Source organism: Gracilimonas sp. BCB1 (assembly GCF_040117685.2).
GTDB lineage: Bacteria > Bacteroidota > Rhodothermia > Balneolales > Balneolaceae > Gracilimonas.
The window spans coordinates 1-115,343 of the sequence record NZ_JBEDYP020000002.1 but is presented as its reverse complement, the minus strand read 5'-3'; the positions used below and the strand labels follow the sequence as shown (position 1 = coordinate 115,343).

The following is a 115,343-nucleotide window of genomic DNA, read 5'->3' as shown; positions in this document are numbered from 1 at the left end:
GTAATCGGAAGTAGTGGGTGGCTGTTCCTTCGTACTGATAATCCAGACATCAGGACTGCTGATATTGTAGAATGAGAGCCGGTGAGTGAACTGGTAATTTCGGCTGTATCCAAGAGCAAGGGAGATGGCTCGTTCGTTTAAGAACTTAAATTTTATACGGGGTGAATAGTAGAGGTAATTCCCATTGGTGTAATAGTGCAATCGGGAACCGAAATGTATATCTATTTCATCCGGAGAAGTAACATCAAGCTGGGCATAAAGATCAGCTAACCCTGATTTAAAGGTGGTGAGAAATCCGGGCCGGTCAAATGATTCTTCGAAATATTCCCCCATAAAATACTGGTAGGAAGCTCCGAACGTCCATTGGCTGGCCGGCAGTATCAAATCAAAGGTCTGGTCCATCTTTAGCTCATTGAATACGCTTCGATTTTGAAGCGGATACGTGAATACCTGGATGTTGGCACCATTTTCCTGAACCCGGTTATATACAAAATCATCCTTACTGAATTCGGAATTATAAATACTAACCGCCGCTAATGAACTGCTGTAGATCTGTTCGGAAACCGGAGATTTATAAGCCAGACTGGTGCTGAAATTGCCCCATTTATTCAGCGTCTGTACTTCTTCCAGACTAAAGCGCTGGGACGGTGCATTTGGGTTGAACCTTCTCACCAGCCGCTCAGCATCCTGGGAGACATCATCGGCGCCATAATAGGCTCCGGCAATGAGCCGGCTTCCGTTATCGAATTCAACATACATCTTTCCGTGCAGATCAAAGAAATAAGCATCATAACTGCCCGGAAAAACCAGTCGCGAGTTTATGTCGGTTACATCTTCGCCGGAAAGGTTGTTGGGTCGATCAATATTTAATCCGAAGGCAATCAGGTTATCATTGCGGAACCAGTTCAGGGAATTCATATAGGAAGTACGACCGGAAAGCAGCCAGCTGCTTTTACCTGAGGAAAAAGGTCCCTGTAATGTTGCATTGAAAGCCGTGTTGCTAAGTCCGACAGAAGCACTGAAATCATTTAATGAACCGGTCTTTGTTAGCATGTTAATAGTACCACCTGGGGAGGATTGAAACCGGGCCGGTGTCACATCATAGAAAAAACCTGAAGTTTGCAGGGCATTGGGGTTGAAGCTGTCGAGAAGGCCAAATAGGTGACTTTGATTATAAATGGTAATGCCATCCAGCAGAATATGAGTGGCATCGGCAGAGCTGCCCCGTACGTTAATTCCGTTGTTTAAAGCTGTTCCATTGGTTACAGCCGGCAGGGCCTGTAATGCTTTAGTGGTATTGTTTTCTCCTAAAGGATTGAGTACCCCGGCATTAACAAAATTGCGATAGATGCTGTCGGAACCGGCCGGGTAGGTAAAGCCGGTCACGATAATATCACTTGATTGCAGGGCTATCGGTTGCAGCCGAAAAGTAAGATCTTCGAAAGCAGTTTGCTCACCCAGGCTAATCCGTATTCGACCATTTTCGTAACCAAGGAAAGAGCAATATAGAGTAATAGCCTTTCCGGGGTAGCTTTCCTTGATGTTGAAAACGCCGGATGCATTGGCAGCCACACCTTGCTTGCGGCCGTTTATATCGTAGAATATAGTAGCATAGGGAAGTCGTTCACCGGTTTTGGCATCCACAACCTGACCTGCAATGGAAAACTTCCGGGAAGAAGAAGCTGTCTTCTTATACAGGATAACCTGCTTCCGGGAAGTATCCGTCTCTACTGAAATATTAAAGTGATATAAGCGGGTTCTCAGAGAATCAATCACGGTGGTGGAGGTAGCCGAAAAGCTTAAGCTGATGTCTGCAAGTTGTGATTCCCGGTATAAAAACCGGTACGCTTCCTTCTCTTCAATTTCCCGTATGATTTCAAGAACCGAAGCCTGTTCAAAGCCGTACTGTGCGCAGGCCTGTCGGGTTGAGCCGAGACAAACGATCATGCCAAATAGTAAAACAAGCCATAATTCTCTCATCAGGAGTTCGGTTTGAAGACGTATGAATTTTGCCCGGTTTCTGAGAAAGTGCCACCGAGAACCAGCCCAAGATCACTGAGTACGGATTCAAGGTTGTCGAGAGGAATGGAGCCGCTCAGAGTTTCCTGAAGAATGGCGGGTTGTGCCTCGATACTAATATTGAAATGCTGCTCCAGCTCATTAAATACAGATTGAACCGGTTTGTTTTGAAATACGAGTTCATTGTTCAGCCAGTCCGTAAAGGGGGCTTCTTCTGTAGTGGTTACTTCCGGAGTGGCTGTGGTTTCATTGATGAGGGATGACTGTCCAGGTTCCAGCTGAACCGATTGTTGACTGTTAAGTGCTGTGTATTGAATTCGGCCTTCCTGCAGGTACACGTTGGAAGTGTTACCCCAGTCGCTAAGTATGAAGCTGGTTCCCAATACGCGGACTTCGGATTGATCGGTTCGAACGGAGAATGTTCGGGAGGGGTCGTGTAAGACCTCGAAATATGCTTCTCCTGATAATTTGTATTCGGCAGAACTCCCGGAAACATCCATTGCGAATAAAGCAGAATAGGGGCGAAGGGTGACGGCAGAACCATCCGGTAAGGTAATAGTCTCGGATGAGGCAAAACTCTCACCAACCAGAGTTGGTGCTGTTAGTTGTTGATAGATGAAACTTCCCACCAGGGCAATCATCACAACAGCTGCAGCCATCACATACCTTCGAATGGCAGGAGAGAGGTATATAATGCGGGCAGAATCCGAAGATGCATTAATCTTATACTGAATGGAATCCCAAACAGCTTCTGAGTTCAGGGGTTCAACCTGCGTGCTTACTGATCTTTTGTAGGCAAACAAATGGGAAAGCAAAGGATCTGAAGTATTTTCCAGAACTGCTAAATCAGGCAATGCCTCTCCAATAATACGGGCCCGATTAAGGTCCTGATCATCGGGTGTTATGTTTTGGTTGTTTGCCATTATGGTTTGTTGAATCTAAAGAATCCGTGCAGGCCCGGTCAAAAGCCTGCACGGTAATGTTTGAAGTATCAGTTAAGGTTAGTCATCATCGTCATTATCGTCTTCATCATCCTCAGCAAATTCGAATTCGATTTCTTCGGCTATGAATTCGGATCTGTTATCAGGGTTTCGGTATCCTTCTACTTCGGCCTTCACGTTTTCGCCGGCGTCAAGAGCTCGTGCCACAGCTTCGAGTGAATCCAGCCCGTCCTCGCCTTCAATTTCCGTGCGGTCAGAAACTATGACCAATAAATCATTTCGAAGCGTTACGGTTTGATTCAGAGTGTCAACAGCAGCAACGGCAGATTCAATATCAATCTCATCATCGCTGACAAATCCGGTGCGCAGGTTCACTTTAAATAACCGATTTACGTTTGCAAAGCGCAGAAGGGCGGTTCCGTCACCATCCATTTCGATGGTTCCTGTAACGGTTTTGGAAGAACCTTGTCCGTTACTGCTTCTGAAAATAGTCAGTTCATAATTGAGAGTTCCGGTTACACCCTGAGTTAATGACCCGTAAGCAGCTACCGTGTCTTTATTTACCTGTATATCCAAAAAGTTGATTTCGTTTACAAAAGAGCGTTCGAACGTATCGCCTTCTCTTGTCACACCGTCGATGGAGCCATTACCATAGTGCTTTCCATCTATGGTAAGAATGGAGCTGGCATCGCTCAGGCCGGTGAATGCGAAGGTATCAGCACGGCTGAATTCCGAATTGCGGAAACGACTTTCGGTGCTACCGTTTTTATCAGACGTGAAATCAATGTTCTCAATGCGCTCACGATTCTGTCTCGGGAAAGCGATATACTCTCCGTTCACATCAGTGAATACATACGTTAATACCGCAGACAGGCTTTTCTGAAAGTTTGGATTATTCACTTCCCGGTTAAAGCTGATGGTATGCATACCGGTTTCCCGGTCGTATTCATATTGGTAATTGCTTTCGTTACCCCGTCCGGAGTTTCTGTCGTCGTCGTGTCCTTTCATCTGGCTGTCGTTGCCAAAACCGGAAGATGAGACGGTGGTTAAGGCATCATTCAGACTGGAGAAAACGCCGTCATTATCATCAGATAAGGCCTCTCCCATAATCTGTGTAGCTGCTTCAATTTCTTCTGCCGTCAGCTCCTGGTTGTCGATGTCTTTGGAGATATCATCCAGGGTACAGGCAGAAAACATGGCCGCCACCATTAAAAGTGGGATTACAGTAGTAGGTATTTTTTTAAATAGTGATTTCATAATGATTCTATTATTTATGTGTTCACTACTATTACACATCACATTCAAAGTTCCCCCAATCACATAGTAAATAAATTTCCACTGAATTTATGATAAAAAAGCACCACCACATTCTTGGATGGGGGTAAGCCTATGAATAACAGAAGTATTGCAGATGTTTTATAAATAGTCTTCTGCTGCTTCTGACAGGGATGATCGGAGATCTTTCAGGGCCAGTCCCATATGATTTTCCACGGTTTTGACGGATACATCCAGGAATTCAGCGGCTTCTTTATAGGTGAATTCCTGCATGAAACAAAGCCGGAATACGTTTTGGCGCTTCTCAGGCATGGCTGATATGGCCTCTTCGATGGTTTTGTTTAATTCTCTCTGATGGATATCCTGGTCGGGTTGAGAACCCGAAACATGGTAATCCAGCTCCCGGATTTCTTTGTTTTGATCGAATTTTTCATTGTCCCGAAAAAGGTTGAGCATCCGAGTGTAAGCAATGCGAAAGAGATAAGCCCGCAACGATTTATGCTCTTCGATGGAAGCCCGGTTCTCCCAGATATATACAAAAGCTTTCTGGATCAGGTCTTCGGCTGCTTCTTTAGCTACGCCTTTAGAGGATAGATAACGGTATAATTCATCATGATGGGCATCAAAAAACTTTCGGAATGCTTGTTGGTTGCCGTTTTTTATTTTTAAATAAATCCGGCTTTCGTTAGACTCCCCATCAAGCGAAGCACTTAAAACCAGCAGTAAGTGAATGACAGACAGTTCCATGAAAAATAGTTCGTTGAAGCTGAAGTTCAGCAAAATACCTAAGAATAAGAAATCAGTATGAAGTCATTTTGGGTAATATTGTTTCTGTTAACCGGGTTTCTATCTCTGGACAACGGCACGGTAGAGGTTTTCCGGATTGAAAAGGAAGAGCATATTGAGCTTCACGCCCGAAACACGAATTTATATCCGGTTACCATAGAGCTTGATGCAGACATTGATAAACTGGAACCCCAAAAGAAGCTTCCGCTCGTTGATTTCCTTCCCGCAAGCAGTAACCGGCTGTTGGTAAGATTCACGTATAAGGATTTAAAAGAGGGTTGGAATTTGAGTACGAGATACCGGTATTACATGGGGAATATCTTTGCCCGACACAACGATTCCTTCGCCTACCGACTACCTTTTCCAATTGGGGAAACTTACAAAGTAGATCAGGGATTTGACGGATCCTTTTCACATTACGGAGATTCCCGGCATGCTCTGGATTTTAATATGCCAACCGGAACAGAAATCTATGCTGCACGGAGTGGGAAAGTGGTGATGATGGAGGAAAAGAATAACCGCGGAGGCGGCTCGGAAGACATGATGCCCTATGCCAATTTCATCACCATACTGCACGATGACGGAACCTTTGCCGATTACTCTCACCTGAAGCACCAAGGGGTTGAAGTGCGTTTGGGGCAGGAGGTCCGTACCGGTCAGCTGATCGGGTATTCCGGCGCTACCGGATACGCAACCGGACCGCATCTGCACTTTACAATTAAGAAAGCTAAAGAGGAGGTGGCTTCATTTCCATACCGGTGAAATTCACCACCAAAGATGGCATCATCGAGCTGAAAGAAGGACAGAGTTATATTGGGTACTAGATTTAAGATAAAAGACGTAAGACACAAGATTTAAGACGCCTAGTTTCATCTTAAACTTATGTCTCACGTCTATCATCTAACAGACTAATTTCCTTCCTTAAAATATTCATTAACCAGTATTGGTTCGCCAAATCCTAATTGTTCAAGTCGATCCATCTGTGTTTTAGCATCTCCGACTACCAGCCAGATCATTTTATCAGGATTGGCATAGGTTCGGGCCAGCTCCTGAATGCGCTCTTGCGTCATGTTTTTAACCACTTCTTCCCGCTGTTTGATGTAATCAGGTGACCATCCATAGGCACTGATATTCTCCAACATGTTCAGCTTGGCACCTAAAGTCTCAAAACGGCGGGCATTACTTTTCAGTAAAAAACTTTGGGTGTTTTCAAGGTCTTCTTCGGTGAAGGTGCCGGGATATTGTTCGAGGATTTCTTTTACCAACGCAGCTGACTCGTAGGTTACATTGGTTCGAACTCCGCTCGAAATCACAAAAGGACCTGCAATATCAGAACCGGAAAAGCCGGAACCGATACCATAGGTATATCCTTTGCCTTCCCGAAGTTCCTGGGTGAAGCGTGATGCAAATCCACCGCCACCCAGCTTGTAGTTCATCACTTCAGCAGGGTAGAAGTCGGGGTGAGTCTCAGGCATAGCGAGGTAACCGAACCTGAGAACCGATTGTTTGGCATCGGGTACATCATAGAAATACACTTTAGAAGCTGAAGGTTGCTCCGGGGTCTCAAATTCCGGAAGTGTTACTTCTTTGGCTGCCCAGCGGTCACTCAGGCTTTCAAGGGAAGCAACAACTTGCCCCTGGTCGATCGCTCCTACCACGTGCATATCAGCTACCGAAGGAGATATATAGTTCATGTAATAAGACTTCAGGTCATCCAGTGTTATAGCCTCGATACTTGTTGTGGTACCGATCGGGTTGAAGGATAAAATGTGATCTTCACCATAAAGCAGCTTGTTAAAGGTATTTGTAGCAATACTGTTTGGATTGGCACTTTGTTGGGCGATCTGACTCATTATACTTTGTTTGGCCAGCTCAAATTCACGATCGTCCCAGCGGGGTTCCAACAACATTTCTTCTACCAGGGCCATGGTTTCATCATAATAACGAGCCAGTGAATTCCCCCTGATGGTTATAGCCTGCCGGCCGGAAAATATGTTAATGCTGGCACCCAGCTCATCGATAGCCTGTTCCAGCTCTTCCGGTGTTTTATTGGCTGTGCCTTTTGTCAGAAGCTCGGCAACCAAATTGGCCACGCCTGTTTTATCCGGATTTTCCAGCATTAATCCTCCTTTGACAGAGATCTCAAATTCAACCAAAGGCAGTTCATAATTCTCGATGCCATATACATCCAGTCCATTTGCAAGTTCTGTTTCCCATACTTCCGGCACTTTCAAATCAGGATTTTCACCATAGGGTGGCTCCACAGATCGGTCGAAACCGGATGGTGTTTTTTCATAGGTGGTTTCTTCGGGCAGGGTAAAACGCTCACCCTCTCCATTCTGAACAATCTCTTCTTCCACAACTTCAGCCAATTCAGAACCTTCAAGAGCCAGATCAGAACCTCCCCGGGGCACGAAGCTGGTGGCTACAAAAGATTGGCCCTTGATATATTTCTGATATACCCGCATTACATCTTCTTTGGTGACGGCGAGTGTTTTCTGAATGTCTTTATTTATGTAACCGGGATCACCGGCAAAGATATTATACTGGGCCAGCTGAAAGGCTTTCCCTAACACGCTGGAAAGTCCGTTATAGAAATCCGTTTCAATACCTGCTTTAATACGGTCAAGATCAGCCTGAGAAAATCCTTCTTCCTCAAATCTCATAAAAGCTTCATTCACGGCTCCGGCAACATCGTCCAGGTCAGTGTTTGGATACGCACGGGTGATGAAGGCAATCTCCCCGGCAAGTTCTGAGTTCCCGCTGTTCATGTACACATTGGAAGTCAGTTCCTGCTCTTCAACTAACACTTTGTAAAGAGGCGCGTTCTTTCCGTCAGCAAGAAGTTCAGTCAGGATATCGAGTGCGTAAGCATCCTCGTGATATAGATCCACGCCGGGCCATACGAGTCGCAATTCCGGCAGACGGGCAAAATTATCCTCGTAATACTTCTTCCTGGTTTTATCCAGATTGGCCGGCATATCGGGTAAAGGTTCGATCTCTTCGCCACGGGGGATCTCATCAAAATACTTATGAATCCAGGCTTTGGCTTGTTCCGAATCAAAATCTCCGGCTAGGACAAGAGTGGCGTTGTTGGGAACATACCAGCGGTTATAGAAATCTTTCACATCCTGCAGCGTAGCGTTCTGGAGATCTTCCAACGAACCTATTACCTGCCAGTTGTAGGGATGTTCGGCCGGATACATATTCTTGCCTACCACGTAATTTGCATGACCGTAAGGGGCATTGTCCACGCCCTGCCGTTTTTCATTTTTTACCACCTGTTTTTCTTTGGCCAGTACGGCTTCAGTCACGGTGTTGATGAAGTAGCCAAGTTTATCGGCTTCTGCCCAAATCATTTTCTCCAGGGCATCTTTAGGTACCGTCTGGTAATAATTAGTGCGGTCGCGACTGGTAGAACCGTTTGCCCCAGACCCGCCAATACGGCTGCTCATTTTATCCAATCCGCCTTTGCCTAAGTTCTCAGATTCCAGGAATAGCAAATGTTCAAAGAGGTGGGCAAAACCGGTACGACCTTCAATTTCACGGGCAGACCCAACATGGAAAGTCAAAGCCACGGCGACAACCGGGTCTGAATGGTCTTTATGAAAAATGACTTCCAAGCCGTTATCCAGAGTGAATTTCTCGTAATCAACGGAAAATTCGGTTTGTTTCTGAACACAAGAGGCGGTTATAAAGGAAGAAATGAGAAGGGCAGAGAAAAGGTAAAATATGCGTGGTTTCATAGCAGGATTAAATTAGGTTAGGTCGGAATATACGCGGTGGAGAAATACGCTGCTTTATAAATTCTTGTTGCGGATGGATTTGTTAAAATTGGTGAATGCACTGAGGTTACAAGCTTCTGCAACGTGAAGGCTGAACTATTTATCACCTTTGATCTTAGTCCGCATCATTGTCATCCTGAGTGCGTTGTAAATTACGAAGGCGGGGATAGCTTACACGAAGGATCTCATATTATGAACTGACTACCACGTCTGAGGTTGAGATCCTTCGCGATAACCAACAAGGCCTTGATGAAATCTCTTCGCTCAGGATGACAATAGTGGGAGAACCTGTAAGCTGTAATCATTCCACAGGCACCAACCGCATGGTTTGGATGTCCGTCTCTTCAAAGAGAGTAGAATCCTGGTACAGCCAGCGATACTGTCCATCCAGCCACATATCGGTCTGGTCGCCGTAATGGTCGGATAATGGGTTGCCTGACTGCCCGGTAGGGAGGATGCTTTTGCTTTTGCTCATATCCGATAAATCAGAAATACGCCGAATGGATGGGCCGAGAATCATCTCAAAGGCATTATTCCATCGATATTGCCCGTTGTTCACGCTCATGCCATGACTCGGAACTTTGTAGGGCCCTTTACTGAGTACATTATCAACGATCAGTTTTAGAGCATTCGGGGCCTCAGGATCTTCAGCTGCCCGCGATAAAAGAGGCGGTTCCAGCATCAATGTGTGGAGCTGTTCCCATCGCCATTCAAATGGTTCACTTCCCAGTGAGTCGCTCAGAAACAGGATGGCATCCTGCATGCTTTTCACAACCATATCTTCCTTTGTCTCCACTGCTTCGGTTGAAACATCATCGAAAAAAGAACTTTCGGTGTCGATGAGAGAAGTCATGGTACGAACCGGAATATTTTCATGGTGTATGAAATTGGAATAGGCTACATCGCCGAAATCATCTTTAAGGGTATTTTCGGTGAAGTTGACAAAAAACACATCAAATATGGATGCAGCGGTAGACTTCAGGTCGTACTGATAATTCCAGTTCTCCAGGTAAGAAATGGGAAGATCGAAATTATAGGCATCCTGGTTTTTGATGACCTCCAGAATCTTGGGAGTCAGTTTTGCAGCAAATGCTGAATACGAATCATTCTGCAAATCCCGAAATTGATTATAGCCAAGGGTGGAATCGGCTGTCAACACCTGCTCAATTCGTTCAATTCGTGAAGGGGGTTCCCAGAAAGTGGCTATGTAATAGGGGTAACTGTCGGTGGTGATTTTGTTGTTGGCATTGGCAATCCAGCCGTCTTCAGGGTTGATGAGTCGAGGCATTTGCTCATGAGGAATGAATCCCTGCCAGTCCTGATCCGGGTCCCAGCCTTTCCGCAGCGTGATGGGATCACCGGTACGAATAGGGAGTTTAGCCACCGAATACATGGCAATATTTCCTTCCACATCACCATACATCAGATTTAAGCCGGGCACACCAAAAGTCGGTAAAGCATCTTTGAAGCCCTGAAAATCTTCAGCCCAGTTGATTTGGTACAGCGTTCGCATTTCGTTACTCATTTCGTAACCGGTCCACTGCATGGTTATTACTTTGTCTTCGGTGAGTTCCTGAACCGGGTAGATATCAGAGATAACAGGCCCGTGTTTGGTATATCGAATTTCAATAGACCGGTCATCTCCGTCTTTTACTTTGATGATCTCCCTGATTTTATCAAAAGAGCGATAGGAGGCAGTGGTGTCGTTCAGAGAATCGGCAACATACCGGCCGCGATCCCGGGGATCGATTTGTTCGAGAAAAAAGTCGGTATCGTCACTCATAATACTGGTAAAAGACCAGGCCATTTGATCATTCTGCCCGATGATAACGGCCGGAACTCCGGCCAGTGTAGCACCTGATACGTTCTTGCCGTTCAGGTTCAGGTGCACTTCATACCACTTGCCCGGCATATCCAGGCCAAGGTGAGGGTCACCGGCCAACAAGGGGTAGCCGGTCTCTGATTTGGAACCATCAATAACCCAGGCATTGCTTCCAACATGAGTGCCTTCCATCTCGAGGAGTTCCCTTTTTTTGATTTCCTGCTGAAGCATAGGCATCAGGGCTGTACTATAACCCATTGATTCGGCATCATCCAGAGAAGTAGGAGCCGAATCCGGAAAGCGCAGTTGAAGCTGTTCAAACTGTTGGGGCGGAAGTTTATCCCGGAGATATCCGTAGGTGACTTCACTCCACCAGCCCATATTTAATTCCCATCCCATAAGCCGGCTAACGGCCAAAGAGCGGGCGGGGGTCCAGTCGAGAGGCTGTATTCCGGTAAGAGCAAACTCAACCGGTAAGCGATTGGCATTGTTATCCACAAAAGCGTTCACGCCATGTGAGTAGGCATTCAGTACTTTTCGTTCTTCCTGTGCAAGCGTATCTACAAGCTGTTGTGCTATCTTCCAAAACCCAAGCGTTCGCTGATATTTATCCAGGTTAATCAGCTCCTCATCATCCCCAAAAAATTCTGCGAAACGACCTTCGGCAGCAATTTGAGTGAGCGTCATTTGCCACAAGCGATCCTGTGCATGAATGTATCCCAAAGCATAATACAGGTCGTCTTCGTTGCCGGCGTAAATATGCGGAACACCGTAAGCATCCCAATGAATCCGGACCTCCTCAGAAATTCCGGCAAGTGAAATGGTTTCCTCATAATCCGGAAGTGGTTTATAGAACGTCCAATAAAAAGCCAGTCCGGCAAATCCCACTATCAGGATGACAAAAAAGATCAACAGCTTTAAAAACGTGTTCATGGAATAAAAATAGGTTTAAATGAATGACGGAAATTAAACAATCTGCAGGGGATATAAATCTGTAATTTTTTTGGGTGATTCATAAGCGAAGGGCTGAACCCCTTCGCTTGTTTACTGGAAGAGAGGGTGGCCGATGGAAAGATGGTGGTTGGGGTGGGTTGTGTTCCGGTACGCAAGCGAGTCGTTCACGGCATCGCGGTTGATTGGTAAAGTAAGGAAGGGCTGAACCCCTTTGCTTGTGTACCGGAAGAGAGTGTTGCCAATGGTAAGATGTTCGTTGAGGGTTAGGTGTGTTCCGGTAAGCAAGCGAGTCGTTTACGGTATCGCTTCTATTTGAATGATTCTCCCATAACATGTATTTAGGGGGTGAATCCAAATCAAGAAACTCATATGGAAGTAAATTCACACCGGATCACCAGGGAACAGATTGTACAGCAGCTGGAAGGCGGACAAGCTTTTTTGAAGATTGAAGATTTGCTGGAGGAGGTTGCATTTGAAGACCTGGGGAAACGTCCGGCCGGATTGCCATATTCTTTTTATGAGCAATTTTTTCATATCCGGGTTGCTCAGTTTGATATCCTGGATTATTGCCGAAACAAATATTACGAATCCAAGAAATGGCCCGATGAATATTGGCCGCTGGATAAGGAACCTGAAACTGAAGAAGAGTGGGATCAGCTTAAGGATTCTTTTTTTCGGGAAAGAGATGAAATGATGAACCTGATTTTGGATGAATCCAACGGTTTAAATGCACCGGTTGCCGGCGGACCAGATCATTCGTTCCTGCGAGAGGCACTTTTGGTGCTGCAACACAACGCTTATCATACAGGACAGCTTGCCATCATCTTCCGATTGTTAAGTTAATGTGCGTATGTGTGAAAGTGTTTACGTTTTTGGCCCTGGGATTCAGGAATGTGCCAAAAACGAAAACACGTCAACACTTTAACACACAACATTACTCCGAGAACATCTCATTCAACTGCTCCTGAACCCGGATGAAGGTTGTGCGTTTTGTTAGCTCCTTTAGTTTTTTAGCGCCAACATAGGTACAGGTAGATCGTACACCGCCAAGGATATCCTGAACGGTGTCTTCCACCGGCCCGCGATAGGGCACTTTTACCGTTTTACCTTCGGAAGCCCGGTACTCAGCTACACCACCGGAGTATTTTTCCATGGCTGTTTCTGAACTCATCCCATAAAAGGTTTTGAATTTCTCACCATCTTCCTCAACCAGTTCACCACCGCTTTCCTTGTGGCCGGAAAACATCCCGCCGAGCATCACAAAGTCGGCACCGCCCCCAAAAGCTTTAGCTACATCGCCGGGGGATTTACAGCCGCCATCGGAAATAATTTGTCCGCCTAATCCATGCGCCGCATCCGCACATTCGATGATGGCTGAAAGCTGGGGAAACCCAACTCCGGTTTTGAGTCGTGTAGTACAAACCGATCCGGGACCAATACCCACTTTGATGATATCAGCACCAGCTAAAAGCAATTCCTCCACCATTTCCCCGGTAACCACATTTCCTGCAATAATTACCTTATCGGGATATTTCTCCCTTACCTTCTTTACAAACTTCACGAAGTGTTCGGAGTATCCGTTGGCCACATCAATGCAGATAAAACGAAGCTGGCGAAACCGGTTCATCAGCTCATCCAGTTTTTCCATATCCGCTGATCCGGTTCCGGTACTCACAGCTATATGCTCGGTGATAGACTCATCCGCTGCATCTAAAAAAGCCTTCCATTCGTCGATGGAATAATGTTTATGAATAGCGGTGAACATTTTATGCTCTGCCAGTGCAGTGGCCATTTCGAAGGTGCCGGTAGTATCCATGTTGGCAGCCATTACGGGGATGCCCGTCCAGCCTTTGTCGGCATGCAGGAATTTAAAAGTCCGTTCCAGCGATACATCCGCTCGCGATTTGAGTGTGGAGCGTTTGGGGCGGATCATCACGTTTTTAAAACCGAGCTTAATATCTAATTCAATGCGCATAGATGAAATGTTAATTCAGTAATTATAAATTTTGTCATCTCCAATGTGCAAAAAATAAGACCAAATTTGAATACGGTATTTGGTGTTTTTATATGATAGTTTCCACACAATTGAATGAGAAGATATAGTATATGCCCCGATATAAACTAACAATAGAATACGACGGCACCGATTTTTCCGGCTGGCAGATTCAACCTAATGCGCCCACTGTTGAACAGACGATTGAGGATGCACTTTCAACAATCCTTCAAACCGATATTGATTTAATAGGGCAGGGCAGAACGGATGCAGGCGTTCATGCCACCGGACAAACAGCGCATGTAGATCTGCCTGAAGACGTTGATGCTGATGATCTGATTTATAAAGCAAACAAGCTGATTGGGAAAGAAATTCAAATCATAGCTATTGATGAAGTAGCTGATGACTTCCATGCCCGGTTTGATGCCACCGGCCGGCAGTACGAATACACCATCACAAAAAGATGGATGCCGCTTAAAGAGCGATATTCATGGCAGCTCAATCAACCCATCGACTATACCAAACTCGAAGAATGTGCGGCTTTATTAAAAGGGGAATTTGATTTTGCCGGGTTTTCAAAATTCAACGAGGATAACATGACCACCCTTTGTGAAATTCAGCTTTCAGAATTCGATCAGGAGGGAGAAGTGATCAAATATCACATCCGGGCCAACCGGTTTTTACGGAATATGGTACGTCGATTAATCGGAACAATGGTACGTGTAGCACAGAATAAAATGACGCCGGCTCAATTTGAAGAAGCACTGAGAAATCCCAAATCAGAAATTCCTACCTATACCGCCCCCGCGGCGGGATTGGTGCTACATAAAGTTTTCTATAAAAAGTGAAGAAAAGTGTTGAAAGTAGGCGGATAATGTCTTTATATTTGTCGCCCCTTCAACGGGGCTTTTTTATTTATTGAAGTAAATAAAGTCAAAAAGCTACACATATTCCTCGGTAGCTCAGTGGCAGAGCAGTTGACTGTTAATCAATTGGTCGCTGGTTCGAATCCAGCCCGGGGAGCTTACCAAAGCCTGATTCGCTAAAAGCGGGTCAGGCTTTTTTTTATCATTATAATAGCGTCTTCAGTAATTATTTCAATTTGAAATGATTATCTGATCTTACTAGATCAGGGCGAGTACTGTAAGGATCAATACTTATATACTTTGGCAGGCTATCAACTTGAATGGTAAATTGGTGTTTCCCACTTGTGATTGTCTGTGGCTCAAGTGATAGTGTTTGTGTGCTCAAAGCCTCAGACGGATGCGTGGTAAAATATCCTATGGTAACGGGTTCATTCATGTGTATGGGGGAATCTATGCCATTCATAGACTCAAATTTGGATGCATCAACCGTAAATGTTACTTCATATCCACCTTCCGGAAGTTTAGTATAATCCGCATCAGCAATAGAAAGGTCATAAGTAATGATCTTTTTGAACCAGTCATTGATTAGTTCTTGGTGTTGTTCGGATATCACTGAATATAATTCGGCTAAGAATTCAGGGGTGGTTACAGTGGCATCAACTTCGTGTTTGTGTCGTTCAACCAGCGTTTTCAAGACTCTATTTATTTTTTCTTGACCTATAAGATCTTTTAGCGCCATCATCGCGAGATAGCTTTTACCATATAACATATAATGTTCACCTTGTTCCAGGTAAAGAGGTTGCTCTGGAGTGGAGGCATACGAGCGGCCGGTAAAATAGGTGTGATTCGCAGACTTGCCCAACTGGAATAGGGAAGGCATTCCATAATGTTTTTCCATTACTACTCCTTCTGTGTATTTGGCAAATCCTTCCACAAAGATCTGTCCACCACTTACACTTTGCGTGCTAAGCTGATGTCCCCACCATTGGTGTGCCACTTCGTGAATTGTTCGTTTGGCAACCAGGTTAAAAGCTTTCGCATCACGCTCATCCACTAAATAGAGATTGTCTTCTACCATGCTGATCGTTCCTGCAGCCGCGAAACCTCCGAAACCCCAGAAAGACGGGAGCTCTGCAATGCGAAGATGATCGAGTGGATAGGGTCCGAACTCGTTCTGCATATAATCCAGCGTTTGCTTCATACTGTTCATGATGGTTGTATTGTTGAAACCATGCCCGGTATGGTAGTAATGTTCAAGACTGATACCCTTAAAACTTTCCTGAACCATTTCATAATTGGCAGAGTGATAGGTGATGATAGGCGCAACAGGGTAAGGCGTTTTGAAATGGTAATAGTTTCTGTCCTTCTCGGTCCATGCTGCATGGAGATTTCCGACTGAGATTCCTATTTGGCTGTCAGGAACAGAAAGTATTGTTTCAAAATCGATGCGGCCAAAACCGGATTCCATCAATTCAAAATCGGCATCCGATGGTTTTTCGATAGTACGCTTCGGTAGTCCACGTTTTCTACGTTCGTTGTTGTCTTGAATTTCAAGACTTTCAGAGTACCCGAGATAAGGGCTGAAATCACGCAAATGGATATAACTTCCATTTTCGACGATATCATTACCTGAAAACAAGCCTTTGCCCTCATTAGTAGCTGAAAATGTCAGATCAACAGATTGTCCGGGTAATACAGGCGTATCGAATTTGAATTCGTAGATCCCAAGAGTAGAATCAATCCTAACTATAATTGAACGCTCGAGTTGTATGTTGGTGATCGGTTTCTTTTCAATAATCAGAGCGCGGTTTACAGTTGTTTTGCTCTTATTTTCCAAAGTAAATGTGGCTTCCACATCATACCTGTTTTCATTGGGATAAAGAGCTAAATCTGTTTTGATAGCTATCGGGTACAACCACTCTTCCTGATCAAAATGCTTGTACTGTTTTTCATAATCTGCCCAGCGGTCCAGCGTTTCCTCAGTAGAGACATATTCAGATTCGATGTTTGTCTTGTAATAGATCATACCTGAGGTAGTGAAGAAGGCCAAACCCAAAACGATCACTACCGTTAGATGATAGGTTGACCATCCTTTGAATACTCGCTTAACATAAGTAAAGAAACCATCAGAGATGCCTCTGCGCCGTAGATGTTGGCCAATCAATGAAAGGATCAATCCCAAAATAAGCCAATGTGTGGATAGCAGATAAAAACCAAAAGTATTGTTACTTACACCGGCCATGTCAGAAAAGGTTACCGGTGGCATAGCACCAATTCTCAAAAGAGGATGTTCTATCCCGAGATTTCCTGCCAGAGACGTTCCAAATACGGCAACTATCAATCCTGTGAGTCCCATCCCTACGTATTTGCCTGGTGACAGCCCCTGTATAAACAAAGCAACCAGCAGGTAAAAAATGAGCGGTGTACCCTGATAATAATATAGGGATAGGTATCTGCTAACATCTATCTCCGGGTGATCCATTATTAACTGAAAAGCAATTGCAATCAGGATCTCCAGGGTTATCAAAAGCAGCGGGATACACATCAATACCGAGACTTTTGACCAGAAGAAGGAGGCATTGGATGTGGGAGTAGCGTCGAGTATCAAATGCATGTTCTCAGTGCGTTCTTTCCAGCCCCATTCGCCACTGAAAAAGATGATCAATAAAACCCCAAAAATAAAAATAGCAGTCGTGTTGAGTTCTGCAAGAATAGACGTTACCGGATATAAGCTTTCAGAATAGCTGCCACCTTCTACGAGTGTTGAATAAAATTCGGAGCTCATGATTAGTATCATCAATACGTTAATAACCTGAAAAGGAAGACTCTTGAATAATTGCTTAATTCCGATTTTACTCTGAGATATAAAACTTTGCCAAAAAGCCTTCTCGCCGGTTTGTACCGTTACAATAAATGCCAGATAGGGCGTTTCTGTTTGATTTCCCTCATTCAAAGATTCATTGGTTAATGTAGATTTTTGATTTTTCCTTTGAAGATCCCTGAAAGAGAACACTTGATAAGCTCCACCTAAAATAGCTACCGTGATTGAGATCCAAAGCAATCGGTTGAGAAGAAAGTTTCCACTTAGAGATACCAATACTTCATTCTTCTGCAGTGGGGTCAGGTATTGACTTTGCTCCATGAAGGCCGATATGCCAAACGGATCTGCCAGCGCCGCAAGCATCATGTTGTCTGTGTGCGTAGGGGTTGAGTCAGCAAGTATCGGGGAATTGAAGTAAAACGAGGAGACAAAGTAAAAGACATATATCAGAACAGCAGAGGCATAGATCGACATTCTGCTCTTAGTGAGAAGTCCTACAGAAAAGATAAATCCGGTACAGATTAAAACATTAGGTAATACAAATACCAGCCAGTTCCAGAAATAGGGGAAGGGTGTAAAGGGAGCCAATCTTTCAGGGTCCATATCAACGATCAGAGTGCCGGTCATCATACCCGGCAGTAACATGCTTACTGATAAGAGACTGAAGAAAAACACGCCACCAAACCGACTCAGAAAAAAATGATGTTTTTGAATTCCGGTACTAAACATAATTTCTTGCATGCGATAGGTGGAATCGCGCAAGATCCCATTAATAGCAAAGAACATGATGGCAAAGACTGACCCAAGAGTAAAAACAGATGTGTAATAGCTGATCTGGTATGGTGCATTGAAGTTGATCATATCCGGTGCAAATCCTTGTCCACCAATCTGAAAGCCGGTGAGAAAGAACAGAATCATGGCAACAGGAAGAGCCCAAAACTTTCGCTGATATATGATCTCGAATTTGAGTAAGGATGCAATCATCATAGCCCCACCGTTTGTGGTTCGGAGTTCGAAACTATGGAGAAATAATAATCTTCAAGGGTAGGTGTGACGGGGTCAAAGTCAGTGCCGGGGGAACTGTCCGTTTTTACATGAATTTGGGTTTTTCCTGCGGTAAGTCGGGTTGAGATCACTTCATGATCTTTACGGTATTGCAATAGATCATCAGCTGAGATAGTTTTTCGCCAGATTTTTCCTTCCAATGTTTCCACCAGTGCTGCCGGACTTCCATGAACAACTAATTGTCCGCGATCCAAAACTGCCATATTAGAGCACAGATTGTAAATGTCAGCGACAATGTGGGTCGACAGGATTACAATAATATTCTCCCCAATCCTGCTAAGCAGGTTCAGGAAACGATGACGTTCTTCGGGATCTAATCCCGCAGTGGGTTCATCTACTATAATAATTTGAGGATCACCAAGCAGTGCCTGTGCAATTCCAAAACGCTGACGCATACCCCCTGAATAAGTATCTACATATTTCTTTCGGTGCTCCCATAAATTGGTTTGATGCAGCAGGTTTTCAATTTGACGGCTGCGCTTTTCTTTGTCCAGTAATCCCTTCATTACACCGATATGGTGGAGTAATTCAATGGCCGATGACTTAGGGTAAACACCAAATTCCTGAGGGAGGTAGCCCAACACCTTACGAACTATATCCGGGTTATCGTGGATGTCTTCTCCATTAAAAAATATTGTGCCTGATGATGGAGATTGGAGGGTGGCGATGGTTCGCATGAGCGATGATTTACCGGCTCCATTTGCTCCTAAAAGTCCAAACATGCCATTATTAATAGTCAGTGAAACATCGTTCAGAGCTGTTGTACCATTGGGATATGTTTTGGATAGATGTTTGATTTCGAGAAGGTTCATAAAAATCTGCTATGTGGTTATAGGATATATAAATCTTATTGATTCGAGGATTGACAAGTATTCTAATCGAACTTAATGGACCTGATATATAGGGCTACAGTACTTCGGGATAATTCAAATAATGTTTCTTTCATCTTCAGAAATATTCTTAGGTATCAGATCTGATTAGCGTCATTTGCAATAACGGGTAATAAATAGTGATCAAAAGATGTCAGTTCATGAGTCTAATAAGGCGATCAAATCGAGAATTGAGGTTATTTGCAATCTCAGTAGTATGAATTCCAAACATTGTTCCACAATTGTAGATTGATAGTGTACATGTTGAGGTATCGCCGAAGAGATTTATTATTCCATCTCATTTTTAAGTTCATTGGCAGTTTCTGAATCCGGGTCGATCTTTAAACTTTCTGACAAGTACCTTTTTGCTTTTTTTATATCACCATTCTTGTAATGGTTCCTTGCCAACTCCTCCAGGATTTGGGGATTGTTTGGTATCAATTTTGAAGCGATTTCAAGCAATTGAATCCCTTTGTTTTGGACTTCTTCCCCCATGTAGCCACGGCTGCCATAAATACTTAGTTCAGAGAGTAACCGTTGGTCTAAGAGTGAATCAGAATCATGCGACTTAACGAAATTATGAACATCGATTCTGTTACCCTGAACTACATGTTGCACAATACCAACGGTGAAACTGACTTGATCCCAAGGTCGTTTTGGAGGTGTTTTGCCCATTAATTCCACCATTTTTTCTGCAACTGAATAGGTGGAAAGAGGATTTTGACCTGTAACCAGACGTTCATCTACTACAGACTGATCAAAAAGAGGCGGCGCTTCCTGAAACTTTGCACCTGAATGGGTCAATTCATCTTGTAACATAAATGGATAAAATTCCGCAGCCTTCGAAAACAACTGCTCTTCCATATTCGTAAATGAGCTGATGTATTTACCTTCGATTAAGCGATCCCCGTTGGATAGCCTGACGTTTAAAAGCGCAGCTGGTCCATGACAAATGGCACCAACCACTCCGCCTTGTTCATAAATAGAAGCTGTGAGTGTCGCAAGCTCGCTACTGACAGGGAAATCCCATAGTGTTTTACCTCCTGCGAAGTAAATGGCATCGTAGCCACTGGCATTAACCTGGTCAGGAGAGAGGGTATTCTTTAGCTGGTCCATTATTTCAGGGTTATTAATGAATGCTTTATCGAGGTCACTGAACTTTTCTTCAGGTTCATACTGGGTTTTTCCACCATTCGGACTCATGAAGTCCACCGTCAATCCACTTTTGATGAATACATCGTAGGCTTGAGTTACTTCTGAAAGGGTGTATCCGCCGGCTATGGTAGAATCTTTTCCATCGATCGTTACCTGAACCTCTGTATTATTGGTTACTACGATTAAGACCTGGTCCTGAGCTACGAGTGGAGAACTGTATAGAAGTGAAGTGATAAATAAGATGAATGGGATTAAGTGCGTTCTCATGAAATTTTCTGGTTGATTTAAGATTTCAATCGAAATATGAGAACAGTAAATGCTTACATCGTCCGAATGTATAGATTCGAACTCATGCCCATTCATTCCACTTTAAATCTTTCCCGGTCAATTTCCGTTATTGGCTAGTTAATACCTGATTACCTATTATAATCCCCCTTGTAATCTCTAATGGTGTGTCTAAAGTTCTAATGACTGACAAATCGGTTGCAATATTACCCTTTATCAATTTAAGTCCGGATAAGGACAATGAATATTTCAGTGATGGAATTACGGAGGAAATTATCCTGGCTTTGTCCAAAACGAAGGGATTAAAGGTTATAGCAAGGACATCAAGTTTTATGTTTAAAGGCAAGCATTTAGATGTCCGGGCGATAGGTAAGCAACTTGGAGTAGCCACCATTCTGGAGGGAAGTGTCAGAAAATCTGGAAAGGATGTGAGGATATCGGTTCGGTTGGTGCGTTCGAGTGACGGATTTCAGATGTGGAGTATGAAATTCGATCGCCAGCTTGAGGATATCTTTAAGCTTCAGGATGAGATCAGTTTACTGGTGGCAGATAAAATCAGGGAGAATTTTGGACACATTGAATTGCAACCGTCACTGGTTTCTGCCGATTCCAGTAATTTTGATGCCTATGACTATTATCTGAAAGGTCGGTATGAACAACTAAAATGGACAAACGATGCTTTACTAAGAGCCATAGAGCACTATCGAAAGGCCATTCAGTTAGACCCGGAATTATTCAGGGCCTATTATGGGATTGTACTCTGTTATACCTATATGCTTTTTTGGAGCTCGGGAGAAGAAGCCAGATCTGAAGTCTATAAGTACCTTGAAAAAGCCGTGCAAGTGAACAGTGACTCTTTAGATTATCATTTAGCTAAGGCGTCAACAGATATGATGATTGAATGGGACCACAGGAGCGCAATTGATCATTTCAAAAACTCTCTTAAGCTGAACCCGAATAATGCCGAAGCCATAGAGGCAATTGCAGGCATGTATATCATGGTGGGGCAATTTGATGAAGCCATGATCCATATTGAGCGTGCTCTGGAGATCAATCCTCTTTCTGTTAATCATACTTTTATGAAGGGAAACATCTTATACTTTTCCGGAGATTTTGAGAAAGCCATTCAACAAATGAATAAGGTGTTGAGGCAAGATCCTAAATGGATATTTGCTGTACAGTTAAAAGCTGCCGCATTGATTTTGACAGATAACAAGCCCGAGCTTGAGGAGATACTGGAAGAGTATAGCGAGTTACCTTTTATGAATTACTATACCACTCTTTATCGGCTGTACCACCATCAACCCATTTCAGATTATGAGCAGCCATTCCTGGCTGATGAGAACATTCATCCCTGGCGGTTATATTTTCTAACGCTGGAAGAAAATTATGATGAGGCTTTTGAAATGTTGGAGGAGGGGCTGAATCAAAAGCATGGAAAATATATCTGCTTTAACTACGATCCCTTTTTAACAAAACTGAGGTCCCGGGAAGAGTATAAAAATCTTAAGGAGTTCCTTCCCCAAGAATTCCCATTATTAAGTGAGGTCTATGAAGACTCATCTGATACAAGACCCTTAATTACAGATGAGAAAGAACATGAGAAACTCATCCAAGCCCTGGATAAAAGCATGGAGGTGGACCAATTATATCTTGATCCAACTCTTTCTCTTACCAATCTGGCGGATCATCTGAATACCAGTTCCAATAAACTTTCCTGGTTAATCAATCAGGATAAAAGAGCGAATTTTAATCATTTCATCAACTCTTACCGGCTGGAACATTTTAAAAAGATCGCTGTGCTACCAGAGAACCAAAACCTGACTTTACTGGGCATTGCCTTTGAATGTGGTTTCAATTCAAAAACCACCTTTAATGATTACTTTAAAAAAAGCACCGGCCTGACTCCTCTTCGTTGGCTGAAAGAACAGCAGTAACTACTTATTCGGGGACTCTGAGTAAGGTTAGGCGGATTATTCTTCCCTTATTCACTAATTAAAGCAATGGTGTCTGAATTTAACACCTGATCCTGAAGTTCGGATGTATAAAAAAGTTCGAATAGGTATATCCGAACGATTCGTGGAAGTTATCGTCCCATCTTATCACCGTAGATAACAGAAATTAACTCTCTATGTATGTACGGTCCCGATAAAGACACTTTATTTCCTTTAGCACACCATAAGAAGCTGTGTTTTTTGAAGAATCTTATAGACCATCCTGGTATTGAAGTAGGCGAATATACCTATTACGATGACCTGGAAGATGTTCAGAACTTCATGCGGAACGTGAAATATCATTTCGATTTCACCGGCGATAAACTGAAGATCGGTAAATTTTGCATGATCGCCTCGGGAGTATCATTCATCATGAATGGGGCCAATCATCTGACAGATGCTATTTCAACGTACCCGTTTGCCATTTTCAGTAATGGGTGGGAGGATGCTATGGAGAACAAAGTCTATCCATATAAAGGGGATACCGTTATCGGTAATGATGTCTGGATTGGTCATAACGCTACTATTACTGCAGGTATTAACATTGGAGATGGAGCGATCATTGCTACTAATGCTACCGTAGTGAATGATGTGGAACCCTACAGCATAGTAGGTGGAAATCCGTCGCAATTAATCAAATATAGATTCCCCAAGGAAAAAATCGATGAATTGCTAAAGCTGAGATGGTGGGATTGGGAAATATCGAAGATCACACAAAATCTAACCTTACTAACGGGCAACGATCTTACGAAGATCTCTTCGATTTCTGAATAAACGGTCATTGCTTACGAATCCTAAAATAAGAGGAAAACTATGAAATCAATTATATATGACAGCTACGGAAGCCCGGATGTTCTGAAGTTGATCAAGACCAGCAGCCCTGAACCTTCTGGAAATGAACTATTAATAAAAGTCATAAGCAGTTCCGTTACGGCTGCAGACTGGCACCTGAGAAAAGCGGACCCTGTGATAGTTCGTTTTATGAATGGACTATTCACCCCAAAAAAGAAGGTTTTAGGGCAGGAATTTTATGGGGAGGTCATTGAAACAGGAGTGAGTGTAACACGATTTAAGCCGGGCGATAAAATTTTTGGAAGTACGGGAATGAAGACCGGAGCTCACTCCGAATATATCGTATTGAGTGAAGATGGTGTGATCTCCATGGCTGACAGGGATATCGAAAATGAATCATTGGCAGCCATTCCAACTGGGGCGATGACCGCATTGTTCTTTCTGAAACAAGGGGGACTCAAAAGCGGAGATCGGGTATTAGTAAACGGGGCATCAGGAAGCGTGGGTAGTTATGCTGTCCAGATAGCCAAAGCTTACGGTGCTACCGTTACCGGGGTATGCAGCACCCGGAATGTAAAATTAGTGCACCAGATAGGTGCAGATCAGGTTATTGATTATAAAAAAGAGAAACTCATCAACCATCCCGGCCAATATGATGTCATTTTTGATACCGTAGGAAACCTGAGCTATAGGGTTATTAAGCCATTATTAAGCTCAGAGGGTTACTTCATCTCAACTGCGTTCAATCTTGGATTGATGCAGGCAATGATGATGAGCGCATTCCGAAAAGGTCATAAGGTATATACGGGAGTCACAAAAGAATCCCAGGAACTATTGGATGAAATCAAAGACCTGCTTAAATCAAAAAAGCTGAAGGCGGTCATTGAAAAAACCTACAGCATGGAAGAAATCAAGGAGGCTCATAAACATGCAGAATCAGGTCATAAACAAGGAAATATCATATTGGATATTAAAGGAGGAACCTCTCATGTATAATGAAAAGAAAATCGGAAGAATTACCGGAGTGCTTTATTTGATCGTAATATTTTGTGCGGGTTTCGCTCAGGGTGTAGCAAGAGAATCCGTAATTATTGCCGGCGATGCGATCGCCACTGCCAATAATATTCTGGCTAATTCAGCATTATTCGAATGGGGATTGGTTACAGACCTGATCGCTTTTTCCACAGATATCGCGATTTCAGTATTGCTATACATCTTGTTGAAATCAGTGAATAAACCCCTCGCATTGACCATGGCATGTTTCCGGTTGATTGCGCATCCGGGAGTAGCAACTGCAAATCTGCTTAATCATGCAGCCGCATTAAAGGTGTTGGAAAGTGATGGTCTTGCCAGTCAATTTTCACAGGTTCAACTAAGTGAATTATCCCTGTTTTTTTTGGAAGCCCATCATCTGGGATATATTCTGGCGGGAGTAGCTTTTGGGATTCACTGTTACCTGTTGGGCTATTTGATAATAAAATCGGGGCATTTCCCAACACTTCTGGGCATCCTCATAATCGGCACCTCATTCGGTTACTTGATCGAAAGCTTTGGGTTTATTTTATATCCTGAACACAAGGTTCTTTTTGGATGGATCGTTGGTATATCCGCAGCGGTGGGTGAAGTAACCCTTTGTATGTGGTTGATGATCAAAGGGAGCAAAGCATGAACATTCCTGTGAAGATTTTTAATCGTACATCCTGGTTTGTATTTATGATATTAACGATCCTGACTTTTACAACCTACCCGGTTTTAAGTCAGACGAAGGACCGAACTTTAAAAATAAAGGTTCATTTTGAGGAAAGTGGCGATGCCCTAACGTATGCTGAGAAAACGGTGATACAACAAGTTATTAGAAGTCAGGTCAAAGAGGTTGCTACAATTCTTGAGAATATACCGGATAGTGTGATCATTAAAGTGCAAGTTACTGACCGTGATCTACAGACGGTAGATGGCGTAACCGGCTGGACCAGTGAACATGACCCTGTGGGGAAAATAGTGGTATTAATTTCAGACGTTTATCCCAGGGGAATATTGCAGGCCGTAAAAGATGGAATGAAAACTCTGATATTTCATGAATTTCATCATCTTACAAGGGGATGGAGTATTCACCAAAATGAGCATGAGGAAGGCATTGACAACGCAATCATAAATGAAGGATTGGCTGTGGTTTTTGCGGAGGAATATACAGGAGTTCGCCACGAAGTAAATGCTTACCCAAAGGAAGCCCGAGAATGGGTGGAAGAAATACTGGAACTGCCCAAAGATGCGGATTATAGTCATTGGGTTTCCGGGGAGCACCCTGACGGACGGAAATTTATAGGCTACCGCACTGGTAATTATATGGTTCGCAAAGCGATGGAGAAGTCGGGCAAAAGTATACTGGAATTAAGTGAGCTAGGTTCTATTGAGATTTTTGAATTAGCTGGGTATTGGTAATTCTCACGCTCTTACTTTATTGTCTCTCCAGTATTTTGACTATTCTGTTATTAATAATCTCTGACAAATTCCAATAGTACAGTTCAGGATCAGTCGTACTGTAAAAGGCTACAACAACTGCATCAAGGTATTTATGATAATGTGCAAAACTTTGGTATCCCGGCACCCAGCCTGCATGTTCATACTCATAAACGGAAGCATATAATTCTTCTTCTTCTTCTTCTTCCTCAAAAACAGAGCCATCATTCAATGCTCTCAGGAAAATTCCCACATCCTCTGCTGTAGCATGCATGCCATAATCGTTTGTTTTTAAATTATGGGGATATCCTACGTGATAACCACCCATTACATCCTCCATTTTTACATCAGTCACCGAGCGGTAGGTATTGTCAAGACTTAGCGGATCCAGAATTTCTTGCCGGATGAATTGAAAGTTAGGGTAACCCAGTTCATCATCCATGATCTTATTGATCAGAAGGTAGTTGGTATTGCAGTATTCGTAGTCTTCACCGGGTTCAAAATTGGCCGGCATATCAGCTATTAATGCGAGGCTTTCTTCATAGGTTTCGGTAGGTGCAGCCCAGAAATCAGGAGCATCCGTGTAATTGGGGATACCACTTCTGTGCTGTAACATTAATCGTAGGGTGATTTTGTCAGCGTTTTCGATTCTTCCCACCAATTCAGGCAGATAATCAGCGATGGTTTTATCCAAAGAAAGGCGCCTGTCATTTACCAGTTTGGTGACGGCCACAGCATCGTAGAGCTTGCTGATGCTGGCAATCTTAAATAAGGCTTGGGGTTTGGCAGGTATCTCAGCTTCACGGTCATGCCAGCCGGAAGCGAGATACTGAGGAGGGTTAGCTCCCTGATCGATATAGACGACTATTCCATCAAAACCATGGTCAATAGCTTCATCCAGCTGTTCCTGTACAGTATTTGGCAGTGGTAAGATCCAGGCCTTAACCAACAGCCAGGGCACAAAGAATAGGGAGACGATTGTTCCTGTAAAAAGGAGGAACCTGATGATGTATTTTGACTTCTTTGATTTAACTTTATTCATAGAGGAAATTTAAAATGCATAATATTTTCGATAAACTCCTCTATGAAACTAAAATCTTCTTGAGACTAAGCCGGTTCAGAATAACCTGAGTAGTCTTTTCGGGTTCTTTTTGTTGTATCCATTGCTCTCGTTCTCATGATCTCCCGTTCAATCATTTCATTCTGTTCCTGGTTTTGTACATGCTTTGAATGTTCCAAAAGCATACTTTTTCTAAGGGACGGAAATATCTTTTCTGCCCGTTGTATCATCTTATTTCCCGGAAACATGATGTCGTTCTGAGCTGCGAAAAGGGTAATGGGTGTTGTGATTTTCCCGGCTTTTTCATCATCTATGACGGGAACCGGGGAAAAGTCCATTTCAAATTCCAGAAAAACCTTAGACAGAAATTCGATAGCAAACTCATCCCGGTCAGTGAACAGCTGGGAAAGAAACTTCTCAACATACTTAACTTTTTCAGTTTTCATGTACCTCTTCATCGGGATGAACACTTTGAAAATGGCCATCAATGGGTTCCCATTTACGATATATGCCGGTGCCGATAAGTATACTTCTTTGATGTTGCTCTCATCGAATTCCAGGGTTTTAAGAATGATCAATCCCCCAAAAGAGAATCCTGCCATCGTCACGGACTCAATCTTAAGCTCAGTAATGATTTCATTCATCCATTTTCCATAGGAATCATCTTTCATACTCAGGCGGGTCTCGGCACTTTTATTGGGTTGAGCCAGAACATCCACCGCATATACTCTGAAGGTTTTATGCAGATTAGCATAGGTCTCAAGAGCAATAGGGGCACACCCGTTTGAACCATGGACAAGTATAATCGGAGTATTTTCGCTATCCCCGGTAACGATAACATTGGTCTGTCCAAAGCTGGTTTGTACCGTTAAGTACTCAAAATCGAGATTAAGGCTTTCCAGTTTTTTGTCGTAGAGCCGGAGTATTTCTTTCTTTCCTTTTTTTGATCTAAACATAGTATCAGTTATCAGTATTCCTTAGTGGATTTATGTTTTTTGGCGTATCCCATCGCTGTTACGAGGCAGCTAAACTTTAAAAATTCCACCCTAAGTAAATGTTTGGCTCAAAAAGAAAGACGTTTCCATATTTATCATCGAACTCCTTAAAACCTGCAGGAGAGTTGTTGTCAAACATCCATTGGTTGACATGAACCTGAGGTTCTATAAAAAATCGTTTTTTCTTACCGACCGTGAAATGGTAGCCTAAGTGATATGAGTTATACAATTTAAAACCATTTCTAATTTTATTACCATCCAGATCGGTATAGGTTTGAATCTGTGGCAGCACTTCAATAGACCCAAAAAGCCCTTTCCAAAGCATGTGTTGGTACGTAATACCAATTCCTGTTTCCCTTAAATATCCATCGTAATAGTCACTCCCAGACTCTATCTTATCGACAACCCCATCCCACCAGGTGATTCCCATGGGTTGAAATAATCGCCATGTAGCGAACTTCACTCCAATGATGTTCTTGTTATCCAGGTTGCGTTTTACATGAAACTCAACCATTTGAATACTTGTACGCTTGCCATAACCATAGATAATCTCATCGGGAACGATATAAGGTATACTTACCCTCCACTTATGGGTGACTTCAGTTTCTTTACCCTCCGGTGAGCTGGTTTGAGCAAAAGCGCTAAATGAGGCCAGTGTAAAAACAAAAATGAGTAGGTTTTTCATTGTTCTGAATGTTAAATAGTTAAATGAATGATTTGATGTTTGTCGATAGATTCGATCTTAAAAAATCCACTTTACCGAATCGACAGATCAATGATCGTAAGGAATAGCAGGTCAATCGTCCTGAAATGAAATGGCGGACGTATTGATGAAATTTTGGACGTTGCTGCCCTAAAGGTTACAAAAGGGACCTATCGTCTTAAGTTTTCTTTTCTATTCCTTTATTCCCATGATTTTACCTTGTTGCGAAGGTCCTTCTTCGCAATGCTGTTCCGGAAGCTCCGGCTTCTCGTGCCGGAAAGGACTTGGTTGCCTGTCATGGTTTTCCTTGTTCTTTTGTACCGACAAAAGAACCAAAAGCTCTCGGCTGCAAAAAAAGAGCTAAAGATGGCTGCATTTCGCTAAAAGAAATCAATGCTCCTTGGCCGGGCTTGCCTGTAGATCAAGTTCCATGCGCCCCGAAGGCTCGGGGTTTCTTCACGCTTCATTTCGTCATCTTCTTAACACTTTTTTTTCTAAGGCCGAATGGACTTCAATATCGATTGGAATAATTGATGGGATTAAACTGAGAGCGGAGGTGCTTGGTGATTTGATACCATAGGTTATAGTATTCGGCTTTGTCCTCAAACCAGAACTCTGTTCTCGGATGCTCAACGGTGGCTAAGCATCAAGTAGAGGCGGATTATAAAAGGTGGTAAGCTAATGAGAAATAAAAAGGGATGGCTTCCCTTGTTCGAGTTGCTGTGAAAGATATAAATGGCAACTATAGTCTAACTTTTTCATTTCTGTTCCTTTATTGCCGTGTTTTTATATCTTCTTCCTGTTATATGAATTACGGGTAGTACTCAAATCTCTGCTTTATTTTTGATCGATAATAAATCCATAGCTATTCTGCCATTTCTGAACCTCAGTTCAGATCCTGAAAATGAATATTTCAGTGATGGCATCACCGAAGATATCATCAATGCATTGACCCGGATTCAGGGCTTAAAGGTGACGGCGAGAACGTCTTCGTTTGCATTCAAAGGAAAGCAGATGGATGTACGGCATATTGGTAATCAGTTGGGTGTGTCTACGGTATTGGAGGGCAGTGTTCGTAAGTCAAAGAAGAAAGTCCGTATTTCAGCTCAGCTGATACAAACAACCGATGGATTTCAAATATGGTCGGGTCGCTTTGATCGGGATATTGAGGATATCTTTGAGCTTCAGGATGAGATTAGCTTAGCTATCGCGGAACAGATAAGGGAAAATTTTGGACACCTGGAAATCGGTGAACGCCTGGTGGACGTACCCACGCAGAATATTCAGGCCTATAATCTATATTTAAAGGCGCGATATAATCACTTGCGCTGGGACCGTGAAGGCATTGGAAATGCGATGAAGTTTTATCCGCAATGCATTGAGATGGACCCGGATTTTTCCTGGCCCTATTTTGGAGCGGGTTACTGCCATTCCATGTTTGGATCCTGGACCCCAAATATAGACTCTCTTGATCTTGCTGCTGATTATATAGATCGGGGATTCGAAATTGATGATGAGTCATTTCTGGGATACTACAGCAAAGCAACACTTGAATTTTGGGGTCACTGGAATTACCGGGAAGCAGAAAAGCTATATCTGAGGTCCATGGCCTTAAATCCATCTTATACGGAAGCCGAGGAAGGGTTAGCTGAATTATATACGGCCATTGGCTGGTTCGATGAAGCCCTGGATCATACCAAACATATCCTTCAGCTGGATCCACTTTCGCCCAACCACCATTTCACCAAAGCAAATATTCATTATTTACAGAAAGAGTATGAATCGGCTCTTGTAAGCACAGAAGCAGCACTTCATATAGATCCGGCTTTTACGCATGCCATTGCCTTGAAGCAACTCTGCCTGGTCAAATTAAAGCGAAAGGAGGAGTTGGAGGCTTATTTAGGAAATACAGCATTGGCAGTATCTCCGAAATCAGTTAGGATGCTGTACACACTAACTAATCATCCCGCCGGTCATGCCATCAGTATTGAGGAAATTGATGAGGTTGCTCGAGAAGAAGGCGTTTCAATTATGCCCTGGCCTTTATTATTATACGCAGAGTTCGGGGCCAAAGAAAAGGCACTGGACCTTCTTCAGCATGCTGTTGTTGGAAAAAGAGGTCAGTTTGCAAACTTCCTAAGCCGCCCATTTCTTGACAAAATTCGGGAGACCGATGGTTTTAAAGAGTTGGTCAAAAATACATTCGAAGCATCCCGGTTACCCAATAAACGATCAAGGCCAGAGCTGAGTAACGGAAGTGCGCAGCGCAATATTGAGGTTGATACCAGAATATTGATGCAGCCTGCAGAGATCGAAATGGCTCTAAAAAAACTCGATCAGTTAATGCAACAAGATGAACGCTACCTTGATACGGGGTTAACTTTGAGAACTCTGGCTGCGGAAGCTGAACTTCACCCAAATAAACTATCATGGATGCTGAACGATCAGGTTGGGGTAAGCTTCAACGATTATGTTAATAATTTCCGGCTGGAGTGTTTTAAGCAGAAGGCGCTGGACTCTGCTAATAAGAATTTTACATTACTGGGTTTAGCTTTTGAAAGTGGATTTAATTCTAAATCTACATTCAATGATTACTTCAAAAAGAAAACAGGTACTACACCTCGTAAATGGCTGAAGAAGCATCAGTAGGAGAACGCGTTTACCGGTTGAGAAAACGCATTAAAAAAACCTTAACTCGTTCAACAATATGATTCCCGCTTTCCCGGGAATGACCAATGGGGGAGCGTTTAGAGTTATTTCGGTTGTTAAAGCAAAGTCATTCCTGCGCAGGCAGGGATATGAATGGAGCGAATGTCTCAACTTTATATGCTGGGATCAGTGTTCACAAAAAAAGAACGTAAGGTTATTTCGAGCTCAAACCGCTTAAAAGCTTTCCTGTAGCCGGTAATCGTGTTAAGAGACTTGATTAAGCCTTCACTGAGTATTGATTTTCAACAGAATCTTCATTTCCTATTCCTCGCTCTTCTCATTCTGTTGCTACGAGCCTTTTCATTGTTCTAAAAAGTCCGGGATTTCATCAAAAGTGCCGAAAATATCATTCTGCACGATTGGTATATCAATCGTGCTGATATTGGCTCCGCATTCAAAAACAGGCACCATGACAAAAATCTTAATTGCCGGAGCCAGTGGCTATCTCGGCAAATATATACTTGAAGAACTCAATAACTGGAAGATACCAGCTATAGCTTTGGTTCGATCTCCGGAAAAGTTGAAGGACCTGAATCTTGCAAACATCAAGATCGTGCAGGTCGAAGTAACCCGTCCTGAAACCCTGAGGGGTGTTTTTAAAGATGTCGAAACTGTGATATCAACCGTTGGCTTCACCCGACAAAATGATGGGTTTACCTATATGGATATCGATTACCAGGCAAATGTGAACGTGTTGCAGGAAGCAGAACGAGCCGGGGTTAGGAAATTTATATATGTGTCGGTATTAGACGGAGACATACTACGCCATCTTAAGTTCACTGAAGCAAAAGAACGTTTTGTGGAAGCCCTTAAAGCTTCGGGATTAGAATATACCATCATACGACCCAATGGGTTCTTTCCTGATCTGCGGGATGTGTTATACATGGCTGAGAAAGGCAGGGTTTTGTTATTTGGGAATGGAGATTCAAAGCTAAATCCTATCCACGGTGCTGACCTCGCGGAAGTGTGTATACGGGCTATTGCTCAGAAAGAAAAAGAAATAGCGGTTGGCGGACCAGATATCCTTACTCAAAATGAGATAGCAGAAATGGCTTTATGCGCTTGGAATAAACCGGCTAATATTGTTGAGCTTCCGGGCTGGATCAGGTCATTGATACTAAAAACAGCAAAGATTTTTCTTCCAGAGCAACGATTTGGACCGCTTGAATTCTTTCTCACACTTATGACGCGCGACCGTATTGCAACCCGCTACGGCACTCGTCGCTTACAGGACTTTTTTAACCAAGAAGTACAACTAATAAAACAACAATCCAATCAAAAATAATCTTATCAATATGAAATCTTATACATTTATCATTCTAACGGCCGTGGCATTTCTGCTTACCGGCTGTGGAAACGCAGGTATGTTTGTGGCCTCTAATAGTACCGAGGTTCAGCTAAAAGAAGGAAACTATACTATTGTGGCTAAAAATGTGACGGGCACCTCTGAAACATCGTATTTATTTGGAGCCAGTTATTCATGGGGTGTTGCCACTAATTCCGCAGGTATAATTCCTCTTGATGGAAATAAAATGTTATATAAAGAAGCTCGTGAATCGCTTTGGGATAACTTCGAGAAACAAGGAGAAGCGATCGAAGGGAGGACACTTGCGCTTATTAACATCCAATATGACTGCAACACGACGAACTTTATGGTTTATACAAAAGCATCGGTTTCTATTACCGCTGATATCATAGAGTTTGAATAGATAAAGTAGATATAGCCTATGAATAAAAGATTCCATTCGATTACGAATGGAATCTTTTATTAACATAAAGTCTTGATCGAATCTATATAATGTCTGGCTTATCCGTGCTCTTCAATCACTTTAATACCTGCTAGTCTTGTTAGTAGAGTCAATAGAAATAATCAGTATAAGAAGGTTCGCATGATTCAAAAAGCGGGTCAGGCTTTTTTGTTTTTAAAAAGGGCATCAGAAAACGTATTATCAGTATCATTTCTTAGTCGAACTCAACAAAAAGCCAATAATCCGGAAGAGTTGAACACTTTTTTTGATACAACGTATTTGTTTTCGTCTTACTCTACAGAGCATTTTGTGGTGCTCCTGCTATTCCTGGGCTTTTGCATCTGGTTCATCCCGTTTATGAAAACACGAAGCACTGAAAAGCAGCGGAAGGTGTTGTTGGTTCTTGCGGTAATGATGTCCATTTCTCAACTGATGAAGATTCCGCTGAATATGTATACCGGCACTTTTGACGTAGCTCACGATATCCCTCTTCACATGTGTAATTTCCTTCCTTTTGTACTTGTATGGGTATATATGAAGAAGGACAGGGATACCTGGGCTGTCCTATTTTTTTGGGTGGTTTTGGGTGTATCACAAGCGAACCTCACGCCCTCCGTTCAGTTTTCCCTTTTTCACTATGATGCTATTCGCTACTGGATGGTTCATTTGTTATTGGTGTTGGTCGCTCTGTATCCGGCCATTGAGTGGGGGTGGGAGCTTAAGCTTGGCGATGTCGGTCGTTCGGTAGTTGCACTGAATGTAGTTGCACTCCTGGTTGGGGGAATTAACATGATGCTGGGCAGTAACTACCTGTATGTAATGGGCAAACCCCCGGGTACTACTTTCTTCAGTATTTTGCCTGAATGGCCGGTGTACCTGATCTATCTTGAGCTCATTTTCTTAGTGTGGGCACTGCTGGTTTATGGATTATTTCGTTGGGTGAAAAGGGGGTTTCGGGACATTGGTTCAACAAAGGAACTCAGCTAATAGTTAGTCTACATATCTTTCGCAAACGGGCATGGGCCGTGTTATTAAGAGAGATGGCAAATAAAAAAAGCCCGGACTCAATTAAGAACCCGGGCTTGTAACTACATAATACAGTGATCAGAGTTTGGTTGGGTTTGGTGCGTCTCCATACACTTCCTTAGGGTCAAAGACCTTCTCGTCTTCTTCAAAGGTTAGCTCACCATCTTTATGCTCAAATTCTTCGCCGGTAGGTACGCTTCGGTAAAAGCATGACCGATAACCAACGTGGCAGCTGGCACCATTTCCCTGTACTTCAACGCGCAGCCATACACAGTCCTGGTCGTCGTCAATGCGCATTTCCTTGATGATCTGAGTCAGCCCGGATGTGGCTCCTTTATGCCAGAGCGTTTCCCGGCTTCGGCTGTAATACACGGCCTCACCCAATTCAATAGTTTTTTTAAAGGCTTCCTCATTCATGTACCCGTGCATCAGTAATTCACCGGATTCATAATCGGTGGTTACGACCGGAATAAGTCCGTCTTCTTGGAATTTGGGAGCCAGCTCGGTTCCTTCTTCAACTTGCTCTACCGTTTTTCTCTTTTTGAATGTGATGTTTGCCATAATAGGTGGTTAGTCATCCCGAGGCTACTACCGAAGGTTCTACACGTGTCCGAATCTTGAAGATTCTTCGCTTTCGCTCTGAATGACTGAATTATCTAAAGTTCGATGTTGGTTGTTTCTTGTTCTGTTTTCGATGTTCTTTTAGGAACCGGATCATATCCATCGCCGCCCCAGGGATGGCATCGTCCGATTCGTTTAATGCCCATCCAAAATCCTTTTAAAGGTCCCCATTCTTCCACCGCTTCAATCATATATCGGGAACAGGTAGGGGAGTATCGGCAGCTTTTTCCTAACCATGGAGATATCGCCGCCTGATAAAATTTTACTAAACTGACAATCAGCAGGCTGAATATGTTACTCAACCATTTCATTTGTCTATTTCGAAGGAAGTACCATCTTTGCCATCCATAAGCTGCACGCCCAGCTCATTCAGGTCGTCCCGGATTTTATCCGAAAGCTCGAAGTTCTTATTGGTTCTGGCATCCTTACGAATCTCAATTAACAGGTCAATTAAATCGCTGGTTAACTGTTCGTCTCCTCCGGCTTCCTCACCCGGCCAGATACCAAGTACTTCTTCCACAACGCTGTGCAGGAATACTTTAACCGCATCAAGGTTCGAAGGTACGTCTCCGTCGTTAATACGTTTGCGAATTTCCTTTAGCTTCTCAAACAAAATGGCAATGGCCTGAGCCGAATTGAAATCATCATTCATCGATGACTCAAATGCTTCTTTAAAGCTCTTCAGGTCAAACTCATCTCCATCACCCGGTTCAGTTTGTTCGATAGTCTGAATCATAGAGTGAAGGTTCTTTAAACCGGTTTCTGCACCGGCTAAAGCCTCTTCAGAAAAATCGGTGGTACTTCTGTAATGACTTTGAAGCAGGAAAAACCTAATCACTTCCGGTGGCCAGGCACGGGTCAGGAGGGTATGATCACCCGTAAAAAACTCGTGTAGGTTAATCGCATTTCCCAGCGATTTTCCCATCTTTCGGCCTTCCAGCGTTACCATGTTGTTGTGCAACCAATACTTTACAAAATCTTTATCGTGTGCACATTCGGCCTGGGCAATTTCACATTCATGGTGCGGAAACTGATTTTCGAGTCCGCCCCCGTGTATATCAAAACTCTCCCCAAGATACTTGGTACTCATAGCCGAGCATTCGATATGCCAGCCGGGATAGCCAACACCCCAGGGAGAATCCCACTTCATAATGTGCTTTTCATCTGCTTTTTTCCAAAGGGCAAAATCTTCGGGACTTTTCTTGTCGGAAGCTGTTTCTACGCGTGTACCTGATTCCGCATCTTCGGTTTTACGGCCACTCAGTTTACCATATTCCTTATCCGAGGATACATCAAAATATACATTCCCGTTTACCTCATACGCATGGCCGTTCTCGATCAGCTTTTTCACCATGGCAATCTGCTCGGGGATATGTCCCGTTGCACGGGGTGCAATATCTGGCCGGAGTACATTAAGAGCATCCATATCCCGGAAATAGGTGTAGGTGTACTTCTCGGCGATTTCCATAGGCTGTACTTTCTCGATACGTGCCTGCTTGCTGAGCTTGTCTTCCCCTTCTTCAGCGTCATCCACCAAATGACCAACATCGGTGATATTCTGAACATATCGCACTTTATAACCCAGGTACCGGAGATAGCGAAGCACTACATCAAAAGAAACATAGCTCTTGGCATGCCCAAGATGCGCATCTCCATAAACCGTAGGCCCGCATACGTACATACCCACATGTGGCGGGCTCAGCGGTTCAAACAGTTCTTTCTTGCGGGATAGGGTGTTGTAAACGTGAAGTTGTTGGGTGCCTTTATCAGCCACAGCGATTATTGGATCTCGGTGTTATTAGTGATGTAATCAATGAATTTCTGCTGGGTAGCTTCGTCTTTAAAAGCACCACGATATTCAGCTGTAATGGTGCTGCTGCTTTGGTCTTTAATGCCACGAGTGGAAACACATAAGTGTTTACTGTCAATAAAAACAGCTACGTCTTCGGTTTCCAGGGCTTCCTGTAGTTCATCGGCAATTTGCAGGGTGAGCCGCTCTTGTACCTGAGGTCGACGGGAGTAGTAATCCACGATTCGGTTGATTTTTGAAAGACCGATTACTTTTTTGCCGGACGAAATATATCCAACGTGAGCTTTCCCGAGGAAAGGGAGAAAGTGGTGTTCACAAAAGGAAGTCACCTGAATATTCTTTTCAACAAGCATGCCTTTATAGTCGTAATTGTTATTAAACTGACGGGCTACCGGCTTATTTTTGGGATTCAATCCCTCAAAAATTTCTTTTACATACATCTTCGCCACACGGTATGGGGTGCCTTTCAGGCTGTCGTCGGTTAAGTCGAGGCCCAAAGCATGCATTATTTCTGCAAAATGCTCCTGAATAATTTCAATTTTCTCTTCGTCGGTTTTTTCAAAAGCATCATCGCGCAGGGGAGTACTTACTCCGTTACTGATGTGGTCTTCGCCGATCTCTTCGGCAGTGATTTTATCTAAATCCAATGTTTTCAATATTTCTGATTTATAAATCATGGAGAACAGGACAAGCCTGTGCCTTTTAAACAGAACCTCAAAGTTAAGGGTTCCTGCTATTAATTGACAGCTAAAGAACACTGAACATTGAACAAGAAACATTGAATTTTGAAGGGGCGTATTTTGGGAATTACGATAGTTATAATAGATATTCATGACCAGTGACCAGTGACCAGTGACCAGTGACCAGTGACCAGTGACCAACGAATAACGAATAACGAAAATCCGACATGATCAAACACGTAGTAATGTGGAAGCTTAAAGAAGTGGCTGAAGGTAAAACGAGGAATGAAAATGCGGAGGTGATGAAGAAACTGCTGGAAGATCTTCCGAGTAAAATCGAGGAGTTAATCAACGCAGAAGTGGGGATTAATATACTGGAAGGAACAGACGATGCAGTTTGTGATGTAGTTCTAACCACAGAATGCGCATCCGAAGAAGATCTTAAAACCTATGCGGTTCATCCCGATCACCAGAAAGTTGTGGACTTCATCAAGAAGGTTGTGACAGAAAGAAGGGTAGTGGACTATGTTTTATGAGTGACGAGTGACGAGTGACGAGTGACGAGTGACGAGTGACGAGTGACGAGTGACCAACGACCAAAGACCAACGACTAACGACTAACGAATAACGAATAACGAATAACGAATGAACGAACCCGATCCTATAGAAATACCGATTAACGGAGTCCTGGATCTGCATCTCTTCAACCCCAAAGAATTAGGAGAGTTGATACCAGATTACATAGAAGCTTGCCGTGAAAAGGATATTTATTCAATTCGGATTATCCATGGGAAGGGAAAAGGGGTGTTGAGACGAACGGTGCATAGTTTGTTGGAGCGAAATCCGCATGTAGTATCATACAGTCTGGCCAGCGACCGAAGCGGATGGGGAGCAACAATAGCCGAACTAACAAAAGACTAATCTTCGGCTTTGGTTACATCGCCGCCCTGCAGTTGGTACTTATCCCCGGATTCAGGACAGGTGGCTCGTCCATCATCTCCGAACTCCAATCGATGCCCGTACTCACTGACCCACCCGATTTGTTTGGCGGGATTGCCAACCATTAACGCATAGGGAGGAACCGGTTTGGTGATTACAGCTCCGGCTCCGATCAAACAATATTTACCCAGTTCATTTCCACAGATAACGGTAGCATTGGCGCCAATGGATGCTCCTTTATGAACCCGGGTTTCTACATACTCATCACGACGAACTACAGCGCTTCTGGGATTAACGATGTTAGTAAACACCATGGAAGGCCCGAGAAAAACATCATCTTCGCAGATAACACCCGTGTAAATAGACACATTGTTCTGAACCTTAACATTACGGCCGAGCTTCACCTTGGGAGATACCACTACATTCTGCCCCAGGTTACAATTTTCTCCGAGTTCAGCATCCGGCATTACATGAGTGAAGTGCCATATTTTGGTTCCTTTTCCAATGACAGCGCCATCGTCAATTACAGCCGTTTCGTGTGCGAAATAATCCATATCCTTTAATTTAATTCGGTTGGATATTACCAATTGTTTAGCTGTACTGAAAGTGAAGGAAGTTTTTGGATGATACTTTTTTTATCCTCACTCCACGTAAAGGCTGAACGGACAGTCTAACCAAGAAATTTATGATGAGCAGGAAAAAACAAACAGAAAGACTACAACGGTTCTGTGAGTATATAGCCCGAAAAACAGAACGTTTGGAAGAATATAGTCGGCGTTATTCGTTGGCGAGGGGAGTTGTTTTCTTTACGATTTTGGCTTTTGGTTACTTCACATCCGGAGCCATAAACGACTATTTATATGTTCTTGGGCTCTTAGTGGGAATCGTCGGATTTTTGTATCTGGCCGATCGACACCAAAAAGTGCACAAAGCTATTGAGAAGCTGGGGCACCTGAAAGAGATCAAGCAACAGCATATTGCCCGGTTAGAACTGGACTGGGAGAAAATTCCCAAAAGGCGATATGATAAGGATGTGAAAGATCATCCTTTTGCGAACGATTTGGATATTGTGGGAAATTACTCGCTGCATCATTTAGTGGATTCTTCGTTATATGAAGGTGGCTCAGAGAAATTGCTAAGCTGGTTGATGAATGAAATTCCTGTTAAAGAAGATATCTTACTGCGCCAAAAATTGATACGGGAGCTTATTCCTTTACAAGCCTTCAGGGATAAACTTTCTACGATTGGCAGATATACTCAAAGTCATACTTCTGAGAAGGACTGGACGGAAGACCGAATGCTTGCATGGCTTCGCCAACCGGAGCAAACCGGCTATAAGCTCCCTTTGTTGGTCCTGTCGCTATTATCTGTTTCAACATTGATAACGGCTGCTTTCGCCTGGACGGGAATTGTGCCCGTGATTGTTCCACTGATTTCTTTACTCCTATATCTGAGCTACTACAAACTCAAGAGTGATATGATAGCCGGGTTGTTTGAGGCCGCTTACCAGATGGAAAAGATGTTGGGGCGTTTTCGTGGGCTGTTGGCGCACGTGGAAGATTTCAAAGTTTCTAATAAAGAAAACCTGCAGAAATTATTAGAGGTGTATCAATCTGCAGAAACCAAGCCTTCGGTTTATTTGAAGAAAGTAAAAAAGCTGATCAGCGCCGCTTCGCTACAAGCCAATCAGGTGTTGTGGCCTCTGGTTAATTTAGTTCTTCCGTGGGACATGTATTACTCCATGAAGATGGAAAAACTGAAAAAGGAGCTCGAACCTCGTCTCGCAGAATGGCTGGATACTTTCTATGAACTGGAAGCACTTAATTCCCTGGCTAACTTTGGGGCTTTGCACCTCGAGTACACCTTTCCTGAACTGACAAACAACTCCAGCGTTTTGTTTGAGGCTAAAGAATTAGGGCACCCGTTAATTCCGGTTCATCAAAAAGTAGCGAATGACTTTAAAGTGGAGGAGGGGAAAGACCTGTTTTTGATTACCGGTTCCAATATGGCGGGCAAAAGTACTTTTCTGAGAACGGTTGGCATCAATTTGTGTCTTGCTTATGCGGGTGCTCCGGTCAATGCCACATCGCTGAACACCAACTTATTTCGGGTGTTTACCAGTATCAATGTAAAAGATTCACTGGAAGGGGGATTATCTCATTTTTATGCTGAGGTAAGACGTTTGCGAACGCTGCTTAATAAACTGGGCAATGAGGAAGAATTCCCGCTTTTCTACTTTGTGGACGAGATTTTTAAAGGTACCAATAACCGGGAGCGATTTCAGGGGAGTACCGCTTTTCTTAAGGAAATAGCCGGGAATAACGGAGTGGGGATGGTTTCTACCCACGATCTGGAATTAGCCACACTGGAAAAGGAAATCCCGGAACTCAGTAACCGGCATTTTGCCGAAACCATTGAACATGGAAGAATGAGTTTTGAGTATAAAATCAAAGAGGGACCTTGCCCTACTACCAATGCCCTTAAGATTATGAAGATGGAAGGCCTTCCTGTGGAGTGAAAAATAACTTCATATTCTTCATGTAATCTTCATAAATAGTAAAATTTGATCTACGTAACTAATTGCTATTCAATTACTTGGCTGGGTAAATAATTTATATTCTTCACAATCTCTTCATGAAAATGTGATTTCTTTTAGGTGAGTTAATTAACGAACTCAGATAAATAATACCTAAAGAGGTCGATATGTTAAAGACTACATTTTCAATACTAATCACACTTTTACTGAGTACAACTCTATTTGCACAAACCTATCAAATCGTGCCAGCCGAAAGCGAGATTATCGTTTGGGGAACTTCAAACGTTCACGACTGGGAAGCCCCGGCTGAGGAGTACTCTGGCTCAGCAAACATAAAAGTTTCCGGAGATTCACTCATTTCAATTTCAAACCTGCAATTCACCGTTGTTGCTGAAGAAATTAACAGCGGTAAAGGCGGTATGGATAAGCGAATAGATGATGCACTTAAAGTAAAGAAGCATCCGAATATTACTTTTTCATTAACCGAAATTCAAAGTATTGGCTCTTCCTCCATAACGGCTAACGGTGAACTTACCATAGCAGGAGTAACCAAGAACGTACAGATGGAAGTTGAATATCAGCTTCAGCCAGACGGCAGTATCCTGATTAGCGGAAAACAGAACATAGATATGACTGAATTTAATGTTGATCCACCCACCGCCATGTTCGGTAGCATCAAAGCCGGCGCGAAGGTAGATGTGGAATTCAATGCCAAATTCTCTCAATAATAATCTCAATAAACAACAAACTAACCAACAACAAAAAATCCTAAGGTCATGAAATCTCAAACCAAATATATCACAGCATTTCTATTAGCCTTTATCATGGGTGTGAGCTCTGCTTATGCCCAGCAGAAACCACTGCAATACTTCAGAGCTCCCGGACAGGCTGGTCTGAATGTATTTGAAACTCCTAAAACTACAGACGTTGAATTTGACGGATTGTATGTTCGAGTGGGAGGCGACTTCGCTCTCCAGTTCCAGGGAATTTCCCAGGATAACGCTGACAATTCTTTGTTAGTTAACGAATTGGCAAATAATTTTAACCTGCCAACAGCCAACCTCAACCTTGATGTTCAGCTTGAAGATGGTTTGAGAATGCACCTCAGAACCTATCTTTCTTCAAGACACCATGCTGAAGCTTATGTAAAAGGTGGATACATGCAGATAGATAAATTAGACTTTATCTCAGAAGGTTTTGCCGAAGATCTGATGGATGTTTTGACCATTCGCGTAGGTATGGATCAATATAACTATGGCGATACTCACTTCCGCAGATCTGATAACGCTGCAGCTATCTATAATCCTTTTGTAGGTAACTACCTGATGGACAGCTTCTCAACTGAGCCTTTCATTGAGTTCACTTACCAGAACAACGGAATCATTGGTGTAATAGGTGCAACCAATGGTAGATTGAACCAAAGTCCTGTTGATGGCGACAATGGATTTGTTACATTCGGTAAGCTTGGATATGACAAGCAAATGAGTGACGATCTCCGTTTCCGTCTCACCGGATCTTTCTACAACAGTACTGACAAAGGTACCCGCGACTATCTATACGGTGGCGACCGTGCCGGCTCTCGTTACTATGCAATCCTTTCTGGCGGTGACTTTGAAGGCAGATTCAACCCAAGATTTTCTTCTCAGTCAGCTTTCCAAATCAACCCATTTGTGAAGTTCCAGGGACTTGAGTTCTTCGGAGTGTATGAAATGGCAAGTAACAACGGTACCGGTGGTGGTTCTTTCTCACAAATTGGTGCAGAAGTGCTCTACCGATTTGGTTCAGCTGAAGACTTCTATATCGGTGGCCGTTACAATACTGTAACTGGTGAATCAGCTGACAATGCTCCTACACAAACTGTAGACAGAATTAACGTAGGTGCCGGATGGTTCCTGACCAGCAACGTACTTACCAAATTAGAGTATGTAAGCCAGTCTTACAGCGATGATGGCTGGAACACAACCGTATATGAGGATGCAGAATTTAGCGGAATCATGTTAGAAGCTGTGATAAGCTTCTGATATACCGACCTCATAGGAAAAGGGCGGGCTGTGAAAGGCTCGCCTTTTTTTGTTTTATGGAATAGGTAAGGAATAAATATCAGGACTCAAACCGAATTACCAACTCAAATACAATATCCAGTTCATCGCTTACCTGAACGAGTCCAAAAAGAGGAGAGGGAGGCGTAAGGCCAAAGTCGGTCATATACAAAATTTTGTTACCGCCCACCTGTACGGCTTCTTCGGTACTGGAGAAAGCATCAAGAGGTACTTCGTAGTTTCGTTCAACACCGGCAATGGTGATTGTGACATTGGCTGATTTTGGAACCGGGTTCTCTTCATTCTCCAGAATCAATTCATTCAGCGTAATTTGAATAAAGGGATGTTCTTTATACTTCAAAGTACTTCGAAAATCACGGTTAATCGCTTTCTTGCCACAATCAAACCGGCTGATTTCTAAAAACAGGGACACCCCGTCCACATTGATGGTATCCGCTTCAAAGTGATAACTGAAACCAAGAGAGTCCTGTTGTAACTCATGTTCTGATTCACACTTAAAATCATTCACATTTGATTTTCCATTAATGCTTAACTTACTCTCATTGCTCAAGCGTGCTTTTTCGTTTTGCGCAAAACACAGCAAAGGAAGCATGCATAAAGCCGGAATCAAAATAGTTTGAAGAACCTTTCTCATACTCATAATTTGACAGGAAGCAGACGATCAGTTGAAAAGTTGAAGAATTAACAGACTCAATGATACAAGATTTATTACAAGCAGCAACCGAAATTGCTAAAATCGGCGGACATCATACCTTAAAATATTTTAAAAAGAATGTGGAAGTCATTAGTAAAGATGATGATTCTCCCGTGACTATAGCTGATCGCGAAACCGAACAAATAATGAGGGAGGAAATCCTGAAACGATTTCCTGACCACGGCATCATTGGTGAAGAATACGGTAAAACCAATGAAGATAGCAACGTAAAATGGGTACTGGATCCGATAGACGGTACAAAATCTTTTATTCATGGCATTCCATTTTATACCACGCTGATTGGTGTGTTAGTGGATGATGAACCACAAGTGGGCATTATTTATGCTCCGGCTTTAGAAGAACTTTGTGCCGCAGCCAAAGGAGAGGGGGCTACGTTGAATGGAGCACCCTGCCGGGTACGCAAAACCGATAAACTGGAAGATGCTACCTTATTGGTAACTGAGATTTTCAAGTTTAAGGAAATGGGGCAGCAGGAAATTTTTGAGGAACTGATGGCCAAAACCAAACTACACAGAACATGGGGAGATGCTTATGGTCACATGATGGTAGCTACCGGTCGTGCTGACCTCATGTACGATCCCGAACTTAATATTTGGGATGCCGCCGCGTTATTGCCGGTGATGCAGGAAGCAGGTGGTGTTTTCAGTGATATTGAGGGCAATGAAACTATCTTTTCAGGTAATGGATTCTCCACCAACAAGAATCTGTTCCCTGAGGTAATGAAAATATTTGAAGCACATACCAACTAATGAAAAAAGGACTATTTACTACGCTTTTTACACTTCTTTTTGTGACAACACTTTTTGGTCAGTCGTCGATAAACTGGGACTATAAAGCTTATCCTGAACTTCCTTATGAGCTGAACAGCATTGATTTGGAAGTAACGGTAGAGCCGGAATCCGCACTGATTAAAGCAACAGGTACTTACCGTATCAGTTCCAGACAACCTGATCTTACACAAGTGGTTTTCAATACCTCAAATTTGGATGTGAAAGAAGTGTCAAGCAGCGGTCAGGCTCTTGAGTTTCGTGTGAGTTCAGATTCATTGATCATAGAGCTGCAGGATACGCTGAATACGGACCAAAGCTCCAGCTTTTTAATTAGCTGGGAGAGTTCTTCACCCTATGGAATTAATACCGATGTTTATGGAAACCTTTGGACTTCCTTAAATCCCCGTTCCCGTCACCACTGGACTCCCATTCCGGACCACCCCGAAGTAGAGTCAGTTATAAACGCCAGGTTCACTATCCCGGCCGATCTTCAAGTGATATTCAACGGAAATAAAGTAGGAGATGAAGTTGTTTCTACCGATGAGAAACAGGTTGAGTGGAGTTCAGAAACTGAGGTTCCGGTATCTGGAATTACCTTTTCAGTTGGAAGTTTTCTGACAGAAAGTGCCCGTTCAGGGGTAAAGGAAGTCTCTATTCATGCATCCGAAAATGCATTACTTGAAGGAGTTCGGTCAGGATTGTTATCTATCGCTGTTGAAAGCCTGAAGAAATATGAAAACACGTTCTCCTACGAGTTCCCATATTCTGCTCTTCACATCGTTGTGCTGCCTGATAATCACTGGGAAGAAATACAGTCCGGAGCCGGGATCATATATTTGTATCAGAACCTGGGAAGCCTGTCCACTCAATTGAAGAGAGGGATTGCGGAACAATGGTTGGGAAATTACCACCGCTACCTTGATACGCCCGATTCACGCTATGAGTTTTTGAAAGCCCTGGTAACTCAAAGCAGTGATACCGTACCCTTGTTGAACCCGGATAACCTGCAGTCGATCCAAGGCTGGAATAAATGGGTCCGGGGAATTGGGAATATGCAGAATCAATTTCTTATAGAAACCATCAGGGAATCTCTCCCGGAGCTAATTCAGCAAGTGCAGGGGGTAAGCGGGTGGAGTGAATACGCCGACTTCTGGTACGATGAAACCGGTTCTTACTGGAAGAGCTTGCCGGAACCTCTTTTAAATGAAGATAATCAACAGCAGGAAGGATATACCTATCAGGTGGATTATCGGTACAATGAATTAGAGCCTTCGCTCACTTTACACTTTCAGGCGAAATCGGAGCCGGTGGGCACCCTTGCCGGACTGGAACTGGTTCAATATGGTTTTATGGATACCACACGGTCAGAAATCACCTTTACAGGTGCAACCGATTCTGTTGCCGTGGATCTGATTTCAGGAGTTGAGTATGTAACTCTGCATCCCCAAACCGAATTTGAGCTGAATCTGGAGGAGAAAAAACCCTTTATGTTTTTAATCCGCCAGTTGCGGAGTTCCAATCCCGGTGAAAAGATAGAAGCCGCACGACAATTGAGACAGTACACCGACAATCCGGATTTACAGCTTGCCCTGCAGGACGTTTTGGAAACGGAAGGGGAGCCGGAAGTCCGGGCGGCCTTGCTTGCCACGTTAGGGGAAATAACCAAAGGAGCATCGGGAACGGAGCAGAACTTCCTGGATCAACTCAACAGCGATAATCTGGCCACACGCTTGTCTGCGATCAGAGCGCTTGCTGATTATCCCGAGAATGAACAGGTGAGGTACGCTGTAAGAAACACGCTTATCAGGGCTGAAATTGATACGGTGTTTGCCACGGCTTTGAACACCTATGGTAAACTGGCCGAAGCCGAAGACCTGATATCCTTAACAGAGCGATTGGAAAGAAGTGGTGATGCTGATAAAGCCATTAACGTTCTGCAGGTTGCCGTTCAAACAGATACAACTCGAGAATCCATATCCATTGCAGATCGGATGGCACTGGGGGATTACCCGTATTCCATCAAAAAACAGGCGCTCAATATTCTGCTAACCTATGAGCAAAACCAGGAGTACTGGAATCAAACTATAGAAATGCTCATGTCTGACCGGGACCCCAGAATTCGTTACCAGGCACTGGATGCCGTGAAATATCTGTCTGCCAAGAAAACGGTTGATATACTCAAAGATCGCTTGAAAGAGGAAATGGATCCCAGGGTGGCCAGTAAGATCAGACGGATTATGTAGCCCGGAATCTACTTTCAGTCTTCATTTATTTGAAGTAGATTCACCGTCATTCAAGACAAAATTTCGGGGACAATGGCGGGCATTAGATTCAAATATACCAATCGACAGCTTTTTATAGGATGTGCATCCGGTTTCTTTGCCATCATAGGTACCATTGCGTTCGTGTACATTCTTTTTAATCTGAATGATTTTCTGGAAACACATGCACTGGAAACGGTATTCCTGATTATTATGGGTGCCATAATGGTGTTCTCTTTTTTTGCAAAGATGAATGGGGGTAAAGAGTTGAAATCAAAAGCCGAGCTATCGGGTACATCACTTATAGTGAAAGGGGAACACCGGTATATGCTAACCGACCTTATGCTGGATGAATACCAATCGGAGAATTATCACTGTTTCCACCTGTACAACAGGGATAACAATTTCACGCTTTATACCAATGAGAAAGACGATTTAATCAAGCACTTGTTAGAATCTGATGTCCAAAAAAACCGGTTTGAAATTGAGGTGTATGATTTCGAGCGCAACTCATCAACGGTTATGATTCAAGCCAAATCAGGGAGAATGCTTGGTTTTAACCTGGACAGTGGCTCATATTCCATTTTTCAAAAGGATGATGCCGATGAAGACAAAGCCTTGTATGAGCCGGAGTACTTTATACAAACACCGGGGTATAAGAGAAAGCAGTAGGAACGAAGCCTGCAATTTATATTAAGATGATTGAACCAACGATTGAAAACCTCCATACACCATCCGTTCAGCATCAAAAATCAATCGTTCAGGGTCGGTTAAAGGGCCTACTAATTCTGCCATCCTTGGGTCGTTGGGAACTTGTTTGTTGGCCAAATCACGGGTTTCTTTCGAAGGAAATAAAACCCATCCAAACACAATTACTTCGTCTTCCTTTAAATCCACAAGTTCAGTAAAAGAACGGGTGCCTTCCACCTTCAAGTCTTCCTCAACAAATTCGAAGTAAGCAAGTGCTCCATATTCTTTCCAAATTTCAGCTACTTTTTCAGCTACACTCTTGTAATCGTTCAGGTGTTTTTGCGGAACCGGAAATACAAAACCGTCGATATAGTGTGTCATGTTACTTTCCATTTGTTGGCAAACATAGTGATAAGTTCTTTTCTACAGAGTGATAATACCAGAGGGAAAGGGGAAACCAAAAATCTTTATTCTGTTTTAGTCATCTTGTTTGCAACTTTAGGTTGTTGCACGATGACATCCAAAACTTTTTCTATCTCATCAATGAAATCATCACTCAGACCAACAACCTGTTCTTCGTAATATTCCGAAGCCATAAAAAATTCTTTTTTGGCCTCTGAATGAAATTTAATAGTCACTCTTGAATGCGTTTTCTCGCTTGTTTTAAAACATCACTGAGAGTAATGCTTTGTTATGCCTGAACAGCCTTAAGTGGAGCAATTTCTTTGCTTGGTCGATTCGAGGATAAATCATACATGGCCTGTAGATTTAACCAAAACTCAGGAGAAGTATTTAAAGCTTTCGATAGCAGCCAAGCGGTATCCGAAGAAATTCCTCGTTTTCCCCGAACAATTTCATTAACACGCTGAATTGGAATATCCAGATGATCTGCTAATTCTTTCTGAGTTAATTCCATCGGTTCAAGATACTCTTTGAGTAGAATTGTACCGGGATGTGTGGTTATTCTGTTTTGTGGAATCATGGGTTCACCTTTTTCTAATGATAATCAACAATTGCTACATCAAAAGCACTGGAATCTTCCCAACGAAAAATGATTCTCCATTGGGCATTAATTCGAATACTGTGATATCCTTTATAATCTCCACGCAGAGCCTCTAATCTGTTGCCTGGAGGTGAAATTAGATCATCCAAAGAAGTGGCCGCATTCAGAATATCTAATTTGTAGATTGCTGAATCAAGGATTTGAGTGGGTAATTTTCGAACCTTACTGCTCGAATTTCCATGAAACAGATCTGATGTTGCTTTGTCTCCGAATGATTTGATCATTCTTTAATTTAATGGATTAACGGTATCCATGCAACGAAATTGTATTGCTAAGGCATAACGACCCGGCGTTTAAACGGCGCGGGGATTAGGGGATTATGAGTTGGTTGAAGTAGCGAAATTAATTCCTGGCTATCAAGTTCCATCGCACCCCGTCCTGCCTGTCCCGAACATTCGGGGCGTCCGATATAAAACGCCTTGTTAGTGTGCAGGTGGATTATGCGCGCGATCTCCAAGATTCTGGATTCCGATGTTGATGAAGGATTGCAAATACCGAAATCACAGCTTTTTGTTCGATAAAGTAAATTGAAAACGGAAATCGGTTAACTAAGGCTCTTCGAATTGTACTTTTGTAAACAACTTGGTGTTGATGAGGAGTACGAAGAACAGAAGTAATCTTTACATCCACACAACGAGCAAATTCTTTTCCTAACCCCGGATCTTGGCTCTCGTACCAATCATAAGCATCATCGAAATCTTTTTCAGCCTGGGGGTAAGAATTAGTCTTTTAGACACAGCTTATAAATATTTTGCTTTGATTTCATCCCACGACTTACCATTTGAAGTATCTGCATCAAGAGTTTGCAATCGCTCTTCTAAAATATTTTCATGGTGTTCAGGTACATCAATTTGCTCGGGATCAGAAGCTATTGAATCCCACAAAGCTTCTACCAAAATGATTTTTTCGTTTTTATTAAGCCGCGATAATTCTTTGATGAGCGAGTCTTCCATAATGAATGAATTAAATTAGATGCAGCAATTTGAACAAAAAGAACCTCGAAAGCAATCGCGGGATAAATGCTTGATGAGGCACACTAACGACCCGGCGTTTAAACGGCGAGTCTGGGGGTTAAATTAACGACCCGAACCGCGTTCGAGTCCGCTGGAAACGCCTTGTTATGCCTACGGTTATTTTCTTGACTGCCAATAACCCGGTTTTCGTTTCATATGCTTTACAGCAGTAATTGTGATATCACTTTCAGAAAAGTCATAAATAATTTCATAAGGAAAGCGGTCAAGTAAAATTCTTCGATCTTGTTTGGTAAGTAAAGATCCTGATTGAGGATGTGCTAATGCTTGAGCGATGGCTTCTTCTATCTCATCAAGAAATTCAGCCCCAAGCCCAGCTGACTTGTCTTCATAGTATTGAATGGAATTCGTTAACTCTTTTACTGCTTCAGGATGATATTGAAAAGTCATTTTTTAAGAAGTTCTCGAGCAGCCTTATGCACTTCTTGACCTGAGATTGGAGTTACTTTTCCCGATTTGATCTCAGCTTTTCTACGTTTGACTTCATCAATCCAAGCTTGCTCAATATCATCATCAACTCGCGGGTCAAGGCTATAAATAAGTTGCTTCGCTAATTCAGCTCGATGATTCTCGTCTAACTCAAGGGCCAAATGCTGAATTTCTTTATAATCTGTAATCATAGCTTTGGGATTAATTTCTTTCTCCAATCTATTGAAAAACGGACAATTCTGACAATTATTTATTGAGTGGAAGAGTGGGTATAACGACCCGGCGTTTAAACGGCGCGGGGATTATGATTTCTTTGAAGTAGCGAAATTAATTTCTGGCAAACAAGTTCCATCGCACTTCGTCCGCGTCCGATTTAAAACGCATTGTTAGGCACCGAAGGACTTACATTTTATAATTTGAAAAATCTTGCCGGAAATGACGAACTGTTAAAACTTCGATGATATCGGGATTAACCTCATAGATTACCCCATAATTCTCATGGACAACTATTTCTCGAATTTTGTCATTATTTGTTGGCGGAAACACTCTTCCTGATTCTGGATTTTGACTTAATTTTTGAACTTTCTCTTCGATCAAATCAATAAGAGCTAAAGCAGCACCTGGATTATCTTCAGCAATGTACTCGAGAATTTCTTTGGTTTTGTTTCTTGCCGTTGGCGACCAAATAATTTTCATGATGAATATTGTGATCTCAGTTCGCTTATGAATTCATCATGGCTTATACCTTCTCCATTATCTAATTCCTTTCGGGCAGCAGATAATTCTTCCAATAACTCAATCTTATCTAACATCTTTTGATAATCTTCTACATCAATTAATACGGCAGAACTTTTGCCATGCTGAGTAAGAATAAGTGGTCGGCGTTTTGATTTGACACGCTCAATGTAAGATGCAGCATTAGCTCGAAAATCGGAGAGCGACCGAATATCCCGGTCAAGTTGAATGTGAGACATGGGTAAAATCCTTAATTATTGTTCTATTTAATGTACTAAATTTAGAACAAAATATTGTATTAAATGTCTTGCGAAAAGGTGCCTAACGACCCGGCGCATAACGGGCGCGGAGATTATGAGTTAATAAAAGACTAATATGTTAAAACAAGCAACTCTGGAAACCGAAGCTGCGTCCGCGTCCCAGTTGATGCGTTTGTTAGGGCTATAACCAGCCTTTAATCATGTTTATTAAGTCTGCACCAATAGTCAATGCCACCAGTGCTGTAATGACGTGAAGCAAAATAAGTGCATTAGGTACCCAAATCTCTCTTGATGTGAATGATCGGTAAATCTTTGGATTTTCACCTCTACCCAATGCTTCCCACTCAGCTGCATATATAGCTGCTTTTAGGTATTGTTCTATTGTATTAATGACTTCAAACTTTCCTCTATTTAGTTGTCCAAAAGAAGTAATGAGGCTTCTCCACGCGACACAAAGAATTGCCCCTGCGATTGCTAGAACGAATATTCCTAATGCACTAAATTTATCACCGCCAGAGCTTTTAACGATCAAACCATAGGCTGTTAAAATTGCTCCGTTCATAGTTAGGAAAAAAGTGTTAACAGATTGACGTCTTTCAACAAGACTTTCAGAGCTATTCACCATAATTTTATATAAGTCAAAGGCCTGATTTTTTTCTTCGATATTTTTGGGTGGTCCTGTTGGAAATAAGACCTCATTCAATGAAAATCCAGATCCGCCTTGTAAATTTAATTTTTCAGCGGCTTTCCTAACTGCTACTGCATATAAGTTATCTTGGTCTTGAACATTTTTTTCTAAGTCTTCATATGGTAAAATTGCATTATGATCTTGATCTTGCTTATTCATCCAAGCAGACCATGCATCATGAATATCACTTTGTGTTACATTTTTACCTTTTGCTCGAAGAAGAACAGCATATAAGACAAACAATTCATCGTAGTTATCTTCAGGAAGGCGTTCTTCAGGAATAAAACTCTTTATTGTATCCGCAATTTTCTCCAAGTACATATTCGACTATACCCAAGTATTTAACCATTTGACTATTTGATCAAAATTCCATCGAATTACGTTCTTACTTGGCAATCCTTTTGGAACAGTGTGAGTTTTGTCTCTATTAATTTGAATTCCAAATAGATATTTATCTTGTTTTATTGTCTCAGCAATTTCCCAAATTACAGCCTCTGATTTCCAAGTCGTTTGACCTATTAAAACAATTGTGCCCTTAGTTTTGGCAATTCTTTTTTTACACTCTGTCTTCCATTTTGAATCGAAAGGATCTTTAACAGAGTAGTCATAAAATTGGATATCGTTGTTTTTATCTTTTGCATGCTGGGCCAAGAAATCACGAGCCCATTTATCTTCCATTTCGAAACTTATAAATGCTCTAGGTGCTGCCATAATAAAGTAATATTTAAGTTTATGTTTATTGCTATAGCCCTAACATATAATTATTTGGAATGAGGGAATGTGCAAAAATTCTTTATAAAATGACAAATCTGTTATTTATAAGTCCCTGATATCAATTGAAGTATGTTATCAGGAATTATATCCTCAAAAAATTCCAGATAATATTTCCTGATAAAGTCTGTAAGGAATGGCTTTGAAATCGCTCTTACTTAAAAAGACAAGCAAGAGTATTTCATGAAAAAACCAAAACTTTTAGAGCAAGTCCGTACCGAAATAAGACGCAGGAACTACAGCTACAAAACAGAAACTGCATATACCAATTGGATCAAAAGGTTTATAAAGTTTCATGATTTCAGGCATCCGGGCACCTTGGCTAAATCCGAGATTGTGGACTATCTGAATTACCTGGCCAACGATATAAATGTGGCAGCCTCCACCCAAAACCAAGCCTTGTGTGCTCTTGTTTTTTTATACGAGCATATACTCGAACAACCTTTCGGAACACTGGATGATCTGAAAAGAGCAAAGAAACCAAAACGCCTTCCTGTGGTGCTTTCAAAGAACGAAGTAGCAAGAGTATTGCAACACTTAGCGGGTGTAAAAAAGTTAGTTGTGCAGTTACTCTACGGCTCCGGATTCAGGATTTCTGAGGCGCTCAGGCTTAGAGTTCACGATCTTGATTTTGAGTATCAACAAATCAATGTCAGAAATAGTAAGGGGCTTCGTGACCGGGTGACCCTATTACCGGAAAGATTGCAGCCTTTACTGAAGACCCATATTCAGAAAGTGAGAAACTTACATGCCAAAGATCTGAATAAAGGATATGGAAGCGTGGTACTGCCAAAAGCATTAAGACGAAAATACCCTAATGCAGAGACCGAATTGGGTTGGCAATATGTATTTCCTTCTAAAACCCGGGCAAAAGATCCGAGAAGCGGTAAATGGCAGCGATACCATATTTCCGGCTCAACAATTCAGAAAGCAGTTAAAGAAGCATTCCATAAAGCCCAAATTAACAAGAAAGCGAGTTGTCATACATTTCGCCACTCCTTCGCAACCCACCTCCTCCAAAACGGCTACGACATCCGCACCGTGCAGGAACTTCTCGGCCACAAAAACCTGAAGACGACCATGGTGTATACGCACGTGATCAACAAAGGCGGCAACTACATCAAAAGTCCGGTGGATGTTCTATAAATCGTCCATCGAGAATCGGTCGCTCGGTCATTCGCATATCAAGTCATCCCGTGGCGCATGTCCGGGATCTTGATGTAAGAAAGGGCAGGTCGGGCCAAAACGAGCAAGCGGATTCCTGCCTCTGCAGGAATGACGTGGAGGGTAAGAGATAGTTGAGTAGAGTTATTAAACCGACAACAGCTGAAGTAGTCATCCCGCGGCGAATGCCGGGATCTTGTTGTAAGAAAGGGCGGGTCGGGGCAGAACAGGCAACCGGATTCCTGCCTTCGCAGGAATGACGTGGAGGGTAAGAGATAGTTGAGTAGAGTTATTAAACCAACAACAGCTAAAGTAGTCATCCCGTGGCGCATGTCCGGGATCTTGATGTAAGAAAGGGCAGGTCGGGCCAAAACGAGCAAGCGGATTCCTGCCTCTGCAGGAATGACAATGGGGATGGTACTCAGACAATAACAGGGCAAGAAAACGAACCCCAAAAAACCTTAAACGTTCAACGTTCGATGTTCCTTGTTGGATGTTCCTTCACTCCACCATAATATCCCCGTAGGAGATCATCTGCTGATTGGCGTTAAAGATGTACACCCGGTTCAGGCCCCGTGCTCCTTCCGGATTTCCAAACTCGGAGAATTCGATGGGATTGATCTGAAAAGTGGTGAGCCCGGGTTGCAGTGTTTCAAAATACGTATAGAGCGTGCGGAAACTATTGTCTTGCAGCCTCACTAATACTTCTAAACCGTTTACGGATTGAACACCCGTCACTTCCACCTCAAACTGAATGGCCTGATCGGTGGTAACAGGATTGGGGTAGGGAGGCACAATCTCAATCAGTCCCTGGAAAAGAGGCGATGTTCGCCAGTCGTCTTCATCGAGGTCTTGAACGGCACCCTGATTGGTGGTTTCAGTGAAATTCCTGGGCTGGGAATACGCTTCCTTTTCGAAGTCGCGCTGGGCATCATTGCGGGTACAGCTCATCAGCAGGAGCAGCGATAACAGTAAAAACGGATAGGTAAAAAACTTCAGCATAAAATGGCACGAACACGGCGTGCATTACGTTCGAATTTCGGGAAACAAACCGTATCTTTCCCTCGCTGAAAATACAAAACATTCACCATAATACTACGATGCTTCATATTGCCGGAATAAAAAACTGTGACAAAATCAGAGACACCAAAAAATGGATGGACGAACACAATGTTGAGTACGAGTTCATCGATGTAAGAGAAGAGCCTTTGACCCGGGATGAGCTGAGGGAACTGGAGTTTAAAGTGGGGCTGGACGTACTGTTGAATAAACGCGGCCGTAAGTGGAGAGATTTAGGCCTGGCCGACCAAGATCTTTCCGAAGAGGAATTATTTGAGCAGCTGCTGGAACACCAGGTGATGATTAAGCGACCGGTGCTGATTAAGGACGAATCGGTGATGGTAGGTTACGACGAAGGATCTTTTGAGGCTTTTGTAGCCGAAGAGGAACCGGAGGAGAAATAATTGTCCGAATGCTGCCGTTTGGCAAACTGACTTTATGACCAAAATCATCCTTCCCATATTACTTTTTGTGCTGACCGTTCCCGTTTTCGGGCAGCACAACTTACCGGATTCCGCTTCTGCACCACCCACAATGGAGCACTTGTTCTCGGTAAAGGAAACGTTCAGGTATGAAGTGAAATACGGTTTTTTGAAGCTGGGGTGGGTGAATGTAGAACTGCTGAGTGATACCACGTACCGGGGGCGGGAGCTGAACCACATCCTTACAGAGATTGAGTCAAATCCTTCCATTCCCTTTGTAGGGGATGAACTGGATCGTTTTCACAGTTTATTTTATGTGAATGACAACGGACTGCCGGTGGAAGTGAAATACTGGAAAGACAATATTGACGAGGGAAAGTATGACGAAATCCAGTACTGGTTCGATCGGGATATCGGAAAGGTGTATTATATTGAAGAAGATGATTCCCGCGATACCCTTGAACTGGAAGACCCGGCTACATCCGGCCACCTTATCTTTTATTTTTCGCGGCTTTTTGCAGGAAGTGAGGAAGATTATCAGCTTCCGGTGTATGTGACCAAGAAAAAAGGATACATCTATGCCGATAATTCCCTCAAAAAAGAAAAGCGAAATTATGCTCCTTTCGATGGGCCGATACAGGCTTACCTGATGAATGGAACCACGGAAAATATAGAAGGTCCGTTTGGCTTCTCCGGCGATTTCAGGGCCTGGTTTTTGGATGATGATCTGCGGGTGCCACTCGAAGCAAGGGTGAAGGTATTATGGGGAAATGTAATTGTACGAATGATTGAATACACACGTGAAGAATTATGAAACAGGTATTAATAAAGAAACTGGATCACGCCAAAGACTTGCCACTCCCAAACTATGAATCGGTAGCCGCCGCCGGTATGGATGTGCGGGCAGCGGTGGAATCGCCCATCGTGATTAAGCCGGGAGACCGAAGTTTAATCCCAACCGGATTGCAGATGGCTCTGCCGGAAGGGTATGAGGCCCAAATTCGCCCGCGCAGCGGGTTGGCCATCCGAAATGGAATCACCATGCTGAATTCACCCGGAACTATAGATGCCGACTACCGGGGTGAGGTAAAGGTGATAGCCATTAATCATGGGGAAGAGGAGTTTGTAGTAAACCACGGGGACCGAATAGCACAGATGGTGATTGCTCCGGTTACACAGCTTCCCCTGCTGGAAGTGGACGAGCTGGATGAAACGGACCGGGGAGAAGGCGGGTTTGGCAGCACAGGCCTCAGTTGAACATCCAACATTGAATGTTGAAGTAATTGGTGCAGAACCTTCAAGCGTCCGTAGGACCTTGAAGCGGTCAAAGATTCACATCCTAATTTAAATAGTTTAAAAGTTGTTGCTGAAAGCTGTTTGCTGTCAGCTGAAAGCTATGGTTGAAAACCTCCGCCCGTACCTCGAACTCATAAAAGAAAACAAAGACTTTCGCCGGCTTTGGATCGCCCAGTCGGTGTCGAACTTCGGGGATTGGTTTGGGCTGCTTGCCCTGTATGCCATTATCGGCCTTTATTCCGATTCTGAATTTTTACTTGGGCTGATTATCGTCGTGAAGATGCTCAGTCTGGCTTCTTTCTCTCCGTTTGCAGGATATATTGCCGACCGCTTCAACAGAAGAAAGCTTATGATCTGGTGTGATCTTCTACGGGGCGTTGCGGTTGCTGGAATTATATTCGTAGATTCTGCAGCTACGCTTTGGCTGGCTTATGTATTAACCGCAGTACAGATGATGCTTTCGGCTGTATTTGAGCCGGCCAAGACTTCCTCTATTCCCAATGTGACCTCCGAAGAGAACCTCACCAACGCCAATATTATCTCGACCGCCAGCTGGAGCATTATTTTTACCACCGGAATGGCCATCGGTGGTTTTGCAACTGAATGGTTAGGTACCACCAACGTGCTGATTCTGGATGGCTTCAGCTATGTGATATCGGCCTGGTTTGTTTACAGAGCCACTATCCCTCAGAAACGGCTGTCGAAAGAGGAATTATACCGAACCCGGAATCCGCTTAAGGGTATTAAAGAAGGGCTCAGTTATCTGGTGAAAAACCGCCATATACTTCGCCCTTCACTGGCAAAAGGTACCTCAACGGTATTCCTGGGAGGACTGGTGTACCTGCTGATAATAGTTAGTGAGGAAGTACTGATGATGGGAAGTATAGGTTTGGGTTTACTCTACGCAGCCAGAGGGTTCGGAACCGGAATAGGACCCATTATTGGCCGCCGTATTTTCCGGGAAGAGAAAGACTGGGTGCTGCTGATGGGATTGGCCATCACCTTTTGTGGAGTAATGTACCTGGTGGTTGGGATGGTGAACAGCATCGGGTTGATGGTATTATTTGTACTTTTTGCCCATGCTGCCTCCGGGGCAAACTGGGTAACAAGTACCGTACTTCTTCAAAAACGAACGCAGGATACTTTTCGCGGACGAATATTCAGCACCGAATGGCTGCTTTTCACCATTGGGAATTCGTTTTCGGTAGTCATAGCCTCCCTGATACTTGAAAGCGGCATCATGACCGTTAAACCTCTCATCATGGTGTATGGAGGAGTGATGGCCCTGGCCGGAATCTTATGGAGCTTCACCATCACCCCCAACGAAAAAGCCTGGCGGTTGAACATCGATCAAGGAACTTCCAACACTGAACGTTGAAGGTAACCCTGGAGCGTCTGAAAGACCTCCAGGCGTTGCCTGTTTCTTAGTTCTTCAGACATCGAACGCTCCAAGGTTCTGTGAACGCTTGGAGGTTCTTAGGGTTGAACCCAGAATTTCTACCCTTATGCGTTCGATGTTCCTTGTTGGATGTTCTATCAGTCTTCCGGAAGGTTGAAATCGATTACATCCGGGCGATAATCTCCCAGCAGGTGCTCGGCAAAATAATGCCACATCATACGCTGGAAGTAGGGGTTGTAAGGGCCAAATCCGTGTCGGCGCCCGGGGAGTATCATCATATCAAAACGCTTACCTGCTTTGATGAGCGCATCTGCAAGCCGAATAGTATTGGCCGGGTGTACGTTGTTGTCCATATCACCGTGAACCAGTAACAGTTTACCTTTTAGGTTGCCAGCAAGGGCAGCATTCGTTTCAACAGGACCGTCAAACGTGATCTCCTCTTTTTCAACTTCTACACTGTCTTCGTTCATCTCCTTCACGGTTTTGCGGGTTTCTTTCACCCCATTGTGAACTTCACTCCACCAGATGTTATAAATGTTGTTGTCGTGATTCCCAGCTGAAGAAACAGCTACATCATAAAAGTCGGGATAGGTGAGGAGGGCCGCGGTACTCATAAATCCACCGCCGGAATGTCCGAATATTCCCACTCTGTCCTGATCGATAAAAGAATGGCGGGAAGCCAGTTGTTCAATGCCGTATTTGTTGTCAGCTAAAGGATAGTCACGCATATCTCCATATCCATAGTTGTGGTAATATTTGGAACGGATCGGGCTTCCGCCTCGCTGACCAAAAGCAACTACCACAAATCCAAGCTGTGACAGCGACTGATTTCTTCCGGTTGAACCTGTTACCGAAAAACTGGTCGGGAAAGGCTCGGTTTGTGGTCCTGGGTACACGTAACTGATAATCGGGTAGTCTTTTTCCGGGTCAAAGTCGAAGGGTTTCCACATAACTCCATACAGGTCGGTTGCGCCATCGGCAGCTTTTACGGTAAACTCTTCCGGTGCACTCCAGCCAATTTCCTCTGCAGCCGACATATCCACCTGTTGCAGTTCCAGGATAGCTTCCCCGTTTCCATTTCTGACAACCGTTTGGGTAGGCATATCAACCCGGGAATAATTGTCCACGAAGTAATTTCCTTCCTCAGAAGCGTTGATGTTATGATTGGCATCTTCCGGGGTCAGGTGCCGGAACCGGGAACCGTCAAAACGAACGGAGTATAAATTCTCGAAATAAGGGTTTTGTCCGTCTTCTCGTCCATAGGCAGAGAAGTAAATGGTGTTAGCTGAAGTATCTATTTTGGCGATGTCTCCAACCGTGTAATACCCTGAAGTAACTGCATTTTTGAGATTGCCTTCCGCATCATAACGATAAAGTTGTCCCCAGCCGGTGCGCTCACTCCACCAGATATATTCTTCCCCTTCATTAATAATTGCCAGCTGCGCATAGCGTGTATTGAAGTAAGGTTTGCTCTCTTCCGACCACAGCACTTCCACATTTCCGGTTGTGGTGTTGGCTTTCAGCACGTCGATTTTACTCCAGGTCCGGTCGCGACGAAGGATATACAGGTAATCTGATTTGTCGGTCTCCCAAATACCGCCATCATTAAAATAGGCACCACCCAGTGACTGATCTTCCCATTTGTCGGTTTCAAGGGTAATTGATGTTTCAGCAGCAGGATTGAATACCTGAATTTCATCCACGTAGATATCTTCTTCTCCGGGCATCGGGTACTTGTACGTCTCCAGTTCCGGTCGTTTCCCAAGTGAGTTTATAACCCAAAGTTCGTCCACTTTTCTCTTATCCTGACGCTTCACCCACAATTTCTTTGAGTCTTCAAACCAGTTGGCCCGAGAACGTAACCTTTCGTTTGAAGTAGTGTCGCTGTCACTGGCTTGATAGCTGAACCATAGCTCCCCGTCATCGGTTAGTTGGATCTCCGTACTATCTTCATCATCAGCCCGCATAACGTAGAGGTTGTGATTTTTGGCAAAGGCAATCCAGGTGCTGTCGGGTGAGTAGGTCGCCCAATCTTCTTCCTTTTCCTCGCTTAAAGAGTCGCCTTTAACCAAGCGGTTTCCATTCAGGTTATAAGTGAAATTGATGCTGTCAACATGAAAAGTGAAGCGTTCTTTATCCGTATCGTAGTCGAAATCGTTTAAGTCCAGATCTTTAGCATTGAAAGTTCTGTTGAATGTTTCGGAAAGCTGGGCTGCAAGCTCATTCCGGTCAAAAAGCTCTCTTTGCGAACCCCGGGCAGCATCCACGAAGTACCAGTTAGTGCCTTCTGAGTTTTCATAGGGATACCAGAAAGTATCGGTGTCTTCAATCCAGCGGGGCCAGACGAAGGTGTCGCCGATCAGTTTTTCCATTTTTTCTCCGGTGAAGCGCTCAGCGGCTTCAAAATTGGCCTGAGCAAAGGCAGAGGAGGTAGCAACAATCAAAAGTATAAATAGGGAAGAGAGACGTTTCATAGAATTAGTATAAAATTACTGTGGATATTAGCTGGCTTAAGTAAAGAGATATTTTTGTAAAAAATTCATAATAGTGGCGAGAATTTTCACAAAAAAGATCTGCACAAAAAAAGCCGGCCTCCACTGGAAACCGGCTTTCGAAATTATATTCAGTTGTAATAAACGAAGTCATGTGGCAAGGCTTGGAGATCTTTCAGATGCTCCAAGTTTTCCTTCAACGTTCAGCCTTGGATGTTCCTTGTTGGATGTTCAATCAATCTTCCGGAAGATTCATATCCACATTACTGCGGTAATCACCCAGCAGGTGCTGAGAGAAGTAGTACCACTTCTGCCGCTCAAAGTAGGGCTGATATGGTCCGAAGCCATGACGACGGCCGGGTAAAATCATCATATCAAAACGCTTACCGGCTTTGATCAGTGCATCCGCCAGACGCAGGGTATTGGCCGGGTGTACGTTGTTATCGATGTTACCATGAACTAACAACAGGTGCCCTTTCAGGTTACCGGCTAAATCCGCATTCGATTCAATGGGGCCGTCAAAAGTGATTTCTTCACGTTCCACTTCCACGCTGTCTTCGTTCATCTCCTTCACGGTTTTGCGGGTTTCTTTCACCCCGTTGTGTGTTTCACTCCACCAGTGATTGTACACGTTATTGTCGTGATTACCGGCAGACGAAACGGCTACATCATAAAAATCAGGATAAGTTAGAAGTGCAGCTGTACTCATGAAACCGCCTCCGGAATGTCCGAAAATACCAACCTTGTTTTGATCAATAAAAGAATGACGGGAAGCCAGCTGTTCGATTCCGTATTTATTGTCGGCCAGTGGGTAATCTCTCAAATCACCATATCCATAGGTATGATAATAACGGGAGCGAACCGGGCTTCCGCCGCGGTTTCCAAAAGCTACAACCACAAAGCCAAGCTGAGCCAGTGCCTGATTACGCCCGGTATAGCCCTGCAGCGAAAAGCTGGTCGGGAAAGGTTCGGTCTGTGGACCGGGATATACATATGAAATGATAGGGTAGGAGCGGGTGGAATCGAAGTCGAAGGGTTTCCACATCACACCATATAAGTCGGTGGCTCCGTCGGCAGCTTTAATTTTAAATTCTTCCGGAGCTTTCCAGCCAATGGCCTTAGCTTTGCTCATATCCACTTCCTGCAGGGTCAGAATCACTTTGCCGTTACGGTCGCGAAGAACCGATTTGGTAGGCATATCCACGCGTGAGTAGTTATCTACAAAGTAGTTGTCTTTATCAGATTCTGAGATGCTGTGATCAGCATTTTCGGGGGTGAGATGTTTGAAGTTGGAACCATCAAAACGAACGCTATACAGATGTTCGTAGTATGGGTGGTCACCATCACGGCCATAGCCTTCAAAGTAAATGGTTTTTGCAGCCGTGTCTATCTTCACGATATCACCTGCCACAAAATTACCGGATGTAATTCGGTTTTTCAGGTTACCTTCAGAGTCATACCGGTAAAGTTGTCCCCAACCCGTACGCTCGCTCCACCAAATGTATTCTTCACCATCATTGATAATGGCCAGGTCCTGGAAGCTCCAGTTGAAATACGGTTTACTGGTTTCACTGAGAAGTACTTCGGTTTCCCCGGTTTCAGTATCACCGATCAGGATATCTACTTTATCAGAGGTACGGTTTTCACGGTAGATATATAACTTGTCGGAAGGAGTGGACTTGTAATCTCCTGTTTGATGATTTCCATAGTTGGCCCGTAGTTCCTGGTCTTCCCATTTGTCGGTTTCCATAATAACCCGCTCGCGTGAAGCAATATCGAATACCTCAATTTGTGGGATGCCTATCTCTTCCTCTCCGGGCATGGAGTACTTGTATGTTTCCAGTTCAGGACGTTTACCCAAAGCATTGATCACCCAAAGTTCTTTTACTTTTCGGTCATCGGTACGGGTGATATAAAGCTTGCTTTCATCATCAAAAAAGTTGGCGTTGGTTCGCAGGCGTTTGTTGCTGGTAGTATCGCCCTCATCGGCCTGATAGCTGAACCAGCGTTCACCGTCATCGGTAAGCTGAATTTCGGTGCTATCCTCATCGTTAGAGCGCATTAGGTAAAGATTGTGGTTTTTGGCAAAAGCTATCCAGGTGCTGTCGGGGGAGTAGGTAGCCCACGGTTCCCGTTCTTCTTTTTCAAGAGAATCACCTTTAATTAAATCATTCCCATTCAGATTGTAGGTGAACTGAATGCTATCAATATGAAAGGTGAAGCGTTCTTTGTCGGTGTTGTACTCAAAGTCTTTCAGATCCAGATCTTTGGAATTGAATGGACGCTCAAAAATTTCGGCAAGTTGGGAAGCCATTTCTTCCTGGTCAAAGAGTAATCGCTGAGAAGGACGTTCGGCATTCACGAAATACCAGTTTTTGCCTTCATCGTTTTCGTAGGTATACCAAAAATTGTTGGTGTCTTCAATCCAGCGGGGCCAAACCGAAGTATTCCCGATGAGCTTTTCCATTTTGTCACCGGTGAAACGTTCAGCGGCTTCAAAGTTAGCTTGTTGGGCATGAGTGGCAGTAGAAAATAAAGCAGCCATAAAAACGGCTGATAAAGCTGATTTCAGTAATGTTGTATGCATGAAAATAACCTGAATGTTTAGATTAGGCGTCCAATAAACGACTTAATTTTGTAAAACACTGTCATAATTGAGGAGCGGGTGCAATTTTTCTGTTGATATCAAAAGGGATGTAATTGTGAAAAGAAGAGAGTGGATTTTGCCTACCGAAGTTTTTCTTTCTCAGCCTTGAAGTCCTCATCGCTCATAAGTCCCTGTTGCCAAAGTCCGGTGAGATATTCCAGCTGGTCCATTGAGCCGGGTTCATACTCCGGTTCTCTGGGTTTGGCTTCTTTCTCTGCTTCGAGCCGTTTAAGTTCGGCTTCAACGGCTTTTTCTATGGATTGACTGATGGCTTCCGGGTTTTTTAGTCCGATAAGCTCAATTTCCCGGCTGCTTGTTTTGAGGATAACGGAGCCCACCCCAAACCTTTTATCTCCGGCTACAGCCTGACGAATATCAACCAAATCAATATTCTGAGAAATATGTCCGTCAACGACGGTAATCTTACGGTCGGTAATGGTATATGAAATGCCTTTATGGGTTTTTCGTGTTTTCCAGATCAGATAAATACCCGCTAAGGCCGGGATCAAAATCACCCCAAAAAAATATGGCCAGAAAAAAGCTTTCCAGGAGGGAGTGAGGGTGATGGATTTTTGGTTGTTACTCATAACAGGTTTTACAGATTATTAACTCAAAAAATGACGGGTAAATTTGTATATTTTACCCTGACAACGTAGCCATAGTTAATAAAATTCGCATACTATTGAAACCCTGGAAATACGTAGTAGCCGGCTGGATGACGCTCGTTATCGCCGCCGGTTTTTTGATAGAAATTCCTGATATCCCCATTCTTGAACAGACGGCACGCAACATCTTTTTTCACGTTCCCATGTGGATGACGATGTTCGTTTTGTTTTTGATCAGCTTTTGGTACAGCATTAAGTATTTAAATGAGCCGGAAATGGAGTTTGACAGGAAAGCCTCATCGGCAGCATCAGTAGGCGTGGCTTTTGGCGTGTGTGGGTTGTTAACCGGCTCGCTTTGGGCACGTTTCACCTGGGGCTCGTGGTGGACTTTCGCCGAACCAAAGATGAACCTGGCTGCACTGGCATTGATGATTTATGTAGCTTATTTCGTGCTCAGGTCAGCTTTTGACGACGAACAGAAACGCGCAAAATTAGCCGCCGTTTACAATATTTTTGCTGTTACTACTATTCCATTTTTGTTGTATGTGGTTCCGCGACAATTAACAAGCCTGCACCCGGGAGCGGATGGAAATCCTGCTTTTAGTGAGATAACAGCCGATGAACTTCGGTATATTTTGTACCCGGCATTCATCGGATTCATCGCTCTGGGATACTGGATTTATGACGTGGTTCAAAGGTATAAAAAGGTTCAATTCGAGATCGAGAATTCGTAAGTTTACAGTTCAAAAAGATTTAAAAATTAATGCAAGAAGATTCACTCGCTGCCGTTGACACCCTCACCCAGGCTTACTCTGATAACTGGAGCGGAGCACCCGGGGCGGAAGAAGCCGGCGCATTTATTAAATTTATGTCTTCAAACGAATTAATATATGTAGTGTTGGGAGTGAGCCTGATTATATGGCTGGTACTCCTGTTTTTTCTTTTCCGGGTAGATAAGAAAGTGAGCAAACTGGAAGAACAAATTCAATCATCAAAAGACGCATGAAACCAAAACTGATTATAGGAATTGTAGCCATAGTTGGGTTTACCTCTCTGTTGATGTACAACTTTGGTGAAAGCATAAGTACCTACACAACATTTGAAGGTGCTTCTGACATGAGCAGCGCTCACATCCCCGGTACCTGGGATGAAGAGAAGGGTGCTGAATTTTCTCTGGAAACCAAAAAATTCGTTTTCTATATGAAGGATGAAGACGGCATTTCTAAAAAAGTGGTGTACTCCAAGCCCAAGCCCAATAACTTTGAACAGGCTGATCAACTGGTTGTAATCGGAGAGATGAGAGGGGATACCTTTTATGCGAATGAAATGCTGATGAAATGTCCGTCTAAGTACAACGACGCCGACCCAAGTCAATTTAGTGAAGCTTCTCAGGGATAACGATTATTTATGCTAGGAACCGTTGGTAAAATCCTGATTTCCGCCTCTTTCGTTGCTTCTCTGGCGGCCATGATCTTTTATTTCCTTTCGGCTAACAGGGATGAGAACCGAACCCTTCGCATTGGAAACTGGCTGTTTGCTGCAAAAGCAGCTTTTCTTGTAATTGCTTCCGGTATTTTGGTGTATCTGATCTTTCAGCACCAGTTTCAATACTACTATGTATTCAATTATACCAGTCTTGATTTAGCACCTCGCTACCTCTGGTCGGCTTTTTATGGCGGACAGGAAGGCAGTTTCATGCTCTGGATTCTTATTTCAGCCTTCTTTGGGTTTGGGTTGATGAAATGGGCGCGCCCCCCATATAAAGCTCCGGTGCTGTTCTTCCTAACGCTTACGCAGGTATTCTTACTGTCCATGCTTTTGGGCTGGGATATTTTTGGGTTGAAGCTGGGTGCTTCCCCATTCCGTACCATCGCTGAGGAGATGCCTAATGCACCCTTCCTTCAGACTAACCCCGATTTCATTCCTCAGGATGGAAGTGGATTAAATGATTTACTTAAAAGTCCGTGGATGATGATTCATCCACCCATATTATTCGTGGGCTTTGCTATGATGACTATTCCATACTGTTTCGCCATGGCCGCCCTATGGAAACAGAAATACAATGAGTGGATTGGCCCGGCTTTACCGTGGACCCTCAGTGCAAATGTGGCTCTACTTACCGCTATTTTTCTGGGAGGATATTGGGCGTATGTTACGCTTTCATTCGGAGGATACTGGGCCTGGGACCCGGTGGAGAATGCTTCTCTGGTTCCCTGGTTAATTGGCACGGCGGGTATTCACACGATGATTATTCAGCGCAAAAGTTCCGTTGCTCAGAAGTCATCCATTTTGTTTGCCATCCTGGCCTATGTGGCGGTTGTATATGAAACTTTCCTTACACGATCCGGAATTCTAGGTAGTTCATCCGTGCATAGTTTTGTGGATCTCGGGCTATACAATCAGTTATTGGCTTTTATGCTTGTTGTGACTGTATTAGGACTGGGGATGTTTTTCTGGCGATATAAAGAACTTCCTTCCCCCGAAAAAGAATCTAAATTTCTCAGCCGGGAGTTCATGACCGTGACCGGTGCCATGCTTCTGCTGATTCTTGGGCTGGTTATCATTCTGGGAACCAGCTCTCCAATCATTGGACGTTTATTTGTGGAGAGCCCGACTCCGCCCGAAATCAGCTTTTATAACGATTGGAGTATGCCTATCGCTATGGTTATGGCGATTTTTACGGTATTGGGGCAGTATCTGTTTTGGAAGAAATACGATGCAGAATCACTGGCTTCTGCTTTAATTAACCCGCTGTTGGTTACCAGTGCAATTACCATTATTTCAATCATCCTCGGAGACGTACGGAACATTTACTACATGGTGTACCTTTTCTGTGGATTTTTTGCTGTTGTAGGAAATGCCTGGGTTATGGTTCGCCTTGCTTTTCAAAATCCCAAACTTGTCGGAGGCTCCCTTACACATGTGGGATTCGGATTATTACTGGTGGGAATTTTGGCATCTTCAGCCTATAACTCCTATCTCGTGGATCAGAAAACAGCCAATTATAATGCAGCGGTTGAACGGGGAGAAGTAACGGACGAGCAAGGATTTAAAGTCAGCCAAAAAGAGGAGATGCTGTTGCTGAATCTGAATGAGCCGGTTCTCGTGGATTCCCGATATATGATGACTTACGAGGGATATGAATTGGACAATTCGATCCGGCGGGGTCAGCAAACCTACAAAATCAAGTTTGAACCGGTGGATGGCGGTAAACCGTTTTACATGAATCCGGAAGTGTACCCGATGCTTACTACTTCCACCGCCGAGAATATACAGTGGTCGGTTGATCCTGATGTGAGAACGGGTTTGTTGAGTGATATCTATTTATATGTGGGCGGCAGCTCCTATGTACAGGAGCAAAACGACCGTGCCAGCGAAAACCGGCGTATGATGCAAAACGTATCTGCCCAGGATACCACCGCTGATGAAACACCGGAAGTTCAGAAAATTAAATTCAACCCGGGGCAATCCGTTGATGTGGGTAGATTCAAAATCAGATTTGTGGATTATGCCCGGACCGATACCTCAGAACTGCCACCGAATACTTCCATCGGAGTTAGGGCACAGGTCGAGTTAATTCATCCGGCAAGCAGCAGGGTTATTACTCTTGAGCCGTTATTTGCCGTGTATAGTCAGGGTGGACAAAGCTACATATACTCTCCTCCGGCAAGAATTCCTGACTTTGACCTGGAGTTTCAGTTCACGGAAATCAATCCCCAGGAAAATAATATTGAGTTAACCATTACCGGCCTGGAAGAAGAGTATGAGCCGGAATGGGTACTTATTGTAGCCGATGAAAAACCCTTTATCTCGGTAGTTTGGGCAGGCACCTTTATACTTATGGCTGGATTTAGCATTTCTATTTTCCGACATTGGGGCAGAGAACGCAAAAAGAACGCTGAGTAAGAACATCGAACAAGAAACACCGAACGTTTAAAATCAGAGTATGAAAGCATGTACTGGTAAGTACTTTAGGCAAAAAAATACTTCACCGTTCGGTGTTGGGTGTTCGGTATTCCTGCTGATTTTTTCGGTATTATTTTCGACTGAAGCCCGGGCTCAGCAAAATAAAGAGGATCTTCCATCGCCAAGAGGGGCATTTTTCCGGTCTCTGGCTGTGCCGGGATGGGGACATTACTACGCTGAAAACGATAACTGGAACCGGGGTAAATATCATCTGGCCGGAGAGGTGGTATTGGTGCTCTCCTATTTCGGATTGAATGCACGAGCCAATTATCTGGAACAGGATTATTTTACCTTTGCTGAAGCACGGGCTAATACAAGTTTATCGGGCAAGTCGAGAGATTTTATCATTGCAGTGGGGAATTATGACAACCTTGCGGCCTATAACGATGCCCAGCTCCGCACCCGAAACTGGGATCAGGTTTTTCCGGAAACGGCTGAGTACCAGTGGAGCTGGGAAAGCACCCAACATCGCTTTCAGTATCAGGATGCACGGGAGCGGGTAGAGCGTAACCGCAGTCAGCTGCCAACGCTGGTTGCCCTGATGGTCGCTAACCGATTGGTAAGTGGAATCAGTGCTTTCATCCATGCCAGAGATCTTGTCGAGAATACGCCGGAAGCCAGCTTCAGCTATGTGAACACTTTTGGCCAGCCCGGGATAACAGCCAATCTTCGATTCAATTTTTAAGCTTTTCACCGGTTCGTGATTTTTTGACGCTTTTCTTTTAAACGAACTACTCAAGGGGTGGATTTTTTTGCAAAAAATGAACTCTGATGCCTTGAAAAACGCTTTCAAAAGTCCTAACCTGATAACAATTGAAAACTGAAATTATCCGGACAAAATGGACGTAAAGAAAGTAGCTGTGATAGGCGGCGGAACAATGGGAAATGGAATCGCACATGTATTTGCGATGAATGACATTTCCGTAAACCTGATCGAAACCAAACAGGAATTTGCAGATAAAGCCGTGGCGACCATCGAGAAGAACCTGGATCGCATGGTGAAAAAAGAAAAGATCGATGAGGCCAAGAAATCATCAACAATGGATGGAATCAGCATCTTTTTGGATGTCGAAGAAGGGGTAAAAGATGTTGACCTGGTTGTTGAAGCTGTTCCCGAGAATTTTGAGATCAAGAAAACAGTTTGGGAAAAAGTCGATAAAGCTGCTCCAGATCATGCTATTCTGGGATCTAATACGTCCTCTATTTCCATCACCAAGCTGGCGGCTTTAACATCACGCCCGGAGAAATTCATAGGGATGCACTTCTTTAACCCCGTTCCGGTGATGAAGCTGGTTGAGATTGTACGCGGACTCCAAACCGATGATGAAACCTACCAGGTTGTTAAAGAGGCTTCAGAGAAATTGAACAAAGTGCCGGTTCCCGTGAACGATGCCCCCGGTTTTGTCAGCAACCGCGTGCTGATGCCTATGATCAACGAGGCCATCTTTTGCGTGGGAGAGGGAGTGGCAACTGCCGAACATGTGGACGAAGTGATGAAGCTCGGAATGGCACATCCCATGGGACCGCTAAGACTGGCAGATTTTATCGGCCTGGATGTATGCCTCGATATCCTGAACGTACTGTATGAAGGCTTTAAAGATCCGAAATACCGTCCGGCCCCACTGCTGGTTAAAATGGTTGATGCCGGCAAGCTGGGCAACAAAACCGGCGAAGGTTTCTACACCTACGATTAAGTAAGCTAAGCCACCTATAGTCATTCTGAGCGAAAGCCCCCGCCTGCTGAGGCAGGATGAAACTTTGCCACGAAATATTTACCAAATAGCTTGTGGCTAAGATCCTTCGCGGTTAATATCCCAGCCTAAATCTGCTTTTTTGCACTCAGGATGACGCATTTCATCTATCTTTACAGGTAACGACGCTCAGCGTCGTTACCAACTTTAGTTATTCCAACACAGAGTATTAGTTCGGAGATGACAATAGTATGTTTAGATTAAATCAAGTCAATCTTTCAATCCCATGAATCAAGGTTCAAAAATTAGGGAACCTTGATTGGCTTGATTACAGGATTACCATGATCGTCATTCAGAGCTTAGCGCTTGTCTGCCGTAGATAGGATGAATCTATGCCATGTAATGTTTGCCAACTATTACTTGACTAAGTTTCCTCTCCTCAGCCAGCCATTCAGGATGATTGGGGAATTACGCTGCTACCGAATCATCGAGGATTTCATCGGCCAGGTAAATTACCCGATTGGCTTTAAGTAGTAAATCCTGAAGCTTTCTGCTCACCAGGTGCTGGACTTCTTTCAGGCTCTTAGGTGAAGTCAGCTCGTATTGGAAGTAAGAGATAAGGTTAATGGCGGAGAGGTAGCGGCCGTGCTCGTCTCCGTCAATTTCGATGTGCCAGCGGGTAATGATATCATCTTTTGCCAGCAGCTCATTTACTTTTTTACTGATGGATTCCATCCACCGGCTGGCTTTCTCGATTCGGTAATTACCGGCTTCTCCGGGTATTTCCGGCTGGCAGCGATCAATATCAAACAGCCAGCTCATTTCAACATCGATGGTAGGGGTAACGCTTGATTTAGTCAGGGTTTCAATCTTGAGAAACGGATGACTATTCATACCTTCCAGCTCTTTGGCCATAGTCGTTTCCCGAAAGCTGTCCCAGTCAAAATTAATGGAAAGTGAATGCATGAAGTTAGATGCTTGGTCCAGCCCGATGATTAACTCTAATCCGGTTGCATGAATCTTATTATCTTCCCAGGTTCTGAATTTCTTAGCTTTAATCCCTCTTTTTCCCAATTGTGTTTCTACGGTATTAACAATAGAATTGAATATTGGATAATGCATGAAACCTGTATTTTCCCCTCAAATTAAATGAACTATTACGAACTAATATATCTAAAGCGAGAGCTCAAAAACAAATTAACTGCCGGTAAAATCGAGCAGGCGGTCAGTCCATATAAAAATTATCTGGAGTTTTTTGTACACACAGACACCGCTAAACACCGATTATGCTTCAGTTCGGCTCCTGGAAATATTGCTCTTTACCTGGATAGTTTCCGTGGAGCAAAAAAGAGCAACACCATCGATTTCTTTGAGAAGATTTATGGTGTGGAAATCAGTGATGTAACCATTCCGGAAACAGACCGGTGGCTCTTTATTCATTTTAAAGACGGACATAAGCTGCATTTCAGGCTGTTCAGTAATCGTGCGAATGTGTTCCTCTCCAAAGAAGGGGAGATTGTCAAGGTATTTAAAGAGTACGATGAAACCGAAGAGGAACCGCCAAGTCCTCAGAAACTGAATGTGTATGAGATTGAAGAAGACATCAGCCGAAAAAGCACCAAGAACAAAATAGTGGCTATAAACGCGATGTTTCCGCGGCAAAATATTCAGGAGCTGACTGATATTTATGACCTCGATGAGGCCGGGGAGGAGGAGCTTCAGGAGTTCGTGCGTAAAGTTTGTGATGAAATGGAAAACAAGCCTTTCCCGCGTCTTCTGGAAAATGGGGACACCACCCTCTTATCAGAAGAAACATTACCCGTTAAAACCGAAAAAGAGTTTGATAGTGTAAACGACCTTATTCTCTATCGGTACAAAAACTACTCCAGGGATCAGCGGCTACGGCAACGTAAATCATCCCTGCTTAAAAGCCTGAAAAGAAAAATTAAGCGGACCAAATCAGGGCTTCAGAATCTTGAGCAGGCCGATAAAGGTTTGGAACGGGCTGAAAAATACGAGCAATGGGGGCATGTTTTAATGGCCAATGCTCATCTCGGGGATGTCAACAAAGAAGAGATCGAAGTGGCTGACCTGTATAATGAAGGCGAAAAGGTAACCATCCCACTCGAAATTGATTTGGATATAGCCGGGAATGCCCAGCGGTATTACAAGAAGTCGGCCGGTGCGGAAAAATCGTATGAGGAAGCCATGAAGCGCATCCCCGTCATGCAAAAAGAAAAAGAAAAGGCAGAGCGTTTGCTGGAAGAAGCGGAGGAGATCACCAACCTCTGGGAGTTTAAAGATTGGGAAAAAGATCGTGAGGAAGAGCTGAAAGAGTACAGAAATCAGGATAATTCGGGTGACGATGAACAGCTGCCCTTTCACACGCTGGAGGTGCAGGGCTATCCGGTTTGGATCGGGAAGAATGCCAAGAGCAACGATACGCTGGTTCAGAAAGCCCATAAAGAGGATGTTTGGATGCACGCGCGTGGTGTTCCGGGCTCACACCTGGTCATCAGAATGGGAAATGACAAAGGCATGCCGGAAAAGAAGGTACTGCTGGAGGCTGCTTCCTACGCGGCCTTTAATTCGAAGGCAAAAGGCTCGAAACTGGCTCCGGTAATCATCACCAAAAAGAAATACGTGCGCAAACCCAAAGGCTCGTCCCCCGGTGCAGTAGTTGTGGATCGGGAAGAGGTGGAAATGGTGACTCCTAAAAAACCAATGACATGAATTTCCTACCGACTGCAAAGATTTAAAGACAGTATGTATCTGTGTGGCTTCATGGCATCGGGGAAAAGTACACTTGGGAAAGCCCTGGCCGACAAGCTGGAACGGGAATACCGCGATCTGGATGAGGTTATTGTTGAAAAAGAGGGCAAAAGCATCCGTGCCCTCTTTGATGAACACGGAGAGGACTACTTCCGGCAAAAGGAGTGGGAATACCTGCTTGATCTGACCCGTAATTTCAAAGGAGTGGTGTCGCTGGGCGGAGGTGCTCTGCAAAATCAGCGCATTGTTGATCACCTGAAGGTGAACGGGTTGTTGCTTTTTGTGGATACGCCGCTGGAACAAATTACCGACAGAGTGCTCCAAAGCAATGAACGCCCGATTTTGTTTAATAAGGACGGAAAAATTAAATCCAGGGATACTCTCTTTACAGAGCTGAAAGCCTTATATTCAGGTCGAGAAAAATTCTACAAACAGGCTCAGGTTGCAATTAAAACACCGTTATTTTCAACTGTTGAGGAAATGACGGAAGCAGCCATCGAAAAAATTACCCGGCATGTCTGATTCTATTTCAGTCCAAACTTCCACGGAAGATATTACGAATTGCACTTTGGCTACGATTTAAGTGCAGAACTGGAGGAGTTTGTACAGCATTATGGCTCCTCAAAAGCCTTTCTGATGGTGGATGCCTTTGTGCTGCAGCATCACCGAACTCATTTTGAAAAGGCGCTGAAATCTCACTTTAAAGAACTGCATATTTTTGAAGTACCCCGGGGTGAGCAGGCCAAGAATATTGAAATCTATAAGCAGGCGGTCGATTTTGTTTTACGTGAAGGCGCTGAACGAGGAACGCCGCTGATCGCCATAGGGGGTGGAGTTACCGGCGATCTTTCCGGCTTCGTGGCGGCTACCGTGTTGCGCGGACTTCCGCTGATCCACATTCCAACCACTTTACTGGCTATGGTGGATAGCTCGATTGGAGGTAAAACCGGGATTAACCACAGTACCGGGAAAAATCTGGTGGGAAGTTTTTATCAACCTGTTGCTGTGTTTGCAGATGTGAAATACCTGGAAACCCTGCCGGAAAAAGAATGGGTAAATGGCCTGAGTGAAGTGTTCAAATATGGGATGATTCACAGCCCTGAAATCCTTGAGCAGGTAAACACGTTGATTAAAGAGAATACCTTTGTTGATGGTAAGTCGTGGTTACCGTTAATTCAACAAAGTGCGAAGATTAAAGTAGAAATTGTAGCTGAAGATGTACTTGAAGCCGGCAAACGGGCCTTTCTGAATTTCGGGCATACTTTTGCCCATGTGATAGAAAAGGAAGGTGGTTATAATACGTATTCCCATGGTGAGGCCGTTTATGCCGGAATGATAGCCGCTGTTCATGCTTCTAATTCTTTAGGTGCTAATATTGATTTATCCAATTTAATGCAGTTCAAACCGTTGTATAAGCTGAATTTGAATGAAGTACACGCCTCCCCGGAAGAATTGGTGTATTTGATGAAAACCGATAAGAAAGTGAAAGACGAGCAAATACAACTCATCTTGTTGAAGGAATTAAGTTCTCCCTACGTTTATAAAGTATCTGATAGTGCTTTTGTGCAACGGGCCTGGGAACACACGCTAAACATTTTTACATAGTGGCATACATACGCTGGTTACATAAATCCTGGAATGTTTTCTGGACCTTTATTGGGGTGCTGGTGTTGACTATCGCCCTTGTTTTTGGTGCTGCTTTCGGATTGATGCAGCTTCAGCCGGTAAAGGATCAGGTGGCAGTAGAACTTCAGAACCGGTTCAGCCAAAATTTTGAGGGAGTGCTTAGTATTGGCCAGCTTGAAGGCTTGTTACCCCTTCGCATGCAAATGAATAACGTTAAAATTTACCCGGATTCCTCGGAATTCAGGCCGGTATTCGAAACGACCTCCATTAATGCCAGCCTTGATATTTGGTCCCTGCTCCGGAACAGGGTGGTAATTAATGCACTTCAGGTAGAATCGCCTAAGGGAGTTTTGGATCCGGAGTCAGAGTTTTCTTTGGATGAGGCTTTTAAACTGAAATCAGGTCTTGTTGCAGAATCAGTAAGTTCCGGAAATGAGGCAGGCCCGGGTTTTCAGATCATTATACCGTCGGTGGTTGTTCGGGATGGTAATTTTGTGGTTAGAAATGCTTTTGAAAAACCAAACCGGCTATCTTCTTCCGATAGCATGAACATTCAGAATGTTCAGATGGATATGTTTTTTGAGTTTACCGACGATCAGCGCTTTGTGGATATCAACCGGATACAGTTTGATGTGCCTGAATTCAATATCCCAACCGTTGAGTTGTTTGGGCAAATCTATAATGACTCACGGTTTCTTGAGCTGAACGCTCTGAACATCAAATCCGGTAATTCAAGCGGCCGTTTCAGTGGTGAGGCTGAAGGAGTAAACATATTGGAGGGCGGCGTAGAACAGCAGCTGAAAAATGCTACATTAAGCATGAGCATAGATCGGCTGGCGCTGGAATCATCCTATATCACCCGGTTTTTCCCGGATGTTCCGGAACTTCAAAGTGATATTAGGGGAACCATAATCGGTGAAGGAACACTGGATTCCCTGTATTTCAGCAGTGCAGAGCTGAGTATCGGAGAAAGCTTTGCAGACCTTAATGGCACGTTAAAGAATCTGAGAAGTGCTAACCGGCTATCGTATAATGTAAATCTGGAAGCCATTGTTCTGGCACAAAAAGAGCTTGCACTTATAAGTTCGGTGCTCAAACCTTCACAAATCGAGGCATTAACGTCCACCCGCTTTGAAGGGGAGGTTTCGGGCACCACAGATAGTACGGTTACCAATATTATAGCTCAGAATATGCAAAGGGGGCGCTTTGAAATGGATGGAGTCTGGAATTGGGGCAGCCGGATTGGCGTTGATCTCAACTTCAACACCGATTCCCTTGATTTAGGAAATCTGATAGATCCCCGAATACAATCAACCGATTTAACAGTTAACGGTGAAATCAAAAGTACATCATTCAACTTCAGGGAAAGCGTAGGGGGGCTGGTTATTCGGGCGAACCAGGGAGCATTTGACAACCGCCGGTTTAACCAGGTTGTGATATTGGCAAACTGGAATGATGGTCTGATTGAACCGGATATCAGAGCTGAAGTAAACGGGGCACTTTTAACCACCAATGGTACGGTTGATCTGACTTCAGCGGTCCCGTCCTATTCTTTAAATGGGCAAGCAGGCAATATATTTCTGAATGAAATTGTGCAAGACAATCGTATGCGGGAAGTGTATGCCGACATGGAATACGACCTGAACTTAATGGGTAAAGAATGGAATGACCTGTATGGACAGGTGAGCCTGGATATTACGCGGGCTATAGCCGGTTCTGACACATTGGGACGTCACCAAATATACGTTGATTTCAATGAACCTGATGCTCAACAGCGAATTCTGCGCTTGACCTCAACCGCTTTTGATGCCACTGTGCAAGGTGACTTTGTTCCGGCTGATCTTCTTGTACTTGGTGAGCAATGGAATAGGTATTTCACTAATAGAGTAAGGGAAGAGCTTGCTTTCGATAGTTTGATAACATTTACTGACTCTGCACAAATCAGACGAAATCAAAGCCTGACTATCTCCGGAAGATTGAAAAACCTGGGGCTGATAACTTCTTACTTTCCTGATTTCCCCCTTATTTCAACATCTGCACGTATTAATTCTACCGTAAACGTGAATTCTCAGCGCCTGCTTTTTAACGCTACATTAGTAGATACAGAGACGAGGATCAATGATTTTGAAGCCGATTCTTTAATGATACAAACCACAGGAGGATTCAGGAGGGAAGCAAACCTGAAAGACTTTTCCGGCCTTCAGTTTCAAGCCAATGCAGCTCAGATTGATTATAACTCAATAGTGGGAAGGGAGTTTGATTTTGCAGCTAATTTCAATCAGGATTCCGTTGAGTTGAGAAGTAATATTCGGGAGTTAGCTGATGATGCCTCATTCTCGTTCCATGCCGGAGGTGATATTTCGGATGAAGCACTCTCCCTGTTTATCCACGATTTTAAGCTGGGTACCGGCACATTTAACTGGGCCAATGAAGGAACCCCAATGCTTCGTTATCAATCAGATGAAAAATTAACGCTTAAAGATTTTGTATTTGAAAGCGACTCCCAGTTTGTACAGGTAAATGGCACCTTCAGCAGTTCTACAGAAGATTCGGTGGATTATAATATTGAAGAAGTGAATCTGGGGCGTCTTTCAGACTTGATCGGAGGAAGAATTCGGTTTGGAGGAATTGTAAACGGGAAGTTCACCACCCGAACGCTAACTACGGTACCAACCATCCAGGGAGAAATTGATGTTGAAGCTTTTAACCTCGACAACACTCTTTTTGGCGATATCCTGCTAACCAGCCGGTATAATCAATCCTTAGACCGTTTTGATACCCATATATCTGTAAGTACGGATTCAGCTAAGTATCCGCAATATTACGAAAACAATGATCGCAAAGGGCAGAACTTTGATATAAATGGGTACGTCTTGGCTCCAAAAGAAGGCAATTTCCCTGCGGTAGATTCTCTGTATCAGTTTGATATTGATTTTGAAAACATAGACTTATGGATTTTACCATACATAGGCCCGAAAGTATTTGCAGAAGCTTCAGGGCTGGCCAACGGAACCGGGAAAATATGGGGAAATTTAAACAACTATGATTTTGAATCAGAATTTACAGTAGGTACCGAAGACGCGGCTTATATCCGCCCGGAATTTCTAAATACCTACTACTATGCACAGGGGAGTTTAACTTTTAACCGGTATGAAGGCTTCACCTTTAATGATATTTACTTCATAGATCCATCGGGTGGTAGCGCTATTCTGAGCGGTTTTTATGACTTAAATAATTTTGGCCCTACCGACAGCCTTCGGATAAGCCTGGACATGGATGAGTTTCAGTTCCTGAATAGCTCCTTTGACCCAACGGTCGCTTTTTTTGGACAGGCCTACGGTTCAAGTACGGTTACCATTTCCGGGACCAATATGAATCCGGTTCTTCGGACGGAACAGCCCATTGTTATTTCGGATTTTTCACAGATATCCATTCCATTACTGGAAGAAACGGAATTTAATGAAGACAATCGGTTTATACGCTTCGTGAATTCTTTTAATCTGGACGATATTCGATCGGGGGTGAACGCTTCTAATTCCCGGAATCGAATCAACGATGAACAGGGACAACCCGAAGAGGAGCTGACCTTTGCCGAACGCTTTACGTTAGACTTACAGTTTGTGGCAATCAACCCAATGACCGTCCAGCTTATATTTGATCCGGTTACCGGCGATATTGTTACCGCTGATGGCACCGGGCGCCTGCGTATCTTGCTGGAAGATGAACAGGTATCGATGTTCGGCCGTTTTGATATTTCAGGCGGAAGTTATCAGTTTGTGAGTGGTGACATTTTTACCCGCCGGTTTGAGCTGGAATCAGGGGGTACGATTACCTGGGAAGGAGATCCCGCGAATGCCCGCTTGAATCTGAACGCCATATACCGTGCCCGCCCGGATATCAATACGCTGAGCAGCACCGGAACCCGCGACCCTGAAAATGCTCAACGAGTACCGGTAGAACTGGTGCTGAATATTGGCGGAACCATTACCAGTATTGAAAATAACTTCTATTTCCGACTGCCTAATACCTTTGAATCCCAACAAAGCTCTACGCTTTCCACCCAGCTGGCCTCCATAAACAGAGATGAAAACCTGAAATTAATTCAGGCAACCAACTTCATGCTCATGGGAGATTTCATACCGGTTTCATCAGCCGGCGACCCCCAGGGTAACCCATTTGGAGAAAACTTATCAGGCAGTGCGGCGGTACTGAATCCGTTGCTTTCGAGTCAGGTTATTAACCCATTGTTATCAAATCAGGTAAATTCGTTATTGAACAGTGATTTGAGTAGTTTAGATGTAGATTTTAACTTAAATACATATAACCAAGTTGACCTTGGAGTTGCGCTACGGCTTTATAATGACAAAATAATACTTCGCCGGGAAGGACAAATCACAGGAAGACAATCGAATATTGGAGATCTTGGTGCTACCTTTAGAATAAACCGCACCTTTGCAGTAACGGCTTTCCACCGCCAGGATCTTACCTTCGGAACCATTAGCAGCACCGAACAATCACAACAATCTCAGGAAATTAATGGAGTAGGCCTTGAAGCCAAAGTAAGTTTCAATACCTGGGATGAATTTTTCAATCGGTTGCTTTCGCCTTTCAGAAAGCTATTTGGCGTTAAAGAAAAAGAACAGAATCAAGAAGAAATAACAGAAAACATAGAGGGACGAGATCCCGCATAAGAATATTTGAATGAGTAGTAAGAAAGACAGACTAAGTAAATTTGAAGATCTGGTTGTTGATTTATTGAAGAACAGCCCCAACGGTAAGCTAACAAGAGAGCAGATTATAAGCGTACTTCGCTTGGAAAGTAACAACGAAATAAAAAGACTGGATAAGTCATTAAGCCGGTTGGCTAATCGGAAAACGATCAGCAGGAAGGACAATTATGTTTTTCTTGGGAAGGATGCCAAAAAGAAGAAAAAGAAATCCGGCAATTCGTCTAACATTGTAGAAGGTAAAATTGATATCTCTGTCCGAGGAACCGGATATGTAATAACCGATGAATTGGATCAGGATGTCATGATTTCATCCCGCGATGTGGGAACTGCCCTTAATGATGACAGAGTACGGGTTAAGATAACCGGCCAAAAGAAAGGCTCGGGGCAACCCCGGGGAAAAATTCTTGAAATACTGGGCCGAGGGAAAGATTTCTACGTTGGAACACTTTCTAAAGTCAGTAAAGAGAATTTTGTAATTGAGTCGGATAAGAAATCAGTCCACACTAACTTTTTCGTACTCCCGGAATCTGTAAATGGTGCTCAGGATGGAGATAAAGTTATTTTTGAGCTGGTGAATTGGGTTCATCCCAAAGCGTTGCCAGAGGCCCGAATCAAATCGGTGCTGGGTAAATCGGGTTCAAACGATGCCAATGTATTGTCCATATTAGCTGAAAACGATATGGTTGCTGAATTCCCAAAACAAGTGGAAGAGTATGCGAACCAGATTCCTACCGAGATTCCCGAAGAGGAATGCCAAAGACGTCGTGATTTAAGAGATGAGAATGTATTTACGATCGACCCGGATGATGCCAAAGACTTTGATGATGCGTTAAGCATTAAAAAACTGGATAATGGAAATTATTACCTGGGGGTTCATATTGCAGATGTAACCCATTACCTCACCCCGAAAACCATTCTGGATGAAGAAGCACACAACCGGGGAACCAGCGTATATTTGGTGGATCGCGTGATTCCCATGCTTCCTGAGGTGCTGAGTAACGGGGTGTGCAGCCTACGACCTAATGAAGATAAGCTGACCTACAGCTGCTTCATGGAGATTGCTCCTAATGGCAAACTGGTGGATTATTCTGTCGAGGAAACCGTGATTCATTCCAAGCAGCGGTTTACGTATGGTGAAGCCCAGGAAGTGATTGAAGGCAAGAATCACAAATATGCCAAAGAGGTGAAGCTGGCGGAAGAGTTAGCCCGAATACTGCTCGACAAACGATTCCGTGAAGGCGCCATCGACTTCGATACGCCCGAACCCAAGTTTGTATTAGATGATGACGGAAAGCCGCTCAAAGTAATTCTGAAAGAACGTATTTTTGCTCATCGCCTGATTGAGGAGTGTATGCTTATGGCCAATAAAACCGTGGCTATGCACGTGGAAGAATTGCGCAAAAAGTCAGATAAGAAGCGCTCAAAAGACTTATACCCATTTTTCTACCGGGTACACGACAAACCGGACCAGGAGAAACTGGCTTCCATTGCGGAGCAGGTTAAACCTATAGGAATCAAGTTTGAGGTAGGGGATAACATCTCACCAAAGAAGATTAACGACCTTCTTAAAAAAGTGGAAAATACAAGCCTTGAATATATCGTTAACGGACTAATGTTGCGGGCAATGGCCAAGGCAGAATATTCTCCGAATAATGTTGGGCACTTTGGGTTAGGCTTTGGACACTATGCACACTTTACCAGTCCTATTCGCCGTTACCCAGATGTTATTGTGCATCGGCTGTTAAAAGGTTACAATTCAGGAGCCAGGGTTTATACCCACGATCAGCTCAAGAAAGATGGAGAACATTGCAGCGAGCGCGAGCGAGTTGCTGTTGATGCCGAACGTGACTCTATTAAATTGAAGCAGGTAGAGTTTTTAAGCGGTAAAACCGGGGAAAAATTTGACGGAATTATTAGTGGTGTGATGGAAAGGGGAATTTTTGTGAACCTAAAAGACATTTACTGTGAAGGAATGATAAGAATGAGCGATCTGAAAAGTGATTATTTCGTTTTCAATGAAAAGCGCCATGCCCTGGTAGGCCGCAAGAGTGGCAAACAGTTTCAGCTTGGCGACGAAATCCGGGTTTATGTTAAAAGCACCAACTTGGAAAAACGACAAATTGACTTCGGATTAGCCAAATAACTTTTAATACTCTCAATTATGAAAGTTAAAATTAGTTCAGTTGTACTACTCGCAGCCGTATTATTTATGACCGGTACACCGGCTCTTGCTCAGTATTATTCGTTTGGTAAGAACAGGGTTGTTTATGAGGACTTTGAATGGCGCTATATTCAGTCCAAACATTTCGATGTATACTACTACGGAGAAAAGAATTATGAGCTGGCTGAATTTGGGGCAAAGAGTATCGAATCGGCCTACAAACAACTGACCGAAGATTTTAACCATGAAATATCAAATCGTATTACGCTTATCGTTTACGATTCTCACAACGATTTCTCCCAGACCAATGTAGTGAATCTGCCAACCAGTGCAGAGGGAATCGGCGGGGTGACTGACAAAATGAAGAATAGGATGACGGTTCCTTTCGCCGGTGATTATGCCGATTTCCGTCGTACCCTTCATCACGAACTGGTTCATGCCGTGTTTAACGATATGTTTTATGGCGGTACCATCAATTCCATTATTCGAAATAATATCCAGCTTCAGTTTCCGCTTTGGTTTGAAGAAGGCCTCGCAGAGTACACAGCATTAGGCTGGGATACGAATACGGATATGTATGTCCGGGATGCGGTTATCAACAACTACTTACCTCCACTTCAGTACCTCGGTGGCTACTATGCTTACAGGGGCGGGCAGTCGTTCTGGAACTTTGTGGTTGAAGAATATGGCCGCCAGAAAATTGCTGAGATATTACAGCGAATTAAAACCACTCGTAGTGTAGAAGTTGGATTGCAACAGTCGTTGGGATTGAATTTTGAAGAACTCGATAAAGCCTGGCAAGATGCCCTTCAGGAAAGATACTATCCGGAGGTTGCTGAACGGGAACGGGCCGACATGATTGCCAATCAGCTGACTAAACGGGGACAGTATGGCTCTTATAATACAAGCCCGGCCATATCTCCACAGGGCGATAAAGTAGCCTTCATCACTAACAGAAGAGGGTATTTTGACGTTGTAGCTATCAGCGCCATTGATGGAAGAAAACTGAAGACCTTGATCAGGGGAGAGGATAATCCTGAGTTTGAGGAGCTGAATATTTTGAATCCAAATATTGCCTGGTCGCCGGATGGCAATAGGATTGCGATATCAACAAAATCCAAAGGAAGGGATGATATTGCACTCATTAATTACGACACCGGCAAGATTGATAAACTGAAATTTCCAAACCTGGATGCCATTGCATCTATTGCCTGGTCGCCGGATGGCAAAAAATTAGCCTTCGATGGAAACATTGGTCCCTATCAGGACATTTTTGTGTACAACCTCGAAACAGGGAAACTGATTAATGTTACCGGTGATTTCTTCTCGGATATGCAGCCGGCCTGGGGCACGGACTCAGAAACTGTGTATTTTACCTCAGACCGGGGCGAGAAAGTTGCACTTCACAATTTTACTCTGAGTTATGATTTGCTGAGTGATGAGAGCATCTATCAAACCGATATATATCGGGTTAACCTGAACGCCAGAACAACGGCCACACGGCTGACTAATACACCAACATGGAGTGAAAAAGGTCCGCAAACAACCAGAGACGGTCGCCTGGTTTATATCTCCGATGAAAACGGAATCCTGAACGTGTATGAATACAATTTGGATACGCGTACATCGACCCCTATAACGAATTTACAAACCGGAACTTCTCAGATTTCTATAAGTGGTGACGGTTCACGATTGGCTTTTAATTCCATTAATGAAGGGTACCTCGATATTTTCTTATTGAGATCTCCTTTCAACAGGGAAAAGGGAGATGTTCTCTCCAGGAATTACTGGGCGCAACGAAGAGCTTCAGAGAGTAAACTCACCCGGGTTCCGGCTATCCGGTATGCTCAGCAACTATTTGCCGATGGCTTGAGCCTGGAAGGTGAACGTGTTGCCATTGCTGACGAAGAAGTTGAACAAGATTCCGAAACCGGGACTGAAGGGACAGAAGGCACCGGTGAAGGAGCAGAGCAGGAGCAGGTTGAGGAGGAAGAATCTGACGAAATAGATTTCAGAAATTATGTGTTCAGCACCGAAGTAATGGAGGATACCACTCTTGAACTCGAAGACATAAAAAGCTTCACTCCGGAAAATAATATTACAGACGATGGTCGTTTTCAGCCCAAGAATTACCGCCTCAAATTCACTACGGATATAGCTTACAATCCTACCTTTGTAGCTTCCACGTATGGATCTGCTGCCCAAACGCAGTTTATTATCAGCGACCTGTTGGGAGATCATCAGATAGCATTGGGAACGAATTTTGTGACGGATCTGCGTAACAGTGACTATTCCATTCAGTATGGGTACCTGAAAAACCGTACGAACTGGTTTGGCTCATACTTCCACACTTCCAGAAGATACCAGACCATTTTTGGAGAACTGATTCGGTTCCGGACATTCGGTGGTTCTGTGAACGTTCAGTATCCATTTAACAAGTTTAAGCGAATCGATTTCGGATTCTCCGCTATGGGCATAACCCGGGATTACAGCTCGGTTAGTGACCGTTATGCAGGTATATCAACCAGTGCAAACCAACCGGATAATCAGCGAAGCCTGTTTCTTTATCCGGAAATTGTATTTACTAACGACCGTACCCTGCCGGGCTTTTTAACTCCACGAGGAGGGCGACGCTACTCGATCGGAATTTCCGGCAGTCCCGGTGTGGGAGAGAATGCGCCACAATTTGGATCTGTATTGGCTGATTTCAGACAATATATAGGCCTGGGCCGAAGCGGGCAGTATTCCATCGCCTTGCGAGCTTCCGGTGCTACTTCCATAGGTCCCGATAAACAGACCTATTTTATGGGTGGCCGGTTGGGTTGGATTAACCAACAGTTTAGCAATAACGGTCTTTCCTTTGATAAGCTGACGGATAGCTTCTTTACCGTTCCTGCTTTACCGGTTCGCGGCTATGCCTACAACAGTATTTACGGAAGCAATTTCTCATTAATAAATGCAGAATTTAGATTCCCATTGTTTGCTGCTGTTGTTCCTGGTGCACTGCCAATTCTCCCATTCTATAATATTACGGGAGCTGCGTTTCTTGATGTAGGCACCGCATGGGGTGAGCGAATAGACTACGGACTGCTGGATAACGGAGAACCTGTAATTAATGAGGCTAAACTGGACTTTAAAATTGCAGAAGAACGTTTTAGTGACCAAGCCCAGACTCCGCAGGGACCGGTGCAATTTGAAGCTCCATACTATGACGGGGACATCCTGATTGGAGCCGGTTTTGGATTACGTACCATCGTATTCGGATTACCTTTCAGATATGATGTGGGCTGGCCATATGGCAGAGAAGGATTTGGCGACGACCCTATTCACTACTTTTCACTTGGAATAGACTTCTAAAGCAACTTATTCAGTACTCCGGAATATCTGAACCTGAAGTAATCGCTGGTATCGGTATTCCGGATCCTGAAAGTACACAAAACTTGCATACTCCTGATTTTGACGTGTGATAGAATCGCTTAGAATGAGGTCATTAATTCCGTACCTACCGTCTTTTATGGCATATTTATAGGTATAATTTCCTTGCTTTATAAGGGAGGTAGTTTCCCAATATCCGGAGTCCTCATTGTAGCTCAACTTATTATTCTCTGAAAGCAGCCACTGGTTAAAATCTCCCACCAGATACACCCCATCGTCTTCCGTGAATCTTCCGCCATCATCAAAACGAAAGCGGACACTGGCATAACGGGAATCGGTTGAACTTTTCGGATTCCCAAAGCTGGACGTCCAGCTGCTTATTGGGTCAGAAGTGAAGTTGAGGATGTCTTCTCTTAGAACAACCAATGGAGGAGTTTGCCCAAATTGTATATCAATAATCTGACGGCCATCCACCGAAAGAGTATTGAGGTTCAAGCCCATAAAATCATAGTTAGCAGGAAAGGCTTTTTCTCTTGATAGATGAAACTGTGAACGGTCCTGTTCGGAGAAATCATAATTTTCGGACTGCTTTTGATCACCCCAAAAGCGGTTTTGAACAAAATAAAAGCTCAGGTCGAACTGGGGAAATTCAATAAAGTCAGGGTATATAAACTCACTGAACGGCTGATCGATAGCGTTATAACGCTGACCTGCATTGTACACCGTCTCAACCCAAGACCGTATTTCACCGGTTTCTTCTGTTACAAAAAAGGGAAGGGAAAAGAGCTTAACGCCGGAATTAAAGTCTGAAACATGAAGCATGTAGTTACCGCTTATTTTAAACTTCAGCCGGTTGTTCGGGAATTCGGTTTCATAATGAAAAAAGTCTGGGTCGCTTAACTCATTCTTTTCTCCACTGCCTACAATAATTTCATTTATACCGTTTAAATACCAGTCTTCCGGGATATTACTGTTATTCCACTCCTGATCATGATGGGTGAAAGTAATCCGAAACTGACCGGATACATCGGACAACTCGTCAAAGGCGAGAACCATTTTTTGGGGTGAATCGAGTTCGATAATGGGTGGGTTATTATCACTTCCTTTACGGTACAACTGCACACTTTGGATGGATTTTGGTGCCGGCAGCTGATTGGGAACAAGATAACGGCTTAGATATTGTCGGCCATTGTTCTGATTATTAACCGAGTTGGAAATGGATGCCGAACACCCGCCGAGCAATATTCCGGCAATTAAGATGAGTGAAAATTTATAAAGAGTAGATTCCTTCAAAAACAAAATGAGCAGGTCCCGTTAAAATTAATTGATGATAGGTGGATGTATCCGGATTAAAATCGAATGAAACTTTGAGCGTTCCTCCTTTCACTTTTACCGTGTAGGTAGCATGTGTAGCATTCTGCTGACTGTTGAAATGAGTAGCAACGGCTGAAGCTAATGCCCCGGTTCCACAAGCCAATGTGAGGCCTTCCACACCTCGCTCATAGGTCTGAAGGTGAATACATTCCCCCGATTCATCATAAACAAAATTCACATTGCTGCCGGGAGGGTTTACATCGGGATGATATCTTAATTCGCTGCCTGTATTAACCAGTTCCTTTTCATTTTCGAGTTTGTCCTCAGGAACAAATGTGATCAGGTGTTCGGTGGCAGTATCAGCCTGAATAAGTTCTAAACCATTTAAAATCCTTTTTTCAGGTTGAACATGTACCGGAAAATGGATGCTAACGCTATTATCGCCATGTACTTCAGCTTCATATACGTTATCGTGAACATTGAAGGTCTGAGTGGCATTAAAGCCGTTTTTGAAAGCAAAGAATACCAGGCAGCGCGCCCCGTTTCCACACATACCGGCATCACTTCCGTCGGCATTCCGGTAAATCATGGTATAGTCAACTTCCTGCTTTTCAGAGGGTTGAAGTACTAACATTCCATCCCCGCCAATCCCGAACTTCCGGTCACATAGTTTTGGGGTAAACTCTATGATCTCATCCAAACTGAAGCCGTACTTCCGGTTGTCGATAACCACAAAGTCGTTACCGGCTCCCTGCATTTTATGAAACGTAATTTCTTTCATGAGCTATTCTACAAATGCGGGGACGTGTTTCCAGTTTTCATCATCAGGAATGATGGGATCCAGTCCGCGCATCAGGGTTGAAAATCGTAATGCCAAAACAATAAATATCAGCTTAGGGTTTACATTTTGGCGTAGGGCAGGTCGGAATTCATCCAAATGGGTAATCATTTCCTCCAACCGGGCATCATCCAGAGCCTTCACAAACTTTTGTATGGAATCCAGCTGATCAATGTTGGTGATAAATTTCTTATTGCCGGTTTCTCTGTACACCATCAAATCCCGGATATACATCTCAATAAGGTTGGTCATAGCAATCAACCCTTCGATGTTTTGAGAACTTTGCCAATCCTGAACAAGCGTCGATAAGCCGTTTGCATCCTGGCTGAACGCCATCCGAAGATATTCTACTACAGATTCCCGGTTCTCCTTCAGCCTGGAGACATCAAAGAATCGTGTCATGGCATAATTGCCGTTCGAAACCCTGGCAAGGTAAGCCGCAGCGTCCGGGTCCACACCATCCACATCAATTAATCCCTGCTCTACTTCCCGATCTTTAAGTGCACCCAATGGAATATGTTGGCATCGTGAGGTGATAGTGGGAAGCAGGCTTTCATAACTTTCTGTAGTGAGTATAAACATCAAACGATCAGAAGGTTCTTCCAATAATTTCAGGAAGGCATTGGCCGTCTCTTTTCTCATCGTCTCCACATGAGTGAGAATGATAACCACGCGATTCCCTTCATTAGGTTTTAGCTTGGCTATAGGTCTGATATCATCCCGAAAATAATCAATAGGGTAGAAGGCCTGCAGGTTTTTAGATGAATCATCATCTAAGGAAGGCCGCTGGGAGAAATCAATAATTTCGTATGGATCCTTAGCAAGTAGTTCCAGCCGGTCGCGAAGTTCTTCTGTTTTAGCTGATGTCGGTTTTGGGATGAAGACATGAATATCCGGATGGGTAAACCAGGATGACTTTTTTGAGGCCTTATATTCTCCCAAATCACTGAGGTGATCGATACCATTGATGGCCTCGGCAAAAGCCAGGGCAAATGCTGTTTTACCAACCCCGGAAGGTCCTGAAAGGAGATAGGCATGACTAATCCGGTCGGAAGCCAGCATACGCTCAACCTGCTCCTTTGCCCGGCTTTGTCCGATTATTCTTCTGTTTCCAAACTTGATGTTCATTTATTCCTGTAGTTTATGACGATGGATTACGACGAACGACCACTGACAGACGACGAATGACCACTGTTTAATCGAATTCATAACTTTCATCAGGCTCATTCGATTGAAATCCTTTTTGGAGATATACCTTTTCATGGCTAATAACTTAGCAGATAATTTTTCCGAATTCTGATATAGTTTCTCGTAAAGATCTGTAGAAATATAATCTCTCTTCTTCATAAGAATAAGACAGGCTACTACCTCCATTAATGATCTATGAGCATATCCAATAAACCGGATTTGCTCTGGATCAGTTTGACCGGTCGAACCTTCAGCAATATTCAAAGATACAGATGTAACAGCTCTACGAATTTGTGAAGTTAGGTTAAACTTTTCAGAGTCAGGCAAACTATCAATTAAAGAATACACCTCATTAGCTAAATCAATAGACAGTTGCCAAACCTCTAATTTCTCAAACTTAAAAACCATAACAGTTAAAGGGTTAATCGTTAGTCATTCGTCAATGGTCATTCGTCGTTCGTCCACCGTCATTCCTCCCAAATGTAGTCAAAAAGCAAAATTCCGGCGGTGATGGTAACGCCTGCAAAACCAATCAGAGCGGTTATGTTGTTCATAGATCCGTCTCCGCCGCTAATGAAGGCTGTTTTACTGATATCGGCCAGTAAGAGCACCAGGGGCATAAAAAGGGGTATGCTGAGTACTGAGAAAATAGCCCCTTTTCGATCGGCCTGGGAGACAACGGCTGCGGTCATTGTAGCCACGCCTGATAATCCTGCTGTTCCCACTAAAAGCATAACAAGGAATGCCGCCCAGGACTGAATCTCTAACCCCATTAAAAAAATGTATCCTGCAAAAGTGGCGACATTAATGAGCAGGGTAAACAAAAAATTGTATAACAACTTACCGGTGTAAACGGTAGTTCCCTCCGCATAAATACGAAGCAGGTCAAACGTTTTTTTATCCGTTTCGGAAATGAAGCTTCTGCTTAATGCGGAGAGGGCTGCAAAAAGAATGATAACCCAAACCAGGCCGGATTTTGGTCCCGGTTCCAGTTGATCAGCGCGGAGAGTAAATAAGACCAAAAGCATGGCTGCCGCCACAAAAGCCAACACCATATTGAATGCAAAACGGGTGCGCAGTTCAATCTTCAGGTCTTTTTTTAAAATGGTAAGTGTGCTCCGGATCCAATACATGACCAAGTTTAAGGATTTTGACGGGTTATTGATAGGGGAAAGGAGTAGTGAGGATAAGATTTTGAGTGTTATTGCATACGCTCCGGGGTTGATCATTAGTGCAGGTTTGTCATCTGATTCTGGCCTGTATGCAGAGAGGCTTGATTCAGAATCTGAGGTTGGTAACCTGGTATTTAAACGGCACCTGATTCGTTGTTATCCGGCTAACTAAAAACACTGTAATTAATCTTTGATTGATTCACTCTTCACTGCCTATATTCGAGTGCTATTGAACCTTTACTTTTGCTAGGAAATTACATGAACTTATTTTCGCTGTTAGATCAAACCACGGTTCTTCCCAACTTTGCAGTTGGCTCCAAAAAAGAACTCATTAACGCCCTTGTAGATGCTTTAGAGAAAAAAGTGGAGTCCAAAGAGCAGTTGGAAGAAATAAGGAAAGCCGTGTTTGAACGCGAAAAAATCATGAGTACCGGCGTGGGAAAAGGGCTCGCTATTCCGCACGCAAAAACTTCATCGGTGGATAACAACCTCGCTGCTTTTGCTCTCCTTGAAGAGCCGCTCGACTTTGATTCTATTGACGGTGAACCGGTTCGGTTGGTTTTTCTATTAGTAGGACCGGAATCAAATAACAGCCAGCATATTAAACTGCTGAGTCGGATTTCAAGGCTGATGAACAGCGGGTCGTTCAGGGAAACCATTCTAAATTGTACCTCTACAGATGAAATCCTGAATGCATTTCAGGGTGAAGAAGAAAAATACTTTGTAAGCTAAATGAAGCTTTCTTTCCGCATTGTACTTCTGTTGCTCATCGCATTTTTTGCGGAAACCCTTTATGCTCAGAATCTAACGTCTATTATTGATCGGGCTCCAAATCAGGAAGCATTTTGGTCGGTAACGGTACGGGATGACCAGGGAAGGATTCTGGAAAGTTTCAACCCCAACAAAGTTATCGTTCCGGCTTCCAATCAAAAGCTGTTGACCACCGCAGCTTATCTTGATTTTTTTGGAGCTGCCCATCGCTTCCAAACCTCGATATTTGGGGACGGGGAACTGGCGGGCAATACATGGAAGGGTAATCTCATCATAAAAGGAAGTGGGGACCCCTCAATAAGTGGCGATTTATATAATGACGACCGTTACTATGTGTTCCGAAAGTTTACCGAACAGCTGAAAGCAACGGGAATTGAACAAATTGATGGCATGCTGATGGCCGATGTCAGCTTATTCGACGGGCAGTATTATCCCAAAGGATGGGACTGGTACGACTTTTCATTCTACTACGGAGTGCAAGTCAGTCCGTTGTCCTTCAACAACAACGCCGTGGACCTGGAAGTATTCGCAGAAGGTGAAATCGGGGAAACACCACGCATCACCTGGTTTCCGGATAGTACCGATTATGTGCAATTGGAGAACAGGCAGGTGATCACGCACCCCGCCACGGAATACGATGAATATTACCGCCGGGAGATGGGAGGCAATCGTATTGTGTTAGGTAGTACCCTGCCCAAGGATTATTATGAAGATGAATCACTTTCGATTGATAATCCGCCCATGTTCTTTCTGGATTCCTTTAAAGATTACCTCAATGACCACGGAATTCGTGTTGATGGCCCCATCTTAGTTTCCGATCAAGCTTTTGATTACGATACCACCAAAGTGTTGGCACAGCACAACTCGAGACCATTGAGTGAGCTAATAAACTGGATTAATAAAGAGAGCGATAATTTTTATACCGAAATGATTCTCAAAACTCTTTCTGCCGGGGCGGGTCAACAACCGGGATCGTTTGAGCACGGAATTCTACTGATTAGGGAATTTGCAGAAGAAATGGGATTGGATACTACGCATATTCAGATGAACGACGGTTCCGGTTTAGCCGGGGGAAATTTTAATAAGACGACGATATTATCCAGTCTGCTGGTGGCAATGCAGAATCACCCTGAAGCCACTGCTTACTTCAACAGTATGTCGGTTGCGGGAATTGATGGAACCTTAGCCCACCGGATGAAAGGAACTCCGCTATACAACAATTTCAAAGGGAAGTCAGGTTTTGTGACAGGCGTAAGGACTCTAAGCGGTTCTTTGAAGGCCGAATCAGGAAAAAAGCTGATTGTAAGTATCGCCACCAATAATTTTATCTCCGAAAAAGTGCGCCCCATAGATGCCGTACACGAGCAGATTTTGATGTATCTGTATGAAAAATATTGATTAGTTTTCAGCATGCCCGCAAAGAAAGCACATATCTTAATAACGGATGATGAAAAAGCTATTCGGAATACGCTGCAGGAGATTCTTGAGTATGAGAATTATGAAGTCTCTGCGGTAGAAAGCGGACAGCTGGCCCTGGATTTTGTTGCCGATAACAACATCGACCTGATGTTCCTTGATATCAAAATGCAGGGAATGGATGGGCTTGAGACCCTAAAAAAGCTTCGTGAAGCCGGACATGAGTTTCCTGTTATTATGATTTCGGGTCACGGTACCATAGAAATTGCCGTTGAAGCTACCAAGATGGGTGCCTATGACTTCCTTGAAAAACCCCCGGATTTAAATCGTTTGTTGATTTCAGTCAGAAATGCGCTTTCCCAACAAAATCTTGCCAAAGAGTTCAAGCAGATTAAGAAAAAGCTGCCGAAGGTTCAGGAGATAATCGGGGAGAGTAAAGCCATTTCGAAGATTAAAACACTGATTGAGAAGGTTGCTCCCACGCAATCCCGCGTTTTAATAACCGGTGAAAATGGTACCGGTAAAGAGCTGGTAGCCAAATGGATTCATGAGAAAAGCCCCAGAAGTACCGGGCCATTTGTGGAAGTTAATTGTGCGGCTATACCATCAGACTTGCTGGAAAGTGAATTATTTGGGCACGAAAAAGGAGCCTTCACCGGCGCATCTGAACAGCGAGTTGGTAAGTTCGAACAGGCTGATAGCGGTTCGTTATTCTTGGATGAAATAGGAGATATGAGTTTAGAAGCTCAGGCCAAAGTGTTACGTGCTCTGCAGGAAAATAAAGTGACCCGCGTGGGTGGAAATGAATCTATTTCAGTGGATGTCCGCATTCTTGCCGCTACAAATAAAGATCTGGAAGAAGAGATCGAGAAAGGAAATTTCAGGGAAGATCTGTTTCACCGGATAAGTGTGATCCCAATCAAAGTGCCTCCACTCAGAGAGCGAAAAGCTGATATTCCATTGATTGCCAAAGCTTGCCTGAGTAACCTGAAGGAAAAAGATATCAGTTTTTCATCCATATCATTTTCTGATGATGCTCTGAAAGCTATGAAAGAGAAAGAATGGAGTGGTAATGTCAGGGAGCTTCAGAATGCGGTAGAACGGCTGGGAATTTTGGCAACGGGAGATGAAATATCCAAAGAGACTGTAAACGATGTGCTCAAAACCCGGGATTTGAAAGCAGGGGATTTGGGAAAACTGGCTGATGAAACTGAAGACTTTCAGGATTTCAAGGAAACAGCGGAGCGTATCTTTTTAGTAAAGCAGCTGGAAAAAAACGATTGGAATATTTCTCAGACTGCAGAACAGATTGGCATACAGCGCAGCCACATGTACAATAAAATGAAAAAGTATAACATAGAGCGATAGCATGAGTGCAGAAATTATTGATGGCAAGAAAGTAGCAGAGTTAGTTCGCAACCGCGTTCGGGAGGATGTGGAAGACTGGAAGGCAAAGGGAAATCGGGCGCCCTTTCTGCAGGTGATTTTAGTAGGAGATGATCCTGCTTCTAAAGTGTACACCGGTGCTAAAACCCGTGCCTGCGAAGATGTGGGTATCGAGACCCATACCGAAATTCTGCAGGATACCATCTCGGCTAAAGAGCTTAAATCCATTATTCAGCAGTACAATGATGATGATTCGGTAGATGGGATTCTGGTACAGCTTCCGTTACCGGCGCACTTGTCCTCTCATGATGTGATTGAAAGTATTGATCATCGTAAAGATGTGGATGGGTTCCACCCCATGAATGTGGGAAGGTTGACGGTAGATCAGCCTTGTTTTCGCAGCTGTACCCCGGCGGGAATTATGGAACTTTTCAAACATTACAGCATTCCTGCTAAGGCCAAACATGCCGTTGTAGTTGGTGCTAGTAATATTGTGGGGTCGCCTATGGCAATTATGCTGTCCCGGGAGAATTCATCCGGTAAGGCAACAACAACCATTTGTCATAAGTACACCAAAGACCTGACCCAGCATACCATTTCAGCCGATATCCTCATTGCGGCTGCCGGTCAACCCCATCTCATTAAAGCAGAAATGATTAAAGAAGGCGCCGTAATTATTGATGTGGGTATTAACCGTATTGCTGATGAAACCGCTGAAAAAGGATATAAACTGGTAGGAGATGTGGATTTTGAGTCCGTTAAGAAAAAAGCAAGCTGGATTACTCCCGTTCCCGGTGGTGTGGGCCCAATGACTGTTGCCATGTTGATGAAGAATACCCTGCTGGCTGCCAAAAAGAGCATCTACCCGGAGTAACCTCCGTAGTAAGTTTGGTATTTCACAATTATTGCGACCGTTTATTTAATCTTTGGACTTCACAAACTTTCGATCAGAAGGCCTGAAATACCAGGAAAATGCTGTAGCAATAAGTAGGGTAGTAGCAGGAATTAATTCAGTCCATGCGTGGCCCGATGCAAGATGAGAAAATAAAGCTCCGGTAAATAAGAAGAAGATACCCGCATAAGCCCATTCTTTTATAAGCGGATATTTGGGTATTAGTATAGCCAAAGCTCCCAAAATCTTCCAAATTCCAAGAATTGTCAGAAGATAAACAGGGTACCCCAACTTCTGAATGCCCCACTCAAAAGGAGGGGCCAAAGCACCTTCTATTTCTAAGTGCAGTAATTGTTGTATTCCTGATGCAAGTAATCCAAAAGCCAGGATAACAGTGCTAATCCAATAGATTATTTTCTTTGGTCTCGTCATAGTTTTTCTGTTTCAGGTTTATGTTCTGTTAATCAGGCGTTCTCAAAATTTTCTCCATAGCTTTTCCTCTTGCCAGTTCATCAATCATTTTATCCAAATACCGAATCTCCTGCATAATAGGCTCTTCGATATCTTCCACCCTGATACCACAGACTACTCCTTTAATTAACTTTCGGTAGGGGTTCAGCTTAGGGGCTTCAACAAAGAAAGTCTCAAAGTCGGTTTTGTTCTCAAGAATGACCTCTAATCTTTTTTGGGAATATCCTGTCAGCCAGCGAATAATTTCATCAACTTCTTCTTTTGTCCGGTCTTTCTTCTCAGCTTTCGTCACATAATGAGGATAGACGCTTGCGAAGCTCATTGTATAAATATGGTGTTTTTTCATTTTCGTGGATATTGGATGAAGAAGTTTCTTTTTAATCCGGTTGCTTTATTGTTTCTGAGTTTTGATAAAATGTGGAAATGAATATAAAAATCAAACTAAAGTCACTGTCCGGCAATCGTTTATGCGCATTGTGAATTGTAATATGAAAAGTAGCATCTATAAGGGCTAAATAATTTTTTATAAGGGGTGACACTATGATGTCACTCTCTGTCATTATCATTGAGTAAATCAAAAAACAAAACACAATGATTATGACAAGCAACGCACTTTCAATCACCCCGCAACAAGATCAGTCAACGGCTTTATTTGCCCTTCCAATTCTGAAGAGAATCGAACGGGAAAGTCAGAATGAGTATGCCGAAATGCAGGTGGCTTTTGAACTCATGGGCTGGGGAAATCTGCCAGATGAGCTCAAAATTGAAATCAATGATGACGTGAAGTTCATGGTTGAAGAACTGAAGGGCCGGTTTTCTTCCTGCGACCCTTTTGTAAAGCGCCGTCGTGAAACCATCCACTACTGGGTGAGCTGTTATCAGGATGGAATTTGCTCACTGGATGCAGCTATTAAAGCGCTGAAAGTGAAGGCCCTTTAATTATTTCGGTTTTGGGCTTGATCAGACTTGTTTGATTGCTGAGATTGATAAACTTTTTCGTCTTCAATTTCGATAGAGCTTGAGGGAGCCCCCAAAGACCTGATTTTTTTGGTCAGAGATAGGGTAAGCTTTGCAAGCTGCTCTTTTTGTCTGCGGTAATAGTTTTTCAAAAAGAACCGGCTCAGGGCAAAACCTCCTAAACCGACAAAAGGAGCAATCATCAACGCCAGTTGTTTGCCACTGATTTCTTTAATGGCAATCAGGGTAATTATAAAAGCAAAGAAAAAGCTCAGGAAACCGACAATCATTTTAAATGGCCCCCAGGAGGATACCATCTGTATTTTGGTTTTTCCTTCTTTAGGGGTGAAAGAAAAGTGCTTATAGCCAAAATCGCTTTTCCGTTGCTCCCACTCAAAAGTATTTCCGGTTTTTCTGATTTTTCCAATTCCGCCGGTAACTTTTCGAATTTCGAGAACCAAATCTTCCCACTGATCCTCGGTAAACACAGTATTTATGGTAGCCGAATTTTGGATGCGTGATGTACCCTTCATCAAACTGTAAGACTGCTGATCAAGATCGGGTTCGTCAATAGCTTGTAAAGCTTCAGCCAGAGCTTCCCGGCTAATGCCCACTTCTTCGGCCACATGAATAAGTTCCTCTTCGGTTAACCCATCCTGATCTCCATATAAATCTTTATTGGTTTGAATTTCCGAGGCTTTGCTCAGAATACGGCTGAATTCTTTTTTGGTATAAGTCTTGTTATTGCCCATAAATAATAAGTTTGGACGCTCTACGTAATCCCAACAAAAATTGTTATTCAATGCAGAACTTCCACAGAGATATCCTTATCTTTGAAAAACTGCAAGCCAAACTTTCTTTTTCATGTACAAAATGAATAACTCCTCTCCCTTCGAACGTATTACGCGGCAGGGACTTACGTACGATGACGTACTACTGGTTCCAAATTTTTCACAGGTTTTACCACGCGACGTGGATACAACTGTTCAGCTAACGCCTTCACTAAAACTGAACGTACCCATTATCAGTGCTGCAATGGATACGGTTTCTGAATACCGGTTGGCTATTGCATTGGCCCGGGAAGGGGGAATAGCCATGCTTCACAAGAATATGAGTATTGAAGATCAGGCTGAGCATGTTCGGTTGGTAAAAAGAAGTGAAAGCGGGATGATTGTCGATCCGGTTACGCTTAAAGAAGGGGCTACGGTTCGGGAAGCACGTGCGCTGATGAAGAAGCAGAAAATTGGTGGAATTCCCATTGTGGATGAAGCAGGAATTTTAGTGGGTATTGTAACCAACCGGGATCTTCGTTTTGAATCGGAGCTGAACAAGAAGCTCGGAGACATCATGACGCACGAAGATCTTATTACGGCCAAGGAAGGAACAAACCTGAAGCAGGCCGAGCAAATCCTACAGCATTATAAAGTAGAAAAGCTCCCGATCGTTGATTCCAACAATAAGCTGGTTGGATTGATCACCTTCAAGGATATTGAGAAGAAGATGAACTTCCCAAATGCCTGCAAAGATGAAATGGGAAGATTAAGAGTGGGAGCGGCCGTCGGAGTTACACCCGACACGATGGATCGGGTTGATGCTCTGGTTGCAGCAAGTGTGGACGCCATTACGGTTGATACCGCACATGGTCATTCTAAGGGCGTGTTGGAAACCATCAAAAAGATCAAAAGCGCGTACCCCGATCTGAATGTAATTGGCGGAAATATTGCCACCAAGGCAGCTGCTGAAGCTTTGGCAGAAGCCGGAGCAGATGTTGTGAAAGTAGGGGTTGGGCCTGGTTCAATATGTACCACACGGGTGGTAACCGGAGTGGGAGTTCCTCAGTTAAGTGCGGTAATGGAAGTGGCCGAATTCACCAAAGAAAATGGAATAGGCCTGATTGCAGACGGCGGAATTAAGCAAACCGGTGATATCCCCAAAGCCATTGCCGGCGGTGCCGATGCCGTTATGATGGGCTCTATGTTTGCAGGGGTGGATGAAAGTCCCGGAGAGACCATCATATACGAATCCCGTAAGTATAAATCGTATCGGGGAATGGGTAGTATCAGTGCGATGAACAAAGGTTCCAAAGACCGTTACTTCCAGGATGTGGAAGACGATATCAACAAGCTGGTTCCGGAAGGAATTGAAGGCCGTGTACCATTTAAGGGATACCTGAGTGAAGTTGTTCACCAGATGTCAGGCGGACTAAGAGCTGCCATGGGTTATGCCGGTGCTGCCAATATCGATGAGATGAAGAAAGCCGAGTTTGTTCAGATTTCAGCGGCCTCTTACCGTGAAAGTCACCCGCATTCGGTGCAGATCACCAAGGAAGCGCCGAACTACTCGGTATCCTGATCGGCCTTGCCCGGGATGAAAAACGTACTATTCATTGTCTATTATTTCCCTCCGATGGGGGGGAGTGGAGTTCAGCGTCCTCTAAAGTTTGCTAAATACCTGAGAGATTTTGGCTGGAACCCGATTGTATTATGTCCGGAACCGGGAGCCTATCACACCTTTGACGAATCCCTTCAACGGGAAGTTGAGACTCTAAATCTTGAGGTACACAGAGTAGAGGCAAACACCCCGTTTCACAGAACCGGTCAAAGTCCCAGGGAAGTAAAGGTCCCCGGAACGATCGCTAAAATTTTACGCTGGTTTTCTACCTTTTTCTTCATTCCCGATAACAAGAAAAGCTGGATTGAACCCGGACTGGAGAAAGCTCTGAAATTGGTTAAAGAGAAGAACATTGATGCCGTTTTTGCAAGCGGACCTCCCCACAGTAATTTAATGCTGGCTCAAAGGCTGAAGGAAAAGACAGGTATACCCGTTGTTATGGATCTGAGGGATGATTGGGTAGAAAGCCACCTGATTAAGTACCCAACAGCCTTACATAAAAAAAAGATGGAGCAGCTGGAAGTTGATACTCTCACCAAGGCAAATGCTCTTCTTACTATTAACGATGAAATTGCCGAAAGCATCCGGTCAAGAGTATTAAAAGATGTGGAAGTAATAGGGCATGGGTATGATCCGGAAGATTTTGAGTCAGCCGGTGAGGCGGCATCAGGTTCACCCCGGAAACTTAAATTTTTGTACAGTGGCACCTTTTATCCGGAAAGTACACCGGATTCTTTTCTGAAGGCGGTTTATAGATTGGTGGAACGTAATCCGGAACTCAAAGAAAAGATAGAGCTTCAGTTTCAGGGGGGATTGAATTCCAGGCACTGGAAAGTAATTCATGAATTGGATCTGACATCAATAGTGTTGGATTTTGGCTACGTGGATCATGATCTGGCCGTAAAAAACCTGATGAATGCGGATGTACTGTGGCTGAATATAGGCCAGAAAAAGAATCCGGAAATCATTTCACTTGGAAAAACCAGTGAATACTTTGCAACAAGGAAACCTATTCTGGGTCTTGTTCCCGATGGAAGTGCAAAAACGATGCTGGAAAAATATGGTAAGGCATTTATTGCGGATCCCTACGATATAGCTGAGATTACCGATGAGCTGTCAACCATTGTTGACTGTTACGATAAATCCACCTGGCCGGAACATTCTGAAGAGGTAGTGGACTCCTATAACCGTAAGAAGATGACCGGTAAACTAGCTGAAATTCTGAAAGAAATTTCTGTTCAATAAATAAATTGTATTGTAGTAACTTGGAAAGCAATGATAGATCTGCTTAAAAAATTATTTGAACAGCGACAGAAGAAAATCACGGTCATTTTGCTGGATGACTCCAAGCCCGATGAGGATAATTCCTATAAGGTGTATCCTAACGGTTTGTTTGGTATGATACTGGGAATATCCACTGTGTTTGCTATTTTTGTAGCGCTTGTATTTATGTTGACTCCACTGGGAGGGCTGTTATACAGTACCGATGATGCTGAAATCCGGGCTCAGATTTTGGAAGTAACCGAAAAAGCCATTGCTCTGGAAGATTCTCTTCGTCAGCGCGACTTGCAGCTTCGGGAAATGAAGAACATCATACGGCTGAGTATTGACACCACATTGGCGATGGATGAGCGCTTTGATAATTTGTTTGACCCCAACGATCCTTTTCAGAATTCTGATTTTATAAACTTTGATGAAGCCGGACAATTCAACCGGCTCAGCCAGAATGAAGTCTTATTTTCCAATGTTTCTAAAACAGCACCGGATTTCCCGGCCAAGTATCCGGTTCAGGGGTCATTAACCCGGGGTTATTTACCCGATGATGAACATTATGGCTTAGACATCGCCACAAAAAACAACGAACCTGTCATAAACATTGCTGATGGATCTGTTTTTAATAGTAGTTGGACAATTAACAATGGATATGTAATATCCGTGCAACACAGCGAAGGTGTGGTTACAACGTATAAGCACCTTTCTAAATTAAATAAGAAGGAAGGCGACCTTGTTTTAAAAGGTGATATTCTTGGCGAAATTGGAAATGCCGGGGTATTAAGCACAGGGCCGCATCTCCATTTTGAAATTTGGAAAAATGGGGTACCTCAAAATCCGGAAGTCTATTTAATCAAATAAAATCGAGTTATGCTAAATTCAAAAAAATCTACAAGTACTAATAACGTTTCTGAGAATTCGAACCACTCACCGGCGGTTAACATCCTGAGTGAGGGCACCAAGCTGAAAGGAGATCTCAATTCTCAGACCGACATTCGCATAGCCGGAGTCATTGATGGGGAAGCGGTTTCAAAAGGAAAATTAATTGTAACCGGGAATGGTAAGATTATCGGAAATATCACTTCTTCCGATGCAGACATTGCCGGCCGGGTAGAAGGAGAAGTAAAAGTATCGAATAAGCTTACCCTGAGAGAGAGTGCCATTATTGACGGAAACATCTACACCAAAACCCTGATTGTAGAAGAAGGTGCTCAGATTAACGGCTCCTGCCGTATGGGATCTGATGCCAAATCGCTTTCCCAAAAAAGTGATGCTGATTACGCCGGCGATACTAAAGTTAAATCCTGAACTGCTAAATAATTGCTTCACAACCTGCTGCCCGACAAATACGCTGAATATGTAGGCCTTGGGTTAGAAATTGCCGTTTCCATGGCGCTGCCCATAGTAGGCGGGTATTACCTTGACCAATATTTTGAACTGACGCCCTGGCTTACTTTAACCGGGGTATTGGTTGGTATGGTTAACTTCGGGTTGATGATTGCACGAATAGCTAAAAAGCTAAATCAACAGGATAATGATAGAAAATAATGGCCGGAGTGTCGTAAAAAGCACTTCACTGGTTTCGGCATTTCTGATTTTGGTTTCAGGTGGCTTCTTTGCGGTAGGGGAAACGGAAGGGGTAGCCGTGTTAACCGGTTCTATGCTCAGCTCCGTGTTTGTGATCAGCAGCGCATGGATATTTGACACCTTCAGAGAGACCAAAACCTCTACCTTTATTAAAATATTTTTCTTCTCTACAGCCATCCGCTTTCTGTTAGTGCTCATTTTGTTCGGAATTTTGCTTGGAGTAACAAAAATTGATGAAATCTACTTTACAGTTAGTTTCATAATTTCCTATCTTTGCCAATCTGTAACGGAAATGATTTTTATTAACAAAATTCTTCAAAAGAGCGGCAGTTAAAGACAATGATTCAAACCCTGCGTCGAGTTTTCTTAACTCTTTTATTTTTAAGTATTAGCACCTCAAACACTTTTGCGGCCGACCAGGCGGAAGGTAGTGATGAGCCGATAATCGATGTAATGGGTACCGTTCTTGATCACGATTATTTTAAGACGCCATTTGGTAAAGTCTATCTGCCCCGCATTTTTTATTGGGAAGATGCATCCGGCGAGTCACAATTAAGTTTTTATAGCTCAACCAAAAAAGCCGAAGCTGCTGATGAGTTTATGATGTCTGAAGCCGGTGCAATTGTTCCGGCCAATGGCGGGAGTATTAAGGTCGATTTCTCTATTACTTCTCACCTTATGTACTTTTGGATAAGTGTGTTGCTTGTACTTTGGATTACCATTTCTATGGCGCGGAAGTATAAAAAGGGAATAGGGCGGGATACCGAACCTAAAGGAAGCTTCCAGAATATTTTTGAAATCCTTTTTGAATTTGTTCGTGATAATATTGCCAAAGACAATATTCGTGACGACAAATACAAAAAGTACGTGCCATACCTGTTCTCCATTTTTATGGGGATTGCCTTTATGAACCTGTTTGGCTTGTTACCGTGGGCGGCAACCGCAACAGCTGATTTAACCGTAACAGCTACTCTGGCAACCATTACCTTTTTTATTACCCAGTTCAGTGGAACCAAAGATCACTGGGCACACGTATTCTGGTTTCCGGGCGTGCCGGGCTGGACGCGTTTAATTTTAACGCCGGTCGAAATTCTTGGATTGTTTACCAAGCCTTTCGCTCTCGCAATTCGACTTTTTGCCAACATGTTATCAGGAAAGATGATGATTATCGCGATTCTCGGGTTGATCTTCATTTTTGCTGATCTCTTTGGCCCTGGTGGGGCCTATGGGATGGCAGGTCTGTTATCCGTACCTCTGACCGCAGCATTGTATTTTCTAAAGGCTTTTGTGGCCTTGCTGCAGGCGTATGTATTTACCATTCTTTCAGCCGTATTTATTGGTATGGCTGCCGAAGATCATGCGCATGATGAGGAAGGATATCACGCAGAGCATATTGCTGAACAAGCAAATTGAACTTAAAAAAACCATAATCAACTAAAACAAAACAAAAGAAATATGGGACTTTTAGCAGCAGGTATTGGAGCAGGAATCGTAGCAATTGGTGCCGGACTTGGTATCGGAATGATCGGTAAAGCCGCCACAGAAAGTATTGCACGTCAGCCTGAAGCTTCCGGAGATATCCGAGGTGCTATGCTTTTAACGGCAGTATTTATTGAGGGTGTTGCTCTCTTCTGTGCGGTTATTTGTGCACTGATCATCTTCTTGGGTTAATACCGTGATAAACTCTATGCTACTTTTAGCAGGCGGAGGGGGGTTACTCTCATTTAACACCGGGTTTGCCTGGTGGATTGCCATCACTATGGTTGTTTTCATCCTGTTGATGTCAAAATATGCAGTACCCCCTATTATGAAAGCGCTTGAAGAGCGAGAGTCTAAAATTAAAGACTCCTTGGAGTCTGCAGAGAAAGCCCTGGCGAAAGCCGAGCAAATCTCTAAGGATAACGAGAAAGCTCTTCGGGAAGCTGAAGTAAAAGCACAGCAGATTCGTAAAGAAGCTGCTGAAGAGGCGGAATTAATTCGCTCCGAACGCATCAAGAAAGCGAAAGAAGAGGCCGATCAGATGATTGAGCAGGCCAGAACTTCTATTGAGCAAGAAAAGAAACAAGCTTTGGTGGAATTGAGAGAAGAAGTGGCAAAACTTGCCGTAAAATCTGCTTCTATCATCATCGACTCAGAGCTTGATACTGAAAAGAATAACAAGCTGGTGGATAGTTTTCTATCCGACCTTCCGAAAAATTAACCAATTATAAATGCTGGTATCTAAAGCGGCACGCCGTTACGCCACTGCACTTTTAGAGCTCGCTAAAGAACAGGACGCGGTAGAACGCACCTTCGAAGATGTTCAGGTTATTAAGGACACCATCGAGGATTCGCGCGAACTGCAGTTGTTCCTGAAGAGCCCGATCATCAAGCCAGATAAAAAGGTAAATGCACTGGAAGCTCTTTTCGAAGGAAAAGTAAGCGAATTGGTGTACAAGTTTATCACTCTGATTGCACGTAAAAATCGTCAGAATATTCTTGATGAAATCACTCATGCTTTCATTGATATCTACAATGAGTTTGCAGGTATTCTGGAAGCAGAAGTGTTTGTTGCCAACAAAATGGACGACAAGCAAAAAGAGCAGGTTATAAAAAAACTGGAGGATGTTACCGGCAAAAAGGTGAACATCACAGTTAAAGTGCAGGAAGACCTGAAAGGCGGTATGGCCGTAAAAATAGCTGATACAGTTATTGATGGTACCATTAAGCATAAATTGGAACAGCTTGAAGATGTATTCCTGAATACAGCAACGGAATAAATTAAAACAGTTTTATTAATCTTAGATTACAATGAGTCAAGTCAGACCAGACGAAGTTTCAGCCATATTAAGAAAACAATTATCAGGCTTTGACAACGAAGCTGATACCTACGATGTGGGTACCGTACTTGAAGTAGGTGACGGTATCGCTCGTGTGTATGGGCTTTCTAAAGTGCAGGCCGGTGAATTGGTTGAACTGCCGGATTCAAAAAATGAAGAAGGCGAACCCGTAACCGGAATGGTACTTAACCTGGAGGAAGATAACGTTGGTATCGTACTCTTCGGTGCATCAAGTGCTGTTCAGGAAGGGCATACCGTTAAACGTACCAATGATATTGCATCTATCAACGTAGGTGAAGGCCTGCTTGGTCGTGTGATTGATCCTCTTGGTAATCCTATTGACGGTAAAGGTGCCGTAAGCGGAGAAACCATCCGTCTTCCACTTGAACGTAAAGCCCCGGGTGTAATTTACCGTGAGCCGGTAAAGGAACCTCTTCAAACCGGACTGAAATCCATTGACTCTTTGATTCCGATTGGCCGTGGACAGCGTGAGTTGATTATCGGTGACCGCCAAACCGGAAAGACTTCTGTAGCCGTTGATACCATTATCAACCAGAAGGCAACGCAGGATTCTGACAAACCTGTTCATTGTATTTATGTCGCTGTTGGACAAAAAGGATCTACGGTAGCAAACATTCGCCAGGTATTGGAAGAAAATGGTGCTATGGATTACACCACTATTGTTGCTGCTCCGGCCAGTGTTTCTGCTCCTATGCGTTACATTGCCCCGTTTGCCGGTGCTACCATTGGAGAGTACTTCCGCGATACCGGTCGACACGCACTTGTAATTTATGATGATCTTTCCAAGCAAGCGGTAGCTTACCGTGAGCTTTCCCTGTTGCTGAAGCGTCCTCCGGGCCGTGAAGCGTACCCGGGTGATGTATTCTACCTGCATAGCCGACTTCTGGAGCGTGCTGCTAAGATCATTAATGATGATAAAGTAGCAGGGGAGATGAATAACATCCCCGACGAACTGAAGCCAAAAGTAAAAGGCGGTGGTTCTCTGACAGCGCTCCCGGTTATTGAAACGCAAGCCGGTGACGTATCTGCTTACATCCCGACTAACGTAATTTCTATTACTGACGGGCAGATCTTCCTGGATACGGATTTATTTAACCAGGGTATTCGCCCGGCTATCGATGTTGGTACTTCGGTATCCCGTGTAGGTGGATCTGCTCAGGTAAAATCAATGAAGAAACTTTCAGGTACACTGAAGCTTGACCTTGCTCAGTATCGTGAGCTGGAAGCTTTTGCCAAGTTCGGTTCTGATCTGGATGCTTCTACTCAGGCGCAGCTTCGTAAAGGAGAGCGTACGGTAGAACTGCTTAAGCAGGATGTGTACCAGCCGCTTCCGGTAGAGCAGCAAATCGCACTTCTGAAAGTTAATGATGAAGGTCTGCTTGATAAACTTGCTGTAGAGCAAATTGAAGAATTCGAAAGTCAGTATCTGGAAACCATTGGCATCAAGTATGAAGATGAGATGGGTAAATTGGCACAAAGCGGTGTTTTAGATGACACTTTTGGCAGCCAGCTTATCGAAGTAGCGGAATCCGTAATTGACCAGGTTACAGCAACCAACTAAAGAATTAGCATAGATGGCGAATCTTCGAGACATACGAAACCGGATATCATCTGTAAATAACACGCAGCAGATTACCAAAGCTATGAAAATGGTAGCTGCTGCCAAGCTTAGAAAAGCGCAGGACCGCATGACCCAAACGCGGCCTTATGCATCTAAGATTGAAGAAGTTGCAGGGCGGCTTGCTGAAAACAGCAATGCTACAAATCCGGTAATGCGTAAACCCGAAGAAGTAAAAAATGTACTTTTTATCGTTGTGGGATCCGACCGGGGATTATGCGGTGGATTCAACAATAATCTTTTTAAAGAAGTAGAGAATCGTTTGCACAACGATTTCCAAAAGTATCTGGATAATAAAACATTATCATTGGTTACCATTGGAAAGAAAGCTACGGCTCACTTCAAAAAGAGAAAATATAAAGTAACTAGCAGCTTACCCGGCTTTTTTGATGACATCCAGTATGATGCCACATCAAGAATAATGGAAGCAGCTACGGCACAATTTGTGGATGGCGATTTTGACGAAGTATATATCGCTTACAACGAATTTAAGTCTGTGATTGCACAGAATCGTAAAGTTCAGAAGGTACTTCCCATAGATACAGAGGATATCACAAAAAGCGATTCTGATAATGCATCTAAGCAAGCTATTGATTACCTTTACGAGCCGAATTCGCAGGCAATATTAGATCGATTGTTGCCTTTGCATTTAAACATGCAGCTATGGCGAGCCGTACTTGAGTCGAATGCTTCGGAGCAGGGTGCACGAATGACCGCAATGGACAGTGCAACCGAAAATGCCAAAGAACTTGAACGCGACTTACGCCTTGAGTACAACCAGGCCCGACAAAGTGCGATTACAACAGAAATTTCTGAGATTGTATCCGGTGCGCAAGCACTGAGTGAAAATTAGGAGAGCTGGCAGAGTGGTCGAATGCGGTGGTCTTGAAAACCATTGAGGCCTCACGGTCTCCGGGGGTTCGAATCCCTCGCTCTCCGCAATAAATAGCCCCTTTTGGGGCTATTTCTGTTTTATATAATGGGTTTTAAATAATATCATCGTGCATGCGTTTACGCCTCAAACCAACAAATTAATATGACAGCACGAATTCTTTTATCGCTTATTACTTTCTTGTTTGCCTTCAGCTCAATGAGTGTTGCTCAGGATACTCTTCAAATTGATTTTAATACCTTTCTGAATAGGGCTTTGGATAATTCAGGGCAGATCAAGTATCAGCAACAGGATGTGGAAATTGCTGAGAACCAGATTAAGCAGGCGAAAGCACAGCGCATTGTTCCAAATTTGAGGTTAGATACACAGCATGGACTCGTTCCGGGTATAGAAAGTGACAGAACGGATCTGCAGGAAGATGAGTATTACCTGGATCCCAACCTCCGTAATAACTGGAATGATTGGGCCATATACACAAAGTTTCAGCTATCAGCGGTACAGCCGGTATTTACCTGGGGTGCTATCAATAAGGCAGTTGAAGCCGCAAAACTGGGAGCTGAAGCTGCTCAGTATAGTTTCGATGCTAAGCAAGCCGATCTGGAATTAAGACTGTTCGACTTATATTTCAGCTATGTATTGGCTATGGAAATTGAACGGTTGCTGGAAGAAGCTCAGGGTAAGGTGAATCAGATTGAGCGACAGATCAACGAAATGAAAGAAGAGGGAGATAGCAGCCTGGATGAATCTGAGGTTTTCAAGTTTGAGATCTATAAATCGGAGTTTGAAATTCAGAAGGCAGAAGTTCACGAGAATATGAACTTCGTAAAAGAAACCTGGAATTATGTGCTTCGAAACGAACAGGGTAATGTGTTTGAGCCTCAGGTCAGGTTTCTTGATCCGGTGGGTGCCAATATTGAACCGGTCGATTTTTATCAAAACGCTGCATTTAATAACCGCGCTGAACTTAAGGCCCTGAAAGCAGGAGAGGAAGCTACTGAAACCTATATCACTTCTCTTAAGAAACAGAATTTGCCCGGATTGTACCTGGCTGGTTATGTAAATTTTGCCAATACACCTAATCGTCCAAGACAGTCGAACCCTTTTATTCAGAATAGTACCAACCTTTTTACAGGTGGATTTGGATTCACGATCCGGCAAAAGCTCAACTTTTTCTCCATCCGGGCTAATATCGAACGAAGTAAAATTAAACTTAAACAGGCTTCATACGCACAGGATGCAGCTAAAGATGGAATACTGCTTGAGGTTAACAACCATTACCGGCAAGCATCTCTGGCGGATGTAAAAGTAGAACAGACCGATGAGGCGCTGGTAACCTCCAAGAGATGGCTGAGGCAGGAACAACTGGACTACGATTTTGGTATGGGTGAAGTGAAAGACCTGATCGATGCCATGCGCAAAGAACTGGAGCTTAAGCTTCAACTAAAGCAGCGTATTTTTGAGTATAATTCATCACTCGCAAAACTGAATAAATCGGCAGGAATTCCGTTAACTACGCTAATAACAAACTGATTCAGACAATGCATATGTTAAAAACGGTCATTAAAGTAATTCTATTAGGTGTATTTTTAACGTCAACGGCGGTTGCTCAACAAACAGCAGAAGATATACGCTCGCTTTTGGAAGAACGAGATGAACAAATTAAAGAGTTGGTGGGTCCGGAAGGCACAGAATATACCGATGAACAGCGCCAGCAGTTAAAAGAGATTATTAACGGGGTGATCAACTTCGAAGCCATGGCCAAAGAAGCTCTTGAAGAAACCTACGATACCATTTCAACAGACAAGAGAACCGAATTCGTTGACCTATTTGCCACCATCGTGAGAGATCAGTCTTTGAATAAGCTGGATATATATCGGGCAAAAGTCACCTATCAGGATATTCAGGTAGAAGGTGATGAAGCTCGTGTGGAAACACTCGCTCAGCTCGAAAATGTGCGTACACCGGTTAATTATGAGATGGAGTATCAGGACGGACAGTGGGTAATTGTGGATATGGAAATTGATGATGTATCTACGGCTTCATCATACAATCGTCAGTTTCAGCGCATTATCAATCAAAGAGGTTTTGAACCGTTATTGGAAAGCTTAAGAAAAAGGGCAGCCCGGGCTTAATTAACTGAAAGGGTAGGTATAAACAGCTTCAGTCGTATCAAAGCCATACAATCTGCAGGGTCCAAAAATACATTTCATAAAAACTCTTGAGTAATTTAACTTAGTCTGTTCAAAAGATTCATTACCTAATTTATTGATGCTCAACAAATTAAAAGGTGCTCTTCTCACCAAGTTTCTTTCTTTGCTTGTTGTAAGCCTATATGCTCAGGATGGCAGGGTATTGACTCTTTCAGACTATTCCTACGAATACATCCAACGACTGCAGCACCGTGGCAAAATGCTGGATCTTGACCCAACCATGCTTCCTTATTCATACGGAGAGGTAAAGCAATCTATAAGCCGGATAAATGAAGAACACTTATCTCATAATGAGAAGGTTTGGTTGAACCTGATAAAGGAAAGGGTAGAGCTAAATCAGAGTGATGATAACGAAATAGGATTTGAGTTTTCCCCTTCACCCGTGCTGAGTGATACCGAACGGCTAGATGTGGTAGATCCCCTGAATCAGGATCTGTATATATATCCTGCTGCCACGGTTACCGGGTACATGGAAAAGGGGAACTTTGCCGGTCAGCTTTCTTTCCGCCACGATTATTACTACGACCAGGACCCTGATGGGTTTGATGCGGCAAAACGATTGTATATCCGGGCTGAAGATTCTTACCTGGGGTATCAGAAAGACGGGATAAAGATTATGCTGGGCCGCTATAATCACCATTGGGGGAAATACGGAGAAGCCTCTTCCATCATCAGTACGAATGCTCGTTCTTTCGATAATCTGACGTTCAGCTTGTCGGGGAAGTATTTCTCATTTCAAAGTATCATCGGAGAGTTAAATGATATTTCCGGGGATGGCACTTTCGTTGAACGAACCACCGAAGATCCGGACGATAAGAATCGGTTTATCTCGATGCATCGGCTGAATTTCCATCCAACCAAAAACTTTCGGCTTAGCTTTTTTGAAGCCATACTTTATTCCGGCCATAATACCGGACTCTCTTTGAAATACAGCAACCCGCTGCTGATGCATGTATTTGTTTCCGACAATATTCCCTGGGATGAAACAAATAACCTGTTATTAGGGGGAATGATTTGGGCTCAATTCAGCAATATGACCCTGAATAGTCAGTTGCTGATCGATGATTTTCAACACACCGAAGATAAAGACGAGCCCTTCACCTTTACCTTCCTGAGTTCCCTTAATTATGCTCTTACAAACACCAGTGCGGATTTGAACCTTGAATTTGAAGCTGTAGCGTATCAAACCTATAACACGGATTTAGCAGAAGGGCGCTATTTGTACATGAACAGGGGCATAGCTACTCCGACTAATGATTATATAAAGATTAAAGCATATCCTGAACTTTACCTGGATCAGCATCTCAGGGGATTAAAAGTAGCTCCTTACCTGACGTATTACATGAAAGGTGAACAGGTTATCAATCAGGAATTTAACAGAGAAAACCTGGATGGCAGCGTGATTGATATTATACTAACCGGACAGGTAGAAAACACAGTTCGGGGCGGCCTGCATGTGCTTTATCAGCCCTCCTCAAACTTTTGGTTTGAACTGGATACAGGATATAATCATATTGCTAATTACAACAATGTAAGCGGGGTAACCCGCAGCAGGTTGGTAACGATATTTAAAGCGGGCGTTAGGTTTGGGCTATATGGCAGTAACTGAAAATTTAAATACAATCGGCTGAGAATCAATTTATGAAAGTATTGATCTACGCCACCACCTTTGGTGCCGACTTACTGAGCTTTACCAAGTATCTCACGGAAGAAACCGACTCGGAAGTGAAAGTGTTGCTGGATGATGCAGAAAAGTTTAAGCAGGAAGGAATATTCGATTTTTGGGATATTGATGTTGAGCTGTACGATTCCAACAAGATGGCACTTATTCGGGGCATTAAGGGCTTCGATCCGGATATCACCATTATGGATAACAACATTCCGCTTAGAAAGCTCAGTCCCAAAGCATTGATACTGTGGCACGGCTACGGCTGGAAGGGGCCCAATGATGAAGAAGAATTCAAATGGCTTCACCGCAATATTAAGCTGACCTGGGGCACCATGAAAGAGCCCAACCCGGATATCAAATGGGCCAGTTTTGGGAAAGTCGATTTTAAACACCGGACGGAAGTGAGTGGGTTTCATCCCGAAAATTGCATTAACCTTGGGTCGGCCAGCCACGATTATCTCCAGAAAGATGTACCGAAAGAGGATTTGCAGCCCTATTACCCTTTTGATGTGGTAAACAGGAAAACCGTATTGATTGCCCCAACCTGGCATTACGGAGAGGTTTTTTCACATTGGGGAGATGAGGATAAGCTATTCAACCGGCTGCTTACGGACCTCAATGAAAAGCAGGTAAATGTAATTCTGCGGCTGCACGATTCGTACCGGTTTGAACATCATTATCTTGAATTCCTCCAGAGCCTGGAAACTAAGTACGACAACATCGTTCTGAAGTTTAAGGATCATCATCCCGATAATTTTCTGGACCTGCAGGTAGCGGATATTATGGTTACAAATTTCAGCAGCATTGCGAACCTGTTTTATGCAACGCAACGGCCAACGGTTCACATCTATCCTGTAAAAAGTAAGGATGAGTCGTTTATGTGGCTGAACAAAACCCTGTTCGGTATTCGAAAGAAAAAAGTGGATTCCATAAAATTTATCTGGAAGTACGACCCTGAAGAAAATGGAGGGATGCTGGCCCGTAACTTTGATGCCATGATGGATCAAATTCAAAAGGGGCTGGAAAACCCGGATTGCTGTGCAGAAAAAGCCCGCGAATACTTAGATAAGCACATGCTTTCGGCCGATGGTAAAAACTGTGAGCGAATCTGGAATACCATAAAAGATCTTGTAGAAGAAGAGAACTGAGTTCAACTATGAATCACACCATCAGCCCTTGAGTATTCAGATCACACAAAGTGACCTTCAGCAAACCAAAGACCGAATATTTTTTATCGTGGGTACCAGCCGGTCCGGGTCAACCTTGCTACAAAGTATGCTCAGTTCGCACCGGGAAATTGTAATTCCGCCGGAAACCCATTTCTTTCAATCCGCTACAGTGCTCGAACAAAAGTATGACAAAAGCGGGGATAAAGAAGCTTTCCGGAAACAACTTTTTGATTTTTGGTATGATCAGAAAACACGAATCAGGGATCTTGGACTGAAAAAAGAAAAAGTACTGAATCTGTCGGAAGAATTAGAGATCAACAAACCTTCCGATCTTTTTAACCTGCAGTTATCCATGTACCGGAAGGAAAGAGATAAAAATATAGTTGGGGAGAAAACGCCCCGGCATATAATGCAGGTTCGAGATATTCTTAAGGCCTATCCGAAGGCCAGAATAATTTCGATGTTCCGCGATCCCCGTGCAGCAGCCTGGTCAGAGATAAAGGCTCATTTTGGTTCTCCTTCCGTTTTTGTGACAACACGACGCTGGCGGGAATATGTGGAGATGCACCAGAAGCTACAGAACGAATTACCCGAAGATCAATACATGATGCTTCGCTACCAGGATTTGATCGAAGACTCTGAGGGAATGCTGAAGCGGATTTGTGTTTTTCTGGGAGTGGACTTTCAGCCGGAGATGATGGAGTATTACAACAGGGAAGAAAAAGGGTTCGCTGAAGGTGAGAAAGCCTGGAAAAAGGGAACCCTTAAACCCATTCAAAAAAACAAAAATGAAGAATGGAAGTCGGCATTGAAACCATGGCAGATTGCATTGGTCGAAAGTACAGCCGGTTCTAAGCTGGAAGAGATGGGATACCGGAAAAGTGAATATTCCTTGTCCTTTTCCAAAAACTTGTTCTATCAATGCTTAGATTTCAGCCGTTCAATTCGGGCCACTTTAACCGGTGCCCGCAAGGAAGGTTATACGGATCCAAACAAATTTTAATTCGAATAAAAAACAGATAGTTAGGTAAGAAAATGGCGGTATTCAAAAAAGTTGGTGAACAAATAACCGCTTTATCAGATGTACTTGGCTTCGAACGCAGAGATCTCCGTGCAGATCTTGGGATGCCCTGGGATTATGTGAAAAGTAAAATCATGAACTCACACTTTAAGTGGGATTATGATGAGATTGAGTGCTACTGCATGTTCGTTGGCTACCCCCGCAGCGGACACACACTGGTTGGTTCTTTATTAGACGCTCACCCGGATGTGGTTATTTCCCATGAACTGGATGCATTGCGCTACCTGAGAGCCGGATTCAGCCGGGAACAGATTTTCAGCCTGATTCTCCATAAAGACAAGGTTTTTACCGGAAAAGGACGCGAATGGACCGGCTATGATTACGCCATCGAAGGGTTGTGGCAGGGACGGTTTCGAAACCTGAAGGTCATTGGGGATAAAAAAGGCGGAGGTTCATCCCGGCACCTGCAAGCCAAACCGGACATCATTGAGAAGCTCAGGAAAGAAGTTCAGCTTCCGATCAAACTGATTCATATTGTACGCCATCCTTTGGATAACATAGCTACGCATAAAAGAAAATGGTCGGTACAGCCAAGCCTGCAAGAGGCCATCGACAGTTACTTTAAGAGGGTGGAGGCGAATGCCAAACTTAAATCAGAAGTAGCTGAAAATGAGTGGTGTGAGCTTACCCACGAAGAGTTCATTTCGGATTCAGAGAAAACACTCCGTACGCTTGTAGAATTTTTAGGGGTTGAGCCGCATGAGGATTACATCAAAGCAGCAGCAGCCAAAGTATTTGATTCTCCTTCCAAGAGCCGCACCAAGATTGAATGGCCACAGGAGATGATTGATCAGGTTGCAGAACGCAGTCAGAAATACGACTTCCTTAAAGACTACGAATTCACGGTCTGATTACTTGCGGATAGCCTGTATGGCATCTTTCTCACGAAACCAGATGACAGATGCCGTGACGCTGAAAACAAAGGCGGCCGCCAATGCAACCGCTCCAATGGTAGCTTCTCCATAAAAGGTAGTGATGCCGTACCTGACAGCATAGGCAAAGCCGGCCAGCGGGATAAGAGTGGCGAAAGCTGAGATACTCTTCAATCCAAACCTCCAGACGTTGGTCTCGGTGAGCTTAGCCCCGAAGTAAATGATGACCAGGGAAACCAGTGGATAGACGGTCAGCCAAACGAGAGCAACAGCCATCATGCTTATTTGAGAAGCAATGAGGAATCCGACAGGTAACAGAATGGCATTTGCTGTGGTGAAATAGAAAATGAAACGGGCTTCGCCTTTAGCGTTAATGAGTTTTGGAAGCAGGGTAACCAGGCATTGAATGATTCCCACGGCTACGAATATTCTCATGTAGGGAACGGCATCCATCCATTTTTCATAACCCACCAGGGGCAGGAACCAGTCTATATACGTGCCGATGATGACCATGACGGTTCCCACCAAAAGCATACTAGCTCGCGACATGGTAAAGAAGTAATTCCGAAGACGAGGGACCTGATTTTGCAGCTTGGCAAATGCAGGGTAAGCAACCCGGTTAATTACATTGGAAAGCTCCTTCACGGTATCAAATACCAGGCGATAGGCAAAAGAATATATCCCGACCAGCTCCATGGAGAAGAATTTACCGATGATCAGGTAATCCGCGTTCATATAAAATTTCTGAAAGAAGTTGGAGCCGGTGGTAAACATTCCGAATTCGATGAGGTGTTTCACCTTGCCGTGATCGTAATGAAAACGGGGGAAGTAAGGCTTGAAAAACATGCAGAACACCATTTGTCCCACTTTATTTGCCAGTTCAGCAAGTATGATAGCCCAGGCTCCCCACCCGGTATAAGCCAGGTAAATCATTAAACCCGCCGATGAAGCCAGCGCCACGTTATCGCTGATGGCCAGCTTCTTGAATTCCAGGTCGCGCATCATCAGCTTGCTTGATATCATATAAAAGCTGAAAGCGATGATACCCAGCATGTATACCCGGATCATAGAAGAAAGCACGGGTGTGTCATAAAAAGAAGCAACAAAAGGGGCACCGAGATAAATAATTCCATACACAACAACCGAAAGCAGAAAGCTGATCCAGAACAACGAATCGACTTGTGTGCGCCCGATTCTTTTTTCCTGTACCAGGGCAGTTCCCAGTCCCAGTTCGGTTAAGGCTTTGGTGGTACTGAAAAAAGCGAGGGCAAGTGCAGCAATCCCAAACTGCTCCTCAGAAATAACTTTAAGCGTATAGAAAAGAGCCACAGCATTCAGCAGACGTGCTGTTACCGAACCAACCCCACTGTAGAGCACTGAGGAGGCTACTCTTCGCGCAAAGGAACTTTCACTCATTATCTTGAATAATCATCAGGGATTGTCGCTTTTGTTTGTAAAAATGGAGTCAGCAAATATAGGGCGTAGCTCAGGCAATTGAAATGAAGGATTAGCCGGGATGTTATCAAATTCTTAGAGAATTACTAATTAAGTGCTAACATAACTTGAGCAAGTTCTTTATCTTTAAGGATTAAAATTTTCAGCTAAAAAGTTACGAATGTCAAATAACAGCACAAAAGCAGCAGACGGGAAATTATTAGTTTTAACTCCGGGAATGGGAGCCGTTGCCACCACCTTTATCGCAGGTGTTGAATCTATCCGAAAAGGATTGTCCAAACCAATCGGTTCACTTACCCAGATGCAGACCATCCGTTTAGGAGCTCGGTCTGAGAACAGAAATCCGCTCATCAAAGATTTTTTACCACTTGCCAACTTAGAAGACCTGACATTCGGTGGGTGGGATGTAAAGCCCGATAACGTTTATGATGCCTGCGTTCACGCCAATGTGTTGAAGCCTCAGGATATTGACCCTATTGCGGACTTTCTGAAAAGTATTGAGCCTATGTCGGCCGCTTTTGAGCAAAAGTATGTGAAGAAGCTGGACGGGCCTAATGTGAAGGACTTTAAAACCAAGAAAGACCTGGCCGAGCAGCTTCGCGAAGATATTCGTAACCGGATGAAAGAGACCGGAGCATCCCGAGCCGTCATGGTTTGGTGTGGTTCTACCGAAGTGTATCAATCGCCGGCAGCTTGCCATATGTCGATTGAAGCCTTTGAAAAAGGACTGGAAGAAAATGACGAGGCGATTGCTCCTTCTCAGCTCTATGCCTACGCAGCCATTATGGAAGGCGTTCCTTATGCTAACGGTGCTCCAAACTTGTCGGCTGATAACCCTGCTTTAACTCAACTGGCAGAAGAGAAGGGAGTTCCTATTGCCGGTAAAGACTTTAAAACCGGACAAACCCTGATGAAAACCATTTTAGCCCCTGGTTTCAAAACGCGAATGCTGGGTATTAAAGGATGGTTCTCAACCAATATTTTAGGAAATCGTGACGGGGAAGTGTTGGACGATCCGGAAAGCTTTAAATCAAAAGAAGTAACCAAGTCTGGCGTACTTGATACCATTTTACAGCCCGATACCTACAAAGATCTCTACAAAGATTTATACCACAAAGTCCGAATCAACTACTACCCGCCAAAGTGATGGCTCGACATTTTGCTGGATTGATAATGAGATGAAACTAATTTTGGTGCTGTTTGCATTATGATCTGGACCTTGCTCACCTTTTATTCAACCTTCCAAAGCCTGAAGGCGGGCCAGAATTTATTGGAATGGTTTAACTTACTTGAAGAACGGCAAATGAAAAGCGACATGTTAATCATGATTTTATTGGTATCATGGTGATATGAAAATATTTAATTTTAGGTATGTGTGGGTGGATGGAGTGGTGGTGGGTGGTGGGTGGGTGGTGGTGGTGTGTGTGTGGGGGTGGTGGTGGTGTGTGTGTGTGGGTGTGTGGTGGGTGGGTGGGTGGGAGTGGTGGTGGGTGGTGGGTGGGGTGGTGTGTGGTGGTGGGGTGGTGGTGGGTGTGGGTGGGTGGGTGTGGTGGTGGTGGTGGTGGGTTGGGTGGGTGGTGGTGGGGTGGTGGTGGTGGTGGTGGTGGTGGTGTGGTGAGTGTGGATGGTGGCATGGTGGTGGGGTGTGGGGTGGGTGGTGGTGGTGGGTGGGGGTGGGGTGTGGTGGTGGAGATGTGGTGGTGGTGGTGGTGGTGGGTGGTGGACATTGTGGTGTGTGTGGTGGTGGGTGGTGGGGGTGGTGGTGGGTGTGGTGGGTGGTGGTGGGTGGTGTGGAGGAGGGGGTGTGTGGGTGGGTGTGTGTGTGTGTGTGTGTGTGTGTGTGTGTGTGTGTGTGTGTGTGTGTGTGTGTGTGTGTGTGGTGGTGGTGGGTGTGATGGAATGGCAAACCCATGGCATCTCGTGAAACATATATTTTAATGAAATAAATATAGTGTTTGGAGCCTCACAGGCATGATGATGGTGGAGACTCCATGGAGAGAAGAAAAGATGGATGATGATGGTTTGTGGTGGTGGTGCTGGTGGCGTCTGCTGGTGCTGGAACATGGCGCGTGTGTGTGTGCGTGGGTGTGTGTGTGGGTGTGCTGATTCAATGTTTCTCCGTCGTCAATAGGCGTAACCAATTGCCTCATAGGGAGCATGCTTAGGCACCATAAAATGGCCGCCGGAAAAACCACGTTCTGTTTTTGCGTTAAACTTGTTACCCGGTTTCAAACAGCCTGGTAGCTAAATTTGTTTGATAAAAATGATCCATAAAGCCAATCCCTGAAACCCTACATT

At 43.7% G+C, this 115,343-nt stretch carries 107 protein-coding genes, 2 tRNA genes and 2 pseudogenes (1 of these 111 running past the window's edge); 65 read left to right on the top strand and 46 right to left on the bottom strand.

What is annotated here, in order from left to right:
• From ABFW99_RS00735 to ABFW99_RS00720, 4 genes are all read right to left on the bottom strand, one after another.
• Nucleotides 1-1,980: the 5' portion of a TonB-dependent receptor gene (locus tag ABFW99_RS00735; protein WP_349355317.1), read on the bottom strand. The gene continues 660 nt to the left of window position 1, outside the view; the window shows 1,980 of its 2,640 coding nt (coding positions 1-1,980); it begins with the start codon at nucleotides 1,978-1,980; the stop codon falls past the left edge of the window.
• Complete coding sequence (locus ABFW99_RS00730) at nucleotides 1,980-2,942, bottom strand: FecR family protein (RefSeq protein WP_349355316.1); 963 nt, start codon at nucleotides 2,940-2,942, stop codon at nucleotides 1,980-1,982. Before ABFW99_RS00730 ends, ABFW99_RS00735 begins: the two co-directional genes overlap by 1 nt.
• Nucleotides 2,943-3,020: 78 nt before the next feature.
• Nucleotides 3,021-4,217 (bottom strand): hypothetical protein, encoded by a 1,197-nt coding sequence (locus ABFW99_RS00725; protein ID WP_349355315.1) that lies wholly within the window; start codon nucleotides 4,215-4,217, stop codon nucleotides 3,021-3,023.
• 159 nt (nucleotides 4,218-4,376) lie between these two features.
• A complete protein-coding gene (locus ABFW99_RS00720) occupies nucleotides 4,377-4,982 on the bottom strand; it encodes an RNA polymerase sigma factor (protein WP_349355314.1) in 606 nt (201 codons plus the stop codon).
• Between the two features lie 57 nt (nucleotides 4,983-5,039).
• Between ABFW99_RS00720 and ABFW99_RS00715 the strand changes: the two genes are divergently transcribed.
• Nucleotides 5,040-5,783 (top strand): M23 family metallopeptidase, encoded by a 744-nt coding sequence (locus tag ABFW99_RS00715; protein ID WP_349355313.1) that lies wholly within the window; start codon nucleotides 5,040-5,042, stop codon nucleotides 5,781-5,783.
• Between the two features lie 146 nt (nucleotides 5,784-5,929).
• Here ABFW99_RS00715 and ABFW99_RS00710 read toward each other — a convergent pair whose 3' ends face one another.
• The 3 genes from ABFW99_RS00710 to ABFW99_RS00700 all read right to left on the bottom strand — a co-directional run bounded on the left by ABFW99_RS00710 (nucleotide 5,930) and on the right by ABFW99_RS00700 (nucleotide 11,867).
• A complete protein-coding gene (locus tag ABFW99_RS00710) occupies nucleotides 5,930-8,767 on the bottom strand; it encodes a M16 family metallopeptidase (protein WP_349355312.1) in 2,838 nt (945 codons plus the stop codon).
• 340 nt (nucleotides 8,768-9,107) lie between these two features.
• Nucleotides 9,108-11,561, bottom strand: a complete 2,454-nt coding sequence (locus tag ABFW99_RS00705) for a penicillin acylase family protein (RefSeq protein ID WP_349355311.1) — start codon at nucleotides 11,559-11,561, stop codon at nucleotides 9,108-9,110.
• A gap of 111 nt (nucleotides 11,562-11,672) precedes the next feature.
• Nucleotides 11,673-11,867, bottom strand: coding sequence for a hypothetical protein (locus ABFW99_RS00700; protein WP_349355310.1), 195 nt, complete (start codon nucleotides 11,865-11,867; stop codon nucleotides 11,673-11,675).
• A gap of 84 nt (nucleotides 11,868-11,951) precedes the next feature.
• On the opposite strand from ABFW99_RS00700, the gene ABFW99_RS00695 reads away from it, so the two are divergent.
• Entirely contained in the window at nucleotides 11,952-12,425 is a 474-nt protein-coding gene (locus ABFW99_RS00695; RefSeq protein ID WP_349355309.1) for a DinB family protein, read from the top strand.
• Between the two features lie 91 nt (nucleotides 12,426-12,516).
• Here ABFW99_RS00695 and ABFW99_RS00690 read toward each other — a convergent pair whose 3' ends face one another.
• Nucleotides 12,517-13,557: a GMP reductase gene (locus ABFW99_RS00690; RefSeq protein ID WP_349355308.1), complete on the bottom strand. Its 1,041-nt coding sequence runs from the start codon at nucleotides 13,555-13,557 to the stop codon at nucleotides 12,517-12,519.
• 131 nt (nucleotides 13,558-13,688) lie between these two features.
• Here ABFW99_RS00690 and truA point away from each other — a divergent pair, with 131 nt between their 5' ends.
• Both truA and ABFW99_RS00680 read left to right on the top strand, forming a co-directional pair.
• Nucleotides 13,689-14,423: a tRNA pseudouridine(38-40) synthase TruA gene (gene truA / locus ABFW99_RS00685; RefSeq protein WP_349355307.1), complete on the top strand. Its 735-nt coding sequence runs from the start codon at nucleotides 13,689-13,691 to the stop codon at nucleotides 14,421-14,423.
• Between the two features lie 103 nt (nucleotides 14,424-14,526).
• Nucleotides 14,527-14,598: transfer RNA gene (locus ABFW99_RS00680), tRNA-Asn, on the top strand.
• 69 nt (nucleotides 14,599-14,667) lie between these two features.
• Here the strand turns inward: ABFW99_RS00680 and ABFW99_RS00675 are convergent.
• The 3 genes from ABFW99_RS00675 to ABFW99_RS00665 all read right to left on the bottom strand — a co-directional run bounded on the left by ABFW99_RS00675 (nucleotide 14,668) and on the right by ABFW99_RS00665 (nucleotide 20,618).
• Nucleotides 14,668-18,249, bottom strand: coding sequence for a M1 family aminopeptidase (locus ABFW99_RS00675; RefSeq protein WP_349355306.1), 3,582 nt, complete (start codon nucleotides 18,247-18,249; stop codon nucleotides 14,668-14,670).
• Complete coding sequence (locus tag ABFW99_RS00670) at nucleotides 18,246-19,139, bottom strand: ABC transporter ATP-binding protein (RefSeq protein WP_349355305.1); 894 nt, start codon at nucleotides 19,137-19,139, stop codon at nucleotides 18,246-18,248. The genes ABFW99_RS00675 and ABFW99_RS00670 overlap by 4 nt, the downstream gene beginning before the upstream one ends.
• Nucleotides 19,140-19,484: 345 nt before the next feature.
• Entirely contained in the window at nucleotides 19,485-20,618 is a 1,134-nt protein-coding gene (locus ABFW99_RS00665; protein WP_349355304.1) for a DJ-1/PfpI family protein, read from the bottom strand.
• A 200-nt stretch (nucleotides 20,619-20,818) separates the two neighbouring features.
• Here ABFW99_RS00665 and ABFW99_RS00660 point away from each other — a divergent pair, with 200 nt between their 5' ends.
• From ABFW99_RS00660 to ABFW99_RS00640, 5 genes are all read left to right on the top strand, one after another.
• Nucleotides 20,819-22,573, top strand: a complete 1,755-nt coding sequence (locus tag ABFW99_RS00660; protein ID WP_349355303.1) for a tetratricopeptide repeat protein — start codon at nucleotides 20,819-20,821, stop codon at nucleotides 22,571-22,573.
• Between the two features lie 198 nt (nucleotides 22,574-22,771).
• Nucleotides 22,772-23,404, top strand: a complete 633-nt coding sequence (locus ABFW99_RS00655) for a CatB-related O-acetyltransferase (protein ID WP_349355302.1) — start codon at nucleotides 22,772-22,774, stop codon at nucleotides 23,402-23,404.
• A 39-nt stretch (nucleotides 23,405-23,443) separates the two neighbouring features.
• The gene (locus ABFW99_RS00650; RefSeq protein WP_349355301.1) at nucleotides 23,444-24,418 is read left to right on the top strand and encodes an NAD(P)-dependent alcohol dehydrogenase; all 975 of its coding nucleotides are present in this window, start codon (nucleotides 23,444-23,446) and stop codon (nucleotides 24,416-24,418) included.
• The gene (locus ABFW99_RS00645) at nucleotides 24,411-25,091 is read left to right on the top strand and encodes a DUF4386 domain-containing protein (protein WP_349355300.1); all 681 of its coding nucleotides are present in this window, start codon (nucleotides 24,411-24,413) and stop codon (nucleotides 25,089-25,091) included. Before ABFW99_RS00650 ends, ABFW99_RS00645 begins: the two co-directional genes overlap by 8 nt.
• A gap of 8 nt (nucleotides 25,092-25,099) precedes the next feature.
• Nucleotides 25,100-25,861, top strand: coding sequence for a DUF2268 domain-containing putative Zn-dependent protease (locus tag ABFW99_RS00640; protein ID WP_349355299.1), 762 nt, complete (start codon nucleotides 25,100-25,102; stop codon nucleotides 25,859-25,861).
• Between the two features lie 16 nt (nucleotides 25,862-25,877).
• Here the strand turns inward: ABFW99_RS00640 and ABFW99_RS00635 are convergent, their stop codons facing one another.
• The 3 genes from ABFW99_RS00635 to ABFW99_RS00625 form a co-directional block, all read right to left on the bottom strand.
• Nucleotides 25,878-26,921 (bottom strand): serine hydrolase domain-containing protein, encoded by a 1,044-nt coding sequence (locus tag ABFW99_RS00635; protein WP_349355298.1) that lies wholly within the window; start codon nucleotides 26,919-26,921, stop codon nucleotides 25,878-25,880.
• Between the two features lie 65 nt (nucleotides 26,922-26,986).
• The gene (locus tag ABFW99_RS00630; protein ID WP_349355297.1) at nucleotides 26,987-27,895 is read right to left on the bottom strand and encodes an alpha/beta hydrolase; all 909 of its coding nucleotides are present in this window, start codon (nucleotides 27,893-27,895) and stop codon (nucleotides 26,987-26,989) included.
• Between the two features lie 76 nt (nucleotides 27,896-27,971).
• A complete protein-coding gene (locus ABFW99_RS00625; RefSeq protein WP_349355296.1) occupies nucleotides 27,972-28,619 on the bottom strand; it encodes a hypothetical protein in 648 nt (215 codons plus the stop codon).
• An 861-nt stretch (nucleotides 28,620-29,480) separates the two neighbouring features.
• On the opposite strand from ABFW99_RS00625, the gene ABFW99_RS00620 reads away from it, so the two are divergent.
• The 4 genes from ABFW99_RS00620 (at nucleotide 29,481) to ABFW99_RS00605 (ending at nucleotide 34,081) form a co-directional block, all read left to right on the top strand.
• Nucleotides 29,481-31,286 (top strand): helix-turn-helix domain-containing protein, encoded by a 1,806-nt coding sequence (locus ABFW99_RS00620; RefSeq protein WP_349355295.1) that lies wholly within the window; start codon nucleotides 29,481-29,483, stop codon nucleotides 31,284-31,286.
• A gap of 469 nt (nucleotides 31,287-31,755) precedes the next feature.
• Nucleotides 31,756-32,631 (top strand): SDR family oxidoreductase, encoded by an 876-nt coding sequence (locus tag ABFW99_RS00615; protein WP_349355294.1) that lies wholly within the window; start codon nucleotides 31,756-31,758, stop codon nucleotides 32,629-32,631.
• A gap of 10 nt (nucleotides 32,632-32,641) precedes the next feature.
• Nucleotides 32,642-33,055, top strand: coding sequence for a DUF6567 family protein (locus tag ABFW99_RS00610; RefSeq protein WP_349355293.1), 414 nt, complete (start codon nucleotides 32,642-32,644; stop codon nucleotides 33,053-33,055).
• 180 nt (nucleotides 33,056-33,235) lie between these two features.
• The gene (locus tag ABFW99_RS00605; protein ID WP_349355292.1) at nucleotides 33,236-34,081 is read left to right on the top strand and encodes a TMEM164-related integral membrane acyltransferase; all 846 of its coding nucleotides are present in this window, start codon (nucleotides 33,236-33,238) and stop codon (nucleotides 34,079-34,081) included.
• A 117-nt stretch (nucleotides 34,082-34,198) separates the two neighbouring features.
• Here ABFW99_RS00605 and hisI read toward each other — a convergent pair whose 3' ends face one another.
• From hisI to folE, 4 genes are all read right to left on the bottom strand, one after another.
• Nucleotides 34,199-34,681 carry a phosphoribosyl-AMP cyclohydrolase gene (gene hisI / locus ABFW99_RS00600; protein ID WP_349355291.1) on the bottom strand — a complete coding sequence of 161 codons (483 nt, stop codon included), beginning with the start codon at nucleotides 34,679-34,681 and terminating at the stop codon, nucleotides 34,199-34,201.
• 95 nt (nucleotides 34,682-34,776) lie between these two features.
• On the bottom strand, nucleotides 34,777-35,052 hold the full coding sequence (yidD, locus tag ABFW99_RS00595; protein WP_349355290.1) for a membrane protein insertion efficiency factor YidD: 276 nt from the start codon (nucleotides 35,050-35,052) through the stop codon (nucleotides 34,777-34,779).
• Nucleotides 35,049-36,515 (bottom strand): cysteine--tRNA ligase, encoded by a 1,467-nt coding sequence (gene cysS, locus ABFW99_RS00590; RefSeq protein ID WP_349355289.1) that lies wholly within the window; start codon nucleotides 36,513-36,515, stop codon nucleotides 35,049-35,051. The genes yidD and cysS overlap by 4 nt, the downstream gene beginning before the upstream one ends.
• A gap of 5 nt (nucleotides 36,516-36,520) precedes the next feature.
• Entirely contained in the window at nucleotides 36,521-37,228 is a 708-nt protein-coding gene (gene folE, locus ABFW99_RS00585; RefSeq protein WP_349355288.1) for a GTP cyclohydrolase I FolE, read from the bottom strand.
• A gap of 230 nt (nucleotides 37,229-37,458) precedes the next feature.
• Here folE and ABFW99_RS00580 point away from each other — a divergent pair, with 230 nt between their 5' ends.
• Nucleotides 37,459-37,767, top strand: coding sequence for a Dabb family protein (locus ABFW99_RS00580; protein ID WP_349355287.1), 309 nt, complete (start codon nucleotides 37,459-37,461; stop codon nucleotides 37,765-37,767).
• 109 nt (nucleotides 37,768-37,876) lie between these two features.
• Entirely contained in the window at nucleotides 37,877-38,152 is a 276-nt protein-coding gene (locus ABFW99_RS00575; RefSeq protein WP_349355286.1) for a Smr/MutS family protein, read from the top strand.
• Here the strand turns inward: ABFW99_RS00575 and ABFW99_RS00570 are convergent.
• A complete protein-coding gene (locus ABFW99_RS00570; RefSeq protein ID WP_440707385.1) occupies nucleotides 38,149-38,724 on the bottom strand; it encodes an acyltransferase in 576 nt (191 codons plus the stop codon). The genes ABFW99_RS00575 and ABFW99_RS00570 overlap by 4 nt on opposite strands.
• A 131-nt stretch (nucleotides 38,725-38,855) precedes the next feature.
• Between ABFW99_RS00570 and ABFW99_RS00565 the strand changes: the two genes are divergently transcribed.
• The 3 genes from ABFW99_RS00565 to ABFW99_RS00555 all read left to right on the top strand — a co-directional run bounded on the left by ABFW99_RS00565 (nucleotide 38,856) and on the right by ABFW99_RS00555 (nucleotide 42,727).
• Nucleotides 38,856-40,688, top strand: a complete 1,833-nt coding sequence (locus ABFW99_RS00565) for a MutS family DNA mismatch repair protein (protein ID WP_349355285.1) — start codon at nucleotides 38,856-38,858, stop codon at nucleotides 40,686-40,688.
• Nucleotides 40,689-40,873: 185 nt separating this feature from the next.
• Nucleotides 40,874-41,434, top strand: a complete 561-nt coding sequence (locus ABFW99_RS00560; protein ID WP_349355284.1) for a YceI family protein — start codon at nucleotides 40,874-40,876, stop codon at nucleotides 41,432-41,434.
• A gap of 48 nt (nucleotides 41,435-41,482) precedes the next feature.
• Nucleotides 41,483-42,727: a hypothetical protein gene (locus tag ABFW99_RS00555; protein WP_349355283.1), complete on the top strand. Its 1,245-nt coding sequence runs from the start codon at nucleotides 41,483-41,485 to the stop codon at nucleotides 42,725-42,727.
• Between the two features lie 79 nt (nucleotides 42,728-42,806).
• Here ABFW99_RS00555 and ABFW99_RS00550 read toward each other — a convergent pair whose 3' ends face one another.
• Nucleotides 42,807-43,400 (bottom strand): YceI family protein, encoded by a 594-nt coding sequence (locus ABFW99_RS00550; protein WP_349355282.1) that lies wholly within the window; start codon nucleotides 43,398-43,400, stop codon nucleotides 42,807-42,809.
• Nucleotides 43,401-43,459: 59 nt separating this feature from the next.
• Here ABFW99_RS00550 and hisN point away from each other — a divergent pair, with 59 nt between their 5' ends.
• From hisN to ABFW99_RS00535, 3 genes are all read left to right on the top strand, one after another.
• Nucleotides 43,460-44,230 (top strand): histidinol-phosphatase, encoded by a 771-nt coding sequence (gene hisN / locus ABFW99_RS00545; RefSeq protein ID WP_349355281.1) that lies wholly within the window; start codon nucleotides 43,460-43,462, stop codon nucleotides 44,228-44,230.
• The gene (locus ABFW99_RS00540; protein ID WP_349355280.1) at nucleotides 44,230-46,494 is read left to right on the top strand and encodes a hypothetical protein; all 2,265 of its coding nucleotides are present in this window, start codon (nucleotides 44,230-44,232) and stop codon (nucleotides 46,492-46,494) included. The genes hisN and ABFW99_RS00540 overlap by 1 nt, the downstream gene beginning before the upstream one ends.
• Before the next feature lie 72 nt (nucleotides 46,495-46,566).
• Complete coding sequence (locus ABFW99_RS00535) at nucleotides 46,567-47,184, top strand: hypothetical protein (protein ID WP_349355279.1); 618 nt, start codon at nucleotides 46,567-46,569, stop codon at nucleotides 47,182-47,184.
• Nucleotides 47,185-47,205: 21 nt separating this feature from the next.
• Here ABFW99_RS00535 and ABFW99_RS00530 read toward each other — a convergent pair whose 3' ends face one another.
• The 12 genes and pseudogenes from ABFW99_RS00530 to ABFW99_RS00475 form a co-directional block, all read right to left on the bottom strand.
• Nucleotides 47,206-47,583 (bottom strand): DUF1428 domain-containing protein, encoded by a 378-nt coding sequence (locus ABFW99_RS00530; RefSeq protein ID WP_349355278.1) that lies wholly within the window; start codon nucleotides 47,581-47,583, stop codon nucleotides 47,206-47,208.
• A gap of 86 nt (nucleotides 47,584-47,669) precedes the next feature.
• Entirely contained in the window at nucleotides 47,670-47,840 is a 171-nt protein-coding gene (locus tag ABFW99_RS00525) for a hypothetical protein (RefSeq protein WP_349355277.1), read from the bottom strand.
• A gap of 53 nt (nucleotides 47,841-47,893) precedes the next feature.
• On the bottom strand, nucleotides 47,894-48,184 hold the full coding sequence (locus tag ABFW99_RS00520; RefSeq protein ID WP_349355276.1) for a HigA family addiction module antitoxin: 291 nt from the start codon (nucleotides 48,182-48,184) through the stop codon (nucleotides 47,894-47,896).
• A gap of 14 nt (nucleotides 48,185-48,198) precedes the next feature.
• Nucleotides 48,199-48,489: a type II toxin-antitoxin system RelE/ParE family toxin gene (locus ABFW99_RS00515; RefSeq protein ID WP_349355275.1), complete on the bottom strand. Its 291-nt coding sequence runs from the start codon at nucleotides 48,487-48,489 to the stop codon at nucleotides 48,199-48,201.
• Between the two features lie 214 nt (nucleotides 48,490-48,703).
• Nucleotides 48,704-48,967 (bottom strand): annotated as a pseudogene (locus ABFW99_RS00510) (type II toxin-antitoxin system RelE/ParE family toxin); the annotation flags it as partial.
• Nucleotides 48,968-49,005: 38 nt separating this feature from the next.
• Complete coding sequence (locus tag ABFW99_RS00505) at nucleotides 49,006-49,218, bottom strand: addiction module protein (RefSeq protein WP_349355274.1); 213 nt, start codon at nucleotides 49,216-49,218, stop codon at nucleotides 49,006-49,008.
• Between the two features lie 177 nt (nucleotides 49,219-49,395).
• Nucleotides 49,396-49,686, bottom strand: a complete 291-nt coding sequence (locus tag ABFW99_RS00500) for a type II toxin-antitoxin system RelE/ParE family toxin (protein ID WP_349355273.1) — start codon at nucleotides 49,684-49,686, stop codon at nucleotides 49,396-49,398.
• Nucleotides 49,683-49,943: an addiction module protein gene (locus tag ABFW99_RS00495; protein WP_349355272.1), complete on the bottom strand. Its 261-nt coding sequence runs from the start codon at nucleotides 49,941-49,943 to the stop codon at nucleotides 49,683-49,685. Before ABFW99_RS00495 ends, ABFW99_RS00500 begins: the two co-directional genes overlap by 4 nt.
• A gap of 184 nt (nucleotides 49,944-50,127) precedes the next feature.
• A complete protein-coding gene (locus ABFW99_RS00490) occupies nucleotides 50,128-50,421 on the bottom strand; it encodes a type II toxin-antitoxin system RelE/ParE family toxin (RefSeq protein WP_349355271.1) in 294 nt (97 codons plus the stop codon).
• Nucleotides 50,418-50,699 carry a type II toxin-antitoxin system Phd/YefM family antitoxin gene (locus tag ABFW99_RS00485; protein WP_349355270.1) on the bottom strand — a complete coding sequence of 94 codons (282 nt, stop codon included), beginning with the start codon at nucleotides 50,697-50,699 and terminating at the stop codon, nucleotides 50,418-50,420. Before ABFW99_RS00485 ends, ABFW99_RS00490 begins: the two co-directional genes overlap by 4 nt.
• A gap of 202 nt (nucleotides 50,700-50,901) precedes the next feature.
• The gene (locus ABFW99_RS00480; RefSeq protein ID WP_349355269.1) at nucleotides 50,902-51,723 is read right to left on the bottom strand and encodes a RipA family octameric membrane protein; all 822 of its coding nucleotides are present in this window, start codon (nucleotides 51,721-51,723) and stop codon (nucleotides 50,902-50,904) included.
• 12 nt (nucleotides 51,724-51,735) lie between these two features.
• Nucleotides 51,736-52,119 carry a TIR domain-containing protein gene (locus ABFW99_RS00475; protein ID WP_349355268.1) on the bottom strand — a complete coding sequence of 128 codons (384 nt, stop codon included), beginning with the start codon at nucleotides 52,117-52,119 and terminating at the stop codon, nucleotides 51,736-51,738.
• Nucleotides 52,120-52,362: 243 nt separating this feature from the next.
• On the opposite strand from ABFW99_RS00475, the gene ABFW99_RS00470 reads away from it, so the two are divergent.
• A complete protein-coding gene (locus ABFW99_RS00470; RefSeq protein ID WP_349355267.1) occupies nucleotides 52,363-53,325 on the top strand; it encodes an integron integrase in 963 nt (320 codons plus the stop codon).
• 519 nt (nucleotides 53,326-53,844) lie between these two features.
• Here the strand turns inward: ABFW99_RS00470 and ABFW99_RS00465 are convergent.
• Nucleotides 53,845-54,345 carry a hypothetical protein gene (locus ABFW99_RS00465; RefSeq protein ID WP_440707384.1) on the bottom strand — a complete coding sequence of 167 codons (501 nt, stop codon included), beginning with the start codon at nucleotides 54,343-54,345 and terminating at the stop codon, nucleotides 53,845-53,847.
• Between the two features lie 98 nt (nucleotides 54,346-54,443).
• Between ABFW99_RS00465 and ABFW99_RS00460 the strand changes: the two genes are divergently transcribed.
• The 4 genes from ABFW99_RS00460 (at nucleotide 54,444) to ABFW99_RS00445 (ending at nucleotide 57,498) form a co-directional block, all read left to right on the top strand.
• On the top strand, nucleotides 54,444-54,806 hold the full coding sequence (locus tag ABFW99_RS00460) for an arsenate reductase family protein (RefSeq protein ID WP_349355264.1): 363 nt from the start codon (nucleotides 54,444-54,446) through the stop codon (nucleotides 54,804-54,806).
• Nucleotides 54,807-54,840: 34 nt separating this feature from the next.
• The gene (locus tag ABFW99_RS00455; protein WP_349355263.1) at nucleotides 54,841-55,638 is read left to right on the top strand and encodes a DUF3108 domain-containing protein; all 798 of its coding nucleotides are present in this window, start codon (nucleotides 54,841-54,843) and stop codon (nucleotides 55,636-55,638) included.
• A complete protein-coding gene (gene dut, locus ABFW99_RS00450) occupies nucleotides 55,635-56,081 on the top strand; it encodes a dUTP diphosphatase (RefSeq protein WP_349355262.1) in 447 nt (148 codons plus the stop codon). Before ABFW99_RS00455 ends, dut begins: the two co-directional genes overlap by 4 nt.
• 106 nt (nucleotides 56,082-56,187) lie before the next feature.
• Nucleotides 56,188-57,498: an MFS transporter gene (locus tag ABFW99_RS00445; RefSeq protein WP_349355261.1), complete on the top strand. Its 1,311-nt coding sequence runs from the start codon at nucleotides 56,188-56,190 to the stop codon at nucleotides 57,496-57,498.
• Nucleotides 57,499-57,656: 158 nt separating this feature from the next.
• Here the strand turns inward: ABFW99_RS00445 and ABFW99_RS00440 are convergent, their stop codons facing one another.
• From ABFW99_RS00440 to ABFW99_RS00430, 3 genes are all read right to left on the bottom strand, one after another.
• Nucleotides 57,657-59,993: a S9 family peptidase gene (locus ABFW99_RS00440; protein WP_349355260.1), complete on the bottom strand. Its 2,337-nt coding sequence runs from the start codon at nucleotides 59,991-59,993 to the stop codon at nucleotides 57,657-57,659.
• Between the two features lie 253 nt (nucleotides 59,994-60,246).
• Nucleotides 60,247-62,598, bottom strand: coding sequence for a S9 family peptidase (locus ABFW99_RS00435; RefSeq protein ID WP_349355259.1), 2,352 nt, complete (start codon nucleotides 62,596-62,598; stop codon nucleotides 60,247-60,249).
• Nucleotides 62,599-62,738: 140 nt separating this feature from the next.
• A complete protein-coding gene (locus ABFW99_RS00430; RefSeq protein WP_349355258.1) occupies nucleotides 62,739-63,245 on the bottom strand; it encodes a PH domain-containing protein in 507 nt (168 codons plus the stop codon).
• 95 nt (nucleotides 63,246-63,340) lie between these two features.
• On the opposite strand from ABFW99_RS00430, the gene ccsA (ABFW99_RS00425) reads away from it, so the two are divergent.
• The 6 genes from ccsA (ABFW99_RS00425) (at nucleotide 63,341) to ABFW99_RS00400 (ending at nucleotide 68,923) form a co-directional block, all read left to right on the top strand.
• Nucleotides 63,341-63,997 carry a cytochrome c biogenesis protein CcsA gene (gene ccsA / locus ABFW99_RS00425; RefSeq protein ID WP_349355257.1) on the top strand — a complete coding sequence of 219 codons (657 nt, stop codon included), beginning with the start codon at nucleotides 63,341-63,343 and terminating at the stop codon, nucleotides 63,995-63,997.
• Between the two features lie 29 nt (nucleotides 63,998-64,026).
• Nucleotides 64,027-64,269, top strand: coding sequence for a CcmD family protein (locus tag ABFW99_RS00420; RefSeq protein ID WP_349355256.1), 243 nt, complete (start codon nucleotides 64,027-64,029; stop codon nucleotides 64,267-64,269).
• Nucleotides 64,266-64,661 (top strand): cytochrome c maturation protein CcmE domain-containing protein, encoded by a 396-nt coding sequence (locus ABFW99_RS00415; protein WP_349355255.1) that lies wholly within the window; start codon nucleotides 64,266-64,268, stop codon nucleotides 64,659-64,661. The genes ABFW99_RS00420 and ABFW99_RS00415 overlap by 4 nt, the downstream gene beginning before the upstream one ends.
• Before the next feature lie 9 nt (nucleotides 64,662-64,670).
• On the top strand, nucleotides 64,671-67,169 hold the full coding sequence (gene ccsA, locus ABFW99_RS00410) for a cytochrome c biogenesis protein CcsA (RefSeq protein WP_349355254.1): 2,499 nt from the start codon (nucleotides 64,671-64,673) through the stop codon (nucleotides 67,167-67,169).
• 40 nt (nucleotides 67,170-67,209) lie between these two features.
• Nucleotides 67,210-67,914, top strand: coding sequence for a hypothetical protein (locus ABFW99_RS00405; protein WP_349355253.1), 705 nt, complete (start codon nucleotides 67,210-67,212; stop codon nucleotides 67,912-67,914).
• Between the two features lie 154 nt (nucleotides 67,915-68,068).
• A complete protein-coding gene (locus ABFW99_RS00400) occupies nucleotides 68,069-68,923 on the top strand; it encodes a 3-hydroxyacyl-CoA dehydrogenase family protein (RefSeq protein ID WP_349355252.1) in 855 nt (284 codons plus the stop codon).
• 465 nt (nucleotides 68,924-69,388) lie between these two features.
• Here the strand turns inward: ABFW99_RS00400 and ABFW99_RS00395 are convergent, their stop codons facing one another.
• Nucleotides 69,389-70,042 (bottom strand): hypothetical protein, encoded by a 654-nt coding sequence (locus ABFW99_RS00395; RefSeq protein WP_349355251.1) that lies wholly within the window; start codon nucleotides 70,040-70,042, stop codon nucleotides 69,389-69,391.
• A 27-nt stretch (nucleotides 70,043-70,069) separates the two neighbouring features.
• On the opposite strand from ABFW99_RS00395, the gene ABFW99_RS00390 reads away from it, so the two are divergent.
• Genes ABFW99_RS00390 through ABFW99_RS00365 form a run of 6 tightly spaced genes read left to right on the top strand, consistent with a single transcriptional unit; the run spans nucleotide 70,070 to nucleotide 83,566 of the window.
• Nucleotides 70,070-71,653, top strand: a complete 1,584-nt coding sequence (locus ABFW99_RS00390) for an NFACT RNA binding domain-containing protein (RefSeq protein ID WP_349355250.1) — start codon at nucleotides 70,070-70,072, stop codon at nucleotides 71,651-71,653.
• Between the two features lie 51 nt (nucleotides 71,654-71,704).
• Entirely contained in the window at nucleotides 71,705-72,214 is a 510-nt protein-coding gene (locus ABFW99_RS00385) for a shikimate kinase (RefSeq protein ID WP_440707383.1), read from the top strand.
• A gap of 39 nt (nucleotides 72,215-72,253) precedes the next feature.
• On the top strand, nucleotides 72,254-73,297 hold the full coding sequence (gene aroB, locus ABFW99_RS00380; protein WP_440707382.1) for a 3-dehydroquinate synthase: 1,044 nt from the start codon (nucleotides 72,254-72,256) through the stop codon (nucleotides 73,295-73,297).
• Complete coding sequence (locus tag ABFW99_RS00375) at nucleotides 73,297-78,009, top strand: translocation/assembly module TamB domain-containing protein (protein ID WP_349355247.1); 4,713 nt, start codon at nucleotides 73,297-73,299, stop codon at nucleotides 78,007-78,009. The genes aroB and ABFW99_RS00375 overlap by 1 nt, the downstream gene beginning before the upstream one ends.
• A gap of 10 nt (nucleotides 78,010-78,019) precedes the next feature.
• The gene (rnr, locus tag ABFW99_RS00370) at nucleotides 78,020-80,191 is read left to right on the top strand and encodes a ribonuclease R (RefSeq protein WP_349355246.1); all 2,172 of its coding nucleotides are present in this window, start codon (nucleotides 78,020-78,022) and stop codon (nucleotides 80,189-80,191) included.
• Between the two features lie 18 nt (nucleotides 80,192-80,209).
• Complete coding sequence (locus ABFW99_RS00365; RefSeq protein ID WP_349355245.1) at nucleotides 80,210-83,566, top strand: peptidase MA family metallohydrolase; 3,357 nt, start codon at nucleotides 80,210-80,212, stop codon at nucleotides 83,564-83,566.
• A gap of 6 nt (nucleotides 83,567-83,572) precedes the next feature.
• Here the strand turns inward: ABFW99_RS00365 and ABFW99_RS00360 are convergent, their stop codons facing one another.
• The 5 genes from ABFW99_RS00360 to ABFW99_RS00340 are packed head-to-tail and all read right to left on the bottom strand — an operon-like array spanning nucleotide 83,573 to nucleotide 88,057.
• Nucleotides 83,573-84,883, bottom strand: coding sequence for a type IX secretion system plug protein domain-containing protein (locus tag ABFW99_RS00360; protein ID WP_349355244.1), 1,311 nt, complete (start codon nucleotides 84,881-84,883; stop codon nucleotides 83,573-83,575).
• Nucleotides 84,855-85,679, bottom strand: coding sequence for a diaminopimelate epimerase (dapF, locus tag ABFW99_RS00355; protein ID WP_349355243.1), 825 nt, complete (start codon nucleotides 85,677-85,679; stop codon nucleotides 84,855-84,857). Before dapF ends, ABFW99_RS00360 begins: the two co-directional genes overlap by 29 nt.
• Nucleotides 85,680-85,682: 3 nt before the next feature.
• A complete protein-coding gene (locus ABFW99_RS00350) occupies nucleotides 85,683-86,864 on the bottom strand; it encodes a DNA polymerase III subunit (RefSeq protein WP_349355242.1) in 1,182 nt (393 codons plus the stop codon).
• Nucleotides 86,865-87,332 carry a four helix bundle protein gene (locus tag ABFW99_RS00345; protein ID WP_349355241.1) on the bottom strand — a complete coding sequence of 156 codons (468 nt, stop codon included), beginning with the start codon at nucleotides 87,330-87,332 and terminating at the stop codon, nucleotides 86,865-86,867.
• 59 nt (nucleotides 87,333-87,391) lie between these two features.
• Nucleotides 87,392-88,057 (bottom strand): heme exporter protein CcmB, encoded by a 666-nt coding sequence (locus ABFW99_RS00340; protein WP_349355240.1) that lies wholly within the window; start codon nucleotides 88,055-88,057, stop codon nucleotides 87,392-87,394.
• On the opposite strand from ABFW99_RS00340, the gene ABFW99_RS00335 reads away from it, so the two are divergent.
• The 5 genes from ABFW99_RS00335 to folD all read left to right on the top strand — a co-directional run bounded on the left by ABFW99_RS00335 (nucleotide 88,056) and on the right by folD (nucleotide 92,543).
• A complete protein-coding gene (locus tag ABFW99_RS00335) occupies nucleotides 88,056-88,268 on the top strand; it encodes a hypothetical protein (RefSeq protein ID WP_440707381.1) in 213 nt (70 codons plus the stop codon). The genes ABFW99_RS00340 and ABFW99_RS00335 overlap by 2 nt on opposite strands.
• Nucleotides 88,269-88,354: 86 nt before the next feature.
• Nucleotides 88,355-88,828: a PTS sugar transporter subunit IIA gene (locus ABFW99_RS00330; RefSeq protein ID WP_349355239.1), complete on the top strand. Its 474-nt coding sequence runs from the start codon at nucleotides 88,355-88,357 to the stop codon at nucleotides 88,826-88,828.
• Nucleotides 88,829-90,265 carry a D-alanyl-D-alanine carboxypeptidase/D-alanyl-D-alanine endopeptidase gene (gene dacB, locus ABFW99_RS00325; RefSeq protein ID WP_349355238.1) on the top strand — a complete coding sequence of 479 codons (1,437 nt, stop codon included), beginning with the start codon at nucleotides 88,829-88,831 and terminating at the stop codon, nucleotides 90,263-90,265.
• Nucleotides 90,266-90,277: 12 nt separating this feature from the next.
• On the top strand, nucleotides 90,278-91,651 hold the full coding sequence (locus ABFW99_RS00320; RefSeq protein WP_349355237.1) for a sigma-54-dependent transcriptional regulator: 1,374 nt from the start codon (nucleotides 90,278-90,280) through the stop codon (nucleotides 91,649-91,651).
• A gap of 1 nt (nucleotide 91,652) precedes the next feature.
• On the top strand, nucleotides 91,653-92,543 hold the full coding sequence (gene folD, locus ABFW99_RS00315; protein ID WP_349355236.1) for a bifunctional methylenetetrahydrofolate dehydrogenase/methenyltetrahydrofolate cyclohydrolase FolD: 891 nt from the start codon (nucleotides 91,653-91,655) through the stop codon (nucleotides 92,541-92,543).
• 45 nt (nucleotides 92,544-92,588) lie between these two features.
• Here the strand turns inward: folD and ABFW99_RS00310 are convergent, their stop codons facing one another.
• Nucleotides 92,589-92,993: a DoxX family protein gene (locus ABFW99_RS00310; protein WP_349355235.1), complete on the bottom strand. Its 405-nt coding sequence runs from the start codon at nucleotides 92,991-92,993 to the stop codon at nucleotides 92,589-92,591.
• Between the two features lie 28 nt (nucleotides 92,994-93,021).
• Nucleotides 93,022-93,378, bottom strand: a complete 357-nt coding sequence (locus tag ABFW99_RS00305; protein ID WP_349355234.1) for a DUF2200 domain-containing protein — start codon at nucleotides 93,376-93,378, stop codon at nucleotides 93,022-93,024.
• A 251-nt stretch (nucleotides 93,379-93,629) separates the two neighbouring features.
• Here ABFW99_RS00305 and ABFW99_RS00300 point away from each other — a divergent pair, with 251 nt between their 5' ends.
• Nucleotides 93,630-93,971: a hypothetical protein gene (locus tag ABFW99_RS00300; protein WP_349355233.1), complete on the top strand. Its 342-nt coding sequence runs from the start codon at nucleotides 93,630-93,632 to the stop codon at nucleotides 93,969-93,971.
• Here ABFW99_RS00300 and ABFW99_RS00295 read toward each other — a convergent pair.
• Nucleotides 93,968-94,741, bottom strand: coding sequence for a hypothetical protein (locus tag ABFW99_RS00295; protein WP_349355232.1), 774 nt, complete (start codon nucleotides 94,739-94,741; stop codon nucleotides 93,968-93,970). The two genes, ABFW99_RS00300 and ABFW99_RS00295, sit on opposite strands and share 4 nt — an antisense overlap.
• Before the next feature lie 112 nt (nucleotides 94,742-94,853).
• Here ABFW99_RS00295 and guaB point away from each other — a divergent pair, with 112 nt between their 5' ends.
• The 19 genes from guaB to ABFW99_RS00200 all read left to right on the top strand — a co-directional run bounded on the left by guaB (nucleotide 94,854) and on the right by ABFW99_RS00200 (nucleotide 111,569).
• Nucleotides 94,854-96,341 carry an IMP dehydrogenase gene (guaB, locus tag ABFW99_RS00290; protein WP_349355231.1) on the top strand — a complete coding sequence of 496 codons (1,488 nt, stop codon included), beginning with the start codon at nucleotides 94,854-94,856 and terminating at the stop codon, nucleotides 96,339-96,341.
• Nucleotides 96,342-96,356: 15 nt separating this feature from the next.
• Complete coding sequence (locus ABFW99_RS00285) at nucleotides 96,357-97,625, top strand: glycosyltransferase (RefSeq protein WP_349355230.1); 1,269 nt, start codon at nucleotides 96,357-96,359, stop codon at nucleotides 97,623-97,625.
• 30 nt (nucleotides 97,626-97,655) lie between these two features.
• Nucleotides 97,656-98,513 (top strand): M23 family metallopeptidase, encoded by an 858-nt coding sequence (locus ABFW99_RS00280; RefSeq protein ID WP_349355229.1) that lies wholly within the window; start codon nucleotides 97,656-97,658, stop codon nucleotides 98,511-98,513.
• Nucleotides 98,514-98,522: 9 nt separating this feature from the next.
• Entirely contained in the window at nucleotides 98,523-98,960 is a 438-nt protein-coding gene (locus ABFW99_RS00275; RefSeq protein WP_349355228.1) for a bactofilin family protein, read from the top strand.
• A 12-nt stretch (nucleotides 98,961-98,972) separates the two neighbouring features.
• Complete coding sequence (locus ABFW99_RS00270; RefSeq protein ID WP_349355227.1) at nucleotides 98,973-99,200, top strand: AtpZ/AtpI family protein; 228 nt, start codon at nucleotides 98,973-98,975, stop codon at nucleotides 99,198-99,200.
• Nucleotides 99,187-99,573, top strand: coding sequence for a hypothetical protein (locus ABFW99_RS00265; protein WP_349355226.1), 387 nt, complete (start codon nucleotides 99,187-99,189; stop codon nucleotides 99,571-99,573). Before ABFW99_RS00270 ends, ABFW99_RS00265 begins: the two co-directional genes overlap by 14 nt.
• Before the next feature lie 119 nt (nucleotides 99,574-99,692).
• Nucleotides 99,693-100,652 (top strand): F0F1 ATP synthase subunit A, encoded by a 960-nt coding sequence (atpB, locus tag ABFW99_RS00260; protein ID WP_349355225.1) that lies wholly within the window; start codon nucleotides 99,693-99,695, stop codon nucleotides 100,650-100,652.
• A gap of 42 nt (nucleotides 100,653-100,694) precedes the next feature.
• Nucleotides 100,695-100,910 carry an ATP synthase F0 subunit C gene (gene atpE, locus ABFW99_RS00255; RefSeq protein WP_255132016.1) on the top strand — a complete coding sequence of 72 codons (216 nt, stop codon included), beginning with the start codon at nucleotides 100,695-100,697 and terminating at the stop codon, nucleotides 100,908-100,910.
• 16 nt (nucleotides 100,911-100,926) lie between these two features.
• Nucleotides 100,927-101,439 (top strand): F0F1 ATP synthase subunit B, encoded by a 513-nt coding sequence (gene atpF / locus ABFW99_RS00250; RefSeq protein ID WP_349355224.1) that lies wholly within the window; start codon nucleotides 100,927-100,929, stop codon nucleotides 101,437-101,439.
• Nucleotides 101,440-101,449: 10 nt separating this feature from the next.
• The gene (atpH, locus tag ABFW99_RS00245; RefSeq protein WP_349355223.1) at nucleotides 101,450-101,998 is read left to right on the top strand and encodes an ATP synthase F1 subunit delta; all 549 of its coding nucleotides are present in this window, start codon (nucleotides 101,450-101,452) and stop codon (nucleotides 101,996-101,998) included.
• A gap of 31 nt (nucleotides 101,999-102,029) precedes the next feature.
• The gene (atpA, locus tag ABFW99_RS00240; RefSeq protein WP_349355222.1) at nucleotides 102,030-103,640 is read left to right on the top strand and encodes a F0F1 ATP synthase subunit alpha; all 1,611 of its coding nucleotides are present in this window, start codon (nucleotides 102,030-102,032) and stop codon (nucleotides 103,638-103,640) included.
• 13 nt (nucleotides 103,641-103,653) lie between these two features.
• Nucleotides 103,654-104,550, top strand: a complete 897-nt coding sequence (gene atpG, locus ABFW99_RS00235; protein ID WP_349355221.1) for an ATP synthase F1 subunit gamma — start codon at nucleotides 103,654-103,656, stop codon at nucleotides 104,548-104,550.
• A tRNA-Ser gene (locus ABFW99_RS00230) sits at nucleotides 104,550-104,636 on the top strand. Before atpG ends, ABFW99_RS00230 begins: the two co-directional genes overlap by 1 nt.
• A 97-nt stretch (nucleotides 104,637-104,733) precedes the next feature.
• Nucleotides 104,734-106,119: a TolC family protein gene (locus ABFW99_RS00225; RefSeq protein WP_349355220.1), complete on the top strand. Its 1,386-nt coding sequence runs from the start codon at nucleotides 104,734-104,736 to the stop codon at nucleotides 106,117-106,119.
• A gap of 14 nt (nucleotides 106,120-106,133) precedes the next feature.
• On the top strand, nucleotides 106,134-106,721 hold the full coding sequence (locus ABFW99_RS00220; protein WP_349355219.1) for an MlaC/ttg2D family ABC transporter substrate-binding protein: 588 nt from the start codon (nucleotides 106,134-106,136) through the stop codon (nucleotides 106,719-106,721).
• A 136-nt stretch (nucleotides 106,722-106,857) separates the two neighbouring features.
• Entirely contained in the window at nucleotides 106,858-108,408 is a 1,551-nt protein-coding gene (locus tag ABFW99_RS00215) for a capsule assembly Wzi family protein (RefSeq protein WP_349355218.1), read from the top strand.
• 32 nt (nucleotides 108,409-108,440) lie between these two features.
• Nucleotides 108,441-109,616, top strand: a complete 1,176-nt coding sequence (locus tag ABFW99_RS00210; RefSeq protein WP_349355217.1) for a CDP-glycerol glycerophosphotransferase family protein — start codon at nucleotides 108,441-108,443, stop codon at nucleotides 109,614-109,616.
• 28 nt (nucleotides 109,617-109,644) lie between these two features.
• The gene (locus tag ABFW99_RS00205; protein ID WP_349355216.1) at nucleotides 109,645-110,640 is read left to right on the top strand and encodes a sulfotransferase family protein; all 996 of its coding nucleotides are present in this window, start codon (nucleotides 109,645-109,647) and stop codon (nucleotides 110,638-110,640) included.
• A gap of 32 nt (nucleotides 110,641-110,672) precedes the next feature.
• The gene (locus ABFW99_RS00200) at nucleotides 110,673-111,569 is read left to right on the top strand and encodes a sulfotransferase family protein (RefSeq protein WP_349355215.1); all 897 of its coding nucleotides are present in this window, start codon (nucleotides 110,673-110,675) and stop codon (nucleotides 111,567-111,569) included.
• Here ABFW99_RS00200 and ABFW99_RS00195 read toward each other — a convergent pair whose 3' ends face one another.
• A complete protein-coding gene (locus ABFW99_RS00195) occupies nucleotides 111,570-113,006 on the bottom strand; it encodes a lipopolysaccharide biosynthesis protein (protein WP_349355214.1) in 1,437 nt (478 codons plus the stop codon).
• A 199-nt stretch (nucleotides 113,007-113,205) separates the two neighbouring features.
• Here ABFW99_RS00195 and ABFW99_RS00190 point away from each other — a divergent pair.
• Nucleotides 113,206-114,189, top strand: a pseudogene (locus ABFW99_RS00190) (inositol-3-phosphate synthase); the annotation flags it as partial.
• Between the two features lie 205 nt (nucleotides 114,190-114,394).
• Complete coding sequence (locus ABFW99_RS00185) at nucleotides 114,395-114,940, top strand: hypothetical protein (protein ID WP_440707380.1); 546 nt, start codon at nucleotides 114,395-114,397, stop codon at nucleotides 114,938-114,940.
• The last annotated feature ends 403 nt before the right edge of the window (nucleotides 114,941-115,343 follow it).

What these genes read in the sequence shown, in the direction of transcription:
- guaB (WP_349355231.1), top strand. Translation starts at nt 94,854, where the DNA reads ATGTACAAAATGAATAACTCCTCTCCCTTCGAACGTATTACGCGGCAG.
- ABFW99_RS00350 (WP_349355242.1), bottom strand. Translation starts at nt 86,864, where the DNA reads ATGAACATCAAGTTTGGAAACAGAAGAATAATCGGACAAAGCCGGGCA.
- ABFW99_RS00455 (WP_349355263.1), top strand. Translation starts at nt 54,841, where the DNA reads ATGACCAAAATCATCCTTCCCATATTACTTTTTGTGCTGACCGTTCCC.
- dut (WP_349355262.1), top strand. Translation starts at nt 55,635, where the DNA reads ATGAAACAGGTATTAATAAAGAAACTGGATCACGCCAAAGACTTGCCA.
- ABFW99_RS00345 (WP_349355241.1), bottom strand. Translation starts at nt 87,332, where the DNA reads ATGGTTTTTAAGTTTGAGAAATTAGAGGTTTGGCAACTGTCTATTGAT.
- ABFW99_RS00405 (WP_349355253.1), top strand. Translation starts at nt 67,210, where the DNA reads ATGAAAGCATGTACTGGTAAGTACTTTAGGCAAAAAAATACTTCACCG.
- ABFW99_RS00340 (WP_349355240.1), bottom strand. Translation starts at nt 88,057, where the DNA reads ATGTATTGGATCCGGAGCACACTTACCATTTTAAAAAAAGACCTGAAG.
- ABFW99_RS00400 (WP_349355252.1), top strand. Translation starts at nt 68,069, where the DNA reads ATGGACGTAAAGAAAGTAGCTGTGATAGGCGGCGGAACAATGGGAAAT.
- ABFW99_RS00285 (WP_349355230.1), top strand. Translation starts at nt 96,357, where the DNA reads ATGAAAAACGTACTATTCATTGTCTATTATTTCCCTCCGATGGGGGGG.
- ABFW99_RS00550 (WP_349355282.1), bottom strand. Translation starts at nt 43,400, where the DNA reads ATGAGAAAGGTTCTTCAAACTATTTTGATTCCGGCTTTATGCATGCTT.
- atpH (WP_349355223.1), top strand. Translation starts at nt 101,450, where the DNA reads ATGCTGGTATCTAAAGCGGCACGCCGTTACGCCACTGCACTTTTAGAG.
- ABFW99_RS00385 (WP_440707383.1), top strand. Translation starts at nt 71,705, where the DNA reads ATGGCATCGGGGAAAAGTACACTTGGGAAAGCCCTGGCCGACAAGCTG.
- ABFW99_RS00500 (WP_349355273.1), bottom strand. Translation starts at nt 49,686, where the DNA reads ATGACTTTTCAATATCATCCTGAAGCAGTAAAAGAGTTAACGAATTCC.
- ABFW99_RS00490 (WP_349355271.1), bottom strand. Translation starts at nt 50,421, where the DNA reads ATGAAAATTATTTGGTCGCCAACGGCAAGAAACAAAACCAAAGAAATT.
- ABFW99_RS00505 (WP_349355274.1), bottom strand. Translation starts at nt 49,218, where the DNA reads ATGGAAGACTCGCTCATCAAAGAATTATCGCGGCTTAATAAAAACGAA.
- folE (WP_349355288.1), bottom strand. Translation starts at nt 37,228, where the DNA reads ATGATTTATAAATCAGAAATATTGAAAACATTGGATTTAGATAAAATC.
- ABFW99_RS00460 (WP_349355264.1), top strand. Translation starts at nt 54,444, where the DNA reads ATGCTTCATATTGCCGGAATAAAAAACTGTGACAAAATCAGAGACACC.
- ABFW99_RS00305 (WP_349355234.1), bottom strand. Translation starts at nt 93,378, where the DNA reads ATGAAAAAACACCATATTTATACAATGAGCTTCGCAAGCGTCTATCCT.
- folD (WP_349355236.1), top strand. Translation starts at nt 91,653, where the DNA reads ATGAGTGCAGAAATTATTGATGGCAAGAAAGTAGCAGAGTTAGTTCGC.
- ABFW99_RS00275 (WP_349355228.1), top strand. Translation starts at nt 98,523, where the DNA reads ATGCTAAATTCAAAAAAATCTACAAGTACTAATAACGTTTCTGAGAAT.
- ABFW99_RS00310 (WP_349355235.1), bottom strand. Translation starts at nt 92,993, where the DNA reads ATGACGAGACCAAAGAAAATAATCTATTGGATTAGCACTGTTATCCTG.
- ABFW99_RS00730 (WP_349355316.1), bottom strand. Translation starts at nt 2,942, where the DNA reads ATGGCAAACAACCAAAACATAACACCCGATGATCAGGACCTTAATCGG.
- ABFW99_RS00690 (WP_349355308.1), bottom strand. Translation starts at nt 13,557, where the DNA reads ATGCGCATTGAATTAGATATTAAGCTCGGTTTTAAAAACGTGATGATC.
- hisI (WP_349355291.1), bottom strand. Translation starts at nt 34,681, where the DNA reads ATGGCAAACATCACATTCAAAAAGAGAAAAACGGTAGAGCAAGTTGAA.
- atpA (WP_349355222.1), top strand. Translation starts at nt 102,030, where the DNA reads ATGAGTCAAGTCAGACCAGACGAAGTTTCAGCCATATTAAGAAAACAA.
- atpE (WP_255132016.1), top strand. Translation starts at nt 100,695, where the DNA reads ATGGGACTTTTAGCAGCAGGTATTGGAGCAGGAATCGTAGCAATTGGT.
- ABFW99_RS00515 (WP_349355275.1), bottom strand. Translation starts at nt 48,489, where the DNA reads ATGATCAAATCATTCGGAGACAAAGCAACATCAGATCTGTTTCATGGA.
- ABFW99_RS00200 (WP_349355215.1), top strand. Translation starts at nt 110,673, where the DNA reads ATGGCGGTATTCAAAAAAGTTGGTGAACAAATAACCGCTTTATCAGAT.
- ABFW99_RS00695 (WP_349355309.1), top strand. Translation starts at nt 11,952, where the DNA reads ATGGAAGTAAATTCACACCGGATCACCAGGGAACAGATTGTACAGCAG.
- ABFW99_RS00665 (WP_349355304.1), bottom strand. Translation starts at nt 20,618, where the DNA reads ATGAGAACGCACTTAATCCCATTCATCTTATTTATCACTTCACTTCTA.
- ABFW99_RS00560 (WP_349355284.1), top strand. Translation starts at nt 40,874, where the DNA reads ATGTTAAAGACTACATTTTCAATACTAATCACACTTTTACTGAGTACA.
- rnr (WP_349355246.1), top strand. Translation starts at nt 78,020, where the DNA reads ATGAGTAGTAAGAAAGACAGACTAAGTAAATTTGAAGATCTGGTTGTT.
- ABFW99_RS00220 (WP_349355219.1), top strand. Translation starts at nt 106,134, where the DNA reads ATGTTAAAAACGGTCATTAAAGTAATTCTATTAGGTGTATTTTTAACG.
- ABFW99_RS00395 (WP_349355251.1), bottom strand. Translation starts at nt 70,042, where the DNA reads ATGCATTATCCAATATTCAATTCTATTGTTAATACCGTAGAAACACAA.
- ABFW99_RS00365 (WP_349355245.1), top strand. Translation starts at nt 80,210, where the DNA reads ATGAAAGTTAAAATTAGTTCAGTTGTACTACTCGCAGCCGTATTATTT.
- ABFW99_RS00635 (WP_349355298.1), bottom strand. Translation starts at nt 26,921, where the DNA reads ATGAATAAAGTTAAATCAAAGAAGTCAAAATACATCATCAGGTTCCTC.
- ABFW99_RS00645 (WP_349355300.1), top strand. Translation starts at nt 24,411, where the DNA reads ATGTATAATGAAAAGAAAATCGGAAGAATTACCGGAGTGCTTTATTTG.
- ABFW99_RS00530 (WP_349355278.1), bottom strand. Translation starts at nt 47,583, where the DNA reads ATGACACACTATATCGACGGTTTTGTATTTCCGGTTCCGCAAAAACAC.
- ABFW99_RS00555 (WP_349355283.1), top strand. Translation starts at nt 41,483, where the DNA reads ATGAAATCTCAAACCAAATATATCACAGCATTTCTATTAGCCTTTATC.
- ABFW99_RS00330 (WP_349355239.1), top strand. Translation starts at nt 88,355, where the DNA reads ATGAACTTATTTTCGCTGTTAGATCAAACCACGGTTCTTCCCAACTTT.
- ABFW99_RS00280 (WP_349355229.1), top strand. Translation starts at nt 97,656, where the DNA reads ATGATAGATCTGCTTAAAAAATTATTTGAACAGCGACAGAAGAAAATC.
- ABFW99_RS00300 (WP_349355233.1), top strand. Translation starts at nt 93,630, where the DNA reads ATGACAAGCAACGCACTTTCAATCACCCCGCAACAAGATCAGTCAACG.
- ABFW99_RS00725 (WP_349355315.1), bottom strand. Translation starts at nt 4,217, where the DNA reads ATGAAATCACTATTTAAAAAAATACCTACTACTGTAATCCCACTTTTA.
- ABFW99_RS00195 (WP_349355214.1), bottom strand. Translation starts at nt 113,006, where the DNA reads ATGAGTGAAAGTTCCTTTGCGCGAAGAGTAGCCTCCTCAGTGCTCTAC.
- ABFW99_RS00605 (WP_349355292.1), top strand. Translation starts at nt 33,236, where the DNA reads ATGATTCAAAAAGCGGGTCAGGCTTTTTTGTTTTTAAAAAGGGCATCA.
- ABFW99_RS00475 (WP_349355268.1), bottom strand. Translation starts at nt 52,119, where the DNA reads ATGGCAGCACCTAGAGCATTTATAAGTTTCGAAATGGAAGATAAATGG.
- truA (WP_349355307.1), top strand. Translation starts at nt 13,689, where the DNA reads ATGCCCCGATATAAACTAACAATAGAATACGACGGCACCGATTTTTCC.
- ABFW99_RS00440 (WP_349355260.1), bottom strand. Translation starts at nt 59,993, where the DNA reads ATGAAACGTCTCTCTTCCCTATTTATACTTTTGATTGTTGCTACCTCC.
- ABFW99_RS00430 (WP_349355258.1), bottom strand. Translation starts at nt 63,245, where the DNA reads ATGAGTAACAACCAAAAATCCATCACCCTCACTCCCTCCTGGAAAGCT.
- ABFW99_RS00610 (WP_349355293.1), top strand. Translation starts at nt 32,642, where the DNA reads ATGAAATCTTATACATTTATCATTCTAACGGCCGTGGCATTTCTGCTT.
- atpF (WP_349355224.1), top strand. Translation starts at nt 100,927, where the DNA reads ATGCTACTTTTAGCAGGCGGAGGGGGGTTACTCTCATTTAACACCGGG.
- yidD (WP_349355290.1), bottom strand. Translation starts at nt 35,052, where the DNA reads ATGAAATGGTTGAGTAACATATTCAGCCTGCTGATTGTCAGTTTAGTA.
- ABFW99_RS00565 (WP_349355285.1), top strand. Translation starts at nt 38,856, where the DNA reads ATGATGAGCAGGAAAAAACAAACAGAAAGACTACAACGGTTCTGTGAG.
- ABFW99_RS00660 (WP_349355303.1), top strand. Translation starts at nt 20,819, where the DNA reads ATGACTGACAAATCGGTTGCAATATTACCCTTTATCAATTTAAGTCCG.
- ABFW99_RS00570 (WP_440707385.1), bottom strand. Translation starts at nt 38,724, where the DNA reads ATGGATTATTTCGCACACGAAACGGCTGTAATTGACGATGGCGCTGTC.
- ABFW99_RS00535 (WP_349355279.1), top strand. Translation starts at nt 46,567, where the DNA reads ATGGCGGGCATTAGATTCAAATATACCAATCGACAGCTTTTTATAGGA.
- ABFW99_RS00520 (WP_349355276.1), bottom strand. Translation starts at nt 48,184, where the DNA reads ATGATTCCACAAAACAGAATAACCACACATCCCGGTACAATTCTACTC.
- ABFW99_RS00650 (WP_349355301.1), top strand. Translation starts at nt 23,444, where the DNA reads ATGAAATCAATTATATATGACAGCTACGGAAGCCCGGATGTTCTGAAG.
- ABFW99_RS00470 (WP_349355267.1), top strand. Translation starts at nt 52,363, where the DNA reads ATGAAAAAACCAAAACTTTTAGAGCAAGTCCGTACCGAAATAAGACGC.
- ABFW99_RS00420 (WP_349355256.1), top strand. Translation starts at nt 64,027, where the DNA reads ATGCAAGAAGATTCACTCGCTGCCGTTGACACCCTCACCCAGGCTTAC.
- ABFW99_RS00390 (WP_349355250.1), top strand. Translation starts at nt 70,070, where the DNA reads ATGAACTATTACGAACTAATATATCTAAAGCGAGAGCTCAAAAACAAA.
- ABFW99_RS00675 (WP_349355306.1), bottom strand. Translation starts at nt 18,249, where the DNA reads ATGATGATTGCATCCTTACTCAAATTCGAGATCATATATCAGCGAAAG.
- ABFW99_RS00215 (WP_349355218.1), top strand. Translation starts at nt 106,858, where the DNA reads ATGCTCAACAAATTAAAAGGTGCTCTTCTCACCAAGTTTCTTTCTTTG.
- ABFW99_RS00710 (WP_349355312.1), bottom strand. Translation starts at nt 8,767, where the DNA reads ATGAAACCACGCATATTTTACCTTTTCTCTGCCCTTCTCATTTCTTCC.
- ABFW99_RS00320 (WP_349355237.1), top strand. Translation starts at nt 90,278, where the DNA reads ATGCCCGCAAAGAAAGCACATATCTTAATAACGGATGATGAAAAAGCT.
- ABFW99_RS00715 (WP_349355313.1), top strand. Translation starts at nt 5,040, where the DNA reads ATGAAGTCATTTTGGGTAATATTGTTTCTGTTAACCGGGTTTCTATCT.
- ABFW99_RS00295 (WP_349355232.1), bottom strand. Translation starts at nt 94,741, where the DNA reads ATGGGCAATAACAAGACTTATACCAAAAAAGAATTCAGCCGTATTCTG.
- ABFW99_RS00655 (WP_349355302.1), top strand. Translation starts at nt 22,772, where the DNA reads ATGTACGGTCCCGATAAAGACACTTTATTTCCTTTAGCACACCATAAG.
- ccsA (WP_349355254.1), top strand. Translation starts at nt 64,671, where the DNA reads ATGCTAGGAACCGTTGGTAAAATCCTGATTTCCGCCTCTTTCGTTGCT.
- dapF (WP_349355243.1), bottom strand. Translation starts at nt 85,679, where the DNA reads ATGAAAGAAATTACGTTTCATAAAATGCAGGGAGCCGGTAACGACTTT.
- ABFW99_RS00705 (WP_349355311.1), bottom strand. Translation starts at nt 11,561, where the DNA reads ATGAACACGTTTTTAAAGCTGTTGATCTTTTTTGTCATCCTGATAGTG.
- atpB (WP_349355225.1), top strand. Translation starts at nt 99,693, where the DNA reads ATGGGTACCGTTCTTGATCACGATTATTTTAAGACGCCATTTGGTAAA.
- ABFW99_RS00575 (WP_349355286.1), top strand. Translation starts at nt 37,877, where the DNA reads ATGAACGAACCCGATCCTATAGAAATACCGATTAACGGAGTCCTGGAT.
- ABFW99_RS00625 (WP_349355296.1), bottom strand. Translation starts at nt 28,619, where the DNA reads ATGAAAAACCTACTCATTTTTGTTTTTACACTGGCCTCATTTAGCGCT.
- ABFW99_RS00465 (WP_440707384.1), bottom strand. Translation starts at nt 54,345, where the DNA reads ATGCTGAAGTTTTTTACCTATCCGTTTTTACTGTTATCGCTGCTCCTG.
- ABFW99_RS00225 (WP_349355220.1), top strand. Translation starts at nt 104,734, where the DNA reads ATGACAGCACGAATTCTTTTATCGCTTATTACTTTCTTGTTTGCCTTC.
- ABFW99_RS00670 (WP_349355305.1), bottom strand. Translation starts at nt 19,139, where the DNA reads ATGAACCTTCTCGAAATCAAACATCTATCCAAAACATATCCCAATGGT.
- ABFW99_RS00335 (WP_440707381.1), top strand. Translation starts at nt 88,056, where the DNA reads ATGACCAAGTTTAAGGATTTTGACGGGTTATTGATAGGGGAAAGGAGT.
- atpG (WP_349355221.1), top strand. Translation starts at nt 103,654, where the DNA reads ATGGCGAATCTTCGAGACATACGAAACCGGATATCATCTGTAAATAAC.
- ABFW99_RS00630 (WP_349355297.1), bottom strand. Translation starts at nt 27,895, where the DNA reads ATGTTTAGATCAAAAAAAGGAAAGAAAGAAATACTCCGGCTCTACGAC.
- ABFW99_RS00485 (WP_349355270.1), bottom strand. Translation starts at nt 50,699, where the DNA reads ATGTCTCACATTCAACTTGACCGGGATATTCGGTCGCTCTCCGATTTT.
- ABFW99_RS00615 (WP_349355294.1), top strand. Translation starts at nt 31,756, where the DNA reads ATGACAAAAATCTTAATTGCCGGAGCCAGTGGCTATCTCGGCAAATAT.
- ABFW99_RS00210 (WP_349355217.1), top strand. Translation starts at nt 108,441, where the DNA reads ATGAAAGTATTGATCTACGCCACCACCTTTGGTGCCGACTTACTGAGC.
- dacB (WP_349355238.1), top strand. Translation starts at nt 88,829, where the DNA reads ATGAAGCTTTCTTTCCGCATTGTACTTCTGTTGCTCATCGCATTTTTT.
- ABFW99_RS00185 (WP_440707380.1), top strand. Translation starts at nt 114,395, where the DNA reads ATGAAAATATTTAATTTTAGGTATGTGTGGGTGGATGGAGTGGTGGTG.
- ABFW99_RS00415 (WP_349355255.1), top strand. Translation starts at nt 64,266, where the DNA reads ATGAAACCAAAACTGATTATAGGAATTGTAGCCATAGTTGGGTTTACC.
- ABFW99_RS00435 (WP_349355259.1), bottom strand. Translation starts at nt 62,598, where the DNA reads ATGCATACAACATTACTGAAATCAGCTTTATCAGCCGTTTTTATGGCT.
- hisN (WP_349355281.1), top strand. Translation starts at nt 43,460, where the DNA reads ATGATACAAGATTTATTACAAGCAGCAACCGAAATTGCTAAAATCGGC.
- ABFW99_RS00265 (WP_349355226.1), top strand. Translation starts at nt 99,187, where the DNA reads ATGATAGAAAATAATGGCCGGAGTGTCGTAAAAAGCACTTCACTGGTT.
- ABFW99_RS00580 (WP_349355287.1), top strand. Translation starts at nt 37,459, where the DNA reads ATGATCAAACACGTAGTAATGTGGAAGCTTAAAGAAGTGGCTGAAGGT.
- ABFW99_RS00540 (WP_349355280.1), top strand. Translation starts at nt 44,230, where the DNA reads ATGAAAAAAGGACTATTTACTACGCTTTTTACACTTCTTTTTGTGACA.
- ABFW99_RS00720 (WP_349355314.1), bottom strand. Translation starts at nt 4,982, where the DNA reads ATGGAACTGTCTGTCATTCACTTACTGCTGGTTTTAAGTGCTTCGCTT.